90 protein-coding genes and 2 pseudogenes (2 of these 92 cut by a window edge) are annotated in these 115,343 nt (G+C 70.3%); 51 read left to right on the top strand and 41 right to left on the bottom strand.

Annotated elements, in window-relative coordinates:
* A protein-coding gene (locus tag O7601_RS23290) for a glycoside hydrolase family 3 N-terminal domain-containing protein (protein WP_281563215.1) crosses the window boundary here: on the bottom strand, positions 1-997 show its start. 1,391 nt of this gene lie to the left of the window's left edge; only the first 997 of its 2,388 coding nucleotides appear in the window; the start codon lies at positions 995-997; its stop codon lies beyond the left edge, outside the window.
* Positions 998-1,293: 296 nt separating this feature from the next.
* Between O7601_RS23290 and O7601_RS23285 the strand changes: the two genes are divergently transcribed.
* The 3 genes from O7601_RS23285 (at position 1,294) to O7601_RS23275 (ending at position 5,098) form a co-directional block, all read left to right on the top strand.
* Positions 1,294-2,325 (top strand): LacI family DNA-binding transcriptional regulator, encoded by a 1,032-nt coding sequence (locus O7601_RS23285; RefSeq protein WP_281563214.1) that lies wholly within the window; start codon positions 1,294-1,296, stop codon positions 2,323-2,325.
* A gap of 21 nt (positions 2,326-2,346) precedes the next feature.
* Positions 2,347-3,393 (top strand): acetylxylan esterase, encoded by a 1,047-nt coding sequence (locus O7601_RS23280; protein ID WP_281563213.1) that lies wholly within the window; start codon positions 2,347-2,349, stop codon positions 3,391-3,393.
* 262 nt (positions 3,394-3,655) lie between these two features.
* Positions 3,656-5,098, top strand: coding sequence for an endo-1,4-beta-xylanase (locus O7601_RS23275; protein ID WP_281563212.1), 1,443 nt, complete (start codon positions 3,656-3,658; stop codon positions 5,096-5,098).
* A 55-nt stretch (positions 5,099-5,153) separates the two neighbouring features.
* Here the strand turns inward: O7601_RS23275 and manD are convergent, their stop codons facing one another.
* The 3 genes from manD to O7601_RS23260 form a co-directional block, all read right to left on the bottom strand.
* Positions 5,154-6,362: a D-mannonate dehydratase ManD gene (gene manD, locus O7601_RS23270; RefSeq protein ID WP_281563211.1), complete on the bottom strand. Its 1,209-nt coding sequence runs from the start codon at positions 6,360-6,362 to the stop codon at positions 5,154-5,156.
* A 189-nt stretch (positions 6,363-6,551) separates the two neighbouring features.
* Positions 6,552-6,716 carry a hypothetical protein gene (locus tag O7601_RS23265; RefSeq protein ID WP_281563210.1) on the bottom strand — a complete coding sequence of 55 codons (165 nt, stop codon included), beginning with the start codon at positions 6,714-6,716 and terminating at the stop codon, positions 6,552-6,554.
* A 71-nt stretch (positions 6,717-6,787) separates the two neighbouring features.
* A complete protein-coding gene (locus O7601_RS23260; protein ID WP_281563209.1) occupies positions 6,788-8,137 on the bottom strand; it encodes a PHB depolymerase family esterase in 1,350 nt (449 codons plus the stop codon).
* Positions 8,138-8,355: 218 nt separating this feature from the next.
* Here O7601_RS23260 and O7601_RS23255 point away from each other — a divergent pair, with 218 nt between their 5' ends.
* A complete protein-coding gene (locus O7601_RS23255; RefSeq protein ID WP_281563208.1) occupies positions 8,356-10,014 on the top strand; it encodes a glycosyltransferase 87 family protein in 1,659 nt (552 codons plus the stop codon).
* A gap of 17 nt (positions 10,015-10,031) precedes the next feature.
* Here O7601_RS23255 and O7601_RS23250 read toward each other — a convergent pair whose 3' ends face one another.
* Positions 10,032-10,202 carry a hypothetical protein gene (locus O7601_RS23250; protein ID WP_281563207.1) on the bottom strand — a complete coding sequence of 57 codons (171 nt, stop codon included), beginning with the start codon at positions 10,200-10,202 and terminating at the stop codon, positions 10,032-10,034.
* 104 nt (positions 10,203-10,306) lie between these two features.
* Positions 10,307-11,413 (bottom strand): L-dopachrome tautomerase-related protein, encoded by a 1,107-nt coding sequence (locus tag O7601_RS23245; protein WP_281563206.1) that lies wholly within the window; start codon positions 11,411-11,413, stop codon positions 10,307-10,309.
* A 212-nt stretch (positions 11,414-11,625) separates the two neighbouring features.
* On the opposite strand from O7601_RS23245, the gene O7601_RS23240 reads away from it, so the two are divergent.
* A complete protein-coding gene (locus tag O7601_RS23240) occupies positions 11,626-12,195 on the top strand; it encodes an STAS domain-containing protein (RefSeq protein ID WP_281563205.1) in 570 nt (189 codons plus the stop codon).
* A 66-nt stretch (positions 12,196-12,261) separates the two neighbouring features.
* Here the strand turns inward: O7601_RS23240 and O7601_RS23235 are convergent, their stop codons facing one another.
* The 10 genes and pseudogenes from O7601_RS23235 to pgi form a co-directional block, all read right to left on the bottom strand.
* Positions 12,262-12,561, bottom strand: coding sequence for a BON domain-containing protein (locus O7601_RS23235; protein WP_093407153.1), 300 nt, complete (start codon positions 12,559-12,561; stop codon positions 12,262-12,264).
* 119 nt (positions 12,562-12,680) lie between these two features.
* A complete protein-coding gene (locus O7601_RS23230) occupies positions 12,681-13,889 on the bottom strand; it encodes a HAMP domain-containing sensor histidine kinase (protein ID WP_281563204.1) in 1,209 nt (402 codons plus the stop codon).
* Positions 13,886-14,581, bottom strand: a complete 696-nt coding sequence (locus O7601_RS23225; protein ID WP_281563203.1) for a response regulator transcription factor — start codon at positions 14,579-14,581, stop codon at positions 13,886-13,888. Before O7601_RS23225 ends, O7601_RS23230 begins: the two co-directional genes overlap by 4 nt.
* Before the next feature lie 7 nt (positions 14,582-14,588).
* Positions 14,589-15,503 carry a trypsin-like peptidase domain-containing protein gene (locus tag O7601_RS23220; protein ID WP_281563202.1) on the bottom strand — a complete coding sequence of 305 codons (915 nt, stop codon included), beginning with the start codon at positions 15,501-15,503 and terminating at the stop codon, positions 14,589-14,591.
* 38 nt (positions 15,504-15,541) lie between these two features.
* Positions 15,542-16,492 carry a VWA domain-containing protein gene (locus O7601_RS23215; RefSeq protein WP_281563201.1) on the bottom strand — a complete coding sequence of 317 codons (951 nt, stop codon included), beginning with the start codon at positions 16,490-16,492 and terminating at the stop codon, positions 15,542-15,544.
* Entirely contained in the window at positions 16,489-17,472 is a 984-nt protein-coding gene (locus O7601_RS23210; RefSeq protein ID WP_281563200.1) for a DUF58 domain-containing protein, read from the bottom strand. The genes O7601_RS23215 and O7601_RS23210 overlap by 4 nt, the downstream gene beginning before the upstream one ends.
* A pseudogene (locus O7601_RS23205) lies at positions 17,469-18,446 on the bottom strand (AAA family ATPase); the annotation flags it as partial. The gene O7601_RS23210 and the pseudogene O7601_RS23205, both read right to left, overlap by 4 nt.
* 200 nt (positions 18,447-18,646) lie before the next feature.
* Positions 18,647-19,021: a YciI family protein gene (locus tag O7601_RS23200; protein ID WP_281563199.1), complete on the bottom strand. Its 375-nt coding sequence runs from the start codon at positions 19,019-19,021 to the stop codon at positions 18,647-18,649.
* A 102-nt stretch (positions 19,022-19,123) separates the two neighbouring features.
* The gene (locus O7601_RS23195; RefSeq protein WP_281563198.1) at positions 19,124-20,368 is read right to left on the bottom strand and encodes a sigma-70 family RNA polymerase sigma factor; all 1,245 of its coding nucleotides are present in this window, start codon (positions 20,366-20,368) and stop codon (positions 19,124-19,126) included.
* A gap of 31 nt (positions 20,369-20,399) precedes the next feature.
* On the bottom strand, positions 20,400-22,034 hold the full coding sequence (gene pgi / locus O7601_RS23190; protein ID WP_281563197.1) for a glucose-6-phosphate isomerase: 1,635 nt from the start codon (positions 22,032-22,034) through the stop codon (positions 20,400-20,402).
* Between the two features lie 231 nt (positions 22,035-22,265).
* Between pgi and O7601_RS23185 the strand changes: the two genes are divergently transcribed.
* Positions 22,266-23,708, top strand: coding sequence for a glucose-6-phosphate dehydrogenase (locus tag O7601_RS23185; protein ID WP_281563196.1), 1,443 nt, complete (start codon positions 22,266-22,268; stop codon positions 23,706-23,708).
* A gap of 64 nt (positions 23,709-23,772) precedes the next feature.
* Here the strand turns inward: O7601_RS23185 and O7601_RS23180 are convergent, their stop codons facing one another.
* Both O7601_RS23180 and O7601_RS23175 read right to left on the bottom strand, forming a co-directional pair.
* The gene (locus tag O7601_RS23180) at positions 23,773-25,209 is read right to left on the bottom strand and encodes a cellulase family glycosylhydrolase (protein WP_281563195.1); all 1,437 of its coding nucleotides are present in this window, start codon (positions 25,207-25,209) and stop codon (positions 23,773-23,775) included.
* 194 nt (positions 25,210-25,403) lie between these two features.
* Positions 25,404-25,634 (bottom strand): hypothetical protein, encoded by a 231-nt coding sequence (locus O7601_RS23175; protein ID WP_281563194.1) that lies wholly within the window; start codon positions 25,632-25,634, stop codon positions 25,404-25,406.
* A gap of 179 nt (positions 25,635-25,813) precedes the next feature.
* Between O7601_RS23175 and O7601_RS23170 the strand changes: the two genes are divergently transcribed.
* The 4 genes from O7601_RS23170 (at position 25,814) to O7601_RS23155 (ending at position 30,268) form a co-directional block, all read left to right on the top strand.
* Positions 25,814-26,695: a hypothetical protein gene (locus O7601_RS23170; RefSeq protein ID WP_281563193.1), complete on the top strand. Its 882-nt coding sequence runs from the start codon at positions 25,814-25,816 to the stop codon at positions 26,693-26,695.
* A 234-nt stretch (positions 26,696-26,929) separates the two neighbouring features.
* Positions 26,930-27,295 carry a hypothetical protein gene (locus O7601_RS23165; RefSeq protein WP_281563192.1) on the top strand — a complete coding sequence of 122 codons (366 nt, stop codon included), beginning with the start codon at positions 26,930-26,932 and terminating at the stop codon, positions 27,293-27,295.
* 395 nt (positions 27,296-27,690) lie between these two features.
* Positions 27,691-28,197 carry a response regulator transcription factor gene (locus O7601_RS23160; protein ID WP_281563191.1) on the top strand — a complete coding sequence of 169 codons (507 nt, stop codon included), beginning with the start codon at positions 27,691-27,693 and terminating at the stop codon, positions 28,195-28,197.
* 349 nt (positions 28,198-28,546) lie between these two features.
* Positions 28,547-30,268: a fatty acyl-AMP ligase gene (locus O7601_RS23155; protein WP_281563190.1), complete on the top strand. Its 1,722-nt coding sequence runs from the start codon at positions 28,547-28,549 to the stop codon at positions 30,266-30,268.
* 34 nt (positions 30,269-30,302) lie between these two features.
* On the opposite strand, the gene O7601_RS23150 is transcribed toward O7601_RS23155, so the two are convergent.
* Entirely contained in the window at positions 30,303-31,247 is a 945-nt protein-coding gene (locus O7601_RS23150) for an alpha/beta hydrolase (protein WP_281563189.1), read from the bottom strand.
* Positions 31,248-32,007: 760 nt separating this feature from the next.
* Here O7601_RS23150 and O7601_RS23145 point away from each other — a divergent pair.
* The 16 genes from O7601_RS23145 (at position 32,008) to O7601_RS23070 (ending at position 48,012) form a co-directional block, all read left to right on the top strand.
* Complete coding sequence (locus O7601_RS23145; protein ID WP_281563188.1) at positions 32,008-32,979, top strand: hypothetical protein; 972 nt, start codon at positions 32,008-32,010, stop codon at positions 32,977-32,979.
* A gap of 41 nt (positions 32,980-33,020) precedes the next feature.
* A complete protein-coding gene (locus O7601_RS23140; RefSeq protein WP_281563187.1) occupies positions 33,021-33,899 on the top strand; it encodes a diiron oxygenase in 879 nt (292 codons plus the stop codon).
* On the top strand, positions 33,896-34,144 hold the full coding sequence (locus O7601_RS23135) for a phosphopantetheine-binding protein (RefSeq protein WP_281563186.1): 249 nt from the start codon (positions 33,896-33,898) through the stop codon (positions 34,142-34,144). The genes O7601_RS23140 and O7601_RS23135 overlap by 4 nt, the downstream gene beginning before the upstream one ends.
* Positions 34,141-34,968: a hypothetical protein gene (locus tag O7601_RS23130; protein ID WP_281563185.1), complete on the top strand. Its 828-nt coding sequence runs from the start codon at positions 34,141-34,143 to the stop codon at positions 34,966-34,968. Before O7601_RS23135 ends, O7601_RS23130 begins: the two co-directional genes overlap by 4 nt.
* Complete coding sequence (locus O7601_RS23125; protein ID WP_281563184.1) at positions 34,968-35,945, top strand: nitronate monooxygenase; 978 nt, start codon at positions 34,968-34,970, stop codon at positions 35,943-35,945. Before O7601_RS23130 ends, O7601_RS23125 begins: the two co-directional genes overlap by 1 nt.
* Positions 35,946-35,988: 43 nt before the next feature.
* The gene (locus O7601_RS23120) at positions 35,989-36,822 is read left to right on the top strand and encodes an alpha/beta fold hydrolase (RefSeq protein WP_281563183.1); all 834 of its coding nucleotides are present in this window, start codon (positions 35,989-35,991) and stop codon (positions 36,820-36,822) included.
* 102 nt (positions 36,823-36,924) lie between these two features.
* Positions 36,925-37,185 (top strand): acyl carrier protein, encoded by a 261-nt coding sequence (locus O7601_RS23115; RefSeq protein ID WP_281563182.1) that lies wholly within the window; start codon positions 36,925-36,927, stop codon positions 37,183-37,185.
* Positions 37,182-39,902, top strand: coding sequence for an aminotransferase class III-fold pyridoxal phosphate-dependent enzyme (locus tag O7601_RS23110; protein WP_281563181.1), 2,721 nt, complete (start codon positions 37,182-37,184; stop codon positions 39,900-39,902). The genes O7601_RS23115 and O7601_RS23110 overlap by 4 nt, the downstream gene beginning before the upstream one ends.
* On the top strand, positions 39,899-40,498 hold the full coding sequence (locus O7601_RS23105; protein ID WP_281563180.1) for a GNAT family N-acetyltransferase: 600 nt from the start codon (positions 39,899-39,901) through the stop codon (positions 40,496-40,498). Before O7601_RS23110 ends, O7601_RS23105 begins: the two co-directional genes overlap by 4 nt.
* Positions 40,499-40,994: 496 nt before the next feature.
* Complete coding sequence (locus O7601_RS23100) at positions 40,995-41,249, top strand: phosphopantetheine-binding protein (protein ID WP_281563179.1); 255 nt, start codon at positions 40,995-40,997, stop codon at positions 41,247-41,249.
* A gap of 10 nt (positions 41,250-41,259) precedes the next feature.
* Entirely contained in the window at positions 41,260-41,820 is a 561-nt protein-coding gene (locus O7601_RS23095) for a 4'-phosphopantetheinyl transferase superfamily protein (RefSeq protein ID WP_281563178.1), read from the top strand.
* A gap of 124 nt (positions 41,821-41,944) precedes the next feature.
* A complete protein-coding gene (locus O7601_RS23090) occupies positions 41,945-43,642 on the top strand; it encodes a fatty acyl-AMP ligase (protein ID WP_281563177.1) in 1,698 nt (565 codons plus the stop codon).
* Positions 43,643-43,761: 119 nt separating this feature from the next.
* Positions 43,762-44,025 carry an MbtH family protein gene (locus O7601_RS23085; protein ID WP_281563176.1) on the top strand — a complete coding sequence of 88 codons (264 nt, stop codon included), beginning with the start codon at positions 43,762-43,764 and terminating at the stop codon, positions 44,023-44,025.
* Positions 44,025-45,431, top strand: coding sequence for a cation:proton antiporter (locus O7601_RS23080; RefSeq protein ID WP_281567012.1), 1,407 nt, complete (start codon positions 44,025-44,027; stop codon positions 45,429-45,431). The genes O7601_RS23085 and O7601_RS23080 overlap by 1 nt, the downstream gene beginning before the upstream one ends.
* A gap of 64 nt (positions 45,432-45,495) precedes the next feature.
* The gene (locus tag O7601_RS23075) at positions 45,496-46,065 is read left to right on the top strand and encodes a helix-turn-helix domain-containing protein (RefSeq protein ID WP_281563175.1); all 570 of its coding nucleotides are present in this window, start codon (positions 45,496-45,498) and stop codon (positions 46,063-46,065) included.
* 144 nt (positions 46,066-46,209) lie between these two features.
* The gene (locus O7601_RS23070) at positions 46,210-48,012 is read left to right on the top strand and encodes a non-ribosomal peptide synthetase (protein WP_281563174.1); all 1,803 of its coding nucleotides are present in this window, start codon (positions 46,210-46,212) and stop codon (positions 48,010-48,012) included.
* Positions 48,013-48,071: 59 nt separating this feature from the next.
* Here the strand turns inward: O7601_RS23070 and O7601_RS23065 are convergent, their stop codons facing one another.
* The 4 genes from O7601_RS23065 to O7601_RS23050 form a co-directional block, all read right to left on the bottom strand.
* Positions 48,072-49,649 carry an NAD(P)-binding domain-containing protein gene (locus O7601_RS23065; RefSeq protein ID WP_281563173.1) on the bottom strand — a complete coding sequence of 526 codons (1,578 nt, stop codon included), beginning with the start codon at positions 49,647-49,649 and terminating at the stop codon, positions 48,072-48,074.
* Positions 49,646-50,860, bottom strand: coding sequence for a cytochrome P450 (locus O7601_RS23060; RefSeq protein WP_281563172.1), 1,215 nt, complete (start codon positions 50,858-50,860; stop codon positions 49,646-49,648). Before O7601_RS23060 ends, O7601_RS23065 begins: the two co-directional genes overlap by 4 nt.
* Before the next feature lie 75 nt (positions 50,861-50,935).
* A complete protein-coding gene (locus O7601_RS23055) occupies positions 50,936-51,607 on the bottom strand; it encodes a response regulator transcription factor (protein WP_281567011.1) in 672 nt (223 codons plus the stop codon).
* Between the two features lie 5 nt (positions 51,608-51,612).
* Positions 51,613-52,848: a sensor histidine kinase gene (locus O7601_RS23050; RefSeq protein ID WP_281563171.1), complete on the bottom strand. Its 1,236-nt coding sequence runs from the start codon at positions 52,846-52,848 to the stop codon at positions 51,613-51,615.
* A 153-nt stretch (positions 52,849-53,001) separates the two neighbouring features.
* On the opposite strand from O7601_RS23050, the gene O7601_RS23045 reads away from it, so the two are divergent.
* Positions 53,002-53,421 carry a DUF6220 domain-containing protein gene (locus O7601_RS23045; RefSeq protein WP_281563170.1) on the top strand — a complete coding sequence of 140 codons (420 nt, stop codon included), beginning with the start codon at positions 53,002-53,004 and terminating at the stop codon, positions 53,419-53,421.
* Positions 53,418-55,382 carry a multicopper oxidase family protein gene (locus tag O7601_RS23040; RefSeq protein WP_281563169.1) on the top strand — a complete coding sequence of 655 codons (1,965 nt, stop codon included), beginning with the start codon at positions 53,418-53,420 and terminating at the stop codon, positions 55,380-55,382. Before O7601_RS23045 ends, O7601_RS23040 begins: the two co-directional genes overlap by 4 nt.
* Positions 55,383-55,390: 8 nt before the next feature.
* Here O7601_RS23040 and O7601_RS23035 read toward each other — a convergent pair whose 3' ends face one another.
* From O7601_RS23035 to O7601_RS23015, 5 genes are all read right to left on the bottom strand, one after another.
* Positions 55,391-55,924, bottom strand: coding sequence for a helix-turn-helix domain-containing protein (locus O7601_RS23035; RefSeq protein WP_281563168.1), 534 nt, complete (start codon positions 55,922-55,924; stop codon positions 55,391-55,393).
* 20 nt (positions 55,925-55,944) lie between these two features.
* The gene (locus tag O7601_RS23030; protein ID WP_281563167.1) at positions 55,945-56,514 is read right to left on the bottom strand and encodes a flavin reductase family protein; all 570 of its coding nucleotides are present in this window, start codon (positions 56,512-56,514) and stop codon (positions 55,945-55,947) included.
* A 91-nt stretch (positions 56,515-56,605) separates the two neighbouring features.
* A complete protein-coding gene (locus O7601_RS23025) occupies positions 56,606-57,862 on the bottom strand; it encodes a pyridoxal phosphate-dependent aminotransferase (protein ID WP_281563166.1) in 1,257 nt (418 codons plus the stop codon).
* 49 nt (positions 57,863-57,911) lie between these two features.
* The gene (locus O7601_RS23020; protein ID WP_281563165.1) at positions 57,912-58,658 is read right to left on the bottom strand and encodes an SDR family oxidoreductase; all 747 of its coding nucleotides are present in this window, start codon (positions 58,656-58,658) and stop codon (positions 57,912-57,914) included.
* Positions 58,655-59,422 (bottom strand): alpha/beta fold hydrolase, encoded by a 768-nt coding sequence (locus O7601_RS23015; RefSeq protein ID WP_281563164.1) that lies wholly within the window; start codon positions 59,420-59,422, stop codon positions 58,655-58,657. The genes O7601_RS23020 and O7601_RS23015 overlap by 4 nt, the downstream gene beginning before the upstream one ends.
* A gap of 123 nt (positions 59,423-59,545) precedes the next feature.
* Here O7601_RS23015 and O7601_RS23010 point away from each other — a divergent pair, with 123 nt between their 5' ends.
* The 11 genes from O7601_RS23010 to asnB all read left to right on the top strand — a co-directional run bounded on the left by O7601_RS23010 (position 59,546) and on the right by asnB (position 81,107).
* Entirely contained in the window at positions 59,546-61,171 is a 1,626-nt protein-coding gene (locus tag O7601_RS23010; protein WP_281563163.1) for an AMP-binding protein, read from the top strand.
* A 41-nt stretch (positions 61,172-61,212) separates the two neighbouring features.
* Positions 61,213-61,941, top strand: coding sequence for a tryptophan 2,3-dioxygenase family protein (locus O7601_RS23005; protein WP_281563162.1), 729 nt, complete (start codon positions 61,213-61,215; stop codon positions 61,939-61,941).
* A gap of 55 nt (positions 61,942-61,996) precedes the next feature.
* Positions 61,997-63,604 carry a tryptophan halogenase family protein gene (locus O7601_RS23000; RefSeq protein WP_281563161.1) on the top strand — a complete coding sequence of 536 codons (1,608 nt, stop codon included), beginning with the start codon at positions 61,997-61,999 and terminating at the stop codon, positions 63,602-63,604.
* Positions 63,605-63,710: 106 nt separating this feature from the next.
* Positions 63,711-64,574 carry an alpha/beta hydrolase gene (locus O7601_RS22995; protein ID WP_281563160.1) on the top strand — a complete coding sequence of 288 codons (864 nt, stop codon included), beginning with the start codon at positions 63,711-63,713 and terminating at the stop codon, positions 64,572-64,574.
* 220 nt (positions 64,575-64,794) lie between these two features.
* Positions 64,795-69,351: a non-ribosomal peptide synthetase gene (locus O7601_RS22990; RefSeq protein ID WP_281563159.1), complete on the top strand. Its 4,557-nt coding sequence runs from the start codon at positions 64,795-64,797 to the stop codon at positions 69,349-69,351.
* Positions 69,348-73,673, top strand: a complete 4,326-nt coding sequence (locus O7601_RS22985) for an amino acid adenylation domain-containing protein (protein WP_281563158.1) — start codon at positions 69,348-69,350, stop codon at positions 73,671-73,673. Before O7601_RS22990 ends, O7601_RS22985 begins: the two co-directional genes overlap by 4 nt.
* Complete coding sequence (locus O7601_RS22980; RefSeq protein WP_281563157.1) at positions 73,670-74,797, top strand: Gfo/Idh/MocA family oxidoreductase; 1,128 nt, start codon at positions 73,670-73,672, stop codon at positions 74,795-74,797. The genes O7601_RS22985 and O7601_RS22980 overlap by 4 nt, the downstream gene beginning before the upstream one ends.
* A gap of 193 nt (positions 74,798-74,990) precedes the next feature.
* Complete coding sequence (locus O7601_RS22975; RefSeq protein WP_281563156.1) at positions 74,991-76,706, top strand: ABC transporter ATP-binding protein; 1,716 nt, start codon at positions 74,991-74,993, stop codon at positions 76,704-76,706.
* Complete coding sequence (locus tag O7601_RS22970) at positions 76,703-78,418, top strand: ABC transporter ATP-binding protein (RefSeq protein WP_281563155.1); 1,716 nt, start codon at positions 76,703-76,705, stop codon at positions 78,416-78,418. Before O7601_RS22975 ends, O7601_RS22970 begins: the two co-directional genes overlap by 4 nt.
* Before the next feature lie 9 nt (positions 78,419-78,427).
* Complete coding sequence (locus O7601_RS22965; RefSeq protein WP_281563154.1) at positions 78,428-79,216, top strand: alpha/beta fold hydrolase; 789 nt, start codon at positions 78,428-78,430, stop codon at positions 79,214-79,216.
* A gap of 37 nt (positions 79,217-79,253) precedes the next feature.
* On the top strand, positions 79,254-81,107 hold the full coding sequence (gene asnB / locus O7601_RS22960; protein ID WP_348650209.1) for an asparagine synthase (glutamine-hydrolyzing): 1,854 nt from the start codon (positions 79,254-79,256) through the stop codon (positions 81,105-81,107).
* Positions 81,108-81,225: 118 nt separating this feature from the next.
* Here asnB and O7601_RS22955 read toward each other — a convergent pair whose 3' ends face one another.
* Together O7601_RS22955 and O7601_RS22950 are read right to left on the bottom strand one after the other, a co-directional pair.
* On the bottom strand, positions 81,226-82,065 hold the full coding sequence (locus O7601_RS22955) for a TetR/AcrR family transcriptional regulator (protein ID WP_281563152.1): 840 nt from the start codon (positions 82,063-82,065) through the stop codon (positions 81,226-81,228).
* A 223-nt stretch (positions 82,066-82,288) separates the two neighbouring features.
* A complete protein-coding gene (locus O7601_RS22950) occupies positions 82,289-83,692 on the bottom strand; it encodes an MFS transporter (protein WP_281563151.1) in 1,404 nt (467 codons plus the stop codon).
* Positions 83,693-83,904: 212 nt separating this feature from the next.
* Between O7601_RS22950 and O7601_RS22945 the strand changes: the two genes are divergently transcribed.
* A complete protein-coding gene (locus O7601_RS22945; RefSeq protein WP_281563150.1) occupies positions 83,905-84,591 on the top strand; it encodes a TetR/AcrR family transcriptional regulator in 687 nt (228 codons plus the stop codon).
* Positions 84,592-84,676: 85 nt separating this feature from the next.
* On the opposite strand, the gene O7601_RS22940 is transcribed toward O7601_RS22945, so the two are convergent.
* The gene (locus tag O7601_RS22940) at positions 84,677-86,020 is read right to left on the bottom strand and encodes a PHB depolymerase family esterase (RefSeq protein WP_281563149.1); all 1,344 of its coding nucleotides are present in this window, start codon (positions 86,018-86,020) and stop codon (positions 84,677-84,679) included.
* A gap of 283 nt (positions 86,021-86,303) precedes the next feature.
* Here O7601_RS22940 and O7601_RS22935 point away from each other — a divergent pair, with 283 nt between their 5' ends.
* A complete protein-coding gene (locus O7601_RS22935; protein ID WP_281563148.1) occupies positions 86,304-87,368 on the top strand; it encodes a PaaX family transcriptional regulator C-terminal domain-containing protein in 1,065 nt (354 codons plus the stop codon).
* Between the two features lie 54 nt (positions 87,369-87,422).
* On the opposite strand, the gene O7601_RS22930 is transcribed toward O7601_RS22935, so the two are convergent.
* Entirely contained in the window at positions 87,423-88,556 is a 1,134-nt protein-coding gene (locus O7601_RS22930; RefSeq protein ID WP_281563147.1) for a sensor histidine kinase, read from the bottom strand.
* 230 nt (positions 88,557-88,786) lie between these two features.
* On the opposite strand from O7601_RS22930, the gene O7601_RS22925 reads away from it, so the two are divergent.
* The 3 genes from O7601_RS22925 to O7601_RS22915 all read left to right on the top strand — a co-directional run bounded on the left by O7601_RS22925 (position 88,787) and on the right by O7601_RS22915 (position 94,131).
* Entirely contained in the window at positions 88,787-91,624 is a 2,838-nt protein-coding gene (locus tag O7601_RS22925; protein WP_281563146.1) for a LuxR family transcriptional regulator, read from the top strand.
* Between the two features lie 89 nt (positions 91,625-91,713).
* Entirely contained in the window at positions 91,714-93,330 is a 1,617-nt protein-coding gene (locus O7601_RS22920) for a GDSL-type esterase/lipase family protein (RefSeq protein ID WP_281563145.1), read from the top strand.
* Between the two features lie 303 nt (positions 93,331-93,633).
* Entirely contained in the window at positions 93,634-94,131 is a 498-nt protein-coding gene (locus O7601_RS22915; RefSeq protein WP_281563144.1) for a VOC family protein, read from the top strand.
* 28 nt (positions 94,132-94,159) lie between these two features.
* Here the strand turns inward: O7601_RS22915 and O7601_RS22910 are convergent, their stop codons facing one another.
* Positions 94,160-95,626, bottom strand: a complete 1,467-nt coding sequence (locus O7601_RS22910; protein ID WP_281563143.1) for a hypothetical protein — start codon at positions 95,624-95,626, stop codon at positions 94,160-94,162.
* A 424-nt stretch (positions 95,627-96,050) separates the two neighbouring features.
* Here O7601_RS22910 and argS point away from each other — a divergent pair, with 424 nt between their 5' ends.
* Positions 96,051-97,781 (top strand): arginine--tRNA ligase, encoded by a 1,731-nt coding sequence (argS, locus tag O7601_RS22905; RefSeq protein ID WP_281563142.1) that lies wholly within the window; start codon positions 96,051-96,053, stop codon positions 97,779-97,781.
* Between the two features lie 236 nt (positions 97,782-98,017).
* Here the strand turns inward: argS and O7601_RS22900 are convergent.
* Together O7601_RS22900 and O7601_RS22895 are read right to left on the bottom strand one after the other, a co-directional pair.
* A pseudogene (locus O7601_RS22900) lies at positions 98,018-98,497 on the bottom strand (class I SAM-dependent methyltransferase); the annotation flags it as partial.
* Positions 98,498-98,726: 229 nt separating this feature from the next.
* On the bottom strand, positions 98,727-99,323 hold the full coding sequence (locus O7601_RS22895; RefSeq protein WP_281563141.1) for a winged helix-turn-helix domain-containing protein: 597 nt from the start codon (positions 99,321-99,323) through the stop codon (positions 98,727-98,729).
* 32 nt (positions 99,324-99,355) lie between these two features.
* Here O7601_RS22895 and O7601_RS22890 point away from each other — a divergent pair, with 32 nt between their 5' ends.
* Positions 99,356-99,925: a dienelactone hydrolase family protein gene (locus O7601_RS22890; protein WP_281563140.1), complete on the top strand. Its 570-nt coding sequence runs from the start codon at positions 99,356-99,358 to the stop codon at positions 99,923-99,925.
* Between the two features lie 261 nt (positions 99,926-100,186).
* Here O7601_RS22890 and O7601_RS22885 read toward each other — a convergent pair whose 3' ends face one another.
* Complete coding sequence (locus tag O7601_RS22885; RefSeq protein WP_281563139.1) at positions 100,187-101,215, bottom strand: alpha/beta hydrolase; 1,029 nt, start codon at positions 101,213-101,215, stop codon at positions 100,187-100,189.
* On the opposite strand from O7601_RS22885, the gene O7601_RS22880 reads away from it, so the two are divergent.
* The 4 genes from O7601_RS22880 to O7601_RS22865 all read left to right on the top strand — a co-directional run bounded on the left by O7601_RS22880 (position 101,208) and on the right by O7601_RS22865 (position 105,839).
* On the top strand, positions 101,208-102,155 hold the full coding sequence (locus tag O7601_RS22880) for a WYL domain-containing protein (protein ID WP_281563138.1): 948 nt from the start codon (positions 101,208-101,210) through the stop codon (positions 102,153-102,155). The two genes, O7601_RS22885 and O7601_RS22880, sit on opposite strands and share 8 nt — an antisense overlap.
* A 286-nt stretch (positions 102,156-102,441) precedes the next feature.
* Positions 102,442-103,896: a glycoside hydrolase family 43 protein gene (locus O7601_RS22875; protein ID WP_281563137.1), complete on the top strand. Its 1,455-nt coding sequence runs from the start codon at positions 102,442-102,444 to the stop codon at positions 103,894-103,896.
* A 187-nt stretch (positions 103,897-104,083) separates the two neighbouring features.
* On the top strand, positions 104,084-104,311 hold the full coding sequence (locus tag O7601_RS22870; protein WP_210823144.1) for a potassium transporter TrkA: 228 nt from the start codon (positions 104,084-104,086) through the stop codon (positions 104,309-104,311).
* A gap of 49 nt (positions 104,312-104,360) precedes the next feature.
* Entirely contained in the window at positions 104,361-105,839 is a 1,479-nt protein-coding gene (locus O7601_RS22865) for a cation:proton antiporter (protein WP_281563136.1), read from the top strand.
* 28 nt (positions 105,840-105,867) lie between these two features.
* Here O7601_RS22865 and O7601_RS22860 read toward each other — a convergent pair whose 3' ends face one another.
* The 4 genes from O7601_RS22860 to O7601_RS22845 all read right to left on the bottom strand — a co-directional run bounded on the left by O7601_RS22860 (position 105,868) and on the right by O7601_RS22845 (position 112,613).
* The gene (locus tag O7601_RS22860) at positions 105,868-107,562 is read right to left on the bottom strand and encodes a hypothetical protein (RefSeq protein ID WP_281567010.1); all 1,695 of its coding nucleotides are present in this window, start codon (positions 107,560-107,562) and stop codon (positions 105,868-105,870) included.
* A 331-nt stretch (positions 107,563-107,893) separates the two neighbouring features.
* The gene (locus O7601_RS22855; protein WP_281563135.1) at positions 107,894-108,607 is read right to left on the bottom strand and encodes an aquaporin; all 714 of its coding nucleotides are present in this window, start codon (positions 108,605-108,607) and stop codon (positions 107,894-107,896) included.
* 48 nt (positions 108,608-108,655) lie between these two features.
* Positions 108,656-110,248 (bottom strand): FGGY-family carbohydrate kinase, encoded by a 1,593-nt coding sequence (locus O7601_RS22850; RefSeq protein WP_281563134.1) that lies wholly within the window; start codon positions 110,246-110,248, stop codon positions 108,656-108,658.
* A 4-nt stretch (positions 110,249-110,252) separates the two neighbouring features.
* Positions 110,253-112,613, bottom strand: coding sequence for an aminotransferase class III-fold pyridoxal phosphate-dependent enzyme (locus O7601_RS22845; RefSeq protein WP_281563133.1), 2,361 nt, complete (start codon positions 112,611-112,613; stop codon positions 110,253-110,255).
* Positions 112,614-112,699: 86 nt separating this feature from the next.
* On the opposite strand from O7601_RS22845, the gene O7601_RS22840 reads away from it, so the two are divergent.
* Positions 112,700-113,881 carry a helix-turn-helix domain-containing protein gene (locus O7601_RS22840; RefSeq protein WP_281563132.1) on the top strand — a complete coding sequence of 394 codons (1,182 nt, stop codon included), beginning with the start codon at positions 112,700-112,702 and terminating at the stop codon, positions 113,879-113,881.
* 6 nt (positions 113,882-113,887) lie between these two features.
* Here O7601_RS22840 and O7601_RS22835 read toward each other — a convergent pair whose 3' ends face one another.
* A protein-coding gene (locus tag O7601_RS22835; RefSeq protein ID WP_281563131.1) for a hypothetical protein crosses the window boundary here: on the bottom strand, positions 113,888-115,343 show its 3' portion. The gene runs 821 nt beyond the window's last position; 1,456 of the gene's 2,277 nt are visible here — the last part of the coding sequence; its start codon lies off the right edge, out of view; its stop codon occupies positions 113,888-113,890.

Below are 115,343 nucleotides of genomic sequence, written 5' to 3'. Positions count from 1 at the left end.
GCTCGACATCGATGCCGGCCCGCAGCGCCAGCCGCGCCGCCGCGGCGGCGTCGGCGGCGACGCCGTGCAGGGTCTGTAGGAACCGGACGGCGAAGTAGTCGGCGACGAGCACCCCGTCGAAGCCCCACCGATCACGCAACGTCCGGGTGAGCAGATCCTCGTCGGCCGCCGCCGGCACGCCATCGATCTCGGCGTACGAGTTCATCACCGATCGCGCCCCACCGAGCCGCAGGGCCATCTCGAAGGGCGGAAGGATCACGTCGGCGAGTTCCCGGTGCCCCATCGCCGTCGGTGCCAGGTTCCGGCCACCGCGCGACGCCGAGTAGCCGGCGAAGTGCTTCAACGTCGCGACCACACCGGCCCGCTCCAGCCCGCGCACGTACGCCGCGCCGACCGTGCCGACCAGGTAGGGGTCTTCGCCGATCGTCTCCTCGGTGCGCCCCCAACGGTAGTCGCGGGTGACGTCCAGCACCGGGGCGAGTCCCTGATGGACGCCGGCGGCGCGCATCGACCGGCCAATCAGCCCGGCCATCTCCTCGACCAGCTCCGGGTCGAAGGCCGCACCCCAGCTCAGCGGGGTCGGGTAGACGGTCGCCCGCCAGGCGGCGAAACCGGTGAGGCACTCCTCGTGCACCTGCGCCGGAATACCGAACCGGTTTGCCGCGACGATCTGCGCCTGGGACGCGGCCAGGGAACGCGCGCCGAGGACCGGATCGACAGGCGCGGTGCCGAACGGCCGGGTCAGCTGCCCCAGGCCGTGCCGGATCGCCTCCGACCACGGCGGGGTGTGCTCGACCATGTCGGTCTGATGAGGAGCGACGCCCTCACCGGATGCGTCCGCACCGACCCAGAGGCCGACCAGCTGGGCGAGCTTCTCCTCCAGCGACATCAGCGGGATGAGCGCGTCGGCCCGTTCGTCCGGTCGCAGTCTCGGATCACGCCACCGATCGGCGTGCGTGGACGCCAATCGGTCGTCGACGGGCAGCTGACTTGTCATGCGAACCCCTCCGGCCGGAGCCGGGAGATCTCCCGGCAGGCCACGCCGACCGCCGTGGAGCACGGCGATTATCGAAATTTTCGGAAACTAGTCGGACACCTGTGTCGGGGAACCTAAGGGCGTCGACAGAGCCTGTCAAGGGGCATGGAAAGACTGTTCAGGCCGTACTTGTCATGCTGGTAAGCGATTGCCGGCATTCATCCCCACGAGTGCGGCGGTATCGACTCGGGTCACCCTCCGTCGGTCCGCTGCGTGTTACAGTCTCCGAAAATTTCGGACTCGTTGCAGAGGATCGGATGGCAGAGAAGCATTCGCCGGCGGCCCTCGGCTCCGCGACCATCGCGACCATCGCGCGGGAGGTCGGGGTCTCCTCGGCCACGGTCTCCAAGGTCCTCAACGGACGCTCGGACGTCGCCGCCGCGACCCGGGCACGGGTCGAGGCCAGCCTGCAACGGCACCGCTACCGCAGGCGCGCCCGTCGGGCGTCCGGCGAGGGCCAGATCGACCTGGTGTTTCACGAGTTCGGCTCCGACTGGGCCCTGGAAATCATCAGGGGAGTCGAGGCGGTCGCCGCCCTCACCGGGGTAAAGGTGGTGCTGTCGCAGCTCAGTGCCGCCCGTCGGCCACCGCAGTCCTGGGTCGACGGGGCGGTCGCCCGGCGTCCCCTCGGGGTGCTGCTGGTCATGTGCAACCTCACCGACCAGCAGCGAGAGCAGTTGCAGCGCCAGTCGATTCCCGTGGTCGTCATCGACACCGACAGCGCCAGTGTGGCCTCCGTGCCCACCGTCGGCTCGAACAACTGGAACGGCGGGCTGATCGCCACCCGACACTTGTTGGATCTCGGGCACCGCCGGATCGCGCTCATCTCCGGCCCACGGGAGGTGCTCTGCGCCCGGGCCCGCACGGCCGGCTTCCGCTGTGCCCACGAGGAACTCGGCGTGCCGATCGACGCCACGCTGATCCATTATGGCAACTTCCACCTCGACGCCGGTTACACTCACGGCATCGAGCTGCTCAGTCGGCCCGACCGGCCCTCGGCGATCTTCGCCGGCTCGGACCTGCAGGCGCTGGGCGTGTTGCGGGCTGCCCGGCAGCTCGACATCGACGTCCCCGGCGACGTGTCGGTGGTCGGCTACGACAACCTGCCGCTCTCGGCCTGGATCGGTCCGGCCCTGACCACGGTCCACCAGCCGCTGCGCGACATGGCCGGCACCGCCACCCAGATGCTGCTTGATCTCGCCCGTGGCAACGCCCTGCCCACCAGCCGGATAGACCTGGTCGCCGAGCTGGTGATCCGGGAGAGCACCGCACCGCCCCCACATTCGTGACCGAGCCCGCTGCGAGGAGCCATGCCCCTGTTCGACCTCCCACTGGATCAGTTGCGGCAGTACGCCCCGGCCGTGGCTGAACCCGCCGACTTCGACGCGTTCTGGCAGTCGACCCTGGACGCGGCGACGCAGTCGCCGGTGCTGCTCGACCTCCGACCCGAACCGACCGACCTGCGCCTGGTGGACAGCTGGGACGTCACCTTCGCGGGCTTCGGCGGCGATCCGGTCCGGGCCTGGTACAACCGTCCGGCCGGGGTCGACGAGGCGCTGCCGGTGATCGTGGAGTATGTCGGCTATGGCCGTGGTCGAGGGCTGCCACACGAGCGCCTGACCTGGCCGGTTGCCGGCTACGCCCACCTGTTGATGGACGCCAGGGGACAGTCCGGCCAGTACGGCGCGGGGGACACGCCGGACCCGCACGGTGAAGCGCCCGGCGGGCCGTCGCCGGTGACCCGCGGCATCATGACCCCGGAGGGCTACTACTACCGCCGGCTGATCACCGATGCGGTGCGGGCGGTGCAGGCGGCCCGGGCGCTGCCGCGAGTCGACCCGAACCGGGTGGTGGCCGCCGGCAACAGTCAGGGCGGCGGGCTGTCCCTCGCAGTCGCCGGGCTGGTCAGTGACCTCGCCGCCGTGCTCACCACCGCGCCGTTTCTCTGCCACCCCCAGCGGGCGCTGGAGATCACCGAGGTTGGCGTGTACGGCGAGATCGTCAACTACCTCGCGGTCAACCGCGACGCGGAGCCGGCCGTACGGCGCACCCTGTCCTACGTCGACGGGGTCAGCTTCGCCCGTCGGGCCAACGCGCCGGTCCACTTCGGTGTCGGGCTGCGGGACATGGTGTGCCCGCCGAGCACCGGGTTCGCCGCCTACAACCACTACGGCGCCGCCGCCGGTGGTCCGCCTCCCGAGCGCACGATGCACGTCTATCCGTTCAACGGCCACGAACACGGCGACGCCACCCAGGTGCGTCGGCAGCTGCGCTGGCTGGCCGAGGTGCTCGGTGCCGGGACCACGGACCGGCCGGACGGCCCGAAACTTTCGAGGGCTCTGATCTCACCGGCATGACCACATTCCCGGTGGCGCGCGGACGACAGCGGAGTCGGATCGGGACGGGGACAGGCGGTCAAAGAGTGCTCCGGCGCGTTGAGCTTTCGGACCTGTTTCGATAAGGTTTTCGATACAACAGCCTCGATCTACTCATGATGGCCGGCTGAGTGCACCGGCCGACGCGGCATCCGGGCGACCGCGTCGGCGACGGAGGCCATCGTGTTGGGCAGTAGTCGGGGCCGGCTTCTCATCAGCACGGCTTCGTCGAAAGGCTCATGCCATGAACAACGCCCACGCCCGCGCCAGCGGGCGGCCGGCTACCCGACTGCGACCGCGCGCCGCGCTGGTCTCGGCCGCGGTCGGTCTCGCCCTCGTCGCCACCAGCATGGTGGTGACCTCCAGCGCCCAGGCCGCCGAGTCCACCCTCGGTGCGGCCGCGGCCCAGTCCGGCCGGTACTTCGGTGCCGCGGTGGCGGCGAACAAGCTGTCCGACTCCACCTACGTCGGCATCCTGAACCGCGAGTTCAACTCGGTCACGGCCGAGAACGAGATGAAGATCGACGCGCTCGAGCCGCAGCAGAACAACTTCACGTTCGGCAACGCGGACCGGATCGTCAACCACGCCCTGTCCCGGGGCTGGAAGGTCCGGGGGCACACCCTGGCCTGGCACTCGCAGCAGCCTGGCTGGATGCAGCAGATGGAAGGCACGGCGCTGCGTAACGCGATGCTGAACCACGTCACCCGGGTCGCGACCTACTACCGCGGCAAGATCGACTCGTGGGACGTGGTGAACGAGGCGTTCGACGACGGCAACAACGGCGCGCGCCGTAACTCGAACCTGCAGCGCACCGGTAACGACTGGATCGAGGCCGCGTTCCGGGCCGCCCGGGCCGCCGACCCGGGCGCCAAGCTCTGCTACAACGACTACAACACCGACAACTGGACCTGGGCCAAGACTCAGGCCGTCTACCGGATGGTGCAGGACTTCAAGCAGCGTGGCGTGCCGATCGACTGCGTCGGCCTCCAGTCGCACTTCAACAGCGGCTCGCCGTATCCGAGCAACTACCGCACCACGCTGTCCAGCTTCGCCGCGCTCGGCGTGGACGTGCAGATCACCGAGCTGGACATCGAAGGCTCCGGCAGCACCCAGGCCAACACCTACCGCAACGTGGTCAACGACTGCCTCGCGGTGCCCCGCTGCAACGGCATCACCGTGTGGGGAATCCGGGACACCGACTCCTGGCGTTCCGGTGGCACCCCGCTGCTCTTCGACGGCAACGGCAACAAGAAGCAGGCGTACGACGCGACGCTCCAGGCGCTGAACTCGGGCGGCACCACCCCGCCGCCCACGACCCCGCCGCCGCCCACGACCCCGCCGCCCACCACGCCGCCGCCCACGACCCCGCCGCCGACCACCCCGCCGCCCGGCGGGTCCGGCTGCACGGCAACGGTGTCCCTGAACCAGTGGAACGGTGGTTTCGTCGCCACGATCCGCGTCACCGCCGGTTCCGCGAGACTGAACGGCTGGTCGGTGGGCATCGGGATTCCGGGCGGTAGCTCGGTGACCAACACCTGGAACGCCCAGGCCAGCGGCAACAGCGGCAACGTGACGTTCCGCAACGTCAGCTACAACGGCACCGTGAACGCCGGTGCCACCACGGAGTTCGGCTTCCAGGGCACCGGTACCGGTCCATCCGGTACCCCCACCTGCACCGGTAGCTGATCCACCGGCACCTCACCGGGCCCGGCGCGGAGCTTCCGCGCCGGGCCTCGGGTGGTCACCAGTTGTGCAGGGTGCCGTCCTCCAGCCGGTTCACCGGCAGCGAAGCCGGGCGGTACGGATGCCGCGCCGCCAGTTCCTCGTCGATGTCGACGCCGAGCCCTGGTTCCTCCGAGGGGTGCAGGAAACCGTCGGCGAAGCGGTACGAGTGCGGGAAGACCGCATCGGTCGCCTTGCTGTGCGGCAGGTACTCCTGCAGCCCGAAGTTGGGGATGCTGATGTCGAGATGCAGGGCCGCGGCCAGGCAGACCGGGGACAGCGTGGTGGTGCCGTGCGACCCACTGCGTACGTGGTAGAGGTGGGCGAGATCGAAGATCCGGCGCAGGTGGGTGATGCCCCCCGCGTGCACGACGGTGGCCCGTACGTAGTCGATGAGTTGCTCGGTGATGAGCTGCTGGCAGTCCCAGATGGTGTTGAAAACCTCGCCGACGGCCAGCGGCGTGGTGGTGTGCTGGCGGATCAGCCGGAAGCCCTCCTGCAACTCCGCTGGCACCGGGTCCTCCAGCCAGGTCAGCGCGTACGGCTCCAGAGCTTTGCCCAGCCGGGCGGCCTCGATCGGGGTGAGTCGATGGTGCACGTCGTGCAGCAGCTTCACCTCCGGCCCGAATTCGCTGCGTACCTGGGCGAAGACCGACGGCACGTGGGTGAGATACCGTTCACTGCTCCATTCGGTCTCGGCCGGGACGGGCGAGACCGGCGACTGGTGGGACGTGCCGTCCCGCGCCACGCCGTAGGTGTCGGCCAGCCCGGGCACGCCGCACTGCACCCGGATCGCGCGGTACCCGAGGTCGAGATGGCGGGCCAGCTCGGCGAGCAGGCCGTCCACAGTGGGCGCGTTCGCGTGGCCGTAGACAGTGACCGCGTCGCGGCTGCGGCCGCCCAGCAGTTGATAGACCGGCAGCCCGGCCACCTTGCCCTTGATGTCCCACAGCGCGGTGTCCACCGCCGCGATGGCGCTCATCGTCACCGGACCGCGTCGCCAGTACGCGCCCCGGTACAGGTACTGCCAGGTGTCCTCGATCCGGTCGGCGTCCCGGCCGATCAACAGCGGCACGACGTGCTCGGTCAGGTAGCTCGCGACCGCCATCTCCCGGCCGGTGAGGGTGGCGTCGCCGACCCCGGTCACCCCGTCGTCTGTCACGAGCTTCAACGTGACGAAGTTCCGGCCGGGACAGGTGACGATGACCCGGGCATCGGCGATCTTCATCCAGGCTCCCCACCGTGGCCGACGGCTCGACGCGAGCCAGTCTGAAATCACCCCCAAGATCTGTCAACCGACTCGGCAGGGCGGCCGTTCGGCCCGACACACCCCGGGGACCTCGCGCGCCCGGGCCGTACGGTGACAGGCCGCCGGAGACCGGGGCCACCCGGGACGGTGCGGGTGGCCCCGGCATGGTCAGCAGCGGTTGATGCTCGAATTGCGGAGGGTGATGTTGCTGATGGTGAGGTTGACCGCCCCGCCGCCGGGCTCGGAGGCGCAGAAGATGCCCCGGCCGGTCACCGTCGCGTCGATCGTCCCGTTGAGCAGCAGGCTGGAACCCCCGACGTTGCGGGCGGTCACGGTGGCGCTACCTGGCGGCCGGTGTCCGTACGCGACCGCCGTACGGACACCGGGCCGGTTGGGGGCGACGGTCAGCTGACCGTGCAGGGAGCGCCGTTGAGGGTGAACGAGGGCGGGCTGGCGGTGTTGCCGCTGTGGTTGGCCTGGAAGCCGATGGTGACCGAGCCGTTGGGGGCGATGGTGCCGTTGTAGGAGACGTTGCGGGCGGCCACCGCCCCGGAGGTCGGCGAGTAGGTCGCGTTCCAGCCGTTCGTGATGGTCTGCCCGGCGGGCAGGGTGAATGCCAGGTTCCAGCCGTTGACCGCCGTGGTACCGGTGTTGGTGATGGTCACCGATGCGGTCAGTCCGGTATTCCAGGCGTTTACCGCGTACCCGATCCGGCAGCCCGTCCCCGGCGGCACCGTCGGCGACGGCGGCGGCGTAGTGGGCGTGGGGGTTGGGGTGGGCGTGGGCGTGGGCGTCGGGGTCGGGGTCGGGTGGGTCGGCGTCGGGGTGGGCGGCCCGGCGTCGAGCCCGAGGAAGCGGATCGCCTGCGCGGCGTCGACCGGCAGGTTGTGCGACACGCCCTGCATGCTGATCGCCTCGACAGGTGCGTCACCGCCGGAACCGCCGTAGCGGGTCCGGGTGTAACCCGGCTGCGGGCTGTCGGTGAAGGTCGGGGTCTGGCTCAGCCCGTGCAGGTTGGTCCACTGCTTGATCTGCTCGCCGAAGTTCGGGTAGCGCAGGATCTCGTCGTTGGTGCCGTGCCAGATCTGCATCCGTGGCCGTGGGCCCGTGTACCCGGGATAGGCGTTGCGGACGAGGTCCCCCCACTGCTGCGGGGTACGGCTGATCTGCCCGTTGGCGCACTCGCTGTTCCACTCCGAGCCGCCGGTGGTGGCAAAGCAGCCGAAGGGGACCCCGGCGAAGGCCGCACCCGCCCGGAAGACGTCCGGGTAGAGCCCGAGCAGGACGTTCGTCATCATCGCGCCGGACGAGGTGCCGGTCGCGGCGATCCGGGCCGGATCGACCGAGTAGCGGCTCCGGACATGCTCCACCATGGACATGATGCCGACCGGGTCGCTGCCGCCACCGCGACGCAGCGCCTGCTGCGAGTAGACGTCGAAGCACTGGCTGCTGCGGGTCACCGACGGGTAGATGACGATGAAGCCGTACTGGTCGGCCAGGCGGGCGTACTGGGTGCCCGAGTACATCGCCGGCCCGCTGCCGGTGCAGTAGTGGACCACGACCAGCAGGCCCGGCCGTGGCGCGACCCGGTCCGGTACGTAGAGGTACATGCGCAGGTTGCTCGGGTTGGTACCGAAGTTCGTCACCTCGGTCAGCGTCGCGGCCGACGCCGATGTCGGGAGCGACAGCGCGGCAAGCGCGGTCAGGACGATGGTTGCCAGGGCGGCGCACCACAGTCGGATCGCTTTTCTCATGGAACGGGTCCTCCGGACGGAAGGGGACATGGTGGCGTTCCGATCGAGGGCTGCCCGGTGCCCTACCTCGTCCGGCTCTCAGAACATCGACGATTGTCTTCGCCGACCCGGCGGCGTCACAAGGTGTGGTGGGACGGCCGCGCTGAGCGGTGGCGGGGCCGCGCCGAGCGGCGGGTGGCATCGCGCCCAGCGGTCGCGCGTACAACTAATCTCTGCCCATGCGGGATCGACGGGCGGCGCTGTTGTGGGTGGGGTTCGCGGTCGCGGCAGCGCTCTCCGTCGCGCTGGTGCTGCGGCGCCCCGACCGCCTGTCCGACCTGCACATCTACCACGGCGCGCTTACCGATCTGCGGGCCGGGCGTCCGCTCTACGGGTACGTGGCGCCGAATGGCGGGCCGTTCACCTACCCGCCGTTCGCGGCGCTCGTCCTCTGGCCGATCACGACAGTGCCGCTCGGCGCGGTCGAAGCGCTCTGGCTGGCAGCGACCTGCGCCGCCGTGGTCGCCATCGCCGTACCCGTCGGCCGCGCCCTGGTAGAGGGCAGCATCGCCAGACCGAGCCGGGGCGCGACCGGGGATCGCGTGCCGACGTCGGTCAGCATCGCGGCGGTGGCAGCGGTGCTCATGGTCGCCGCGCCGGTGCAGAGCAACCTGCGGTTCGGTCAGGTGAGCATCTTCATCGTGCTGATGGCGCTGCTCGACGGGATGGCACCGCCGTCACGGATGCGCGGTGTGCTGGTCGGCGTGGCGGCGGCGATCAAACTGACGCCGCTGCTGTTCGTGATCTACTTCCTGGCCTGCGGCCGGTACCGCGATGCTGCTCGCGCGCTGGCCGCCTTCGTCGGCTGCGCAGCGCTCGCCCTGGCCGTCCTGCCCGCCGAGAGCCTGACCTACTGGGCGGGCACCGTCACCCAGACCTCCCGGATCGGCAACCTGGCGTCGCTGGGCAACCAGTCGGTGCACGGAATGCTGCTTCGTATCGGCATGGACGAGGAGTCCCTTCCGCTGATCTGGGCCGCCCTGGTGGTAGCCATCTGCGCCCTGGCGTTGCTCCGGGCGGGGGCATTGTCCCGGCTGGGGCGACCGGGGCACGCCGCCGTGCTGGTCGGCTGCGCGACCGTTGCCGCGTCCCCGGTCTCCTGGACCCACCACCAGGTGTGGACCGTGCTGGCCGCGATGCTGCTGGTGGGTGCCGTCGGCGCGATCCGGCGGGTCGCCGGTGCCCTGCTGCTGGCCAGCATGGTGTTGTCGCTGGGTGTGGTGCTGGCCCCGGTGTCGATGCGACCCGGTGTGCAGTTCCTCTTCGAGAACGCCCGTGCCATCGGCACCGTCACGCTCTGCGTGGCAGGGTTCGGCGCGGTCGCGCTCACCGCCGCCCGCACCCATCCCGACCGGGCCGCCAAACGGGGGCGGCTGCGGATCGGCGTCGCGTCTGTGGGCGCACTGGCGTTCTTCGCCGTGCAACCGTTGCCCGCCGGGGCCGATCCCACCTTCAAGGCGTACCGCCTGCCGGACGTGGTCAACTCGCGGTACTTCTTCGTCTGCCGGGGGCCGGTGGAGTGCGCCCGCTATGGCACCGATGCCCCGGTCACCTTCGGCACCCGCAGCGAGAAGACCAAGGTGCGCGTCAACGGCGTGGTCTCCGATCAAGTGGCGCGGCTGGACTACCACTCCGCTCCGGGCGGCCCACCGCGCACCATTCCGCTGCTGGCCGCCTATCCCGGAGTCCGGACGTTCTCCTTCCGTTCGGCCACCATGGCGCACGGGCAGCTGATCGCCTACTCCGCCGACGGACGTGCCCTGGCCCGCTACGACGACGAGCTGACCGCCAAGGTGAGGGCTGCCCGCTCCGAAGCGACGGCGCGATCGCCGAGCTGACCGGGGCCGTGTGGGTTCTACTGCTCGCCGTCGATCACGTCGGTTTCGCCGTCGTGGGAGTACGTGACCGGCGGGTGCTCGTCCGGTAGCGGCGCCTGTGCTGGATTGTGGTGTGGGTCGCCGTCCGGGGAGAACAGCACCGGGTCGGTCTTCGCGCTTTTCTCGCGTTCTTCCTCCGGCTCGGTCACGACCCGCTCCTCACCTCGTGGGCATTCCCCCCGACGCTATCCGCGGCGCGCGGCAAGCCGCCCCGGTCGGGTGACGTTTCCACCCGATCGGGGCGTGCTGGTCGTCACGGTCGCAGCAGCACCGGACCCGCGTCGATGCGGGTCCGGAACAGGGCGTACGGCCTGCGTCGCAGATCCCGACCGCGGTTGAACGGCGGCTGCCGGTGCACCTGGTTGGCGATGATGTAGAGGTGCCGGTTGGCGGCCACGCTGAGCGTGTCCGGCCAGAGCAGCCGGGCATCGTGCACCACGGTCTCGTATTCGCCGTCGGGCCGGCGTCGCAGCACCGCGTTGTGCTCGTAGTTGGTGAGGTAGATCCGCCCGGCGTCGTCGGACTCCAGGCCGTCGGCGCCGCCGCCCTTGTCGCCCTCGTCGACCACCGTCGCGGCGACCACCGCGTCGCTCAGGGCGCGGTCGGCCAGGGCCTCGGTGGCGACGCTGTACCAGCGGCGGGTGGCGAGGGCGCAGTAGTACAGCCGGGTGCCGTCGGCGGAGATCGCGATGCCGTCGGCACCGACACCGACCGGCTGCGGGGGCGCGTCCGGGGGCCGGACCAGGAACGGGCGTCCCTCGACCACCGGCCGGTAGTCCTCCAGCGGCGCGGCCTTCGTGGACGGGTGGTCGTTGAGTCGCCGCCACGACGCCCCGCTGGCCAGGTCGACCACGATGAGGGCATTGGGGGCACCGTCGGCGCTGTCGGTGATGTATGCCAGGCCGGCCTCGCCGCGGCGCAGATCGAAGCGCACGTCGTTGAGGTACGACGTGGGCAGCACCACCTCGGGCGGGAAAGTGATCACCTGGGCGACGGTGTCGGTTCTCAGGTCCACGCGGACCAGCTTCGGCCCACCGGGCGAGGTCGGTTGGAACAGCGGGCTGCCCGTGTCGAGCACCCAGAGCCGGTCGGCCGGGTCGACCACCACACTCTGCACCGACACGAACGCGGACGTATCGTCGTCGCCGGACGGTGTGTTCCACCGCAGGTCAGGGTAGGGAACCTCGCGTCCGCGCCGCAGTTCCACCACGGTGGCGGGCACCTCGTCACCCCAACGGGGAAAATTGACGAAGATCCGGCCGCGGTGCGAGACGGTCACCCCGGTGGGCATCGGGCCGCGGAACCGGTGCACCACGTCCAGGGTGCCGACCGGCTCGTCTGCGGGTAGTGCTTTTCGCATTCTTCGACCTCCCGTCGCACACAGGGATCAACTGATCTCTCTGCGTCTATCGTCTCAAAGGGGACGACGTGCGCGACACCGTCGTCGCCCATCCGACCCGCAAGCAGCGCGAAGGCGATTCGTCACCCAACCGTCATGTGTCCGCGCGGTGCCCGCCACCTGGCCCCGGCAGGGTGGGACTCCAACCCCTCCGACCTGGGAAGGAGCGCGCCATGGCCGTCGTTCTCGATGACCACCTGGTCACCCTGACCTGTGACAACTGCGGTGACACGGTTACCGGGCCGCGGACGCACTCCGAGGCGGAGGTGGTGTGGCCGCTGGTGTCGGAGCACGGCTGGAGCGGTTCCCCGCTCGCCGACGGTCCGCACCGCTGTGCGCACTGCACGCAACTCGGCCCCGCCGCTGCCGGCGTACCCGGTGGCATCCTCGGGATCGAGCACCTCGGTGCCGTCACCGTGGTGACCGTCGCCGGCGATGTCGACCTCGACACCGGTGACACCCTCGGCATCGCGCTGCGGCACGCGGCCGACATGGGCGGACACGTCCTGGTGGACCTCGGCCGGACAGACCTTCTCGACTCCACCGCGCTCGGGCTGCTCGTTCGCGCTCATCGCGGCGCCACGGAACGTGGTGCACTGCTCTGCGTGGCGTCGACCTCGCCGCTGATCCGTCAGGTGCTCCGGGTCACCCGGTTGGACGAGCTGTTTCCGATCGCGGACAACCGCGCCGACGCGCTCGCCCGCCTGCAGAATCACGCTGCGGCAGCGGACCCATCGGAATAGACGGCCTGTCCGGGTCCGGCTCGTCCACGGCACCGGTGCCGGGCACCGTGGACGAGCCGAAGTTCATCAGCGGCGACCTCGCCGGTGGCCGGCCAGCCGTAGCGCGTTGCAGACGTCCGTCACGCCCTCGATGTCCCAGGCCAGCTCACCGGCGGCGCGGCGGGTCTCGGCGCTGGCGACCAGGCCGGTGAGGATCACGACCCGGTTCTGCACCATCACCGTGATCTGCTGCCGGCGGGTCGACCAGTCGGCGCTCAGCCGCTGCGCGACCAGGGCGGCGAGACGCACATCCTCGTCGTGATGCTGTGGCTCGTCCCACAGCGCCCGGAAGGAGTGATCGTCGGGCATCGGCCAAGGCCACGGCATCACCACAGCGGTCTCCTTCGTCGTTGATGCCGGCGACTCGACGCGCCGTCCCGATCGATCACCACCTTGCGCAACGACCTTGGAGTCGACCGCACGGTTGGATGACAGTTGGATGACAGTCACAGTGGCGTGCTGGTCGGCGGCCGAGTGTCCCCGGTCCGGTCGGCGGCCGGCAGCCACAACACGAAGGTGCTGCCCGCACCCGGCTGGGAGAACACCGCCACCTGTCCACCGTGCGACTCGACGATCTGCCGCACGATGGCCAGCCCCAACCCGGTCCGCCGGTCACCACCGGAGCCTCCCCGCCCGGCCTCGCCCCGCCAGAACCGGTCGAAGACCCGGGTCTGGTCGGCCTCGGCGATACCCGGGCCCTCGTCGGCGACGGCCAGCCACAACCAGTCGTCCACCCGGCCGGTGGCCACCTTGATCGCCCCGCCGAGAGGGGACAGGCGTACCGCGTTGGACAGCAGATTGCCGGCGGCCCGGCGCAACGCGTCCGGGTCGCCGATCAGGGTGAGATCCGGGCCGAGCGCGTATCGCAGGCGTAGCCCGCGACCGGTGGCCAGGGCGGCGAAGTCGTCGCCCGCCTCGCGTGCCACGATGCTGAGGTCCACGTCCGTGTCGGACATCGAGTCGGCGTCCCGACGGGCCGTGGCCAGCAGATCCTCGACCAGCCGGGACATCCGGGTGGTGGCCCGGTCGATCGTCGCCACCGCCGCGGCACGCTCCTGCTCACCAGCCTGCGGCGCGGTCAGCGAGGCGTCGAGGTTGGCTCGGATGATCGCCAACGGGCTGCGCAGCTCATGCGAGGCGTCGTCGATGAGCTGCCGCTGGGCGTGAAAGGCATGATCCAACCGGTCGAGCATCGAGTCGATGGTGTCGCCGAGCTCGCGCAGTTCGTCGCGAGGACCGGTCAGGCGGATCCGGCGGGACAGGTCGGTGGCCTGGATCTCCCGAGCGGTGCGGGCGATCGCGCCGACCGGACGCAACGCCCGGCCGGAGAGCACCCACCCGATGCCGAGGCTGGCCACGAAGAGCCCGCCGAGGGCGATCAACGAGTAATCCCGAACCGTCTGCAACAGCCGCAGGTTCACCTCGTCCTCGATCTGCTGCACCTCGGCCACCTCGAGCGTGGTGCCGGTCGGCACCGTACGCCCGTCGCTCTTGAGCTTGACCAACTGCGCCTCGTACCGCTTGGTGATCGGCTTGGGATCGACCGCCCGGTCCACCGCCACGTACGCCACCAGCAGCCCGGCGCCGGCAAGCGCGAACAGCAGCGTCGAGTAGAGCACGGTCAGCCGGAACCGGATCGACCGGAAGACAGTCACGCCAGCACCTCCCGCAGCCGGTAGCCGCGCCCGACGACGGTCTCGATCGCCGGGTCGTCGCCACCACCGGTGAGTTTGCGCCGCAGCGTACCCACGGTGACCCGGACGGTCTCGGTGAACGGGTCGGCGTTGGCGTCCCAGACGTGCTCCAGCAACTCCTCGGCCGGCACCACCTGCCCGGGACGGGTCATCAGGTACTCCAGGACGCCGAACTCCTTCCGGGTCAGGTGCAACTGCCGGCTGCCCCGGCGGGCCTCCTGTCGCGCCACGTCCAGGGTCAACGCGCCCACGGTGAGGACCACTCCGGTGCCGCCGGTGTCCCGGCGCAGCAGCGCCCGCACCCGCGCCAGCAACTCGACGAGCGCGAACGGTTTCACCAGATAGTCGTCGGCACCCTCGTCCAGGCCACGCACCCGGTCGGTCAACGCACCGCGGGCGGTGAGCATCAGCACCCGAAGATCCCGCCCGCCGGCCACCTCGACCGTGCCGGACCGGATCGCCCGACACAGCGCGAACCCGTCGCCATCGGGCAGATTGACGTCGAGCAACATCAGGTCGTACGCGTTTACCAGCAGCAGGTCGTACGCCTGCGCCGAGTCGGCGGCGAGATCGACGGCGTAGCCGGCCCGGGCCAGCCCGACCCGCAGCGCGCCGGCCAGATCCTCTTCGTCCTCCACCACGAGCAGCCGCATCTGTCAGTTATCCTCTCGCGATCAGCCCCTGTGCCACCTGAGCCGCCCGCTCGACCGGGATGGCGAAGCCGATTCCGATGTTGCCGCTGCCCTCCAGTGTGGCGATGGCGGTGTTCACGCCCACCACCTCGCCCCGGCCGTTGACGAGTGGACCACCGGAGTTTCCGGGGTTGATGGACGCGTCTGTCTGCAAGGCCGGCTGCCGCGCCCCAGCGCCGAGACGAACCGGCCGGTCCAGCGCGCTGACGATCCCGGCGGTCACCGTGCCGGAGAGCCCGAGCGGCGAACCGACCGCGAGCACCGGCTCACCGACCCGCGTCTGGCCGGCCGTGGCCAGCGGCAGCGGGCGCAGCCCGTTGCCCGGATCGACCCGCAGCACGGCGATGTCCGTACCCGGGTCACGGCCGACCAACCGCGCGGTGAGCCGACGGCCGTCCCGGCCGACCACCTGGAACGTGTTGCCGCCGGCCACCACGTGGTTGTTGGTGACCACGTGTCCCCGGTCGTCGATCAGGAACCCCGATCCGGAGGCGCCCCGGCCACCGCTGGTCACCCGCACCGACACCACTCCAGCCAGCACCTGGTCGGCGGCGGTGACCAGGTCGGCCGCCGTACTCCCGGTCGGACCGGCCGGCGCGGAGCCCGGGCTGGCTGCCGGTGCGTCGCCGGCGGTGAGGTGCCCGGCGACGCCGCCGGCACCTGTCGACACCGCCACCACGGTCAGCCCGGCCAGCAGCAGCCGGGGCCATCGCGGCGCTCCGACGGCAGGCTCCGGGTTCCCGACCGCCGGGTCGGGTGCCGTCGGCGCGGCCGGGACTGCCGCGACCGCAGGGGAAGCGGGCGGCTGCTCGTCGGCCGGCAGGGCAGGCGAGACGAAGCGTGGTCCGCGCGGTTCACCCAACCCCGCAATCGTGCTGTGCATGCGATGTCCCCTCCTCGAAGAGGTTCGAAAGACGGCCGTCAGGGCAGTCGGGAGAACCAGAACAGGGAGCCGGCGGCGGCCAGCAGGGCGAGCACCAGGCCGGCGCCGATGAACCGCGCCGACACGTCCTGACGCTCCAGCCGATGACCGACCGACGAGCCGATGTCGGCGTACGCGGATCGCAACTCGTCGCCGCTGCCCGCCTGGTAGTGGCCGCCACCGGCCTGCTCGGCCACGGCGCGCAGGGTCTCCCCGTCGACCGGGACCGACTGGCCGCCGCCGATGCGTCCGTCGGGGGTGCCGAAGGAGATGGTGTCGACCGGTACGCCGGCCTGCACGGCGTCGGCGGCGGCCTGCGCCGGGTCCCGTCCCGAGGTGTTCGCCCCGTCGGAGAGCACCACCACCCTTGCCGGCGGCGGATCCTCGGCGGCCTGCGCGTCCAGGGTGCGGATCGATTCCAGCGAGGCGTGGATGGCCTCGCCGATCGCCGTTCCCGGTCGGCCGGTGACACCCTCGTCGAGCTGGTCGATGCCGGCGGTGACCGACTCACGGTCGCCGCCCGGTGCGACCATCACCGACGCGCTGCCGGCGAAGGCCACCAGCCCGACGTTGAACTCCGCCGGCAGGTCGGCCACGAACTCACGGGCCGCTTCCCGGGCCGCGAGCAGCCGGTCCGGCGGTACGTCGTCGGCGAGCATGGACCGGGACACGTCGACGGCCACGATGACGGTCGCCCGTTCCCGGGGTACCCGTACCTCGTCGGTCGGGCGGGCGAAGCCGACCACCAGCAGCGCCAGCATCGCGATGAACAGCGCGGCCGGTACGTGCCGGCGCCACGCCGGGCGGGCCGGTGCCACCTTGTCCAGCAGGCGCAGGTTGGTGAACCGGACGGCGTACCGGCTGTGTCGGCGCTGACGCACCAGGTACCCGACCACCAGGGCGGCCACCCCGGCCAGCAGCCACAGCCGTTCGGGGGATTCCCAGCTCACGCGGCTCCTCCGTGCGTCGGTCGGGTCGCCCGGGCCAGCCGGCGCTGGGTGTGGACGTGCCGGACGATGTCGGCGATCCAGTCCCGGTCGGTGCTCAGCGGTAGGTGGACCGCGCCGGCCCGGCGCAGCGCCCGCGCCACGGCCAGCCGTTGTGCGGCGGCGGCCGCCGCATAGCGGTCACGCAGCCGGCGGCTGCCGGTGGCGACCTCGCGCCGTCGCCCGCTCTCCGGGTCGAGCAGCGTGATCAGGCCGACGTCGGGCAGCTCCAGCTCGCGCGGATCGCGGACCTCGACCGCGAGCACCTGGTGCCGCGCGGCCAGCCGCCGTAGCGGTCGCTCCCAGTCCGGGGGACCGCCTCCGGCGCCGGCGACGCCCTCGTCGGGTAGGCCGTCCAGGAAGTCGGAGACGACCACCGTCAGCCCGCGGCGGCCGGCCGACCGGCGCAACCCGTCGATGGCCTCGGCCAGCGGCACGGGGTCGCTGGCCGGTCGGCCGCGGGGCACCTCCATCAGGGTGCGCAGCAGGCTGAGCAGGTGGTATCGGCCGGTGCGGGCGGGGAACCGGCGCACTCCGGTATCCCCGAGCAGATGCGCGCCGAGCCGGTTGCCGGAGCCGGCGGTGAGGAAGCCGACGGCGGCGACGGCCGCCACCGCCAGTTCCCGCTTCTCCAGCTCGGCGGTGCCGAAGTCCATGCTGGGCGTCGCGTCCACCAGCGCCCAGGTGGTCAGCTCCCGGTCGGCGTCGACGGTACGCACGTGCGGCACGGTCGTTCGCGCGGTCACCGACCAGTCCATCCGGCGTACCTCGTCCTCGCCGGGGCGGTACTCCCGGCTGCCCGCCGGCTCGCTGCCCGGGCCGGGCAGCAGGCCCAGGTGCTGGCCGTGCAGCAAGCCGTCGAGCCGGCGGGTGATGGTCAGCTCCAGCCGGCGCAGCCGGCGCTGCGGCGCCAGGTGCCCGAGGCTCGTCGCGTTCTCGTTCATGCCGCCGTCCCCAGGCCCGGCCCCTGGACCTCCTGGGCGGGAGCGATCTGTGGGGGTGGTACCGCCTCGACGACCTGCCGCACCAGTTCGCCGGGGTCGACGTCGTCTGCGACCGCGTCGAAGGAGAGGACCAGCCGATGGGCGAGCACCTCGCCGGCGATCTCCCGCACGTCCGCGGGGAGCACGTAGTCGCGGCCACGCAGCAACGCCAGCGCCCGGGCGGCGGCGACCAGACCGAGGGTGGCGCGAGGGCTGGCACCGTACGCCAGCTGCGCGGCCACGTCAGGTAGCCCGAACCGGCGCGGGTCGCGGGTGGCCAGCACCAGCCGTACGACGTACTCGGCCAGGGCGTGATGGACGAAGACCTCGCGGGACCGGGCCTGTAACGCCGCCAGCCGGGGCGGGTCCAGCACCGGCCGGGCGGCCGGGGTGCCGGCGCCCATCCGGTAGAGGATGCCCAGTTCCTCGTCGTCGGTTGGATAGTCGACCATGATCTTCATCAGAAAGCGGTCCCGTTGCGCCTCGGGCAGTTGATAGACGCCCTCGGACTCGATCGGGTTCTGAGTGGCCAGCACCAGGAACGGCGTGGGGACCGGGTAGGTCCGTCCACCGATCGAGACATGTCCCTCGGCCATCACCTCCAACAGCGCCGACTGCACCTTGGCCGGGGCTCGGTTGATCTCGTCGGCGAGGACCAGATTGGCCATGACCGGCCCCAGCTCGACGTCGAACGTCTCAGTCGAGGCTCGGTAGATCCGGGTTCCGATCAGGTCCGACGGCACCAGGTCGGGGGTGAACTGGATTCGGGCGAAGCTGCCGCCCACCGCTGTGGCCAGAGTCTCCGCGGCGAGGGTCTTGGCCACGCCGGGAACGCCTTCCAGCAGGCAGTGACCCCGGGCCAGCAAGGCGGTCAACAGCCGCTCCACCAGTCGATCCTGGCCGACGATCACCCGCTTCACCTCGAACAGGGTCTGCTCCAGCAGCCGGGTGTGGTCCGCGTGCCCGCCTGGGGCGTCCAGCTCGCTCACGGTGGCGCTGTTGATGGTGCTCCGCATGGGCTGTGCTCCTCGGTCGCGTCGTCGTGACGCGGGTGCCCGGACAACGGGGGAGTCCGGGCACCCGCACCTGACCCATTGGGCCAGAACGGACCGAAAGACAACCGAACGGCGGAAGGTCAGCCTCGTAGGCCGGCCTGGCGTAGCATCTCGTCGGTCTCGGGGTCCGGCATGAGCTGCCGCACCTCCTGCGCGCACCGGCAAGCGACGGCGATCTTGGCGGCCCACGCCAGCGCCTCCTCGCGTTCCGCCACGTCGACGACCACGAATCCGCCGATGACCTCCTTCGTCTCCGGGTACGGGCCGTCGGTCACCAGCCCGTCCGTGGCCACGACGCTGGCCCGCTGCCGCTGTAGTCCGGCGCCGAACACGAACACCCCGGCGTTCACGGCCTCCTGGGTCACCGCGTGCGCCGCCTTGCCCACGTCGGGCCAATCCTCGTCGGGGATGTGGTCCATCGCGCCGTCGTTGAACGAGATCAAGTACCGCGCCATCGCAGAACTCCTTGTCCCGGCGGCCCCTCCGGCCGCCTCTCGCCTGATCTACGAGCGACCCGCCGCCCATCCGACAAGCTGTCGAGCAGATTTTTCCACCGGTCAGCCGGCGAGCTGGTCGCGGCGGCGGGTGAGGTAGGCCCGTTCGGCGGGATTGCCGGCGAGACCGATGGCCCGGTCGTACGCCGCTCGTGAGTCGCGGTGGCGTCCGAGCCGTCGCAGCAGGTCGGCTCGGACGGCGTGCAGGGCGTGGTAACCGTCGAGAGCCTCGTCGAGCGGTTCGATCTCGGCGAGGCCGACCGCAGGGCCGTCGACCTCGGCGACGGCGACCGCCCGGTTGAGTCGCACGATCGGCGAGGGGTCGATCAGCGACAGCTGGTCGTAGAGGGCGAGGAGGCCGGACCAGTCGGTGGCTCGGCTGGAGGGGGCGTTGGTGTGCACGGCGTTGATGGCGGCCTGCAACTGGTAGCGCCCGGGTGGCTCACCGCCGGCCGCCACTACCTTGATCCGTTCGTGGAGCAGGGCGTTGCCCTCGGCGATGCGGGCGCGGTCCCAGGCGCTACGGTCCTGCTCCGCAAGGGTCAGCAGCTCACCGGTGCGGGACACCCGCGCCGGCCGTCGGGCGTCGATGAGCAGCATCAGGGCGAGCAGGCCGGCCACCTCGCCGTGGTCCGGGAGGAGGGTTCGGAGCAGGCGGCCGAGGCGGATCGCCTCCTCGCTGAGGTCGACGCGTACCGCTTCGTCTCCCTCGCTGGCGAGGTAGCCCTCGTTGAAGACGAGGTAGACGACGGCGAGCACGCCGACGACCCGCTCGCGGATGTCGTCGGCCGCGGGTACCCGGTAGGGGATGCCCGCTGCCCTGATTTTTGCCTTGGCGCGGGTGATCCGTCGCGCCATCGTGGTCTCCTGGACCAGGAAGGCGCGGGCTATCTCGCCGACGGTGAGACCGCCGAGCAGGCGCAGCGTCAGCGCCACCCGGGCCTGCATCGCGAGCGCCGGGTGGCAGCAGGTGAAGACCAGCCTGAGCCGGTCGTCCTCGACCGCACCGGTCGGCTCGGCCGGGGAGTCGTCGTGGACGATCCGGGCCGCCCGGTGCTTGGCGTCGCGCTGCGAATCGCGACGAAGCCGATCGATCGCCTTGCGGGTCGCGGTGGTGGCGAGCCAACCGCCGGGACTGGGTGGTACGCCCTCGCGCGGCCACCGCTCCACGGCCGTCACGAACGCCTCGGCCGTCGCTTCCTCGGCGACATCGAGGTCACCGAAGCGGCGGGCGAGGCTGGCGACCACCCGCGCCCACTCCTCCTGGTGGGCACGGGTGATCGTCTGCTCAACGGTCAGGCCAGTCACGGCTCACGCAGCGTTCGGACGGTTCCCGGGCTCAGTCCCGCTGACGCTGGACGCGGTAACGGCGGATCAGCGCGGCGGTGGAGGAGTCCAGTTCGGCCAGCTCGGGTCGGTCGCCGGTGAGCAGCGGGGCGAGCTGGTTGGCCATCACCTTGCCCAGCTCGACACCCCACTGGTCGAACGGGTTGATGTCCCAGATAGCGCCCTCGGTGAGCACGATGTGCTCGTAGAGAGCGACCAACTGGCCGAGCGTGGCCGGGGTGAGCCGGTCGGCCACGATCGACGTGCTCGGGTGGTTGCCGGCCATCACCCGGTGCGGCACGAGGTCGGCCGCGGTCCCCTCGGCCGCGACCTGCTCGGCGGTCCGGCCGAAGGCCAGCGCCGCGGTCTGGGCGAAGAAGTTCGACATGAACAGGTCGTGCATGTCGCCGATGTCGTGGTTGGGCTCGCTGAAGGCGATGAAGTCCGCCGGCACCAGCCGGGTGCCCTGATGCAGCAGCTGGTAGAAGGCGTGCTGGCCGTTGGTGCCGGGCTCGCCCCAGAAGATCTCCCCGGTGTCGTACGACACCGGGCGGCCGTCGGTGCGTACCGACTTGCCGTTGCTCTCCATGGTCAACTGTTGCAGATAGGCGGGGAACCGGTGCAGGTACTGCGAGTACGGCAGCACCGCGTGGGTCTGCGCGCCCAGGAAGTTGGTGTACCAGACGTTGAGCAGGCCGAGCAGGACCGGCGCGTTGCCGGCCAGCGGTGCGGTCCGGAAGTGCTCGTCCACGGCGTGGTAGCCGGCCAGCATCTCGTCGAAGCGCGCCGGCCCGATGGACAGCATCACCGACAGGCCCACCGCCGACGGCAGCGAGTACCGTCCGCCGACCCAGTCCCAGAAGCCGAACATGTTGGCCGGGTCGATGCCGAAGTCCGCCACCCGCCGGGCGTTGGTGCTGACCGCGACGAAGTGGCGGGCCACCGCGTCGGCGTCCGCGTCGAGGCCGGCCAGCAGCCACCGCCGGGCCTGCTCGGCATTGGCCAGGGTCTCCTGCGTGGAGAAGGTCTTCGACACCACCACGAACAACGTGGTGGCCGGGTCCAGATCGGCGGTGGTGTCGTGGATGTCGGTGGGGTCGATGTTCGACACGAAGCGGCAGCTCAGGCCGCCGTCGCGGTACGCCTTCAACGCCTCGTACGCCATCACCGGCCCCAGGTCGGAACCGCCGATGCCGATATTGACCACGGTGCGGATCCGCTCGCCGGTGTGCCCGCGCCACTGGCCGGAGCGTACCTTCTCGGCGAACTCGGCCATCCTTTCCCGTACCGCGTGCACGTCGGTTGCCACGTCCTGTCCGTCGACGGTGAGCGTGGCGTCGGGCGGCAGCCGCAGCGCGGTGTGCAGCACCGCGCGATTCTCGGTCCCGTTGATGTGGGCGCCGGCGAACATCGCGGCGATCCGGTCGGTCAGCCCGACCCGCTCGGCCAGGGCGGTCAGCAGGCGCAACGTCTCGTCGGTGACCAGGTTCTTGCTGTAGTCGACGTAGAGGTCGGCCACCTCGACGGTCAACCGCCGGCCGCGGCCGTGATCGGTGGCGAAGAGATCCCGCAGGTGCGTCCCGCGGATCTCGTCGGCGTGCTTGCGCAGGGCCTGCCACTCGTCGGTGCTGGTGACGTCCGCAGCCATCGGATAGATCGTCTCCTCGCAGGGTCGGGCACACCGCCGGCCTCGTCCCGGCCGACGGTGAGACCAGACTGCCACATGAAGATCGGCTCGCCAGCCCGACACCACGACCTGTGGGATCTGCGGACCACACCGGGGTGACGATCCGCACCGACCCGGATGCGGTGCGCGAACGGCCGGCGAGTCCACGGGGTCCGGTGCTTGCCGGTCGCCGGGACAGGGCATGGTGGTGGCATGACGACGCCGGCATCGAGCGCCCCCGCAGCTGTCCCCGCAGAACCCGCCGCCACCGGCGTACGGCAGACCCTGCTGGTGCTCGGCGCCAGCGGTGACCTGACCGGGCGGCTGCTGCTGCCCGGGCTGGGTCGACTGGTGGCAACCGGGGCGGTGCCCGGCCTGCGGCTGATCGGCAGCGGCATGGATGGCTGGGACGACGAGCGCTGGCGGCGTCGGGTGGCCGACTCCTTCGGGGCCGTCGGCGCGGTGGGCCCGGTGGAGTCCGAGGTGATCCGGGAGACGCGGTACGTGCCGGCCGACGTGACTCGCGAGGAGGACCTGCGGTCGCTGCTCGGCTGCTGTACCGGGCCGCTGGTGATCTTCTTCGCGCTGCCGCCACTGGTGACGGCCCGTTCGGCCGCCGCGCTGGCCCGCATCGGGGTGCCACCCGGCACCCGGCTGATGCTGGAGAAGCCCTTCGGGGTCGATCGGATCTCGGCTCGCTCGCTCAACGAACTGCTGGCCACCCTCGTACCGGAGCACCAGGTCCACCGGATCGACCACTTCCTCGGCAAGTCGACGGTGCTCAACCTGCTCGGCCTGCGCTTCGCCAACCGGATTTTCGAGCCGGTGCTCAACTCCTCGCACGTGGCCTGCGTGGACATCGTCTTCGACGAGACGCTCGGCCTGGAAGGGCGGGCGGGCTACTACGACGGTGCCGGGGCGTTGGTGGACATGGTGCAGTCCCACCTGCTCCAGGTGCTGGCCCTGCTCGCTATGGATCCGCCGCCGACGCTGCGGGCCGAGGAGGTGCGGGGACGCAAGGCGCAGGTGTTGCGGGCCACCCGGCTGTGGCACGACGATCCGGTGGCGGCCAGCCGGCGGGGCCGGTACACCGCAGGAGAGATCGACGGGCGGCGGATGCCGAACTACGCCGACGAGCCCGGCGTCGACCCTGCGCGGGGCACGGAGACGCTCGCGGAGCTGGCGGTCACGGTGGACACCTGGCGCTGGGCGGGAGTGCCGTTCCGGCTGCGCTCGGGAAAGGCGATGGACACCGTACGCAAAGAGGCGATCATCACCTTCAAGCAGCCGACCCGGGTGCCCGACGGCCTGACCGGCTACGACCGGCCGGATCGGCTCCGGATCGGCTTCGGACCCGATCAGCTCGGTTTGGATCTCAACATCAACGGTCCCGGGAATCCCTTCGAGTTGGAGCAGGTCAACCTGACGGCGGACTTCGGCCCCGGCGAGCTGCCCGCGTACGGCGAGGTGTTGCGCGGCGCCTTCGAGGGCGATCCGACCCTGTCGGTCCGCGCCGACGTCGCCGAGGAGTGCTGGCGCATCGTGGAGCCGGTGCTGGCTGCCTGGAAGGCCGGTGCGGTGCCGCTACAGGAGTACCGGGCGGGCTCCGCCGGGCCCGCCGATTCGCTGATCGGCCCGGTGCCCGACGTGAGCTGAGCCGGCGCACAAGTGCGGCCCCGGCGGTGTACCGCCGGGGCCGCGTGGTGGTGGTGCGCTCGGATCAGCTGGTGGGGAAGTTGTCCGGGGTGCGGATGCGGTCGCGCATGAAGACACCGGAGGCGGTCAGCATCGAGGTGCCGGTGTAGTTGCTGCCGTTGCAGGTGCCCGGCCGCAACGCGGCGCTGCCCTCGGCCTTGTCGGAGAAGGTCCAGTTGGCGTAACCGATCTTCAGCCGGTCGAGCAGGTCGAGCCACTGGGTGCTGCTGGCCAGGTCGACACCCCCGTCACCGGTGTAGTCCACAGTGCCGAACTCGGTGACGAACAGTGGCAGCCGGGCGGCGGCCCGCTCCACCTCGGCCCGGTAGTTGTCCTTGTGCGACGCGGCGTAGAAGTGGAACGCGTACATGATGTTGCTGGCGTTCACCGGGTTGTTGACGATCTCGGAGTGGGTGGCCCCCTCGGAGACGCCCAGCGAGGACCAGGCGCGCGTGCCCACGATGATCACCGCGTCCGGGTCGTTGGCCCGGATCACCGGGATGACCTGCTCGGCGTAGTTCTTGATGGTGGACCAGCCGACCCCGTTGGGCTCGTTGGTGATCTCGTAGATCACGTTGTTCTTCGCGGCGTGCCGGGCCGAGACGGTGGCGAAGAAGGTCTTGGCCCGCTCCAGGTTGTACATCGGGTCGCCCGGGGTCAGCGTGTGAAAGTCGATCATGGCGTACATCCCGCGTCGGGTGGCCTCCTCGACCAGGCTGTTCACCCGGTTGGTGAAGCCGGCCGGATCGGTCTCGTAGCCCTGCTCCTGCACGTACATCGCGATGCGGAACAGGTCGGCGCGCCAGTCGGTGGCGAGCGCGTCGAGTGAGGCCGGGTTGTAGCAGTTGCCGAACCACTGGATGCCGTGGCTGCTCATGCCGCGCAGCTGGATCGGTCGACCGTACTGGTTGCAGAGGTTGACCCCGCACACCCGCAGCTGCCCGTTGATGCCGACCGGGGTCTGGGTGCCCGGTGGCGGCGGGGTGGTCGGTGGGTTGGTCGTCGTCGGCGGCGTGGTGGGCGGCGGGGGAGTGGTCGGCGTGGTCGAGCCCGTGCACACGGTGCCGTTGAGCGTGAACGAACTCGGTGACGGGTTGGCACCGGTGAAGCTGCCGTTGAAGCCGATGTTGGTGCTGGCTCCGGTGCCGAGCGATCCGTTCCAGCTCGCGCTCTGCGCGGTGACGGAGCTGCCGCTCTGGCTCCAGGTGGCCGACCAGCCCTGGGTGAGCCGCTGACCGCTGTCGGGGAAGCTGAAGCCGAGCGTCCAGCCGCTGACCGGGTCGCCGAGGTTGGTGACCGTGACGCTCGCGGTGAACCCGCCGGACCAGCTGTTCGTCGTGTAGGTCACGGAACAGCCGGTCGCGGCCATCGCGTTGGTGGTGGGCAGGGCCGTCAACGCGCCGAGGGTCAATGCGCCGACGGCACCGGTCGCGACCAGCAGGCGCCGCAGAGGTTGCTTCATGGTGGACCATCGCAATCCGGTCGTGGTGGTGGGGGTACGGCACTCCGGCGGCGAGGGACGAGAAGGCCGGGAGCGCTCCCACCGCAGCCTACGTGGCCTTGAAACGATGATGCAATATTTCGATGCATCGAAGCGTGGGATGAACTGTGGCCCCGGGACGACGTCCCGGGGCCACAGTTCGGTATGGGGCCGACTCAGTCCTCGCCGGCGGCCCGTCGCCGGTCGGCCTCGGCATCGGCAGCGCCGACGGGAGTCGGATCGGTGTCCCGTTCTGCCGCTGCCAGATCGATGTCGGCGCCGGCTCGTGCGGCGTCGGCGGCCGCGTCGTCCGCGCCGACCAACTCGGTGCCGGTGTCGCCGTCTTCGTCCACCAGTTTGCCGGTTCCGGTCATTGCGATCGGCGTGTACCTCGGGTCGGTCGTCATCTCGTCCTCCTCTGCGGTGTCCGATAGGTACCCGCCGGGTGACGCCGGCACACCGGTAATCCAGGCGCGACGTCCGCCGGCTGGATGGCCGGGGAGTCGATGCCCCCGGACTTGCGCTGCTCACTACCCTGGCTGTGATCATCGGCCAGGTAACCTCACGACTTCGACAAGGGCATCAGATGAGTGACAGCCATCCTCCGTACGGTGGGCAACAGCCGGATCCGAACGCCGCCCCCTGGGGCACACCACCCGGCTCCCCGGTCGGTCCGCCGGGCTCGCCGGTCACTCCGGCCGGCTACCCCTCCCCGTACGGTGCGCCGGTGCCGCCGCCACCCCCGCCCTACGGGCCGCAGCCGACGAAGTCCTCGAACAAGGGTCTCTGGCTCGGTCTGGGAATCGGCGCGGCCGTGATGGCGGTGCTCGTCGCCTGTGGTGGCGTCATCGGCTTCTTCGTGCTGGCCGGTGACGAGGAGGGGGAACCCGTCGCGGGCCAGCGGAGCGACGCGCCCGGTGCCCCGACCGAGGCGCCGTCGGTCGTCCCGCCCGCGGAGGAGCAGCCGGACAACAACAACGCGGTCACTGCCCGTAACTCCAGCGACATGTCCGCCGTGTGTGAAGGCAGCCCGATCCTCAACGCCGCGCCCTACACCGGAGCGAAGGGCACCAAGGTCTACACGTTCGCCAACTCCCCGGAGCGTCCGGAGTCCTGGCTGAGCAAGTCCGTCGGCTTCGACAAGCCGTACTACGCCAAGACCGCCGAGTGGGCGTCGGTCTCCGTCGTCGGCTGCCTCACCTTCGAGCAGGGCAGCGAGGGCACGCCCCGCAAGTGCCAGTACAAGGACCGCGACGACAAGCAGGTCACCGTCGACTACGTGTCCTCGCGCTACACGCTGAGCTTCTACGCCGCCAAGACCGGTGAGAAGATCGGTGAGGGCGGCCGGGTCAACGCCCCGGCGGTGCGGTGCCCGAGTTTCATCTCCTACAACAAGGAGACCATGAGGGCGTACGCCCAGCCGGACAGCGGTGCCATCGAGTTGGCGCTGGACAAGTTCACCTCCTGAGTCATCGGCGTCCCGGGTGGATGGGGCGGACGTCGTTCGTCCCGCCACCCGGCTGATGCGGCGGGCAGGTCGGTCCACCAGCCGCGCCGAGCGGATCGCGGCCCGTACGGTCGCCAAGGAGCAGCTGTACGACGAGGCGAAGAAGCGTGGTGGCGGTTGCTCCCGGTGGTGGCGATGTCGGAGTCTGCGGCTAGCCTCTCGGCATGCCGCGACCGGTGATCTCAGGGACAGGCGATGGCTGACGCCTCCGACGTACGCCGGCTGGCTCTGGCGCTACCGTACGCCGTGGAGATCGACAGCGACGGCTTCGACTTCCGGGTCGCGGACAAAGGCTTCATCTGGTCCTACCCCGAGCGCCGGCCGGGAAAGCCGCGCGTCATCCGCACCGACATCGCCGTGTTGTACGTCGGCGACGAGGCCGAGAAGCAGGCGCTGCTCCTCGGTGAGCCGACACTGTTCTTCACCACCCCGGCCTACGACGGGCTTCCCCTGGTCATGGTGCGCCTGGCGGCGGTCGCCGTCGAGCGGCTCGACGAGCTGATCACCGACGCGTGGCGGATGCGCGCGCCGGACCATCTGGTGACCGGTCGCCTTCCCTGACGCGGACGCCGAGGAGGCGACGTGGCACGGCTGTCCGCCACCGCCTCGGGTCGGCGGTGCCGCGATCTTGAGGACCCCCTGGTCCGATCGGCAGAAGGCCGGACATCTATCGCGAATTTGACACTGTCATGCTTGTCGCAATCTTGATCCAGCGAATGTCCACAGTGGTAGCAAATTGCACGTCCGGCACTGTCAGATATCGACCTTCAGATTTTCGTACGCGTGTGACATTATGACGTCGAGGGTGCGCGCTGGGCCCCCAACGGCGCGGTCGGGGAACCGTCTGGAGGGAATAAGTGGCAATCGACGTGCTCGTGTCCGACGTTCTGCATCTGTCCCGTTTTGCGCTCACTGCCCTCTTGGGGCAGGAGGAGGAGTTCTGCGTCGTCGGATCGATGAGTAACTATTTGGACGCGTTGGATTTCGCCGAGCTGCATCGGCCCGACGTGGTGATCATCAGCTTTCAGCGCGAGGAGAGCGACGCGGTGGCGTTCGCCGAGAAGGTGGCAAGCGTCCCGGGTTGCCGAAGCATGTTGCTCGCGACCTCGTTCACCCGGCCGGTCGTGCGCCGGGCCTTCGCGGGAGAGATCGCGGGGCTGGTGCAGCGCGACGTCCCGCCCCGCCAGTTCTTCGACGCCATCCGTCGCGTCCACCTCGGCGAACGCGTCTTCGACGCGGAACTGACGGTGGCCGCTCTGGGCAACGGGGACTGCCCACTCACGCCCCGCGAGCTTTCGGTGCTCACCCACGTCTACCAGGGGGACACCGTTGGTGAGATCGCGGCTCGGCTGCGCCTCTCCGACGGCACGGTGCGTAACTATCTGTCGTCGGTCGTCGCGAAGCTCAACGCTCGCAACCGGATCGACGCGCTGCGGATCGCCCGGGAGTCGCACTGGATCTGAGTGAGTCGGGTGAGTCGCCCCGGTCCATTCAGCGCACCCGGTCGGATTTCTTTACGGAACCTTTCCTTGCACTGAAGGGCGGCTTTATGCTGGCGAAGCTCCGGTCTATGAGGTACCGCATCCGGATGCGTTTCTAATGCTCAGGGTGTGCATTTCTCAGTAGTGGCGCTGGTCCGGTGGATGGCCCCTGCGGCCGGTGCTAGCCTGCTGATCGAAGCGGTTCTCCGTTCAACCGACGGCACATGCGCGACCAACGCGTCCTCCGTCGTTCACTGGCTTCCTGGAGCGCCTCGCAGGTCATTCGTGGTGCTGACGGTTCGTGCATACGGCAGGGAGAGGAACCGGGGCAATGATTGATCTGTCGCTCACCGCGAGTGCCGCCACCGCGATCCGTGGGCACGCCCGGACGACACCGGAGCGCGCCGCGCTGATCGTCGTCGACGACATCGATCGTCCCGACGGTCACCGGCGCTGGTCGTTCGCTCAACTGGATGCCGAGGCAAGGAGGATCGGGGCGTGGCTTCAGGCGCGTCACCCGGCCGGCGACCGGGTGCTGCTGTTGTATCCCACCGGCTTCGACTTCGCTGCGGCGCTCGTGGGCTGTCTCTACGCCGGGATGGTCGCGGTGCCGGCACCGCTGCCGGGGCGTTATCCCCATGAGCGGTCGCGCGCCCGAGGGATCGCCGAGAACGCCGGGCCGTCGGCGGTGCTGACCGACACGGCCAACCGCTCCGCCGTCCTGACGTGGGCGCAGGCGGTCGGGTTGTCCGACCTGCCGCTGCTGGCCACCGACAGTCCCGCCGTACCGGAGGCGGAATCGTGGTCCCCCAGCGAACTGGACCACGACACACTCGCGATCATCCAGTACACCTCGGGCACCGTCGGCGAACCCCGGGGCGTGCCGGTCAGCCACGGCAACCTCCTGCACGACGTGGAGAACCAGCGCCGCGTGTACGGGCTGACCACCGAGACCAGACTCGGCGGCTGGGTCCCGCTGCACCACGCCATGGGACTCTTCGGTCACCTGCTGCCTGCCCTGCTGGTGGGGGGCGGCTGCGTACTGATGCACCCCGCCGCCTTCATCCGGCAGCCGCACCGCTGGCTACGCATGATCGACAAGTACGACATCCAGGTGTCCGCCGCCCCGGACTTCGCCTTCGAGATGTGTCGCGCCAGGGTCACCGACACCCAACTGAGCGGGCTGGACCTGTCCCGATGGCGTATCGGAGTCAACGGAGCGGAACGGGTGCACGCCGAGACGCTGGAGGCGTTCGCGAAGCGGTTCGCTCCGGCCGGGTTGCGCGACGACGTGGTGTGCCCCTGCTACGGCCTGTCCGAGGCGACGCTGCTCGTCTCGGCGGACCCGTTCCGGAAGGCCGTCGTGACCAGGGTCGACGAGCATGGGTTGGAGCGACACAGGTTCACTCCCACCGACGCGGGTCCGGGTGTGGTCAGCTGTGGCACACCGCGCCACGTCGAGGTGCTGATCGTCGACCCGACCACCGGTGCGGCGCTGCCCGCCGGGGCCATCGGCGAAATCTGGGTACGCGGTCCCAGCGTCTCCCGTGGCTACTGGCGCGACGAGGCCGCGACCGACCGGACGGTCACCGTCGACGGCTACGTCCGCACGGGGGATCTCGGCACCATGCACGAGGGTGAGCTGTACGTGACCGGGCGGACGGCCGAACTGCTCGTCGTGGATGGTCGCTGCCTCTACCCGCAGGAGATCGAGCGGGCGTTGCGGGCACAGATTCCCGGTCTGGGCATCATCGGTGCGGTCTTCACCGTGCCGCGCGACGAATCCAGGTCCGGCAACGCCCTGGTCGTGGTCTCCGAGATCAATGGGCGGCCGTCCGAGGAGCGGCTGCGTCACCTGGCCGACGAGATCACGCGTACGCTCAGCCGCGATTTCGGTGTCCGGCCCGACGGAATCGTCCTGCTGCGCCGGGGTGGCGTCCGGCGCGCGACGAGCGGCAAGGTCAAGCGTGCGGAGATGCGTCGGCTGTTCCTCGGGGACGGCCTGGACCCGGTCTACACCGACTGGCAGCCACTGGCGACCGCGACCTCGTGACCGCGTCCGGCCGTCCCAACAAGGTGGCGGCCGGTCATGGGGCGGGTCGGCGGGCGGAGGTGAGGACGGCGTCGATCTCCCGAATGACCTGCTGCGCGTTGGTCGCCGCGGCGGGCACGATGTCCTGGATCAGAAACGAGCCGTGCACCAGGCCCGGCCCGGGTACGTGCCGGGCGGGCACGCCGGCGGCGTGCAGGCTCTCGACCAGCAGTTCGCCCTCGCGTTGCAGCGGGTCGAACTCGGCCGTGGCGACGACCGTCGGTGGTAGACCGTGCAGGTCCGCGCGCAGCAGATCGACGCCGGGATCGTTCCGGTGCCGTGGATCGGGAAGGTACTGCTCGTAGCACCAGGCCAGGTCGTCGACGGACAGCAGGTACCCCTCGGTGTGCGCACCGGCGCCGGCGATCCGCAGGCTCGGGTCGACTGGCGGATACATCAGCAGCAGCGCGGCGATGCGCGGGCCGCCGTTGGCACGGGCGTCGAGGGCGACGCCGAGGGCGAGCTGGGCACCCGCGCTGTCGCCGGCGAGCACGTGGTCGCGGTCGGGGAACATCCGGCCGGTCCAGCGCGCGACCGAGATGGCGTCGTGCAGGGGTGTGGGGTACGGAAACTCCGGCGCTCTGCGGTAGTCGGCGGAGACGACAACCGCGCCCAGAGACGCCGCGAGCACCCGACAGGCCAGGTCGTGCGTGTCGAGGTCGCCGGTCACCCAGCCGCCGCCGTGCAGGTAAGTGATCACCCGGTCGGCGTCGGCACGCGGCGTGTACACCCTGGACCGGATCGGCGTGCCGTCCAAACTGTCGATCTTCTCGTCGACGACCACCGTTCGATCCGGACCGCCGTCCTGGCGCCGGGGACGAATGGCACTTGCCCGGTAGCGCTCGCGGGCCTGCTCGACCGGCATCGTACGGAGCGGGGGCGGCGCACCGTCGGCATGTTGCCAGGCGATGAGACTGCGCAGTATCCGATCCAACGGCATGTTGGCCCCTTCGATGGCTTGGTTGGGCGACCGTGACCCGCCGATCCGCGCCCGCCACGCTGCACCGTGACGACGCGCTGGGCGTCCGCTGTGCCGCACCATACGATACCGGCGCCGATTCGGAATACGACCATGAAGAATGCACACAGAGTGAGCTGTCGTGGAGATGCCAACAGTTCTGCGAGAGTCGGCAATCCGACGTGGCGAAGAGGTGCCGGCCCCGGGCGTCCGTGCAACCTGCAAAAATAAATATGCCACCCGTTGTGGGGCGTGGCTCGGGGCGGTTTCGGTGGTGATGTCGGCGGTACCCCGACCGGTGGCCCGACCTTCATTTAGTAGCCATATAACGTTTTGATTATGTGACCCTTGACACATGGTCGTCGGTGGCCCGATGTGGGTCGGGTGTCCGACACCAGAGGAAGGTGCCATGAGCTGCTCATACGTGGCCGTAGAGATGCCTTTCCGCTGGTCGCGGGAGTGTTTGCCGGTGAGGCCGTCGAAGGCGGCTGCCGCAGTTACGGAGGAATCGTCGCAATCGCGCGATGCGTGGGAAGCGCACAGTGGCATATGCAGAATTAACGGATTGCGTGACGTTGGACGAGTGGTAGCGTGCGTTGGTGTTCCGCGGGGTCAGGCAGGGCCCGGCTGAATGTAGCGAATCATACTGATGGCCCATTGTCGGGTGTTTCGTAATCCTGTGCGGTCGTGACCGGCGTTGACCCGGTTGCAGACCCGGTTGAAGCTGCCTGGGGGAGAGACCGTGCCACAGCAACAAGCGACTGAGTGTCCGCCGTGGGAAAAAGTCGCCGAATCGATCGAGTTCGTTCCCAAAGAGTTCTCGCGCAAGACGCAGCCGGAGTCGGTGGCCCGGGAGATGCTGCACTGCGACTCGGCCGACGTGGAGCGACTGGTCGATGCCGGTCTGCCGGTCGAGGAGCGGGACGGCGTACGTTACTTCGACCCCAACGACCTCTACAACCTCGGCATGTACTCGTACCGGTCGAACACTCAGCCGGAGCTGGCGTTCCGGATGCTGTTCCGGTTCGCGGGCCGGTCGCTCGACGACCTGCTGCGGCCGAAGACCTGGAGCTTCCGGGTCCGACTGGAGTGCCACGAGTGCTCGGGGGTGGCGCCGTGGCGGCTGGAGGGGCCCGACGTGGTCCGGTTCGGGGGCCAGCTGGAGGAGATCACGCCGCTCACGCCGAGCGAAGGGTCGGCGGAGTACGCCGCGACCGTCACCAACACCGGCGCGCGTACCCCGCTGGTTTCCCCGACCCTGCGCACGTTGACCCGCGACTACCTGCACGCCGGCTACCGCTGGCAGATGATCCCCGTGTCGATGCAGGCCGACTACGCGCTGGTGCACGAACTCGGGGTGACGAGCTGCATCGCGGCGAGCCTGCTGCTGGCCGAGCGGTTCCGCGCGGCGGGCTACCGCGCGGAGGCGAAGCGCGGCTGGTTCACCGGGGTGCTCGGCGGCGCACTCGACCTGCCGCACGCATGCGTCGAGGTGACGGACGACGACGGCGTGACCAAGACGGTCGACATCGCCAAGGCCCAGCTCGCGGCGCGATTGTCCGCCAACACCGAGCAGTTCCAGGAGCTGTGCCTCGGCTCGATCTACAACAAGGTCATCCCGTCGACCGCCGCCGGCAACGCGTCCTTCGGATACCACGAATGTGGGTCGGCACAGCCGGCGCTGCTGCGTGCCGACATCAGGTCGGCGCGGTGAACCTGACCTCTTGAACCACCTATCGGGGAGGACGACTGACAATGGCGGTACGAGAGATCGAACCGATCGAGCTGGAGCTGGACCGGCTCGAGCACATGGCCGAGTCCGGCTACTACAACCCGTACACGTTGTTCGACTGGCCGGACGCCATCGAGCCGGACATGCCGTGGATGAGCGAGAGCCTGACGACCCTCGCGGGCACGCCCATGTGGGACGAGCTCACCCGCGAGCAGCAGATCGCGTTGACCAAGTACGAGGCCATCAACTTCTTCAGCCTCAACATCCACGGCATCCGCGAGCTGATGAGCGAAGTGGTGATGCGCATCCACGAGCGGACCTACGCGAACGTCTCGGAGTTCCTGCACCACTTCATCGGTGAGGAAAACGAGCACATGTGGTTCTTCGCGCAGTTCTGCCTGCGTTATGGCGGCAAGCTGTACCCGGCCCAGCCGTCCCTGCAGGCCGACTCGGTGGAACACCTGTCGCAGGTGGCCCGCGAGCTGGTGGTGTTCGCCCGCATCCTCATCTTCGAGGAGATCGTGGACCACTACAACGCGTACATGGCCACCGACGAGTCGTTGCCGCACATCGCCCGCGAGATCAACCGCGTGCACCACCAGGACGAGAGCCGGCACGTGGCGTTCGGGCGGATGATCTTCACCAACCTGCTCGGTCAGGTGGCCAAGCGCGACCCGGCCGAAGTGCCGCTGGTCGCCGAGTACCTGGAGAACTACCTGCGGTACAGCATCGCCACGCTCTACAACCCGGCGGCCTACCGCGACGCCGGCATCCCGGACGCGTTGGCGCTGCGCCGCCGAGCACTGGAGCACCCGGCCCGACACGCCGCGCACGAGCGGATCCTCAAGCGGACGCGCAGCTTCCTGACGAAGGCCGGCGTGGGCAGGGAACTGGTCAAGTGAGGACCGAACCGATGCAGGCGGTGCGGGACTTCATCCTGGACCGCAATCCCAAACTCGACAAGCTGGACGACGACCTCGACCTGATCGACAGCCGGGCGATCAACTCGCTCGCCTTCGTCGAGTTCATCTTCCTGCTGGAGGAACTGACCGGCGAGTCGATCGACCCCGAGGACCTCGACCTCGACGACTTCCGCACCCTCAACGCGATCGGGGCGCGGTTTCTGAAGCAGAAGGCGGCGTCATGACTACCGTTACCGACAATGGCCTGCGGGTCCTCGACGGCGGCCAGCTGCGATTGCTGAGGGCGATCGACGCGGTGTTCCGGCGACTCGGAGACGGCTGGAGTGCCGAGGAGTTCCGGTTCCCGTTCCTGCTGCGCACCCGCGACCTGGACACCTTCGACTACTACGACAACTTCCCGCATCTCGGGTTGGCGGCCGCTCGGCTCGACCCGGAGCGGGTGGGCAGCCTGCTGGCTGGGGCGTCCCGGCCGTTGGAACAGGTGCCGGCCGACGTGCTGCGGCCCGCCGAGTTCGCCCTGCCCTCGGCCGCCTGCTACGCGATCTACCTGGACCTGGCCGGGTCGGTGCTGCCGGCAGACGGAGTCCTGCGGACCACGTTGGGCACCTGTTTCCGCAACGAGGAGCACTACGACGGCCTACAGCGGCTGCTCGGCTTCTCCATGCGGGAAATCGTCTTCATCGGCCAGGAGGAGGGTGCCAAGCAGCACCTCGGTCGGGCCAAGGACGCGGTGTTGGCGCTGTGCGCCGAGCTCGGCCTTGACGTCAAGCTCGAGGTGGCCACGGACCCGTTCTTCGACAAGAACAGCGGCAAGGCGAAGATGCAGCGGTTGTTCCCGGTGAAGGAGGAGTTCGTCGTCGACGGCCTGGCCATCGGCTCGGTCAACTACCACCGGAACTTCTTCGGCGAGCGGTGCGAGATCCAGGCCGGCGCCGATACCGCCCACACCAGTTGTCTGGCGTTCGGCGTCGAGCGGTGGGTGCACACGCTCACCGCGCGCTTCGGTGGTGTCGAGGCCGCGCTGTCCGCAGTGGAGAGCCTGGGCTGATGCGATCGAGCGTGGCGACGGTGCTCGGCACCGACGTGGCCCTGCTCCAGTCGGGCATGGGTGGCGTCGCGGGCACGGAGCTGGCGTGCGCGGTCTCCAACGCCGGAGCGGCCGGCTGCGTGGGCGGCTACAAGCTGATGGGTGAGGCACTGTCAGCGGTGCTGAGCCGGTTGGTCGCGGGCACGTCGCGACCGGTCGGAGTGAATCTCATCCCGGAGGTGGTCGGTCCCGACGACCTCGACCGCCAGGTGGCGCAGGTGCTCGCCGAGACTCCGCCGCACGTCTACGTGTCGCTGTTCGGCATGCCCGAGGAGACGGTGTTCGAGCGCGTCGCCGCCACCGGCCGGGCTCTCGTGGTCCAGGTCGGCACCGTGGACGATGGCGTACGGGTGGCGGAACGGGGCGCTGTCGTGGTGGCGCAGGGCATCGAGGCAGGCGGACACCTGCTCGGTGTGTCGCGCCGCGACGAGTTGGTCGCCCGGCTGCGCGACCGGGTGCCCACCGCCTGCGTGGTGGCAGCGGGTGGCATCGGGTCCCCGGCCGACGCCGAGCAGGCGATAGCCGCCGGAGCCGACGGCGTGCTGCTGGGGACGGCGTTCGTCGTGGCCCGGGAGTCCTGGGCCCATCCCCACTTCAAGACGGCGGTCTGCGCGGCGGACGGCGCCGACACCGTGATCACCGACGTCTACGAGATCGGGTGGCCGGGTCGGCGGCACCGGGTGCTGGCCACACCGGTGACCGAGGACCCGGGGCAACCGAAGAAGTTCATCGGCCGGACGAAGGTCGAGGACCGTTCGTACCTGGTGCCCCGCTTCAGCGCCGCGGTGCCCACCGTGGCGACCACCGGCCGCATCGAGGAGATGGCGATGTACTGCGGCCTGTCGTGCGAATCGGTCTCCGGCGAGACGTCGGCAGCCGATGTCGTCGCCGGGTTCGCCGGCGTACTTCCTGCTGCTGAACGTATTGAACTGGGATAAGGGGGATGCTGTGTCTGCTGGTGAGGTTCTCGAGCGTCTTGAGGTGGCGTACCGCGAGGACGCGGTGCGGGCCCGTGGGCGGGAGGGTGTCGAGCTGTACTACGAGTCGACAGGTGCCGGTCCGGTCGTCCTGACGCTCAACAACTTCTTCATGACCACTCCGACGTGGCGGGTGTTCACGGACGAGTTGTCGGTGGGCCATCGCGTGGTGAGCTACGACCTGTGCGGTCATGGCCGGTCGTCGCACCCGGAGAAGTACCCGACGTGGGACGAGCACGTCGAGGACGTCGTCGGGCTGCTGGATGCGCTGGAGATCGACCAGGCGTACCTGTTGTCGACCTCGATCTCCACGGTGTTGGCGCGGGATGTGGCCCTGAAGCACCCGGACCGGGTCAAGGGGATCGTGCTGGCCGGGCCGGCGCTCGGCCCCCGGGGAATGCGTCGTCATCGTCTGGTGCAGCGGGCGTGGCTGCTGACGCTGGAGCAGCACGGGATGGCGGCGCTGTACGCGCACCTGTACCCGGAGGTGTTCGGCGCGGAAATGATCGAAGAGTTGGGCACCCCGGGTTTCCTCGGACTGCGGGAGAGCTTCCTGGCTCTGTCGACGAAGGAGGATCTGGTCAACGGGTTGAAGCTGGCACTGACCGGCGAGACGAGCGCGGACGTGTTGGCTCAGATCGAGGCACCGACCCTGGTGGTCATTGGTGACGACGACGTGTTGCTGAGCCCTTCCGGGGCCAAGGAACTGGCCGAGAAGTTTCCCAACGGTCGCTACGAGATCATGCCGGGAGCGGGCCACCTGCCGTTCCTGGACGACACGGCGGGTTTCCAGGCGTTGGTCGCGAAGTTCATCGACGAGGTCGAAACCCGTGCCTGACCAGGTGACGGTCGGGAAGGCCCGGTCGAGGCGCGCTCGACCGACGAGGCGGCTGTCGAAGCGCCGGGCGGGACGGCGCTTTGCGTGAGGAGGGGGAGCGCAGTGGATCGCGAAGTTCTGGATGTGGTTGACGAACTGTTCCGTCGTCGGTTGCAGGTGCCGGAGTTGGATCCGGACACGCCACTGGCGGATTACGGCCTGGACTCCGTGCGGTCGATCGATCTGATCGTGGAGATGGAGTCCCTCTTCGAGGTGCAGATGTCCGATGGACAGGCGGCGTCTATGCACACACTGCGTGACGTCGTGGACCAGGTCACCGCGTCGATGACCGTACGGGTCGGAAACGGGATCGGCCAGCCGTGAGCACCGACCTCGATTTCGGTCGCTACGCCCGCCCGGAACTGGGCCGCCTGTTCCAGGCACTCAACCTCGACGTGGCGTACCGCCGCGGGCACGGCGACCACCTCACGCCGGAATCGGCGGACGGGGCCGAGACCGCCGACCAGGTCCTCGACCTGGTCGGCGGTGCGGGCTCCTCGCTGTTCGGGCACAACCATCCGGCGCTGGTCGCGGTGGCCCGACGGTGCCTCGACGAGCAGCTTCCCTTCAACGCGCAGGCCAGCATCCGCCCGGGGGCGGCAGTGCTGGCCGCGAAGCTGTCGGCGCTCGTGCGGGCCACCACCGGCGTGGACTACGTCGTGACGCTCGGGTCCACCGGTGCGGAGGCGGTGGAGGCCGCGGTCAAGCACGCCGTGGTCGAACGACGCAGGCGGCTCGGCGCGCTGCGGGAAGAGCTCGAACGGTCCCTGCGCCGGCTGCACCGCGACGGCATCGTCGACTCTCCGTGCGGCAGCGGGCCGGCGACCGGACGCCGCTGCGGCGAGGTGGTCGGTGAGGCGATCGAGAAGATCACCGAGCTGCTGCGGGCCGAGCCGGTGCTGGTCTCGCTGCGCGACGCGTTCCACGGCAAGACGACCGCCGCGGGCACCCTGACCCACGGCTCCAACGTGCCCGAGGACCTGCACGTGCCGGGACCCCGGCGGGTGCGGCTGTCCGACTGGACGCCCGAGGCGGTGGTGGCGGCGCTGGACGACCGGCTGGTCGAGGTCTGCACCGTCACCGTGGACGCGGACGGGGTGCCGCAGTCCCGGGCCCGCAACCTGTCAACGGTGGCGGCCTGTTTCGCCGAGCCGGTGCAGGGCGAGGCCGGGGTGCGGGAAGTTCCGACCGAGACCCTCGCCGCTCTGCGGAGGCTGGCCGACCGGCACGATGCCGCGCTGGTGTTCGATGAGATCCAGTGCGGCATGGGTCGTACCGGCACGTTCCTGGCGTCCGAGCCGTCCGGTGTGGTCGCCGACTACTATCTGTTGTCGAAGTCGCTCGGCGGTGGACTGACCAAGATCTCGGCGATGATGGTCGCCACCGACCGTTACGTCGCCGACTTCGGCCGACACCACACGTCCACCTTCGCCGAGGACGACTTCTCCGCGCTGATCGCCACGGCCGCGCTGGAGCTCTACGAGAGTCATCGCGACCGCATCGCCGCGACCGGCGCGGAGCTGCGGGACCGACTCGCCAAGGTGGCGGCGCGGTGGCCGGAGGCGGTCGTGGAGGTCCGCGGTCGGGGGCTGCTCATCGGCGTGGAGTTTCGTCTGCCGCAGCCCGAGTCGGCCCTGTTGCGCGCCGTCTTCGACGCCGAGTCGCTCGGTTTCCTGATCGCGGGTCGGTTACTGCGCGCACATCAGGTGCGGGTCATGCCGACCCTGTCCGCGCCCACGACCGTACGCGTGCAGCCGTCCGCTCTGCTCGAACCCGAGGACATCGAGCGGGCCGTCGCGGCCTTCGACGACGTGGCCGGCCTGCTCGCCAAGGGTGACTACGCGACGTTGCTGTCGCACCTGGCCGTGCCACCGACGGGAGCCTGGCGACCGCGTCAGCATGTGCCGTCGCCTCCCCGTGCCCGCCGGAAGCGCCGCGACGAGGACGTTCCGCACGTGGTGTTCCTCGCCAATCTCGACAACGCGTCCACGGTGCGCTCCCTGGCACCCGAACTGGCGGAGTGGTCGGACAGGCGGTGCGCGGCGGCCCTGGACCGGATGCGTGGCGAACTGAATCCGTTCGAGGTGGTCCGGCACCGGGTGACCTCAGCGACCGGGCGCGTGGCCGATGTCAGCGTGGTGGCGGTGCCGTTCACCGCCGCCCAGGCGGTCGACGCGCTGCGTGCGGGGCATCGGCCCTGGTTGTCCCGGACGGTACTGGACGCGGTGGAGTTGGGCGTCGCCCTCGGCGGCGACGTGGTCGGCCTGGGCGGCTACACCTCGATCGTCACCGGTGCCGGGCGGGACGTGATCGAGCACGAGGTACGCGTCACCTCCGGCAACTCGCTCACCGCGGCCTGCGCGTACGACCTGCTCCAACGCCACCTGAGCAGCAGCGGTTCCGGTACGCGTCGGGTCGGGCTGGTGGGCGGCATCGGCAACATCGGCGCGGTGATGGCCGACCTGGTCGCCCCGCACTGCGACTCGCTCGTCCTCGTCGGCCGACCCGGATCCGGGCGCAGGCTCGCCGCGGTCGCGAAACGGATGGCGCACCTGGTCGACGTCTCGGTCGCCGAGGACCTCGACGCGTTGCGTGACTGCCCGATCGTGGTGAGCGCCACGAACGCGGCCGACCCGGTCATCCTGCCGAGCCACCTGGCGGCCGACCGGGACGTTCTCGTCTGCGATCTCGCGGTGCCGGGCGACGCGCACCCGGCGGTGGCGGATCTGCCGAACGTCACCCTCGTGTCCGGTGGCCGGGTCCGGCTCCCCGATGGGCAGACACCACACTTCCCGGGCATCACGCTGCCGCCGGGCATCGTCTACTCGTGCCTGGCCGAGACCATTCTGCTCGGCCTGGAACCGGCCGCGGCGAGCCCGTCCTACGGCGGACTCTCGGTCGACGGTGTGCTGTCCGCCCTGGAACTGGCCGGTCGACACGGCTTCCATCCCACCCGGATCACTGCGGCGGACGTCTCGACGGCGCCGTGGATGGTGCGGCATCCCACCGGACTGACTACCCAACCGGAGGTTGGTATATGAGCGAGGTGACCGTACGACGGATCACGCCCGCTGAGATGGCCGAGGCGAGCCGGATAGTCGGCCTCGCGTTCGCCATCAACCCGAGCAACCTGGCGATCGCCGGCGGCAACCGCGACAAGGCCGCCCGGATCATGGAACACGCCGCCCGTACCCTCAAGCTCGGCAACACGGCCAGCCACGTGCTCGTCGCCGAGCGCGAGGGCGAGCTCGCCGGGGTACTCAAGGCCGCGGAGTGGCCGCACTGCCAGATGACCGTACGCGAGAAGATCAAATCGGTGCCGTCGCAGGTCCGCACGATGGGCTTCGGACTGCCGCGTGCCTTGAAGGTGGTGGGTGGTCGCGCCAAGCACGAACCCCACAAGCCCCACTGGCACATCGGACCGATCGCCGTCCACCCGAGCCAGCAGGGGTACGGGATCGGCTCGGCGCTGCTCACGGCCTTTCTCGCTGACGTGGACCGGCAGCAGGTGCCGGCGTTCCTTCAGGCGGATGTCGACCGCAACGTCGTGCTCTACGAGAGGTTCGGCTTCCGGGTGGTCAGCCAGGAGGCGATTCTCGGCATCAATACCTCTTTTATGTGGCGTGACGCCCGTTAGGTTGCATCCGGAATTTGTCAACATCTGTGAGCCGTCGGGAAGACAAACTGCTCCCCGGCGGTTCGCCGGTGTGGTCCGGTCTATTCTTGATTGCCCCGTGCGTGGAAAGCACACAACGGAGTATGCAGAATTAATATATTGCAGCATGTCGATCAGATGATAGCGTACGGTAGTGTTCCGCCGGTTTGGGGAAGGGGCGCAGTCCGCGCGATGCCACGAGATCAGCGCGGCTGTTGCGGCACCGGGTGACGTCGTGAAGACGGCATCCGGCGGGCGCTTCCCAGACTGGGATGCGCTCATTAAGTGCGTCGGCGGGACGTGACGCAGTCACCCGAATGCGCCTCGGGCGCGCAGGGGATGAACAAGGGGGATGCGGTGTCTGCTGGTGACGTTCCTGAGTGTCCGTCGAACCTGGCGCTCAGCAATTTCGAAACAGTTCCGAAGAGGATCGAGTGGTCGACGTCGGTGACCAGGTTCGTCGATGAGGTCGACAACAATGGCTGAACAGGTGGCAGCGACCCGGCAGCGCATTCGGGAGCTGCTGGTCGAGATGCACGGCCCGGACAGCTTCGTCCGGACCGTGTCGGACACGGTGTCGCTGCGTCAGCAGGGGCTGTCCTCCGCCGCGCTGGTCAGCCTGCTCGTGGCGATGGAGGACGCATTCGGCTTCGAGTGGGACGACGACATCCAACCGGAGGTGCTGCGCTCGATCAGCTCGTTGGCTGACCACGTCGTGGCGCTGCGCGTGTGAGGTGACTTCGGTGACCGCTGGACTCGGAACCCTCGTCACACCGGGCACGTACCTCGAATGGGCTCCGGTGGCGCCGCCGTACGGTCCGGGCGAGCAGTTCCTGGCCGGCCGTCAGGCTGCGGCTGCGGCGCTGGCCGCGGCGGGTTCGGTCGTCCGGAGCGTGCCGCGCGTCGCCGGCGGCAGGCCGGCCTTTCCAGGCGGGTACCCCGGATCCATCGCGCACACCGACCGGATGGCGGTCGCGGTGGTGGTCCCCGGTGCCGCCGGGGTGGGCGTCGATATCGAGGACGCGGCCGTCACCGAGCGCATGGTCGAATTTGTCCTGTACGAGCAGGAGCGTCGCACCCTGCTCGCGCCCGACGGCCGGTACCGCCCGGTCGAGCTGTTCTCGGCCAAGGAGGCGGCGTTCAAAGCGCTGGACGGGACGGCCGTCGGCGGCGGCCTGCTGTTCTGGCGAATCGAGCTGCTCCGGGCCGGTGATGGGCTGATCGCCTCCTTCGGCGGCCGGTCGGTACCGGTGTGGGCCCACTACGCGGACGGCCTCGCGTTCGCCCTGGCGGTGCGGTGGTGAGGCGTCTCGACGCCGGCGAACGCGGCGGTCCGCCGGGACGACGCGTCGTGCGGGGGAGCGCGATGTGCTGGATGTGGTTGAGGGCTGTCAGTAAGGCCGTCCCAGGTTGTGAGGAGCGGGGTTGATGAGTGAAGTTGTGCCGAGTTATCCGACGGTGATCCATGCCCTGATGGCCCAGGCGGAGCGCGGCTCGGACGGGGCGGGCATGTCGGTGGTACCCGAGCCGGGGCGGGTGGAGCCGCGCCGCTACGACACGGTGTTCGAAGACGCGCTGCGTTGTGCCGCGGTCCTCGCCGAGTACGGCGTGCGTCGTGGCGACCGGGTGCTGTTCTGCCTGCCGACGAGCTGGACCTTCGTGACGGCGTTCCTCGGGTGTCAGCTGCTCGGCGCCGCCCCGACGGCGATCGCGGTGCCGACGAGCTTCGGCAGGGCGGCGGGATTCGACGGCCAGGTGAAGGATCTGGTGGCCTACCTGCGGCCGGCGGCGGTCCTGGCCAGGGCCGCGGTGGTTCAGGCGTCCGAGGCGGTGACGGACACGGTGTTCATCGACGCGGACGTGCTGCAGGAGCGGGCCGCGTCCGCCGAGGCCTCGGTGGGACGGTTCCAGCTGCCGTCCGAGAACGATCTCGCGTTCATCCAGTGCACGTCCGGTTCGACCGGCCGCCCCAAGGGCGTCATGATCTCGCACGGCAACCTGGCCGCGAACCTGGCCCAGAGTGCCGTGGCGACGGGATGGTCGGCCGAGGACACCTCGGTGAGCTGGCTTCCGCTCTACCACGACATGGGCCTCATCTCGGGGATCATGGTTCCCGTCTACACCGGGAGCAGCAGCGTCCTCCTGCCGCCGACGCAGTTCCTCCGCTCACCGGTCGAGTGGCTACGCAACATCAGTGCGCTGAGGGGAACCCTCTCGGCGGCGCCCAACTTCGCCTACGGCTACACCGCCGACCGGGTCCGCGACAGCGACCTTGAGGGCGTCGACCTGTCGTCCTGGCGGATGGCGTTCTGCGGAGCGGAACCCATCCATCCCGGCACCATCCAGCGTTTCGTCGACCGCTTCCGGCAGTGGGGCCTGCGGCCGGATGTGTTCATGCCCTGCTACGGCATGGCAGAGGCCACCCTGACCATCACCATGTCGCCGCACAACGCGCCGGTCCGGGTCGACACCATCGACCGTACGGCCGCCTCCACCGACGGTCAGGTGATCGACGTCGACCCGGGGGAGGCGAGCGGGATGCAGGTCGTCGCCTGCGGTGCGCCAGTCGTGGGTACCGAGGTCCGCATCGTCGACGGCGACGGAGAGCCGCTGGGCGACAACCGGATCGGCGACATCCAGTTCCGCAGCCCCTCGCGCACGATGGGGTACTTCGGCCTGCCGGCGGAGACCGCGGCGGCCATCGCGGAGCCGGACTGGTGGAAGACCGGCGACGTCGGCTATCTGCGAGACGGCGAGATCCGCATCACCGGGCGCTCCAAAGATCTGATCATCATTCGCGGCGCCAACTACTTCCCGTCGGACTTCGAGCAGGCTGCCGAATCGGTGCCGGGCGTACGCCTCGGCACGGTCGTCGCGGTCGGCCACCGACCCGAGGACGGCGACTCGGAGGAACTGCACCTCATCGTCGAGTCGTACGTGACCGCGGATCAGCAGGAGGAGCTACGCCAGGCGGTGCGGGCCGCGGTCAGCGCACGCAGCGGTGTGCCCGTGGCCCAGGTGCACCTCGTACCGAGACGCAGCCTTCCCAAGACCACCAGCGGGAAGCTGCAACGAGCGAAAGCGCGACAACTGTTCATCGAGAAGGCGGCACCCGCACCGGCCTGACAACCGGACACTCACCCACCTCGCCGGCCACCACCACACCAGCCACGAGGACTGGGGCCTGCCACAACCCTTGCCCGTCGCCATCCGGAAGCCATTCGAGATCCTGAGGGGTTGTCCGCGTGTCCAATCCGTTCGACGACGACAGTCAAGAATTCCTGGCCCTACGCAACGACGAGGAGCAGTATTCGCTGTGGCCGACAGGCATCACCGTGCCGGCCGGTTGGCAGGTGGTGTACGGTCCGGCGCCCCGACGGGAGGTCGTCGACCACATCGACAGGTCCTGGGCCGACATGCGGCCGAAGAGCCTGCGGGACGCCGTGCCCGAGTACGGCGGCGCCGGCACTAGCCCGGACTCGGCCCCGTCGACCGGCTCGCGGGCGTGATGACCCTGTCCACCCGGGTCCGGACCCTGCTCGGTGCGACAGTCGGCCTGGTCGTGCTGGCGAGCACGGTGCCGCTGTGGGACACGGCAGGGTCGCACGACGGGGGCACGCTCACCCGGTTCCTGCTCGCGGTCGCGGTGGTCCTGGTGACCTGCCAGGTATGCGCAGGACTGGCCCGCCGGTTCGGCCAGCCCTCGGTGGTCGGCGAGATGGTGGGCGGCCTGGTGCTCGGCCCGTCCCTGCTCGGCGCGGTCTGGCCGGCGGCGACCGGGTTCCTGTTTCCCCCGGCCGTGACGGAAGGGCTGGACCAGGTCGCGCAACTGGGTCTGGTCATCTTCGTCTTCCTGCTCGGCTGTGAACTGCGTATTGACCGGATCGAGCGTAAGGGCGTGGTCGGGGCGGTGGTGGTCGCCGGCATGGGTCTGCCGTGGCTGGCCGGGATGGGCATCGTCGCCGCCGCCGGCGGGCTGTTCGTCGGCTCGCAGGGCTCGCCGGTGGGCACGATGATGTTCGTCGGGTTGGCCATGGCGGTGACCGCGTTACCCGTGCTGGCGCGCATCCTCGACGACCTGAAACTGCGGCACACCAGCGTCGGTGTGCTGTCCGTGTCGGCAGCGGCCATCGGTGACGGTCTGCTCTGGCTGGTGCTGGCCTTCCTACTGGCCGGGCAGGGCGCGGCCGGCGGGGGTCTGCGCGTCCTGCTGCTCGGGGCCGCGCTGGTGCTCGTGACCGTCCTGTGCGTTCGCCCGCTGCTGCTGGCGTTGGTCCGGCGGCTGGGCTCTGGCCAGTCGTTGACGGTGGTGCTGGTGGCCGGAGCGATCGGCTACTCGGTGCTCACCCAGTCCATCCAACTGCATCCGGTGGTCGGCGCCTTCCTGTTCGGCGTCGCCGTACCGCGCGACTCGCTGGTCGTGGAACGGATCTGTCAGCAGTTGGAGGGCTTCACCCTGCTCATCCTGTTACCGCTGTTCTTCGCCGGTGTCGGCCTGACGACCTCGGTCGGGCTGCTCGGCACCGCGCCGATCACCTGGTTGGTGCTCGCCGGGGTGTTCGTGGCGGCCGTCGTGACCAAGATCGTCGGGGCGGGCGGGGCGGCGCGGTTGGCCGGTATGCCGAACGGCGAGGCGCTGCGGTTCGGGATCCTGATGAATTGCCGAGGGGTCACCGAGCTGGTGGTGCTGAGCATCGGATACCAGGCCGGCCTTCTCAACCAGTTGGGATACAGCGTCCTCGTGCTCGTCGCCGTGCTCACCACGGCGGTGACCGGGCCGCTGGTGCGCTGGTCACTGAGGCGCGACGGGAAGCTCGGATCACCGGCATCGCCCTCCGGGCCGGACCGACGAGACCACCCGCTGGTGACCGGCGCACCGGTTCAGCGCTGGGACGCAAAACAGACAGACCTGTGAGGAGTCTCAAGGGTGGCATTTCTTAGTTCCCATCGAGACATGGTGGCTATGGGGGATGCAGGCGATGGTCGATGTCAAGAATCGGGTTAAGTTCGTTCGTTGGCCTGCGGAGAGCGACATCCGCGCGGAATGCCACGAACAGCAGCACCTCTGTCTGCTGATCGTGGAGCACGGCGCGGCGCCGCCGGACCAACTCAGCCTATACGAGGACTGGGTGCGCCCACCCATCGGACGAGAAGACCTCCAGGTCCGGGTCCGTCAGTTGGCGGCCCGGGCCGTGCTCAACGAGAAGCCGGTGTTGGACCCGGCCGGGATGCTGTACTTCAACAACACGTCCGTCACGCTCTCCCTGATGCAGTGCGAGATGTTGGCGCCGCTGCTGACCAGGTACGGCCAGCTGGTCTACCGGACCGAGCTGCGGGAGATCCTGGAAAGCTCCGGGGCCAGCTCGTCGAGCAACGCGTTGGACCTGCACGTCATGCGGCTGCGCCGGCGCTTGGAGATCGTCGGCCTCGCGATCCGCACGGTCTGGGGGCGCGGCTTCTTCGTCGAGCCCGGATCACGGGCGTCCACGCCCCGGGTGGACCCGCGGCGAGCCGTCACCGCGGTCTCGAAGAAGAACCGTTCGACGTGAGTCGGTGCGTACGCCATGAATTCGACCTCGCGGTCCGTCGGCGTGCAAGGAGATTGAAAGATCCGGGAAAGCGTACGGCGAAGGGCCGTGCGACCACAGCTATGTTCGGTACCACATCGGCAGGAAAGCTGCGTCGGAGGCGGAGTGGACACTGTTTCGGAGTTCTTTGAGGCGAGCGTGCTGAGGGCCGGTGATGCTCCGTCGGTCATCTTCGGCGAGACCACCGTCGGGTACGCGGAACTGAACGCGCGAGCGAATCGGATGGCCCGTCGGCTCATCGCGGCCGGTGTGGGTCCGGATTCGTTGGTCGCGGTCGCGGTGCCGCGCTCGGACGCCCTGATCACGGCGGTTCTCGCCGTGCTGAAGGCCGGCGGCGCGTACCTGCCGCTCGATCCGACCTATCCGGTCGAGCGGCTGACCCACATGGTCACCGACGCACGTGCCATGCTGTCGATTCGGACCAGCGGCGTCGCATCGCTGGAGCTGGGCGTGCCGGAGATCGTGCTCGACGATCCCGCGTTCGTGGCGCAGTGCGCGAGCGAGCGCGGGGACAACGTCACCGCGCAGGAGCGGCTGGCGCCGTTGACCGCCGACAACCTGATGTACGTCATCTACACCTCCGGCTCGACCGGCGTACCCAAGGGAGTCGCGCTCACCCACGCCGGGATGGCGGACCTGGTCGCCACGCAGATCCGGGTGTACGGCATCCGTCCCGGCGACCGGGTGCTGCAGTGGGCCTCGTTCAGCTTCGACGCCTGGTTCTGGGACTTCACCATGGCCCTCATGCACGGCGCGACGCTGGTGATGGCCGAGCAGGACGACCTGATGCCCGGCGAGCCGCTGCGCGACACGATGGTGAAGTACGAGGTGGACCACGCCACGCTGCCCCCGGTGGCGCTGAGCATCACCGACAGCGCGGGGCTGCTGCCCGGCGGCACGCTCACCTCCACCGGAGACGTCTGCACCCGAGCCCTGGCGACGCAGTGGTCGCGGGGTCGGCGGCTGTTCAACGGCTACGGTCCGACCGAGGTGACCGTCGGCACGTCGATCGGTGGACCGGTCGAGGGCGTGCAGGAGACGGTGAGCATCGGCTCGCCCTGGGACGGCAGCGCGGTGCACGTGCTCGACGAGCACCTGGACGAGCTGCGGGACGGCGACGAGGGGGAGCTCTACCTGGCCGGCAGCGGCATGGCCCGGGGATATCTGCACCGTCCGGGCCTGACCGCGGCACGGTTCGTCGCCAACCCCTACGGCCCGCCGGGCAGCCGGATGTACCGGTCCGGAGACCGTGGCAGGCGCGGGGCCGACGGGCAGCTCTACTTCACCGGGCGCGTCGACGACCAGGTGAAGGTACGCGGCTTCCGGGTGGAACTGGGCGAGGTCGAGACACGCCTGGAGGGGCATCCGGCGGTGGAGTTGGCCGTGGCGGTGCTGGCCGGCACCGACGCCTCGTCGCAGCACATCGTCGCCTACGTGACAGCTTCGGGACAGCAGGCGATGGTGGCGACGCAGGTACGCGAGCACGCCCGGGCCGCACTGCCCGAGCACATGGTGCCGTCCGCCGTTGTCGTGCTCGACCGGATGCCCACCCTGCCCAACGGCAAGATCGACCGTAAGGCGTTGGCCGAGCGGGCGGCGACGGCTCCGGCCGAGCAGCTCCCTGACCTGTCGCGGGCCGCCGGTACGCCCGACGGCGAGCCCGCAGTCGACGGCTCGGGCCCCGCGCCGTCGCTGGAGGCTCGGCTGTGCGGCCTGGTGGCCGAGACGCTGGAGATCGCCGAGGTGCGTCCGCAGGACAACTTCTTCGAGCTGGGCGGACACTCGGTGCTCGCCGCCAAGCTGGCCAGCCGGATGCGCAAGGAGTTGGGCGTGACCGTGCCGATGCGTTCGGTGTTCGAGGCCGAGAGCCTGGCCGATCTGGCCGAGCTGATGGCGCAGTCCAGGTAGCCAGGTTCGGGTGCTGCCCGGCCGGTCGGTCGCGGGCAGCACCCGAGCTGCGGAGCAGGTCAGTAGACGCCGTCGCGTTTGACCAGGCCCACCGCGCCCAGCGCGCGGGTGACACCGGTGAGCGCGGTGGCCAGGATGATCTCCGCGGGATTGAAGGCGACCGGCAGCTCCAGAACCCGCCGCTGGGCCGTCTCGCGGTCGCTGTGCGGCCCGTGCAGGCGGAAGACGAGCGGCACCTGCGAACCGCACCACAGGTGGTAGGCCAGCCGCGGGTTGCGGAAGACCTCGGGACGCCACGGCGAACACCCGATCACCCTGGCGAAATCGATCATGTACCGGTTGTAGTGCACCAGCGTGCGTAGTTCGGGGTTGCCGGTGAAGAACTCGTCCTCGTATGTCGCCTGCCGCTTGATCAGCTCGTCGAGCTGCTCCGGCGGCGGCAGCGTCCGTTTGCCGCTGCACAGCAGCGCGAAGTAACGGGCCTGCATCTCCGAGCACGCCGGCACACCGCCGGCGGCGGGCCGCGCCCATCCGATGAACACCACGCCGGTACCGAGCTCGGGGTGGATCATGTGCTTGTACATCTGGCGCACGTCGGTGATGTGCACGTCCTTGAGGAGGGTGAAGTCCTCGGTGTACCCGGTGTTCAGCATGATCGTGTCGATCTGCTCCCGCCGGCCGTCCTTGAACACGACGTGGTCCGCACCCAGCCGCTCGATGCCGGAGGCGTTGACCGTCAGCGTGCCATCGACGATCCGATGGATGAACGCATCGTTCTTGGTCAGGAAGTGGTTGAAGAAACTCTTGTTGTTCGAGTTCCACGCCGCTATCGCCCGGCTTGCGGCGGTCTTGCCGAACCGCTTGCCCATCCGCGTGCCGATGCGGTGGACAGCCGTGGCTGCCGATAGCGGTAGCGCGTTCAACATCTCCGAGGTGTAGGCGTCGTTCGGGTGCCGCCGGTCGCCCGGAAAGCGTGCGACGACGGACTGCCAACGGCGTATCGACAGGGTGCAGCTGGCCGCCACCTGGGCGATCTCGTTGACGACGTCGGCTGCGGTCTCGCCGATGCCCAGGCAGAGGACCCGCTTTCCGCGGAACGGTTCGGCGTTGCGGTAGAAGGCCGAATGGGTCACCACGCCCGCGAAGTCCTCCTGCCCCGGCAGGCTGACCTTGTTGGGGACCCGGTGGGTGCCGCTGGACACGACCACGGCGTCGAACTGGTGACTGACCCGGGCGGTGGGATCGTCCACGGGCGCGGTCTCGACCACGTAGCCGTCGCCGCTGTCGCTCCGCGCGACGCTCAGCACGTCGGTACGCGGGCGGATCAGGGTACGCAGGCCGAAGGCGTCGGCGAAGTCGTGGAGGTACTGCCGGTATTCGATCGCCGTCCAGAACCGTCGCTCCTGCTTCTCCGGCGGCGGGAAGCAGGAGAACGCCATCATGTAGTTGGAGATGGTCAGCAACGTCGAGTCGTAGGCACCCGGCTCGTCGGTGCCCGCCCCGGCGCGGAACACACCGCCGAGCTCGGCGTTGTGATCGAAGCAGGTCACGGTGTGGCCCTCGTCGAGCAGTTCCTTCATCGCGATCAGACCCGACGGGCCCGCGCCGATGACACAGACGGCTTTCTTCACGGTCACCTCGACATTTCGAAACGGACGGGCAGGGTGTCGTAGCCGGACACGAAGTTCGAGTAGATGGGGCGGGGCTTCCCGCACAGCTCCATCCGGGTCACCTGGTTGGTCAGGGCGGTCAGCAGCGCCCGCAGCTCCGCGCGGCCGAGGAACGCGCCAAGGCAGTAGTGCGGGCCGTGGCCGAACGAAAGATGCTTGTTGGGTGACCTGGACAGGGTGAACCGTCGTGGTTGGTGGAAGACCGACTCGTCGTTGTTCGCCGAGATGTTCCACAGCGTGACGATGTCGCCGGCACCGACCCGGTGCTCACGGATCGTGAGATCGTTGCGCGCGGTACGCGCCACGTGCATTCCCGGGGTCGCCCAGCGGAGCACCTCCTCCACCGCCGAGTCGACATCGACCGTGCCGGTCCGCAGGGCGTCCCACTGGTCCGGGTTCTCGATCAGGGCCAGCACGGCGCAGATCGCCGAGATCCGGGACGTCTCGTCACCGCCGAGGATCAGGCTGTAGCAGTTGACCGCGATCTCCTCGACGGTGAGCGCGACCCCGTCCACCTCGGCGCTCGCCAACATGCTGATGACGTCGTCACCCGGCTTGCTCCGCCGCTCCTCAGCCAGCTCGACGAAGTAGAGCAGGATCTCGTTGCGGGCACTGAGCGCGTCGAGGTCGCTGCTGTCGGCCCGGTCCGACGACAGGGCCATCTTGTTCCACCGCAGCAGGTCCCTGCGATCGGCGCGCGGCACCGACAGCAGATCACAGATGGTGTTCATCGGGATCTGCTCGGCCACCTCGGCGGCGAAGTCGAAGCAGCCCGCGCCCACGACCGCCGACACGAGTTCGGTGGAGCGGAGCTGAACGTTTGTCACCACCTCGGCGAGCGCCCGCGGCGTGAAGGCGCTGAACATCAGGTTGCGCAGTTTCCGGTGCGACGGTCCGTCGGTGACCGCGAGCATGCTTCCGCCGGCGGAGTCGTCTCCCCGCAGCACGACATCCAGGACGTTGCCGCGTTCGGAACTGAGCGCCGCGTCGTGGTAGAGCGCCTGGACGTCGGCGTACCGGGAAACAACCCAGAACCCCGGATTGCTGTCGGTGGCCGGATGCCAGTAGACCGGACGCTCCGCCCGTACGTCCCGCCAGAACCCATGCACGTCGTTGTCGACGAAGGTGGCTGGATCGACCAGGTCCAGGGACCGGACGCCGAGGGCGGGCTCGCTCATGGCCCGATGGTGGCAGGCCGATGACACTCCCGTGTGGACTCTTGCCTGTTCCTTTCCGCGCGGTGCGGGACCGGATCAGTGCTGCTCGGTGTACTGGCCCAGACCGGTCTGGTAAGCGATCGCCACCAGTTGCGCGCGGTCGCGGGCACCCAGCTTGCCCATGATGCGGCCGACGTGGGTGCGCGCGGTGGCCGGGCTGAGGAACAGGGCAGCCCCGATCTCGTCGTTGCTCAGCCCCTGAGCCACCAGGGCGAGCACCTCACGCTCGCGTTCGGTGAGCACGGCGAGCCGGTCCTCGCCGGCCTGCGCCGCCTTGCGCTGCGCGGTGAACTGGCTGATGAGCCGGCGGGTGACCCGTGGAGCGAGCAACGCGTCTCCGGCGGCGATCACCCGGATGGCGTGCAGCAGCTCGGCAGGGCCGGCATCCTTGAGCAGGAAGCCGCTCGCACCCGCCTGGAGGGCCTCGAACACGTTCTCGTCGGTGTCGTAGGTGGTCAGGATGAGGATGCGGACCTGGTCCATGCCGGGCATCTCGGCGATCTGCGCCGCGGCGCGGATCCCGTCGAGTCGCGGCATGCGGATGTCCATCAGGACGACGTCGGGTCGGGTGGCGCGAGCCAGTTCGACGGCCTCGGCGCCGTTGGTGGCCTCGCCCACCACGGTGATGTCGTCCTCCAGGTCGAGCAGCAGCCGGAAACCGGAGCGGACCAGCCGCTCGTCGTCGGCGAGCAGCACCTTGATGGGCACGGCGGTCACGGGAGGGACGCAACCGGCGCGAGCGGCAGGCGGGCGACGACCTCGAAGCCGCCACCGGGACGTGCCGTGGCGTGCAGCTCCCCGCCGAGCAGTTGACAGCGCTCCCGCATGCCAGCGATCCCACGGCCGCTCGACGATTGACCACCCGCACCCACCGTGACCAGCACCGGGTCACGGGCACCCTCGTCGACCACCCGGATACGCAGCGCGTCGGAGACGGTCTCGATCGTCACGCTCACCCGGGTCGGCCCGACGTGACGGATCACGTTGGTGATCGATTCCTGGACGATGCGGTAGGCCGCGCTGTCCACCGCGCTCGGCAGCGACGCCACGGCCGGACTCTGTTCGATGGTGACGTCCAGGCCGGCCTCGCGGGCCTTGCCGGCGAGCGCGTCGACCTGGTCGAGACCGGGGTGCGGTTCGCGCCCGTCGTCCTCGCGTAGGACGCCGAGCACGGCGCGCATCTCGTGCAGCGCCCGCGAACTGGTCTGCTCGATGGCTCGCAGCGCGTCGCGTGCCTGAGCCGGACGCTTGTCGAGCACGTGCGCCGTGACGCTGGCCTGCACGTTGATGATGGCGATGGCGTGTGCGACGGTGTCGTGGACCTCGCGGGCGATCCGTAACCGTTCGGCGTCGACCCGGGCCCGGGTCTCCTCCTCGCGAGATCGCTCGGCCAGCTCGGCCCGTCGCTGCGCTTCGGCGGCGATGACCCTGCGGGACCGGACGGACTCGCCGAGCGTGATGCTGATGACCGACGCCCCGATTCGGAAGAGCACCCAGCCCAGGGCTTCACTCGGCTGAACGTCCGCACCGGCGACCAGCCAACCGACGGCCAGCACCGCGGTGCCCGTACCCGCGATCAGCAGCGACCGACGCCCGTCGCCGTAGGCGGCGAGGGTGTACAGGGCGACGAACAGACCGAGACAGGACATCCGGTCGGGGAACCCGAGACCGAAGTAGACCAGGCTGGTCGCGCCGGTGAGCGCGAACACGGCGACCGGCCAGCGGCGCCGGGCGACGACGGCCAGGCCACTCAGCACCACCAGGCCGTAGCCGGCGTACCCGAAATCCGAGGCGGGACGGGCGATCGGCTCGGGAAGGACGGCGCCGTGCTCGCTGACACTCTGGACCTGAACCACCGTGATGAACAGTGCCAACAGGACGTCCGCGAACCAGGCAGGTCGACGGTCGAGCCAGGCCCGCAGTCGTTCCGGCATCACCCGCAGGTTCATGCCGCGATCCTACGGCACCTCTCGCACTCTCCGGTGCGTGGCCGACTACGCCCTGCGACGTATCCGGACCGGCTCCGGCTACGCGGATTCGCGTAGCCGGAGTCACGCCTCGGATCATGCGCGACGGGCTGTCCCGGCACCAGGATCGGCACCATGAAGAAGCTCTTCGCGGGCCTGGCGTCACTGTTGCTGCTCGCCGAGGTCGCACAGTTCTATCTCGCCGCCAGCGGAGCGTTCGACTCCGCGCCGACCGAGGAGGCGTTCTCCCCGCATCGCTTCCTCGGCTACCTGATCCTCTTCTCCGCAGTGGTGCTCGCGGTTGTCTCCGCGCTGGCCCGGATGCCCGGCCGGGTCATCGGCAGGACGGCCCTGGTGGCCGGGCTGGTGCTCATCCAGTCGCTGATCCGTGAGGTCGCCAGGTCCTTCGGTGAGGGTTCCGAGACGGGTCACCTCATCTTCGGCGTACACGCCGTCAACGGGCTGATCATCGTCGGGGTGACCATCTGGGTGGTGCGTGAGGCTCGCCAGATCGCCTGGCAGCGCACCGAGCTCAGCCACGCGACCCGGTCATGACCACGGCGGCGCTGACCGTCTTCGATCATGTCTGGGCGCTGCTCGGCGCCGCCGCGTGGCTCGCCGCCGGGGTGACCGCGCTACGGGGTCGCGCCAGAGCCGCCCTGGTGCTGCTCGGCGCGGCACTGGTGCTCACCCTGGCCAAGGCCGTGTCGGTGGCGGTGCTGGCCGGACGGGGCTGGTGGTTCGTCCAGGAGAAGGTCCTGCTGGGGCTGCCGCTGCTCGGGGCGGCCACGCTGGCCGCCGCGGTGACCGCCGGACCGATGCTGCTGGCTCGGGCCACCGGAGCGCCCCGGCGTTCCGCCAGAGAGAAGGTCGGCGTCGTCGCGCTGTTCGCCGCCGGGTACGCCGCGTTGGCCGGCTTCGTGGTCACCTACCTCGTGGGGTATCCGCTGACCCTGCCGACTGCGCTGATCACGGTCGGCCTGGTGGTGGCGGCCGTCCTGCTGACCGCACGGTCGCTCCCGGCGCCCGGCGCGGACGTCGCGGAGCCGGCGGTCCCGGACGCGGGGATGCGCCTGTCCCGCCGTGGCTTCCTCGGCGTCGCCGGCGGCGTGGCAGCTGTCGGCGCGACCGGCACCGGCGCGGGCCTGGCGGCGCTGTCCTCCGGGGCGGCACACACGGTTGGCGGTGGTCCCGGCCCGAGCCGGGGTTCGCTGGTCTCGGTCGCCGACCTGCGTGGGCCGGACACTCCCGCCCCGGGCGGCGCTCGACGCGCGTACGGGGTGACCGCCCGCAAGGCCGCGGTGCGGCTGCCGGCCGGGAAGGACATCGACGCCTGGACCTTCGACGGCGCGGTGCCCGGTCCACAGCTCAGCGCGGTCCAGGGCGACCTTCTCGAAGTGAGGCTGGTCAACCAGGACATCGACGAGGGGGTGACCCTGCACTGGCACGGCTACGACGTGCCGTGCGGGGAGGACGGGGTGCCGGGCCTCAGCCAACCGGCGGTGGCGCCCGGTGCCGCCTTCGTCTACCGGTTCCGTGCCGACCAGGTCGGGACGTACTGGTATCACACCCACTACGCCTCCCACATCGGTGTGCGGCGCGGTCTATACGGTGTGCTCGTCGTGACCCCTCGCACGGATCCGGACCCCGCGGATCTCGACCTGGTCGTTCCCGTGCACACGTTCAGCGACGGCGCGGCGGTCGCGGGCGTCGAGCACGTCGCGGCTGCGGGCGCGAGGGTCCGGCTGCGTCTGATCAACACCGATTCCGACCCGCGTCGCTTCGCGCTGGCCGGCACCCCGTTCCGGGTGGTCGCGGTCGACGGCCGGGACCTGCACGAGCCTGGTGAGACGAGCCGGACCGCGGTACGGGTCGCGGCAGGTGGGCGCCGGGATCTGGTGTTCGCCATGCCGGAGACCGCCGTCGCGCTGTTCGTCGACGGGGTGGCCACGGTGTGGCTACGGCCGCGGCCGGGCGCGCCGGACGGTGCGGCTGCCGGGCAGAACACCGCCGCGTGGCCGGAGCTGGACCTGCTCACCTACGGGGCCTCGGCCCCCGTGCCGCTGCGTACCGCGACCGCGGACCGGCACTTCACCCTCGTACTCGACCGAGGGCTGGCCATGGTCGACGGACGGCCCGCCTTCGCGCACACCGTCAACGGGCGTGGCCACCCGTCGATCCCCGACCAGCTCGTAGCCGAGGGCGACATCGTCCGGTTCACCGTGGTCAACCGGAGTCTGGAGACCCATCCATGGCACCTGCACGGCCATCCGGTGCTGATCCTGTCCCGCGACGGCCAGCCGTCCTCGGGCAGCCCGCTGTGGATGGACACGTTCGACGTCCGCCCCGGCGAGGTGTGGGAGGTGGTGTTCCAGGCGAACAACCGGGGCATCTGGATGAACCACTGCCACAATCTGCCGCACGCCGACCAGGGCATGATGCTCCGCCTGCGGTATGACGGCGTCAGCACACCCTTTCACGGCGCGCATGCGGCGGGGCACCGTCACCCTTCCTGACGACGACCTCAGGTGGTCAACATGATCTTCGGGTACCGCGCCGTGACCATCGCGCTCGCCTTCGGGCCACGGGCGAACACCACGTTCTCGTTGTCGATCCGCCGACCCGTGCGCCGGTCCACCACGACCGGCTCCACCTCCGCACCGGTCTCCGTGTCGACCAGGATGACGCTGCGATCCTGGGGGGCGAGCCGATGATTGCCCCACGCCGCGATGACCAGCAGCAGCGGACGAAGCGTCCGGCCGAAGGGGGTCAGCCGGTACTCTCGGCCGTCCGGATCCGGGGCCTCGGCCACCTGCTCGATCAGGCCCCTGGTCCGCAGGTCAGCGAGGCGCTCCAGGAGCAGCTCGACGGGTGTCCCGAGATTGTGGCGGATGATCCCGAGCCGAGTGTTGCCGTTGAACAACTCGTGCAGGATCTCCAACGTCCACCAGGGGCCCACGACCTCCACGGTGCGTCCCAGGGGGCAGTCGGGGATCCGGGCCCTCGGGCCGGTCGGGCGGGGTGCGCCGGGCGGGGCGCCGGTGTGGACAGTGCTCATCTCGACTCCAGAGGACTCGTTCACGGTCGGCCGTCGGGGTCGGGACCGCCGCGTTCCGGGGCGGGCGTGACGGCCAGCGACCAGTACCGCCGCATGCCGTACAGCAGCGGGCTGACCGGGGCGACCGCGTGGGTGCGTACCCGCAGTACCGTCCCGAAGACCACGACGTGGTCCCCGACGGGCAGGGCGTTGCTGACCCGGCAGTCCGCGGCCGTGTGGGCGTCGTCGATCAGGTGTGGCATCCCGGACTCCGGATCCGGCACCCACGAGACCTTCTCGAACCGGTCCGGAGCACCGGAGGCGAACAGCTGCGCCACCGGCTCGGCATGGTCGCGCAGCAGATTGACCGCGAAGGTGGACACGTCGACCAGTGCGGCCAGCGTCGGGCTCGCGGCGCGCAGGCACACCAGCAGGGTCGGTGGCTGGAGCGAGACGCTGCACACCGACGAACAGGTCATCCCCCAAGGCGCACCGTCCGTAGCCGTGGTCGTCACGACGGCGACCCCGGCGGGGTGTGCGGCCATGAGGGAACGGAACTGCGCCGGGTCGACCAGTGGCGGTGCGACGGTGCCTGTCACGGGCTCCGGCATGGTGTGCCCACCTCCTCGCTCGAACGCACAGAGAGCCTCCCGGACTGCCGTACCTGCCGGCCCGGCGCTGGGCCGACGGCAGGGTGCCGGCTCATTCGGCGGAGTGGTGACCCTCGTCGCCGCACTCGTCGACGAACTCCAAGATCCTGCGTACACCGGTCTCCAGCCAGCCGGGGTCCACGCAGAACGCCACTCGGACCAGGTGCCGTGCCCAGGGGGCGTAGTCGTGGGTACGGATGTGGCCCCGGTCATCGAGTTGGGGACGCATGGCGAACCCGTTGCCGGCGACCACGGCGACGCCCTTGCGCTCCAGCAGTCGCAGGGCGAACGTCTCGGCGTCCAGTCCGGTCCGGGCCACGTCCAGCATCGCGTACCAGCCGCCGGCCGGCAGTTCGCTGAGCAGCCCGGCCTGGACCAGCGGCGGCAGGGCCACGTCCCGGTTGCGCTGCACCAGTTTGCGGTTGGTGGCGGCGGCGTCGGACCGGCTGGCCAGCGCGGCCACTCCGGCGTGCTGCACCGGGGTGTTGGTGCCGATGATGTTCGCCTCCTGGACCACCCGCATGACGTCGGCCGCGTGATCGTTGGCCAGTGCGACGTACCCCAGCCGGTAGCCGGTCATCGCGAAGCTCTTGGAGAAGCTGAAGACGCTGTGCACGATGCGCTCCTCGACCGGGACGTCGCGTTCCAGCGAGGCGACGGAGAGGTGCTCGCGTTCGTAGCAGAAGTGCTCGTACGCCTCGTCGCTGACCACGTGCCAACCCCGCGTGCGGGCCAGGTCGAGCAGGGCGCTGATCTCTCCGGGATCCAGCACCACACCGGTTGGGTTGGCGGGCGAGTTGATCAGCAACACCTTGGTCCGGGGGCCGGCGGCGGCCGCGATCCGCTCGACCTCGGGGCGGAAACCCGGCCCCAGCGAGTAGAGCACCGGCCGGAGTCCGGCGAGCAGGCTCTGCTGCAGGTGGACCGGCCAGTGCAGCTCCGGCAGCAGGATCTCGGCGCCGGGCTCGGTGAGGGTCTGGAACAGGGCGGCGAGCCCCTCGCACGAGCCAGGTGTGACGAGTACCCGGTCGACCACGGTGTCCACACCGTTGTCCGTACGCAGCTTCTCGACCGCCGCCTCGCGCAGCTCGGGCAGCCCGTCGGGGCCGGTGTACTTGGTGTCGCCGCGCCGCACGGCGTCGACGAACGCGTCGGCGACGTTGCCCGCGGGATGGAAGTACGGGTCGCCGACGTGCAGCTTGACCACCTCGGCACCGGTTCGCCGCTCGGTTTCCTGCGCGGCGCGGAAGATGGTGTGCAGACACGAGGAGGGGATGAAGCTGGCAGCGGACGAGATCTCGGGGCTCACGCTCTGACCACCTCTGTTCGGTGAAGGGTTGGTGCTGACTGGGCGGGTGTCATGCGGTGCGGCCGCCGTCGACGGGTATCAGCGCGCCGGTGACCCAGCCGGACAGCGCCGGGTCGAGCAGCGTGCAGACCCATTGGCCGATCTCCGTGGGGTCGCCGAAGCGTCCCATCGGGGTGGACGCGGCCAGGTCGGCCCGCAGTCGCTCGATGCCGGCGTCGTCAAGTCCCGCGTCGGTCCACATCGGGGTGTCGACCGGCCCGGGAAGGATGGCGTTGACGCGTACCTCGGGTGCGAGTTCACGGGCCAGGGACCGGGTGAGGCTGTTGAGGGCGGCCTTGGTCGCGCCGTAGTAGGCGCGTCCCGGCATCGACAGGACGCCGCCGACCGAGGAGACGTTGACGACGCTGCCGCTGCTGGCCCGCAGCAGCGGCAGCGCGCATCGGATCAGGTCGGCGGGCGCGCGGACGTTCACCGCGAACATCTCGTCGAGGTACGCCGGGTCGAGTGCGTCGATCGGGCCGAACCGGGCCAGTCCGGCGTTGTTGACCACCGCGTCGAGCCCGCCGAAGGTCTCCGCGGCGACGGTGACGACCCGGCCGGCGGTCTCCGGTGCGCACACGTCCGCCGCCACCACCGCCACGGCGGCGGGGTACCGCTCCGCCAGGTCCCGCAACGGCTGCTCGCGACGGCCGACGATCGTCACGTTTGCGCCCGACTTCACCAGGCACTCGGTGATTCCCAGACCGATACCGGTGGCGGCGCCGGTGACGACGACCGACCTGCCGTCGAGGGTCACCGCGGCACACCACTTTCCATCAGGCTCGCCAGGACGTCGCCGACCAGCTCGTCCGGATGGGAGAGCAACCGGAAGTGGCCGCCGGGCCAGGCACGCATGCTGAACCCGCGCTCGTTGACCACGGCCCACGCGGCGACCTTGTCGGCGTCGACCAGCGGGTCCTCCGTGTTGTAGTAGCCACGGACCGGGCAGTCCAGCGGCGCGGCGTCCGGCGCGGGCCGGTAGGTCTCGTGCAGGGTGATGTCCGATCGGAGCACCGGCAGCAGCAGGTCGCGCAGTTCGGTCTGGTCGGCTATCTCCGGCTCGATCCCGCCGAGCTTCGCGACCGCCGCCCACAGCTCGTCGTCGCCGAGTTGGTGGGTGGTGCCGCCACCGGCGAGCCACGGCCCGGCCGCGCCCGAGACGAACAGGTGGTGCACGGGGCTGCCGTTGGCCCGCAGCGCCCGTGCCGTCTCGTAGGCGACCAGCGCGCCCAGGCTGTGTCCGACAAGTGCGCACCCGGCCGGCGGCATCCGCAGCAGTTCCGCGGCCACCTGGGTCGCCATCTCGGCGATGCTGCTGGCGGGTTCCTCGGCAAGTCGATCAGCGTGGCCCGGGTACTGCACGGCGTGCAGGGCCACGTCGGCGGGCAGCATCGAGGACCACGGGCGGTACACCGCGGCCGTGCCTCCGGAGTGCGGGAAGCAGACCAGCCGCGCGGTGGGCTCTTCGACGCCGGTGAGCGTCCGAACCCACCGACGGTCGGATCTTCGTGTTCGGCTCACGACATCGAGCGTCACCGAGTCCGCCCGTTCGTCCCGACAATCTGTCAAGGCTCTGTCGGGTGCGACGTGGGCTCTGGGCTGCTACCGGAATCTGTTAGCGCCGCACCAAAGGAGGACAGACAGATGCTGGACGGGTTCGTGCCCTGGCCGCCTGACGTCGCCGAACGCTACCGACAGGCGGGGTACTGGCGGGGTTTCTCCCTTCGGCAGCTCTTCGACGACAGCGTCCGTCGCCATCCGGACAAGGTGGCCACGGTGGATTCCGCTCGTCGCGTCACCTACGCCGAACTGGCGGACGAGGCGGACCGGATCGCCGCGGGGCTGCTCGACCTCGGCATCGGCAGTCGCGACCGCCTGGTCCTGCACCTGCCCAACGTCAACGAGTTCCTGTCGGTCCTGCTGGCGGTGTTCAGCATCGGCGCGATACCGGTGCTGGCCCTGCCCGGCCATCGCCGCGACGAGATCACCCACCTGGCCCGTGCCGCGAACGCGGTGGCATACCTGGGCCCGGACAGGTTCCAGGGGTTCGACCACCGTGCGCTGGCCCGCGAGGTCCGCGCCGAGGTGCCGAGCCTGCGGCATGTCGTGATCGCCGGCGACAGCGCCGAGTTCACCCCGCTGGCCGAGCTGGCCAGGACCGAGCCGAGACGCCTGCCACCGGTCGACGCTGCCGAGGTCGCCCTGCTACTGCTCTCCGGCGGAACCACCGGCGTGCCGAAGCTGATCCCCCGTACCCATGACGACTACGCCTACAACATCTTCGCGTGCGCCGAGGTGACCGGCTTCGGGGCGGACAGCGTCTACCTGGCCGCCAACCCCGTACCGCACAACGCCGCGCTCGGCTGCCCCGGGGCGCTGGGCGCGTTACTCGTCGGCGGCAAGGCCGTCCTGGCTGCCAACCCCAGCCCGGACCATGTCTTTCCGTTGATCGCCCGGGAGGGCGTCACCCACACCGCGCTGGTACCCGCACTCGCCCTGCTGTGGACCGAGGCGGCGCAGACCACGCCGGTGGACATGAGTGGCATGACCCTCCAGGTGGGCAGTTCGAAGTTCAGCCCCGCAGCGGCCGAACGCGTCAGGTCGGGCCTGCGGTGCCGCATCATGAACGTCTACGGCATCGGCGAGGGCCTGATCACCCACACCCGCCTCGATGATCCGCTGGAGGTGGTGTACACCACCGAGGGCACGCCCATCTGCCCGGACGACGAGGTCAAGATCGTCGACCCCGAGGATCGCGAGCTTGCGGCCGGGATCACCGGCGAGTTGCTCACCCGGGGGCCGTACACGATCCGGGGCTACTTCGCCGCGCCGGAGCACAACCGCCGGGCGTTCACCCCCGACGGCTTCTACCGGACCGGTGACCTGGCCAAGCTCACCGAGGACGGGCGCATCGTCATCGAGGGCAGGCTCAAGGACATCATCCACCACGTTGGCGAGAAGGTCTCCGCCGAGGAGGTGGAGGGCCACGTGTTGACGTACCCGTCGGTGCGGGACGCGGCGGTCGTCGGCATCCCCGACGACGCCATCGATGAACGAATCTGCGTGTTCGTGGTGCTCACCGCCGAGGCGGAGGCGGCGGCGACGACGTTGTCGCTGCGCACGATCCGGGAGCACATCCGTGACCGCGGGTTGGCGCCGTACAAGCTGCCCGACGAACTGGTCGTGGTGCCGGAACTGCCTCGTACGCCCGTCGGCAAGATCGACAAGAGTGCCCTGCGCGCGGGGCGGCGGGAGCTTCAGCACCGCTGAACCACCACCCCGGCACCTTGCTGAGGAGGGCCTGCACACCGATGACCAATCCGACGGACACCCGCCGCGACCGCGCGTACGGGGAGATCCTCAGACTGGACGAGCTGCTCGACGTCGCCTGCGTACGCGACGAGCCGGACCGCACCCTCTTCTTCGCCGCCCACCAGGCATGCGAGTTGTGGTTCGCGGTCATCCTGCGACATGTCGAGTCCGCCCGGGACGCGCTGACCCGCGACCGGGCGGACGTCGCCGCCGAGCACATCGAACGACTGCCGGCGGCGATGCGGGTGCTCAGCGGACACTTCGACGTGCTCAGCACGTTGACACCCGAGTCGTTCGACGAGATCCGGGCGACCCTCGGCTCGTCGAGTGGCTTCCAGTCCGCACAGTATCGGGAGATCGAGTTCCTCTGCGGGGCCCGGGATCCGCGATTTCTCAACACACCCGGGTTCACCCCGGGGGAGCGGGCCCGGCTCGTCGCCCGATCCGACGAACAGTCCCTGTCGCGCGCCTTCGTCGAGTACCGCGACCGCGTCCGCACCGACGGTGGCCTGCGGGCGGCCGAGCGGGTCCGCGCGGCGCTGGCCGCCTTCGACGACGCGGTGCGGTCGTGGCGTGCGCGGCACGCCGAGCTGGCCGAGCAGTTTCTCGGCGCGGCCCGAGGCACTGCCGGATCAGCCGGCGCCGCCTACCTGTGGCGGTCGACCGAGCGGACGTTGTTCCCGGAGATCTTCACGCCGGGGCTCAACGGCGGAGTCGTGAAGAACTGAGCCGAAGCAGACACATTCGTCGAGTCCCGGTTATCGGGTACAAGGAGGAACCGCAATGACTGTCAGTGGTGCCGCCGCCAAGAGCACACGCGACCCCGGCAGGACACAGCGAGTCGTCATCGTCGGCGGCGGCACGGCCGGTTGGATGACGGCGTCGTACCTGGCAGCGGCCTTCGGTGACCGGATCGACGTGACGGTCGTCGAATCGGCCACCGTCGGCACGATCGGGGTCGGCGAGGCCACCTTCAGCGACATCCGGCACTTCTTCGAGTTCCTGAGGTTGGAGGAATCCGAGTGGATGCCCGCCTGTAACGCCACCTACAAGCTGGCCGTCCGGTTCGAGAACTGGCGCGAGCCGGGCCATCACTTCTACCACCCGTTCGAGCAGATGGCCTCGGTCGACGGGTTCCCCCTCAGCGACTGGTGGCTGCGCTACCCGACGACGTCGCGGTTCGACAAGGACTGCTTCGTCATGGCATCGCTGTGTGATGCCGAGCGCTCGCCCCGGTATCTCGACGGCAGCCTGGTCGACCAGGGCTTCGTCGAGCAGACCCCCGACGAGACCTCGGCCCGCTCGACGATCGCGGAGTACCAGGGTGCGCAGATCCCCTACGCGTACCACTTCGAGGCGCACCTGCTGGCCAAGTTCCTGACCGGCTACTCCACCCAGCGGGGTGTCAAGCACGTCGTCGACAACGTGGTCGACGTGGCGCTCGACGACCAGGGGTTCATCTCGCACGTGCGTACCGCCGAGCACGGGGAGGTCGCCGGTGACCTGTTCGTCGACTGCACCGGCTTCCGGGCGTTGCTGCTGAACAAGGCCCTCGGCGAACCGTTCGTGTCCTACCAGGACACCCTGCCCAACGACAGCGCGGTCGCCCTCCAGGTGCCGCTGGACATGGAGAGCAAGCCGCTGCGGCCGTGCACCACCGCGACCGCGCAGGACGCCGGATGGATCTGGACGATCCCGCTGATCAGTCGGATCGGCACCGGCTACGTCTACGCCAGCGACTACGCGACCCCGGAGGAGGCCGAGCGGGTACTGCGCGAGTTCGTCGGCCCCGAGGCGGCCGACGTGCCCGCGAACCACATCCGGATGCGTATCGGCCGCAGCCAGCGGTCGTGGGTGAAGAACTGCGTCGCGGTCGGCCTGTCCAGCGGTTTCGTCGAGCCGCTGGAGTCGACAGGCATCTTCTTCATCCACCACGCCATCGAACAGATGGTCAAGTACTTCCCGTCCGGGCACGGCGACGACCTGCTGCGTGAGCAGTACAACCGCTCCATCACCCACGTCATGGACGGCGTACGCGAGTTCCTGTGCCTGCACTACCGGGGTGCGAAGCGGGTGGACAACCAGTACTGGAAGGACACCAAGACCCGGGTGATTCCCGACGCGCTCGCGGAGCGGATCGAGATCTGGCAGCACAAGGTGCCGGACGCGGAGTCGATCTATCCGTACTACCACGGTCTGCCGCCCTACTCGTACAACTGCATCCTGCTGGGCACGGGTGGAATCGACGTTCGGCACTCTCCGGCCGTCGAGCTGGCCGACGAGCGGGCGGCCCTGGCGGAGTTCGAGCGCATCCGGGTGAAGGCCGAGAAACTGGTCCAGGAGCTGCCCACCCAGAACGAGTACTTCGCCGCCATGCGCGCCAACCAGTGAACCTTCCGACCGCGTCGTACGCACGCCTTCCCCTGCGGTCGACCAACCGCAGGGGAAGGCGGTGAAGGTTCCGCAGCGACCGTTTCGGCCGGGAAGCGAAAATGACGTGTATCTGACCTACGACCAACGGGCACTGGATATTCAGTACTCGCCGAGTTCCTGCGTCGCGGACATCAATGTCTTCCTGCGCGAGTACGCCGAACGCAGCGCGTTGGCCCGGGACCGACTCGAGGTACGTACCAGTGTGCGTTACGGGTCGCGACCAGAGCAATTGCTCGACTATTTCCCGGCGTCCGGGACGGGCGGTCCGCTGCTGGTGTTCATCCACGGCGGGTACTGGCAGGAGTTGAGCCGGCTCGAATCGGCATTCATGGCGCTGGACCTGGTGCCGCGAGGAGTCTCCGTCGCGGCGCTGGGCTACGGCCTGGCGCCCGCGTACCGGCTGCCGGAGATCGTCGACATGGTCGCCGAGGGAGTCCGCTGGATCTGCCGAAACGCCTACCAGTTGCCGTCGAGCCCTGGGTCGGTCTACCTGAGCGGGTGCTCCGCGGGGGCGCACCTGGCCGTCATGGCGTTGCTCGACGAGCCCGGCTGGCGGCGGCACGGCGACCGTCCCGATCGGGCGGTAGCCGGCGCGGTCCTGCTCAGCGGCGTCTACGACCTGGAGCCGGTCCGCCGGACCTACGTGAACGAGGCGTTGGGGCTGGACCCGGAGACGGCTCACGCCCACAGCCCGATCCACCGGCTGCCGGCGCCGCTGCCGCCGCTGGTCGTCGCACGGGGGGAGAACGAGACCGACGAGTTCGGCCGGCAGCAGGCGGAGTTCGTCGACGCCGTCCGGGCTGGCGGCGCTCGGGTCGTCGACCTCGTCGTGCCGTCACGGAACCACTTCGATCTGGCCTTCGATCTCGGTCTTCGCGGCACAATGCTTGGCGATTCGCTGACCGAGATGATCGGCGCGGACCGGTAGTCGAGCCGGTGTGCATTTCTCATGACGGAGACCACGATATTCACGGCCACCCGCCGGGTGGCGACAGATTGCTCGGTGCTGCGGGCTGCTGTTAGGGTCGGGGCCAGGTGTCGGCGCTGATGTCGCCGGTTCGCCTGACATCAATCTCACGTCCCGCCCGTCGACATATTCGAACCGAACGTTCCGCAGCGGAGTCGATAGCGCGCAAGGGAGCTTGAGAATGTTGGCGGAAAACACCGACTGCGGCACCGGGACGGATCGGGACGCCCTGCGCGCTGCGGTGTCCGAACTGCTCGGCATGGAACTGACCACGGCCGACGATGACAGCAACCTGTTCGAACTGGGCCTGCAGTCGCTGCACCTGATGCGACTGGCCAGCCGGCTCAACGGTGCCGGTGCCGGGGTCACGTTCACCGAACTGGCCACGGACCCGCGGCTGTCGGTCTGGGCCGGCCTGGTCGGTGCCACCGTGACCGCGACCGAGTCGGCGGCACCCCCGCGACCGGCCGCAGACAACGCCCGCCACGACCCGGATCGAGCCTTCCCGCTGACCCCGGTGCAGCAGGCGTATCTGTTCGGCCGCTCGGGTGACCACGCGCTCGGCGGCGTCGGCTGCCACAACTACCTCGAGTTCGAGTCGACCGGAGTGGACGCGCAGCGCCTGGAACGGGCGATCCGGGCGTTGCTGGCCCGCCACCCGATGCTGCGGGCACGATTCGCCGACGACGCGACCCAGCAGATCCTGCCGGAGTCCGTGTGGCCCGGTCTGACCGTGCACGACTTTCGTGACCGCTCCACCGGTGCTGCGGCGGCTGCGGCGTTGGAGCTGCGCGACCGGCTGTCGCACCGCATCCTGGAGGTCGGCCGGGGCGAGGTGGTCGATGTGCAGCTCACCCGGCTACCCGACGGGGTGGACCGGCTGCACTTCAACATCGACCTGCTGGCCGTGGACCTGGCCAGTTTCCGGGTGATGCTGTCGGACCTGGTGGTCCTCTACGACGACCCGGAGGCTCTGGGCGAGGTCGGTTACACCTTCGGCCGGTACCTCGCCGAGCAGGCCGGCACCCGGGCCGCCGAGCGGGACCGGGCCCGCCCGTACTGGCAGCGGCGGCTGCCGGCGCTGCCCGGCGGCCCGAAGCTGCCCCTCGCGGTCGATCCGGACGCGGTCACCGTGCAGCGCTTCGCCCGCCGGTTCTTCGATCTCACCGTGGATCAGTGGCAGGAGCTGGAGCGTCGGGCCGGCGAGGCGGGACTGACCCCCGCGGCGGTGCTGGCCACCGCGTACGCCACGGTGCTGAGTCGCTGGAGCGGCGACGAGCACTTCCTGCTCAGTCTCCCGCTTTTCGACCGTGACCTCGACGTGCATCCCGAGATGCCCCGGCTGGTGGGCGACTTCTCCGGCCTGGTGCTGCTGGAGGTGGACCTCTCCGGCGACAGCTTCGCCGACCGCGCGCGGACCCTGCAGAAGCAGATGCACGAGGACATCGGGCACGCCGCCTACACCGGCGTCGACGTGCTGCGCGAGTTCACCCGCGCTGATCCGGAATCGCCCCGCACGGCACCCGTGGTGTTCTCCGTGGACCTGTCCGCGCCGTTGATCCCCGAGGAGTTCGCCGACCGTTTCGGCGAGCCGACGTGGATGATCTCCCAGACTCCGCAGATCTGGCTCGACCACCAGATCTACCGCACCAGCGACGGCACCGTACGCCTGGTCTGGGACGCCGTCGAGGCGCTCTTTCCCGACGGCATGCTGGACGCGATGCTGTCCGCGTACGAGACGCTGGTCCGTGCGCTGGCCGCCGGTGCCTGGACGGGCGCGCTGCCGGAGATCGCCCTGCCGGCGGCGACGCGACGCACGCGCGCGGCGGTCAACTCGTCGACCCGGGCGATGACCGACAACCTCCTGCACACGCGGTTCTTCGCCGAGTCGGGTGAGCGGGCCGGGCAGCCCGCGCTGCTGTGGGAGGAGCAGGGGGCGCTGGCGCACGACGAACTCGCCGCGCGGGCTCTGCGCGTCGCCGGGGCCCTGGCCGGGCGCGGGGTGGGTCGCGGCTCGTACGTGGCCGTGCTGGCACCCAAGGGCGTACCGCAGATCGTGGCGGTGCTCGGTGTGCTCGCCGCCGGCGCGGCGTATGTGCCGATCGGCGTGGACCAGCCCGCCGAGCGACGCGCCCGTATCCTCGAACTCAGCGGCGCCCGGATCGTCCTCGACGGCAGCGGGCTGCTGGATCCGACCGACGTGGCTGCCGAGATCCTCACCATCGACGCCGCCGAGCAGGCCGACCCGCTGGACGCTCCGGTCCCCGCCGACGCCGACGACCCCGCGTACGTGATCTTCACGTCGGGCTCGACCGGCCTACCCAAGGGCGTCGAGCTCACCCACCGCGCGGCCGTCAACACCGTCGAGGACATCAACGAACGGTTCGACCTCGGTCCGGCGGACCGGGTCCTGGCGGTGTCCGCGCTGGACTTCGACCTCTCGGTGTGGGACATCTTCGGGCTGCTCGCGGTGGGCGGCGCGGCGGTGCTGGTACCCGAGTCGGGCCGGCGCGACGCCACCGAGTGGCTGGGGCTGTGCCGCCGGCACGGCGTGACCGTCTGGAACACCGTCCCCGCCCTGTTGGACATGCTGCTCACCGCCGCAGACGACGCCCACCTGCCCGCCACGCTGCGCCTCGCCCTGCTCTCCGGTGACTGGATCGGCCTTGACCTGCCCGGCCGACTGGCCGGCGCGACCGACGGACGGTGCCGCTTCATCTCGCTCGGCGGCGCCACCGAGGCGGCGATCTGGTCGAACTCCTTCGAGGTCGTCGAGTTGCCCGCCGGCTGGCGGTCGATCCCGTACGGCACGCCGCTGCGGAACCAGAAGTTCCGGGTGGTGGACAGCCGTGGACGTGACTGCCCCGACTGGGTGCCCGGCGAGTTGTGGATCGGCGGTGCCGGGGTGGCGCTGGGCTACCGGGGCGACACCGAGTTGAGCGCGGCCCGCTTCCCGGTGGTGGATGACCAGCGCTGGTACCGCACCGGCGACCTGGGCCGCTACTGGCCCGACGGCAACCTGGAGTTCCTGGGTCGCCTCGACCAGCAGGTGAAGATCAACGGTTTCCGGGTCGAGTTGGGCGAGATCGAGTCCTGCCTCCAGGCACACCCCCAGGTCGCTCAGGCCGTCGCCGTCGTAGTCACCGAAGGCCGACGCGAGGTGGTCGCAGCCGTGGTCGAGCGCGGGATCACGCAGGATCCCGATCTCCCGGTCGCCGGGCTCGACGGCGGGCGACCGGGCGACGAGTTCCTGCCACCGGTCATCGGCGCGACCACCGAGGACGACCCGCTGCTGCTCGAACATCAGCTGGTGGAGGTTCTGCTGGCCGAGGTCGTCGCGCCGCTGATCGAGCCGGCGGACACACCGTCCACGGTCTGCGCCGTGCAACGGCCGGTGGTCGACGTCTGGCTGGCCTACCTGGCGCGCCGTGACGTCCTGTCCGGCACGCCCGAGGGGTACGCGCCCGGGCCGAGGTGGGCCGAGGTCACGGACGCGCGGTGGGTCAAGCGGATCCGGGACAACACGATCGGCACCCGCCTCGCGCCGGTCACCACCGCCCTGGAGTGGGCCGCGCCGCTCTACTCGGCCATCCTGTCCGGTGCCGCCGACGCCACCGCGCTGCTGGACGACCCGGTACTGGCCCCGGAGGCGCTCAACGACCTGATGCCCGCCACGGCCGAGTGTCTCGCCGCCATCGCGCAGGACCTGGCGGAACGCGGCGGCACGGCACCGCGCACGGTGGCCGAATGGCAGCCCGACAGCGGTCGTGGCACGGGTCGACTGCTGGCGGCGCTTGCCGGGAACGCAGCCGAGTACACGCTGCTCGGAGCCGCCCGGCCGACCCTGGCCAAGGCGGAGGCGTCGCTGCGTGAGCACGGGCACCGAGTCCGGGTGGCGGTGCAGGGTACGGACGCCGTGGCCGCACCGCACGTACACGCCTTCGACGCCGTCGTGGCGAACAACGTGCTGCACCGGATGACCGACCCGGAGACGGCGGCGGCGACCATGGGTCTCCTGCTCGCCGCCGGCGGCCGGCTGTACCTGCTCGAACGCGCCCATCCGACGCCGCTGGCCCTGGTGACCGCGCTGCCGCTCGAGGCGCGTGCCGGCCGGCTCGACGGTGACCGGCCGACCGGCTGGCTCCACGACGCCGATCGTTGGACCCGGGCGTTGCGCGCGGCCGGGCTGGGTGACGTGCGGGTACTGCGCACCGAGGCCACCGGCGAGATGTTGCTGACCGCGGAGCGACCCGTCACCGCCGCTGGTGTGGACCCGGACCGGCTGCGGCGGTGGGCCGAGGACCGGCTGCCCGAGCACATGGTGCCGGCCCACGTCGCCGTGCTGCCCGCGCTGCCGCTGAGCGGCAACGGCAAGGTCGACCGACGACGGATCCACACGGTCCTCGAACAGGCGGTCGACCGTCCACGCGACGTCGGCACCCCGCCGAGAGGCGGCACCGAGGCGTTCGTCGCCGAGCGTTGGGCCGCACTGCTCGGCCTGGACGCCGTGGGTCGCGACGAGAACTTCTTCCGGCTCGGCGGCGACAGCCTGCTCGCCACCCGCTTCGTCGCCGAGGTGCGGGGGGCGTGGGGCGTCGAGCTGCCCATGCGCGACGTCATGCGTGCCGCGACGGTCGCCGGGCTGAGCGCGCTCATCGACGAACTGCGCGAGGCGACGGGTGGCCCGAGCCCCGCGGGTTGGGACACCACCGAGGACTTCGAAGAGGGTGCGGTGTGAACGCCAGCGATCTGCTCGACGAGTTCGCCAGCGCCGGTATCCGGGTCTGGCGGGAGGGCCAGCAGCTGCGGTTCCGTGCTCCCCGCGGCAGCATGACCGACGAACTCCTCACCCGGCTGCGGCAGCGCAAGGCCGAGCTGCTGGCCAGCATGTCCGACACCACCGGCAACGCCGCCCAGCAGCTCGACCCGGTGTGGCGGGACCAACCGGAGGCGCGGGACGAGCCCTTCCCGCTGACCGACATCCAGTCGGCCTATCTCTTCGGACGCAATCCGGCTTTCGCATACGGCGGCGTCTCCTGCCATCTCTACCAGGAGTTCGAGTACCCGGCGGACATCGACCCGGAGCGGATGCGGCAGGCGTGGGACGGCCTGGTACGCCGCCACGACGCCCTGCGCACGGTCATCCAGGAGGACGGCTCCCAGCGGGTGCTGCCCGCGCCACCGCGCACCGGCCTCACGGTGACCGACCTGCGCGGGGCGCCCGCCGACGCCGTACCCCAGGCGATCGCCGGGGTGCGCGACGAGCTGTCCCACCGGGTGCACCCCACCGGCGAGCGGCCGATGTACGAGCTGCGCCTCACCCTGGCCGCCGACCGTAGCGTGCTGCACGTCTCCGTGGACTTCATGGCGTTGGACTGGCTCAGCCTGCAACGTGTGCTGGCCGAACTCGACCGCCGGTACCGGCAGCCGGACTGCGTCCTGCCCCCGCTGGAGGCCACCTTCCGGGACTACGTCCTCGCCGAGCGTCGGCTGCGGGACACCGACAGGTACAGCCGGGACCGTGCGTACTGGCTGGCGCGCGTCGACGACCTGCCCGGTGCCCCGGCGCTCCCGCTGCGCGACGACCATGACCCGGTCACCGCGCCGGCGCGGTTCCGTCGCCTGACGGGCACCGTCGACGACCGGGTGTGGCGGTCCCTGAAGGCGCGCGCCGCCGCGCACGGCATCACCCCCGCCAACGCCGTGCTGGCCGCCTACACGGAGACGATCGGTCGCTGGAGCGGCAACGACCGGTTCTGCGTCGGGCTGCCGGTACTCAACCGGATGCCGCTGCATCCGCACGTCGAGCACCTGCTCGGCGACTTCACCTCGCTGAGCGTGCTCGCCGTGGACCGTCCGGGGCGCACGAGCTTCGCCGACCGGGCGCGTGCCCTCGGCGAGCGGGTCTTCGACGACCTCGACCACCGGCTGTTCAGCGGCGTGGAGGTGCTGCGTGAGCTCGCCCGGCGGCGCGGCCGGGATGCCGCGGCGGTCCTGCCGGTGGTGTTCACCGGCGCGATCGGGGTCGGTGGCGGCGAGCCGTCGGTGGCCGGCCGTAAACCAAGGCCGGTGTACGGGGTCAGCCAGACCCCGCAGGTGTGGATCGACTGCCAGGTGGGCGACCAGTTCGGTGGTCTGGACATGAACTGGGACGTCCGGGAGGGAGTCTTCCCCGACCATCTGGTGGACGAGATGTTCGCCGCGTTCGTGCGCCTGCTGCACCAGCTGGCCACCGACGACACCACGTGGGCGGCGGTCGATCCGCAGCCGTTGCCGAGCGCGCAACGAGCCCGCCGGAGCGCCGCGAACGCGACCGACGTGCCCGTGCCGGCTGGCCTGCTGCACGAGCCGCTGGTCGGCTACGCCCGCGAGCATCCGGACCAGGTGGCGGTCATCGATGCCGCCGGGTCGATGACGTACGGGGACTGGCTGGCCCGCGCGGCCGGGGTCGCCGAACGCCTGCGCATAGCGGGATGCCGGCCCGGCGACCTCGTCGGCGTCCTGATCGACAAGTCGTGCGAGCAGGTGGTCGGCGTGCTCGGTGTGCTCCTCGCCGGCGGCGTGTACGTACCCGTGGACATCGGTCAGCCCGCCGTGCGCCGGGACCGGATCCTCGTCGACAGCGGCGCCCGGTTCGCGGTGGTCGCGGGCACGGCGGTCGGTACGCTGCCCGCCGAGGTCGCCGGCGTCGACGTGACCGACGCGCCGCCGGTGCCGCTGCCGGAGATCCCGGCCGGCCTCGGGCCGGAGCCGACCGGACTGGCGTACGTCATGCACACCTCGGGTTCGACCGGGACGCCCAAGGGCGTGATGATCAGCCACCGGGCCGCCACCAACACGGTGCACGACATCAACGAGCGCTTCGACATCACCGGTGCCGACCGAATCCTCGGGCTCGCCGCGCTGAGTTTCGATCTCTCCGTTTACGACCTGTTCGGCCCGCCCGCCCGTGGTGCCACGCTGGTGCTGCCCGATCCGGCGCGCCGCGGCGACCCGTCACACTGGGCGGCGATGGTCGCCGCGCACGGTGTCACGCTGTGGAACTCGGTTCCCGCGCAGTTGCAGATGCTGATGCACTACCTGGACGTGGAACCCACCGTGCTGCCCAGCCTGCGCCTGGCGCTGTTGTCCGGAGACTGGATCCCGCTGTCGCTGCCCGGCCACGCCGCACGGCATGTGCCGGACGCCGAACTGGTCAGCCTCGGCGGGGCCACGGAGGCGGCGATCTGGTCGAACTACCACCGCATCCGGACGGTCGAACCACACTGGCGCAGCATCCCGTACGGGCTGCCGTTGGCGAACCAACGCTTCCACGTGCTCGACGCCGCGCTGCGCGACCGGCCCGATCTGGTCGCCGGTGAACTGTTCATCGCGGGTGTCGGGCTGGCCGAGGGTTACCTCAACGACCCGGTGCGCACCGCCGAGCGCTTCGTCCTGCACCCGGAGACGGGGGAGCGGCTGTACCGCACCGGCGACCTGGGCCGGTACCTCTCCCACGGGGAAATCGAGTTCCTCGGCCGGGCCGACCAGCAGGTCAAGATCCGTGGCCACCGGATAGAGCTGGGCGAGATCGAGGCGGTGCTTGGCGAGTACCCGTCGGTAAGCACCTGCGTGGTCCTGGCGTCCGGCGACGACACGCTCGAACGCGCGCTCGTCGCGTTCGTGGTGCCGCAGCGGCCGCCCGGCACGGTCGACCCCGCCGAGGTCGTCGCGTGGGTGGCCGACCGGCTGCCCGCCTACATGGTTCCCGCGCGGGTACGTGTCGTCGAGGCGCTGCCGCTGACCGCGAACGGGAAGGTCGACCGTAAGCGGCTGCTGGAGTCGACGCCCACGCCGACCGTCGCGCCCGACGGGCGGACCGAACCGCCACGGCCGGGCGTCGAGCAGCACCTCGCCCAGCTGTGGGGTGAGGTGCTCGACGGTCCGCCGTCGAGCCGGGACCTGGGGTTCTTCGACGCGGGCGGCAACTCACTGCTGGCCGCTCGGTTCGTCGGACAACTGCGTGAACAGCTGCCCGAGGCCGGCCGGTTCCCGTTCGACGTGCTGCTGCGTGCCCTGCTCGACGAGCCGACGGTCGCGGGCCTGGCGGCGCGGTTGGGGTCGGAGACGGCACCGGAGCCGGTGGCGGCCGAGCCTGCCCGGCGTTCGTCGCTGGTGCCGCTCGGCGGCGTGGCCCAGGGGCCGGTGCGGCTGCTCGTACACGACGGCACAGGCACCCTCACGGCGCTGCGGGCGCTCGCCGAAGGGCTCGGCGCGGCCGGGCCGGTGTTCGGGCTCGCCGCGCCGGACGGCGGCGCGTCCGGCGAGATCGACGACGGCACCCTGGTCGAGGACCTGGCGGTACGCTACGCGGGTGAGATCCGGGCCGCCGGGTTCGACGACGTCGAGCTGATCGGCTACTGCCTCGGTGCCTCGATCGCCCTGGAAGTGGCCAGGGCGCTGAGCGAGGCCGGGACGACGGTGCGCTTGACGATCCTGTCCGGACATCGCGTTCCCTACCGGGTGGACGACGAACTGGTGCGGGACTACACCTTCGCGCGGGCCGCCGGCATCGACCCGGCGGGCCTCGGCTGGCCCGCCGACGAGGCAGTCGTCGACCGGGCGATCACGACCGTACTGACCGATTCGCCGGGAGCCGTGCCGGCGGGTGCGCTCGGGCGACTGACCGGCGACGAGCACCTGGCCGCAGCCGCCGAGCGGTTCCGTGCCCTCGGGCAGCGCACCACCGCCGCCCGGCACGCGCAACTGCATCAGGCCGTCGCCGACCGGGACCCGGCGTGGGGCGGAGCGGCGCGGGTGGCGGCGGCCCACAACCGTTTCGTGCGAACTCTCCAGGCGGTGGCGCGGCACGAGCCCGAGCCCTACGCCGGAGACATCACCCTCCTGCGTCCCACGGTCGCGAGGGACCTGCTGCCGGGTGCCAGCGTCGAGGCGACCCGTTTCTGGCCGGAGGTCTGTCTCGGCGAGCTGACGATCGTCGACGTCCCCGGCGACCATTTCAGTTGTCTCCAACCGCCGAACGTGGCGGCGGTGCTGGCGGCGACGGCGGCTGACCGGTGAGCGGCCCCCCGGCCGGCCCGATGCGGGTCGTCGTGTGCGGTACGCGGTTCGGCCAGGTCTACCTGTCGGCGATCGCGCGCGCCCCGGAGCGGTTCGAACTCGCCGGCATCCTGGCCCGGGGCAGTGCCCGGTCGGTGGCGCTGGCGAAGGAGTACGGCGTCCCGCTGTACGCCTCGGTCGCCCAACTGCCCGACGACATCGACGTCGCTTGCGTGGTGGTGTCGACCGCGGTCGGCGGTGGACCGGGTGTCGAGCTGGCGAAGGCACTGCTCGACCGTGGCATCCACGTTCTCCAGGAACACCCGGTGCACCCGGCGGAGCTGGCGGACTGCCTGCGGGCGGCGCGCCGCGCCGGCGCCCAGTACGTGGTCAACACCTTCTACCCGCACGTGGAGCCCGTGCGGCGGTTCATCTCCGCCGCCCGCGCGCTGGTCCGGCTGCGCAAGCCGGTCTTCATCGACGCGGTGTGTGCGGTGCAGGTCTGCTTCGACCTGCTGGACATCCTTGCCGAGGTCTTCGACGGGCTGCGGCCGTGGTCGTTGGCGGCCGTCGGCAACCGGACCGGCCGGCCACTGACCAGCGTGGACGGGCAGATCGCCGGGGTGCCGCTGACGCTGCGGGTGGAGAACCGGATGCAGGCGGGCGACGACAGCACGAGTCTGCTGTTGCACCGGATCACCGTCGGCACCGACGCCGGCAACCTGATGCTGGCCAACACCCACGGTCCGGTGCTGTGGAATCCGGTGCTGCGTAGCCCGGCGGACCCGGCGGGCGTCTTCCTCACGGGCGTGGCGGACGCCGACACCCGGTGGTCGGACGTGCTCGGACCCACCGCGGACCACGTGGGCCCCGCGCAGACACCCACCTGGTCGGGAGTGGTACGCGAGCTGTGGGGGGACGGGGTGTTGACCGCCCTCGACGACGTGCGCGCACGGGTCGACGCGGGCGTGGACCCGCTGCGGGGCGGCCAGCGTCACCTGGCCGTCGCCACCGCGTGGAAGGAGCTGACCGAGACCCTCGGCTACCCCGAGGTGGCCACGCCGGAGCCGGGTGACCCGCTGGTGGTCAGCGATCTCCGCGCCGAGCCACATCCTGTTCATGCGCGGCTTGCCGGGTCACGGTAGCTCGGTGATTGAGTTCGGGGTAGAGTAATTCTCGAACACGTTTGAAAATAGGGACGGGAGAGCGATGAGTGCGACCCACTCCGTTGAGGCAGGAGAGCAGTCCACGCCGTCATCGGGAGGCACTCCCACGGCACGGCATCCGGTGAACGCGGGGCCGTTGCTGCGCCCCCATGCCCCGAGTTTCGCGGCCGTCATGGTCCTACAGGTCATCGGTGCCGTCGCCGGGCTGGCGCCGCTGTTCGCGGTGATCGAGCTGGGGCGCGCCCTGCTGTCACCCGGCCCGGTCGACTCCGACCGGGTATGGACCTTCGTGATCCTCGGCGCGGTCGGCCTGTTCGTCCGACTGGTGTTCAGCGGCGCGTCGTCAGGGCTCGGCCACGTCCTCGACGGCAAGGTGCAGCTGTCGCTGCGCCGGGCGTTGGCCCGCAGCCTCGGGCAGGCGCCGATCGGCTGGCTGTCCCGCCGCCGCAGCGGCGAGCTGGCCAAGGTGGTCGGTGACGACGTCGCCGCCGTGCACCCGTTCATCGCCCACGCACCCGGCGAGCTGGTCTCCGCCTTCGTCGTGCCGTTGGTGTCGCTCGTCTACCTGCTGACCGTCGACTGGCGGCTCACCCTGATCACCCTGATCCCCGTGGTGCTGGCCATCGCGCACGTCCCACTGCTGATGACTCCGGCGCGTACCCGCGAGCAGCAGAACTTCGACGCGGCGATGGGCCGCATCGCCACCTCCGTCGTCGAGTTCGTGCAGGGCATCGCCGTGGTCAAGGCGTTCGGCGGCTCCGAGCGTGCCCACCGCAAGTTCCTCACCGCCGCCGACGAGTTCGTCGACATCTTCACCCGCTGGGTACGCGGCGTCTCCGCCGTCGCCGCCGGCATGCAGCTGGCGCTGTCGCCGCCCTTCGTGCTGCTGGTGGTGCTGATCGGCGGCACGGTGCGGATCACCTCCGGCGACATGGCACCGGTGGACCTGCTGCCCTTCCTGCTGCTCGGGTTGGGGCTGACCGCTCCGGTGGCGGCCCTCGGCCACGGCTTCGACGACATGCAGGCAGCCGGCCGGGCGGTGAGCCGCATCCGCGAGGTCCTCGGGGTGGGGGCGCTACCGCAACCCGCGCGTCCGGCCACCCCGCAGGACAACCGGGTGGAGTTGCGGGACGTCCGGTTCAGCTACGACGACGACGGCCCCGAGGTGCTGCGCGGGATCGATCTGACCCTGGAACCGGGCACGCTCACCGCTGTGGTCGGGCCGTCCGGCAGCGGAAAGTCGACGCTGGTGCAGCTGCTGCCCCGGTTCTTCGACCCGACGGACGGCTCGGTGCGACTCGGCGGCGTCGACCTGCGCGACATCGACAGCAGGGAGCTCTACCGTCGAGTCTCCTTCGTCCTGCAGGACGTTCGGCTGCTGCGCGCGTCGGTCGCGGACAACATCGCGCTGGCGGTTCCGCACGCGACCACCGAGGACGTGATGCGTGCCGCCCGACTGGCGCACATCCACGACCGTGTCCTGGCATTGCCCCGCGGCTACGAGACCGTGATCGGCGAGGAGGTCAAGCTCTCCGGCGGTGAGGCGCAACGCATCGCCATCGCGCGTGCCCTGGCCGCCGACACACCCGTGCTGGTGCTGGACGAGGCGACCGCCTTCGCCGATCCGCAGACCGACCAGGCGGTGCGCCAGACGCTGGCGACGCTGCGCGACCGGACCGTCCTGGTCATCGCCCACCGCCTGGAGACCATCGCCGACGCCGACCTTGTCGTGATGCTTGAGGACGGGGCGGTCGTCGAGCAGGGCAGGCCGAGCGACCTGCTCGCCCAGGATGGAAAGTTCGCCGCCTTCTGGCGGACCCAGCAGTCGGCGGTCGCCGACGACAGCGAAGCCCGCGGTGGTGTACTGCAAGGAGACCTTTCCCGATGATCAGAATGTTGTTGCGGGTGCTCGGCGACGAGTACGCCAAGCCGATGCGTCGTACGGTCGCCCTGATGACGGTGACCGCCGTGCTGGAGGGTCTGCTCTACGCGTTGCTGGTGCCCGTGCTGCGGGCCCTGTTCGGGGACACCCCGTCGGATGCCTGGCCGTGGCTGATCGCGTTCGGGGTCTCCGTCGCGGTCTACGCGGTGCTGCGTTATACCAGCGACCTGTCCGGCATGCGGGTCGGGACCACGATGCTGCGGGGCATGTACCACGGCCTCGGCGAACACCTGGCCCGGCTGCCCATCGGCTGGTACAACGCCGCCCGGGTGGGCGAGGTGTCGGTCATGGCCAGCCGTGGTCTGCTCGCGGCGATGGGCGTGTCGGCGCACCTGCTCGGGCCGTTCATCTCCGCCTGCGTGACGCCGCTGACGATCGTTGCCGTGATCACGGTGTTCAACTGGCAACTCGGGCTGGCCGCGCTGGTGGCGGCGCCGCTCGTGGTGCTGACCCAGCGATGGACCGCGCGGTTGATGGCTGCCAACGACGCGGACAACGCCGCGCGCAACAACGAGGCCAGCGCCAGGGTCATCGAGTACCTCCAGGCTCAGCCGGTGCTGCGGGCCGGTGGCCGCAGCGGCGAGCGGTTCAGCCTGCTCGACGACGCGCTGCAGGGCGTGGAGCTTGCCTCCCGCCGTCAGACGATGTCGGTGCTGCCCGGCGCGGTGGGTCTGACCCTCATCGTGCAGGCGGTCTTCACCACCGTCCTGGTGCTGGGGACCTATCTCGCGCTCGGTAACGACCTCGGAGCCGCGGAGGTCCTGTCCATTCTCGTGCTCGCCGCCCGAAGCGCCGACCCGCTGCTGTCGCTGTCCGACATCGGGGGCAAGTTGCGCACCGCCCGTGCCGAGCTGGACCGGCTCGACCGGGTGCTGCGCACCGAGCCGCTTCCCGAACCGGACCAGCCGGTCCGACCGCAGCGCTTCGACCTGGAGTTCGACGCGGTCACGTTCCGCCACGGCGATCGTACGGTGTTCGACGGTGTGTCGTTGTCGGTGCCGCAGGGGCAGCGGTTGGCCGTGATCGGTCCGTCCGGCTCGGGCAAGAGCACGCTGCTCCAGCTGATCGCCCGGTTCTACGACGTGGAGTCGGGGGCGGTGCGGGTGGGCGGTGTCGACGTCCGACAGATCGACCCGGCCGTGTTGATGGCACAGATCGCCATCGTCTTCCAGGATGTCTACCTCTTCGACGGCACGATCGAGGAGAATGTGCGGCTCGGTCGCCCCGACGCCAGCGACGCCGAGGTGCGGGCGGCGGCGACCGCCGCGCGGCTGGACGAGGTCGTCGAGCGGCTGCCGGGGGGATGGGCCGCGAACGTCGGCGAAGGCGGCGCGTCGCTGTCCGGCGGTGAGCGTCAGCGGGTCTCCATCGCGCGGGCACTGTTGAAGGACGCGCCGATCGTGCTGCTCGACGAGGTGACCTCGGCGCTCGATCCGGTGAACGAGGCGGCCGTCCATGACGGCATCGAACGTCTGATGGCAGGTCGCACGGTCGTCATGGTTGCGCATCGGATGCGGACCGTCCAACGCGCCGACCGCGTGGTCTTCATCGACGATGGGCAGTTCGTCGAGGAGGGCAGCCACGACGAACTGCTGCGTCGTGGGGGTCGCTACGCCGACTTCTGGAGCCTGTCCATGGTCTCCGGCACGAGCGAATGAGCTGCCGAGATGTCGGCCGGTGAGCTGGTCACGGGGGCGTTACGCAGGCCCGCTCCCCGGCCCTACGCCCGTGCCCGCGTGGTGCTGTTTCCGCACGGCGGGGGCAGCGCGAGCTACTACCGCCCGTGGATCACGTCAGCGCCCTGGGACATCGAGTTCCTCGCCGTGCAGTATCCGGGCCGCGAGGACCGGTTCGCTGAACCGGTCCCCGCGGACATGCGCGGTCTGGTCGACACCGTCGCGGCGGACCTGCAGTTGGCGGGACCGCCGACACCGACCGTCCTGTTCGGGCACAGCATGGGCGCCGTGGTCGCCTACGAGGTCGCCCGCCGTCTCACGGCGGCGGGCGACCCGCCCGCGGCGCTGGTGGTGTCCGGGCATCCGGCGCCGCACCTGGCCCGACCGGGTCAGGTGCATCTAGGAAGCGACGACGAACTGATCGAGGAGTTGCGCCGCACCGAGGCGACCCATCTGGACATCCTCGACGACCCGGTGCTCATCCAGGCGTTTCTTCCGGTCATCCGGTCCGACTATCGCCTGAGCGAAACCTACCGGCCGCTGCCCGGCGTGCGACTGCGGGCACCGGTCACTGTGCTCTACGGCGACCGGGATCCAGAGGTCACCGCCGCTGAGGCGACGGGCTGGCACGACGCCACCGACGGCTCGTGTGAGTCCCGCGTCTTCGTCGGCGGCCACTTCTACCTGGACGAGCACCGTGACGCGGTGGTCGAACTCCTCACGGCGCGCGCCCGCGCGATTTCCGCCACGTCGGCGGTGCCGTGGCCGTCCACCCCTTGATCCGGACCGACGAGCATCGCGCACGACATCGAGTGGAATGAGGGATGAAATGTGTGGTATTGCCGGGTGGGTGTCGTTCGACGCTGATCTGACGCGCCAGCGGGAGACGCTCGACGCGATGACCGAGACCATGGCCTGCCGGGGGCCGGATGACCGAGGGACGTTCGTGCGTACGCACGCCGCGCTGGGACACCGGCGCCTCGCGGTCATCGACCTGCCAGGCGGTGTGCAGCCGATGAGCGTGGGTACGCCGGCCGGTGAGGTCTCCCTGGTGTACTCGGGGGAGGTCTACAACTTCCGGGAGCTACGCGAACGACTCACGGCGCTCGGGCACACCTTCCGGACCGAGAGCGACACCGAGGTCGTGCTCCGCGGGTATCTGCAGTGGGCGGAGAGCGTCGTGGACCACCTGGAGGGCATGTACGCCTTCGCGGTCTGGGACGAGCGTGACCAGAAGTTGCTCCTCGTGCGTGACCGGATGGGGATCAAGCCGCTGTTCTACTACCCGACGCCAGACGGCGTCCTGTTTGGTTCCGAGCCCAAGGCGATCCTGGCGAATCCGCTGGCGCCCAAGGTGGTGGACACCGACGGGCTGCGGGAACTGTTCGCCCAGACGAAGGCACCCGGTTGGGCGCTGTGGAAGGGCATGCACGAGGTACTGCCCGGTGAGTTGGTCACGGTGGACCGCGCCGGGATCCGGCAGCGCACCTACTGGCGTCTGCGCGCGGTCGAGCACACCGACAGCCTCGACGACACCGTGGCGCGGATACGCGACCTGCTCACCGACGTGATCGACCACCAGCTGATCTCCGACGTGCCGCAGTGCGTCCTGCTCTCCGGCGGCCTGGACTCCAGCGCGATCACCTCCATCGCCGCGCAGCGGCTCGGCTTGCGGGGCGAGCAGGTGCGCAGCTTCTCGGTGGACTTCGTCGGCCAGGAGGACAACTTCGTACCCGACGAGATGCGTGACACCCCGGACTCGCCCTTCGTGCGCGACGTGGTGGCCCATGTCGGGTCGGCGCACCGGGACGTGGTGCTCGACCCCGCCGACCTGTCCGACCCCGCCGTGCGGCGTGCGGCGGTGGCCGCCCGTGACATCCCGAACGGCTTCGGCGATCTCGACCTGTCGCTGTACCTGCTGTTCAAGGCGATCCGGCAGCACTCCACGGTGGCCCTGTCGGGGGAGGCGGCGGACGAGGTGTTCGCCGGGTATCCGTGGTTCCACCACGAGGCGGCGTTGAACGCCGGCACGTTCCCCTGGATGACCGTGATCCCGCCGCTGACCCTGCCCGGCCGCACCGACCACATCGAACCGGGCCTGCGTGAGCGGCTCGACGTCGGCACCTACACGGCAGACCAGTACGCTGCGGCGCTCACCGAGGTGGAGCACCTGGACGGGGAGTCCCCGGCCGAGCGACGGATGCGGATCGCCTGTCACCTGCACCTGACGCGGTTCGTGCGGTCTCTGCTCGACCGCAAGGACCGGCTGTCGATGGCGGTGGGGCTCGAGGTGCGGGTGCCGTTCTGCGACCACCGTCTGGTCGAGTACGTCTACAACACGCCCTGGTCGATGAAGGTCTCCGACGGCCGGGAGAAGAGCCTGCTGCGGCAGGCCGCCGCCCACGTGCTGCCCCGGTCGGTGGTGGAGCGGGTCAAGAGTCCGTACCCGTCGACCCAGAACCCGGCGTACGCGGGAGCCCTTCAACAGCAGGTGAAGGAACTGGTCGCCGACCGGGACGCGAAGGTGTTCTCGTTGATCGACCGGAACTGGGCGCAACAGGCCGTGGCGCAGGACCCGACGCGAATGCCGGTGGCCATGCGTGGTGCTCTGGAGAGGGTGCTCGACCTGCACACCTGGTTGGATCTGCACTCGCCTCAACTGCGGCTCTAGATGCCTGATACTCAAGGGCCGGACGTGCGCGCCGGGCTGGGGCGGGAGGCGTGAAGAAGGGTATGTCGCCGAGACATGATCTCCTCTCGGCGACATACCCGTCGGTCAGGTCGCGCTATCAGGTTCGTAGCGCGGGGAACCAGCTCACGCTGAACTCCGCCGGATTGCCGTAGGGCGGGATGCACAGGGAGACGAACAGCTCCACCTGGCTCGGATCGACGTCGCCCCGCCGGTCTGGCCGCTTGGTGGTGGCCACGGGGGCGGTGTGCGCTCCGGTGCGCTGCGGCTTCATTGAGCTGTGCGCCGGCAGCAGGCCGTCGATGATCGCTGCCAGCGCCTGTCGATAAGTCTTTCGCGCGTTGAGTTCGGCCCACCGGTCGGCGATCGTCGCCAACCGTGGGTGCGTGTCGGCGCTCAGGCGGGCGATGACCTCGTCCTGGTGGGCAGTGCCGGCGCGGGCGCGGCGGCGGGAGCTAGCCACCTGGATGATCAGGTTGCCGACGATGTAGGACCAGATCGTGCGGTAGACATGGTGGGCCTCGTCGGCGGAATGACCGTAGTCGATCGCGGCGTCCAGCATCTCCTCCACGATCCACAGCGCCGAAGGGCCGATCAGGCTGTCGCTGGTCAGCACTTCGACGATCCAGGGACGCTCGGCGAGGAGGTCGTAGAGCAGTACCGAGGCGGCGATGAGCCGTTCCCGGGGATCGGTGGGCAGGGCCGGCCGGGAGATGTCCCGGGCCTGTGTCTCCATCACCTGGACCAGCAGTTCGTCTTTGTCGCGAACGTGGTGGTAGAGCGCCATCGGGGCACTGCCCAGCTCGTTCGCCAGGCGGCGCATCGACAGCCGCTCCAGTCCTTCGTCCTGCAGGATCCGGGTCGCCGCGTCGATGATCGCTTCCAGAGACAGGCGTGGTGGTCGACCGACGCGCCGGCTGCGGGGTACGTTTGGGGGCATTTTCCCATCCTTCAGATGCGGCACCCTCCACGTTGCAGGGCGGCCGCCTGGTCGCGGGACCGGGCCCGGGCCGGACTTCCGGGGCCGGTGGGACGACCGTGTGCGGGCACGCGAGTCCGGCGACGGTGTGTTGTCCGGCCAGGGGCGGCGCACGACACGTGTGTTGTCGCGTGCCGCCCCTGGCCGTCACCGGGTGAGCCATTCATGGCGTACCGGCCGTCGGTCAGACCGCCTTCTCCGGCACGTCGACCAGCTCGTGGTCGTCCTGCTCGGCCGGCGTCGTCGGGCTGACGCGGGGAAGCACGACGAGCGCGATGACGGCGGCGACGATCCAGAGCCCGGCACCGAGGGTCAGGGCGAAGGCGTACCCGTCGCTGAGGGCGCTGGGCGTGCCCTCCTTGCCGGAGTACTCGAAGGCGGCGGTGCTGAGCGCGGCGAGCCCGAGCGCGGCACCGATCTGGCGGGAGCTGTTCAACAGGCTGGACGCCGTGCCGGTCTCGTGTTGGGCGACCCCGTGCGTGGCGGTGGAGACCATCGGCCCGAGGCAGAGCCCGAAGCCGACGCTGGCGATCACCGACGGGACGAGGACGTCGGCGAGGAACGAGCCGTCGGAGTCGATCATGCCGAACCCGGCGAATCCGACCGCGCTCACCAGCGCACCCGCGATCATGAGGGTACGGGCGGGCACCTTGTATCCGAGCTTGATGGCGATGACGGAACCGACGACCACGCCGATCGCCAGTGGCAGGAACTTCAGCCCGGTCTCCGCCGGGCTGGTGCCGAGCACCCGCTGTAGGTAGAGGGAGACGAAGTAGAAGGCCGAGGCCATGGTGGCGCCGAAGATGAGGTTGTAGGTGTTGGCACCCGCGACCGAGCGGTTGGCCAACAGGCCGACCCGGACCAGTGGGTCGCGGGTGGTGGTCCGCTCGACATAGACGAACGCGGCGAGCAGCACGACGGCAGCCCCCAGCGTGCTGAGGGTGACCATCGAACTCCACGCGTACCGGTCCGTACGCACGATGCCGAGCACCAGCAGCGTCATGCCGCCGGTGGCCAGGAGCGCGCCCAGCACGTCCGGCCGGCCTTCGGGCGCGACCGGCAGGTCCCGGGCGATGCCACGCCAGGTCAGGATCATGGCGAGCGCGGCCATCGGAGCGCTGACCCACATCACCCACTCCCAGCCGGCGTACTCGGTGAGCACGCCGCCGATCAGGACGCCGAGGGCACCACCCGCGGCGTTCATCGCGGCCCACACGCCGAACGCCTTCACCCGGGCCTTGCCGCTGGGGAAGGTCGCGGTCAGCAACGCCAGCGCGGCGGGTGCCAGCATGGCGGCCCCGACACCCTGTGCGACGCGGGCGGCCACCAGGTGCCCCGGCACGTCGGCGAAGCCGCCCGCGAGGGAGGCGATGCCGAACACGACCAGCCCGATGAGCAGGATGCGCTTGTGGCCGTACCGGTCGGCGATCTTGCCGCCGAGCAGGAGCAGCCCGCCGAAGGCCAGGGCGTAGGCGTGGATCACCCAGGTCAGGCCCAGTTCGCTGAAGCCGAGGCTCTCGGCGATCTCCGGGAGACCGAGGTTCACGACTGACAGGTCCAGCGAAACCATGAACTGCACGACGGCCACTGCGGCCAGGGTGAGCCCTGGCCGGGCGCCCCGGTCGATTGCTGATTGTCCGTTGACTAATGCCTTGTTCGTCACCGCAAAACCGGTCCTCTGTCGTAGTGACGGGTAGCGCCGAGTTTTCGAACGCGTTCTGAAATTAGCATCGGCCTTGGGTCGCTGTCTAGCGCGTCACCTCGAAGCAGCCCGGTTGGTGGAGGGGGCATGATGGGGCGGTGCCCCAAGTCAATGCGCCGCGACTCAAAGCAGGCAGACCGCCGACGACATCTCGCGCCCAGATCCTGGCCGCCGCGCGTGGCCTCATCGATCGCAACGGATGGGAGAGGCTGACCATCCGCAAGCTGGCCGCCGAGATCGGCGTCGGGGCGACCACTCTTTACCATCATGTACAGGACAAAGAGGACCTACTTTTCCTCTTGATCAACGAGTACGGCGAGCAGGTCTCCCATCCTGGGTTGCCGGAGGAACCGCAGGAACGCGTCATCGCCGCTGCCGCCACGATCCACGACGCGCTCGCGGCGTGGCCGTGGGCCGCCGAGGTACTCACCACCGACGGATTCATCGCCCGGCTCGGTGACTCGCCCCTGGGGTTGGTCGAGGCGGTGGTGGCCGGCGCCATCGACTACGGCTGCACCCCCGACCACGCCGTCTACGTCTTCCGTAGCATCTGGTACTACACGGTCGGGGAGATTCTCGTCCGATCGCACACCGCGCGCCGGGGCGGCGGCGACGGGGGGAACCACCGAGGCGCGTTCTTCGGCAACATCGACGCGGAGAAGCTGCCGCACCTCGCGGCGCTCGGTGACCGCTGGGCGGTGCTGGCCCCACGCGACACGTACGTCGACGGCCTCCGCGCCCTCGTGAACGGGCTGCTGGCGCAAGGGGTCCGGGTCGAGTCGTAGGTGTCGGGGTGGCCGCTGCTGCCCAGCGGCCCGGCAGGCGCCCCGGGGAGGTACGCGAACGTGCCCTCCCCGGAGTGCGACGGTGTCAGGCGACCGTGCAGGACGCCCCGTTGAGCGTGAACGAGCTGGGCCTTGCGGTGTTGCCGGTGTGGGTGGCCTGGAAGCCGATCGTCAACGACCCGTTGGCGGGGATGCCGGCGTTGTACGAGACGTTTCGCGCCGTCACCTGCCCCGAACTGGGGGAGTAGGTGGCGTTCCAGCCGCCGGTGATGTTCTGACCACCGGGCAGGGTGAACACCAGTGACCAGCCGTTGATCGCGCTGGTGCCGGTGTTGGTGATGGTGAGGTTCTCGGTGAGCCCGTTGTTCCACGCGTTGACGGCGACGGCCACCCGGCAGGCGGCGGGGCCCGGCGGCGGGGTGGTCGGGGTCGGCGGCGGCGTGGTGGGGCTCGGCGGCGGTGTCGTCGGGGTCGGCGGCGGCGTGGTGGGATTCGGGTTGGTCAGGCCAAAGAACTGGACGGCGGATGCGGCCATGCCGCCGGAGGGCAGGCTGTGACCGGCACCCTGGATGCTGTACGCCTCGACCTGGACGGTGCCGCTGGTGTCGGCGAACCGACGGCGGTTCCAGTTGGCCTGCGGCGTGTCGGTCGAGGTGGGCGTCTGGCTGAGCCCGAACACGTTGGTCCACTGCTCGACGGCTTCCTGCAACAGTGAGAACGGCACGAGCGTGTCGTTAGTGCCGTGCCACAGCTGCACCCGGGGACGCGGACCGGAGTAACCGGGATAGGCCTGGCGTACCGCGTCACCCCACTGCTGCGGGGTCCGGTTCATGTTGCCGCCAGTGCACTGACTGCTGCCGGGCGGGTAGTCCGCCGCGTTGGCGAAGCAGTTGAACGGCACCCCCATGAATGCCGCCCCGGCCTTGAACACGTCGGGGTAGAGGGCCAGCATGTGGTTGGTCATCATGCCGCCGGACGAACTGCCCGTCGCGTAGACCCGGTCGGGGTCGGCGCTGTACTGCTGGTGCGCGTAACGGACCATCGACATGATGGAGACCGGGTCGCTGCCGCCGCCGCGGCGCTTGGCGGCGTCCGACCAGACGTCGAAGCAGTTGCCGAACCCGGCCTGCTGGGTTGCGGAGGGGTAGATCACGATGAAGCCGTACCGGTCGGCCTGGCTGGCGAACTCGCTGCCGGAGTAGAAGCCGGGGCCCGATCCGCCGCAGCCGTGCATGGCCACCACCGTCGCCGGCCTGGCCGGGCGGTTGTCCGGCACGTAGATGTGCATGCGCATCCGGCCGGGGTTGTCACCGAAGCTGGTCACCTCGGTCAGTGAGGCCGCGTACGCGGGACTGAACGTGGGGGCCACCAGCCCGGCCGCGACCAGCGACACGGCCAAGCCGAGCAGTAACTTTCTCCTGATTTTCACGGACGACTCCTTCGAACGCCTGAGTGCAGGCTGGGTTCGGTCTGCGCGTTGTGCTCGCGGGTGCGCCCAACTCCCCGCAATGATCACGGCGTGTCCACCACGTCTGACTTGCCCTGCCCGGCTCCGTGTGGCGTCGTGTAGCAGATATTGTTCTCCTGGGCCCAGGAAGTGTCAATCGACATACCTCGATCAATTGGGTCGTCGTGCCGGCCGGGCGGACGACCTGACTCATTGGCGTCCATCTACAGTCGATATCCCGTCCCCGAGTCGACCCGGAGCGCCTGTGACTAGCCCGTTCCACATCGAGGAGATCTACTCCGACGACGGGAGCGCCTCGCTCCGGATGCCGCGGCGCCAGGTGGGCAACTCGCCCCAGGGCTTCGCGATGACGCTGCTGGCGGACTACACCCTGCGGACCCGCGCCGCGCTGCCCTCCGCCGCCATCGTCGCGCTGCTCACCGAGTCCGGGGTGACCACCGCCGGTGCCCGTACCGCAATCAGTCGGCTGGCCCGCCGTGGGGTGCTCGAAGGCAGTCGGCACGGACGCCGCAGCTCGTACCGACTCAGCCGGGCGGCCGCCACCAACCTGTCCAGCGGCGGCAACTGGATTCTCACCTCGACCACCGTCGCCGGGCCTTGGGACGGGTGCTGGACGATCGTTGCCTTCTCGCTGCCACAGGATCGCAGCGCCCAACGGCGGGCGCTGCGCAGCCAACTCCGGTGGCTCGGGTACGCGCCGTTGTACGACGGCCTGTGGATCTCGCCGTACGAGCTGACGCCGCGGGCGCGGGCCCAGCTCGAACAGTTGACCCTCGGCACCGTCACGGTGTTTCGTGGCCGGCAGAACGCGCTGGGGTCGAGCAGCGATCGTGCGCCCATCGAGGCCTGGGACATCGACGCGATCACCCGGCACTACGCGGAGTTCCTGGACCGATGGACACCCCTGCTGCCGCTGGTCAGCTCCGGGCAGGTCGACGGCGCCGCGGCGGTCCGAGCGCGTACCGAGGTGATGGACACCTTCCGCCGCTTTCCCACCCTCGACCCGCAGCTACCGGTGGAACTGCTGCCGGCCGGTTGGCTCAGGCAGCCGGCCCGGGAGCTGTTCGCGGCCGTGTACGACGGTCTCGCGCAACCCGCCGAGCAGCACGTCCGAGCGGTGGTCGGGCGGTTCACCGACAGCGCGCCGCTCGGCATCCGGGCCCACACCACCGCCGACCTGATCGCCGGAGTGCGCGATGACGTCGGGGTCAGCCCGGTTGAGGCCGGGCGAGCCGGCGGGTGGCAGAGCACCGACCTGCCCGCCCACTGCGACGAGTTGACCGCCCGCGCCCCGGCGGAGCTGCGCTGACGACCCGGTGACCGGGACCCGACCGGTCAGCCGGCGGACGTCGCGCGCTACGGCTCATGCCGCCGCGATGCGCGGCAGCGTCGCGGTGACCGTCCAGCCTCGGTCGAGGTTCGGCCCGGCGTCGACCGAGCCGCCGAGCAACTGGGCTCGTTCGCGCATTCCGATCAGCCCGAAGCCGGTGGGCCCGAAACCGCGTGGCCCAGGGCCCTCCCCGTCGTCGCTGACCCGTAGCTGCACCACCTCGTCGTCGCAGGCGACCCGCACCACGATGCGCGTCGCATGACGGGCGTGCCGACGGGCGTTGGTGACCGATTCCTGGGCCAGCCGGTAGATCGCAGTGGCCACCGGCGTGGGCAATCCGTCGAGGTCGCCGGAGAATTCCACCTCGACCGCCGGGCCCTGAGCGGAGCGACCGGCCAGACGTTCGAGATCGGCGATGCGTGGAGCCGGCGTCCGGTCGGCGGGCTCGTCGCGGCGTAACACCCGTACCATCGCGCGCATCTCGACCAGCGCCCGGGTCGCCTCGGCCTCGATGATCCGTAGCGCGTCGGCGGCGGCGGCCGGTTGGGTGTCGAGCACCGCCAGCCCGGCCTGGGCCCGGATCGCCATCGCGGACACGTGATGGGCGACGGTGTCGTGCAGATCGCGGGCAAGGCGCTCCCGCTCCAGCAGCTTCACCTGCTCGAACTCGCGCTGGCGGGCGCGTGCCCGGTAACGCAGCGCGGTGCCGAGCGCGAGCGCGGCCGAGACCACCCCGGCCCCGGCCAGCGCGTCGCCCGGACCGAGGTGACCGACCGCCGCCGACAGCACGATCTTCGCGGCGACGATTGCCGTTCCGAGAACCGCCGCCCGTCCGGAGCCCCACCGAGACAGCGAGAACACCAGGATCAGCAGGTAGGCCAGCGTGTGCAGGCTGAGATCGCCGCCCACCACGGCCTCACCGACGGCGCAGGTGGGGAAGGCGACAGCGGTCGCGAGCAGCGGCCTGGTCCGTCGCCAGAGCAACACCGGGGCGAGACCGACGCCGATCAGGACCGGCACGAACGCCGGTGCCGGCAGGTCCGACCGTACGAGCCCCTCCAGCAGGGCGGTCGCCACGAGCACGACGACCAGCAGCCAGTCCCGCCATGCGCGCGGCGGACCCGCCGGGCGGGGTTCGTGCCACCACGATCGCAGCAGTTCCCGCACCACCCGATCGTACGGGCGGCCGAACCTCGACCACCAGTGTCGACACCGTCCGGCCCAGATGGCCACCGACCGGCCGGCCCGGGGCTCAATACGACCGCCTACCGACCCTGCCGCCAAACAAGTGGCCCCGCCCTGCGGGCCATGGCGAGTCACCGCTGCCGACAACGATCGGGCCGATAGTTGATGGTCACCGATGGCTGTCGCTGTGACACTCCCCGTGGGGAGGCGAGATGACGGCCAGCCGAGAGGTGGGATTCGGACCCGATCCGGTGCTGGTGGGCCGGGCGGCCGAGCTGGAGTCGCTGGACAGCGCGGTGGCCACCGTGCGCGCCGGGCGGTCCGTGGCGGTCGAGGTGTGCGGCGAGGCGGGCCTGGGCAAGACCCGGCTACTCCGCGAGTTGGCCCGGCGGGCCGCCGACGCCGGGCTGCTGGTCCGCCTCGGCCGGGCCACCCAGTACGAGCAGGGGGTGCCCTTCGGGCTCTACGCCGAGGTGGTGGAGACGGTCGACAGCGGGCCGGGCGACGCGGCGCAGCCGTCGGTGCCGGCGGCGGTGCGGCGGATGCTCACCCAGGCACCGGGACCCGGCACCGCACTGCTGCTCGATGACCTGCACTGGGCCGACTCGGCGTCACTGGAGCTGACCGAGCATCTGATCGGCAACCCTCCGCCGGTGCCGATGCTGCTCGCGGTGGCGTTCCGCAGCGCCAGCCCACCGGCACGGCTGGTGAACGCCATCGCGCGGCTCGGCCCGGCGGCCGTCCTCATCGACCTTCCGCCGCTTGACGCGGCCAGCCTGGACGTGCTGCTGGCCGGCGTGCCACGTCGCCGCCGGGAGCTGATCATGCGGGCCAGCCTCGGCAACCCGCTGTACATCCAGGCGCTGTCCCGGCTGGACGACGACGAGCTGGACGGTCTGGCGACCCTGGCCCGACGGCACGACCCGGTCGACGCCGACTGCCTGGTCGGATCGCGCCGGTCCGTGCTGGCCGGGCTCGCCGCCGAGATCACCGCCCAGTCGCTGTCGGTGCAGCGGGTCGCCCATGTCGCCGCAGTGGTCGGCGACCACACCACGATCGACCTCGTCGGGCACGTCGCCGGTCTGCCGATGCCCGTGGTCACCGCGGCGGTCGACCAGCTCGGGCGGCTCGGGCTGCTCGACGCGGACGGCGGTCGGTTGCGCTACCGGCATCCCCTGCTGCGGGCCTCGGCGTACGCGTCGACCGGCGCGGCCTGGCGGTTCGAGGCGCACACCCGCGCCGCCGGCTACCTGCGTGGCCGGCGAGCGTCCCGGCAGTTGGTGGCCCATCACACGGAACGGTCAGCCCGCCATGGCGACGAGATCGCCGTGGCCACACTTGTCGACGCGGGTGTCGCGTTCGCACACGAGGCCCCCGCCCAGGCGGCCCGCTGGCTCGGCACCGCGCTGCGCATCATGCCGGACACCGGTCCGCACGACGAGCGGCGTGCCGAGGTGGCGATGTGGTACGCCCGGGCCCTCGGCCGCAGCGGCGAGTTGGCCCGCAGCCGCGAGGTGCTCCAGCGGCTGCGTCGCGCCGGTGGACCGGTGCAGCGGCGGGCCGAGACGTTCAGTGTGGCGGTGGCCCGGCAGCTCGGCGACTTCGCGGAGGCGGCCGCGACGCTCGGCACGCAACTCCGGCGGAGCGGGCTCGACCCGGTCGAGGAGGCGAAGCTGCACGTGGAACTGGCGGCCGTGGACGCGTTCAGGGAGGAGCCGACCTCGGCGGCGCACCACGCGCAGCGGGCCCTTGAGCTGCTCGACGAGCGTCGGTCGGTGCTCGTGGCGGCGGCGCTGACGTTGCGGGCGCTCGCCACCCTGTACCTCGGCTGCGCCAGGTCGGCCCGCGAGCAGCTCGCTGCCGCCGTCGTCGCCGTGGACGCCACCGGCGACGCGGACCTGCGTCCGTACGTCGAGATCGTCTCACCGCTGGCGCTTGTGGAGATCCAGCTGGGCAACCTCGCCGACGCTGACCGACATCTCGGCCGGGCGAGACGGATCCTGGACGGCCTCGGACCGAGCAGCGCCTCGCCGTACCTGCTCGTCATGGAGTCGCTGGTGCACACCCGCGCCGGCCGGCTGACCCGTGCGGTGCGGGCCGCGGAGGAGGCGCGGGCCGCCGCCGAGCGGGTGGGCAGCACGGAGATGGCCGCGATGGCGGCGGCGGTCCGGCTGCGCCCGGTGTTGTGGACCGCCGGGCCGGCGACGGCCCTCACCACCGCCGGCCCCGCGTCGGCCCACCTCAACGGCGGCCTGAGCAGCGCAGATCCCGAGGTGACGGTCGGGCAGCCCCGGTCCCGGGCGTGGTGGCGGATAAACCGGGTGGAGTTGGCCCTGGCCAGGGCCGTCGCGGGTGACTGGGGCGGCGGTGCCGACCTGCTCTGCGAGCCGGCGACACCGCCGTCGAGACATCCACCGGTGCTGGTGGCGCGGGATCTGGTCGCGGCCGTCGCCGCTGTCGGGCGAGGTGACCACACCACCGCCAAGCAGGTCGGTGAGCGGGCGGAACGCCGGGCGATGGCCGCCGATCTGCCGTACGAGATTGGACTGGCCCGATTCGCCCGGGCCTTCACCGCGTACCGGATGGAGGGTCCGGAACGGGCGACGAAGCTGGCGGAGAGCGCGGCGACGAGCTTCGCGGCGGCCGGAACGCCGATGGAGGAGGCGTTGTCCCGCCACCTCGCCGGTGTCGCGTACCTCGTCGCGGGCCGGCCCGGCTCCGGCGCCGCGGCGCTCGATCGCGCCGAGACCGGCTACCGGGACTGCGGCGCCGGGTGGGCCGCATCCGTGCTCGCCGGACACCGGTCCGCCGGCCCGGCACGTTCCGGGCGGCCGAGCGGTGCTGCCGTCCTCACCGCCCGGGAGCGGGAGATCGCTGCCCTGGCCACGACCGGCCTGAGCAACAAGGAGATCGCCGCGCGGCTCTATCTCAGCCCACGGACCGTCGAGTCCCACCTGAACCGGGTCTTCGCCAAGCTCCAGGTCCATTCCCGCACCGCGATGGCCCGCCGGCTCACCGAGGCTGCCGGCGACCACCGGCCACCTGCGTAGCCGCTTGCGTAGTTTCACGGATCCGCTCCGCTGGCGCGCCTTGCCACCCTGCCGGTACCCGATTCCGCAGGACGTGAGGGGTGATGATCGTGGACGGAAGACGCCGGTCCCGGCACCGGACCGCCATCGCGTGGTGGTCGCTACGGCGACGTTCCCGGATGGGCGTGCCGATCCTGATGGTGGTCGGGCTGCTGACCGCGGTTCAACCGGCGATGGCCGCCCCGACCGGCTCGTCGGCCGAGCCGGGGATGTCGGCGGCGCAGCCGGAAACCGCGTCGACCGGGGCCTGGGATCCGCGGCCCACGCTGCCCGGACCGGTGGTGGTGCCGCGTAAGGGCACCCGGCCGGCGCCGTTCACCAGCCGGACCGGACCGGTCGCTCCGAAGGCCCTACCGGGGCAGGAGAAGGCGACCGGAAACGGTCTGCGGGCCGGTACCGGTGCGGCGGTGCGCAGCCGGACCGCCGGTGCCGGACAGGACGCGGACTGGTACTGCCAGGAGCAGGTGGCGCGCCGGACCTCGGTGAACGCCGACGCCGACAACTACTCCGCGACCGTCGAGTATCTCGCGGAGCTGAGCTGCAACTTCTACCTCGACTACGCGTACGGTGTCGCCGGTGTCGTCGACCGTACGCCCGGCTACGACGGCACGCTGCTGTACGTGGGCTCGCCGTTCGCCTTCAACCGGTACTACTACGGGGCCACCAGCGGCGGGGTCCGGATCCCCGGTGACTTCTACGACGGTGGCCGCCAGGTGGAGATCCTCTTCGAGCTCTATCTCCTGGCGCCTGTCGGTTCCGCCTGGGGCGCCTGCGGCCCGCTGCCGGGCCTGCGCTATCTGCTCTGCGAGGGACTCGGCACGGATCTGCTGCACATCGTGCTGGGCACCGGGACGCTCGACAGTGGACTTGCCGCGCCGGTGATCCGTTTCACCGCGCTGGGTGACTCGTACTCCGCCGGCACGGGCGCGCCGCCGTACCTCGGCCCGCCGAACCCGGCGATCTGCCGACGCGCCAACGCCACCTACTCGATGCAGATCCAGGGTGACCGCTTCCGGGGCCTGTCGATCGACCGGACGAATCTCAAGGCGTGTCACGGCGCGCGGATCAATGACCTGACCAACCGGCAGAGCCTGGACGAGTTCGCCCAGGTCGACTACGTGAAGCCGTACACGAGGCTGGTGACGCTCACGATCGGCGGCAACGACCTCGGCTTCGCCGCGAAACTGCGCGACTGCGCGCTGTCCGACTGCGGTGGCGGCCCACTGGTCACCCCGGCGGAGCTACAGGCCACCCAGGCCAGGCTGGTCTCGCTCTACCAGAACATCCTCTCCCGGATGCGGTCCGACGCCGTGCTGGCGGTGCTGAGCTACCCGGCCTTCCTGCCGGTGCCGGGGGTGGACCCACTGCCCACGAGTAGCGGATGCTTCGGTACGAACGCCACCATCGACACCGCCGAACTCACCCGCATCGCCGAGGCCACGGCCCAGGCCCGCGACATGATCGCCGCAGCCGTCCGGGCGACCGGTGACGGTCGGATCGTCTTCGTGGACGCCTTCGACGCGTTCCGGGGCCACCGGGTGTGCAGCGGTGATCCGTGGTCCAACGGCTTCGTGATTTCGGACCCGGAGGACTCCTTCCACCCCAACGCCCGCGGCTACCGGGCCATGGCCGACCGGCTGCGCCAGGTGCTGGGCATCACCCTGTGACGGTGCCGCCGGCAGGAGCACCCGGTGCTCCTGCCGGCGGCACGGTGGCGGACCGGTCGTCGGCCGCCTCACGTCGTCGCCAGGGCCTCGGTGGGGGAGAGGCGGGGGGCACGGATCGCCGGGTACAGGCCGGCCAGGCCACCGATGGCGTGACCGGCGGGGCGGTGACCGTACCGCGAGGATCCCGGCGGCGCGACGACCGGTCCGGCCACCCGGGGTGGCGGTCGGTGGCCGAGCGCAGCACCATGGCCGTTGGGTGTTGGCGCCGGCACCCACCGGACCGGCGCAGGGGGAGTGGCAGCAGTGAGTTCATCCGAGAAGTCCACCTCGACGGTCCGTCAGCTGCGGCTCGTGGTGCAGGCCGACGACTACGACGCGGCGGTGCGCTTCTATCGCGACGTGCTCGGCCTGCCTGAGCAGGCCGCGTTCTCCGGCGCGGACGATGCCCAGGTGGTGATCCTGGACGCCGGACGGGCCACGCTGGAGATCGCCAACCCGGCGCAGAAGCGCATGATCGACGACGTGGAGGTGGGACGCCAGGTCGCTCCGCGCATCCGGGTGGCCTTCGAGGTGGACGATGCCGCGGCGACCACCGAGCGGCTGGTCGCGGCCGGCGCGGAGCAGGTGGCACCGCCGACCACCACGCCGTGGCAGTCGGTAAACGCCCGCCTCGACGCCCCGGCCGGTCTGCACATCACCGTCTTCCAGGAGCTGCGTACGCTCGACGAGCGCGTCGCGCTCGACGGGTTCGGCACCGACGCGGCCGGGTCCCTGCCCACCGGCGACGACGCGGGGCGGTGACCGGACGGCCGGGCCGCCGGCACCCCGGTCAGCCGGCGGCCGGCTTCGGAGTGCCGCAGAGCTTGGTACCGGGCGGAATGATCTCCTCGGCGCTGTGGATGACGTACGGCGGCGGCCCCAGCTTGCCGGACGGGTCGATCGGTCTGACGTTGATCAGGCTGAGGAACTTGTTGATCACGTTCACCACCGGGGCCAGGATCGTGTAACCCACGCCGTACGAGGCTCGGACGCCGATGCCCACACCCCGGCAGACCGCCAGCGGCGCGCCGAGCGCCGATCCGATGGTCGTCCCGTACGCGGTCGACACCTCGAAGAACAGACCGGCCTTGAGCACGAACGCGCTGAACCCGACGTCGAAGCGGACCTGATGCTCGATGAGCAGGCCCATCACCCCGACCGGAACGCCGCTCAGGGAGTTGATCAGGCTCTCCTGGCGCTTGAAGTTCTTGCTGACCTGCGGGCCGAACGTGCCGTTGGCGTAGCCGTAGCCGAGTGAGCCGGCGAGGGAGAATTCACCCTTGCCCTTGATCGTGCCCACCTTCGCACCGAACGCGGTGGTCACCTTCACCGTCTGGCTGATGGTCAGCGCCAGCGGTACGCCGAGCACCGTGCCCATCGGGATGCTGAAGTCCACCGGGATGGGGAGCACCGTTCTGATGTTCTGCCCGTCCCGGAGACCGGCTTCGAACGAGTAGCGGATGCCGAAGCCGCCGCTGATCGACAGCTCCGCCCGGGTCACCGAACCACCCCTGATGTTCAGGTGGAAGTCCGCCTCCGGCTTGGCGAAGGTCAGCGCAGCCCGCCCGAACAGTTTCGTACCGTTGCGGTGGTAGTTGAAGCTGACCTCCGCGCCGTCGTTGAGGCTGACGCCCGTGGAGAAGTTGGCCACGACCGTCCTGACCTCGCCGCCACCACGGCCCGGTGGCGGCTGGTTCGGCCGGGGCGGCGGCGGGGCGAGCCGCAGTGGCCCGGCCCGCCCGGCGCGGCCGGTGGGCGTGGTGCCCAGGGCGTCGACCTCCTCCTCGGACATCGCCCAGATCGGCTCGCCGGCCTGGTAGACGACGGGGTTCTCGATGGCGATGCCGCGCTGCTCCAGCGTGCCGTCGCGGATCACGTCGGTGACGGATACCGGGCCGATCGTGACGAGCAGGTCGCCTCCGTCGCGCTGGACGTCGAGCACCCGGCCGACGCCACGTCCGGTAACGAACATGACCTTGCCGGGAGCCAGGTCATCGGCGCGGGCGGCGTCGCCGTCGATCCGCCAGGTCAACCCGTCGGCGGTGACCGACCGGACCGAGCGGCCGCCGCCGCCGACGAGAACCACATCCGGCTGGTACGTCAGGTCGGGATGCGGCACCGGCGCCATGCCGTAGCGCAACGCGGACTCACTGTACGGGTCCTCGTCGGCGGCTGGATCGTTCGAGAACCGGCCGCCGCACCCCGTCGTGGCCAGGGCGACAACCACGGTGAGGGCAGCCGAGACAACCTTGCGCACCGGTACTCCTCGTCGGGTCGGGACGGCGCCAACCACCGGCAGCCCGATGCCGGAGCTGCGGCGTCAGGCGCGGTCAGACCAGCGCGGACCAGGGCGGGCCATGAATCGACCCTAGACAGCGCCGACGGCCGGGGAATCAGGGATTTCCCCACCTCTGGACGGCGACGAGCGTACGGAGACACAGATCCGGGCTGCGTCCGCGCGGCGGCGGCACGTACACTTCCGGCATCTGGCCGCGCTCGATTTGCGGCCCCGGCGTTCGAGGCGGTGGAGATGGACCGGGTGCTCGGCACCGTCCGCCGCTCACGCCTGCGACGACGATAGTCGTCCCACTCGCCCGCGTGTTCCTTCCGCCGTGTCCGCACCTGCCGTGCGGCCGGCACGCCTCGTGACGATTTCCGTTCGTCCCATCCAGGGAGTTCCCGTGACCGTGCCCTCACTGGCCTCGTCGTTGTCCGACTCCGTCACCGCCGTCGCGGCCCGCCTGGGAATGGCGGATCTCGCGCCGCAGATCCGCCGCTCCGAGCACGCCGACTTCCAGGCCGACGGGGTGCTGGCGGCGGCGTGGACACTGCGCCGCAACCCACGGCAGGTCGCGGCGGATGTGGTCGCCGGCCTACCCGCCGACGGTGTCCTGGCCAGCGCGGGGGTGGCCGGGCCGGGCTTCGTCAACATCGAGCTGACCGACCGGGCGCTGCTGGCGCAGCTGGCCTGCCGGTTGGGCGATGACCGGCTCGGAGTCGGCACTCCCGAGGCCGGCGTCACCACGGTGGTCGACTACTCGCAGCCGAACATCGCCAAGGAGATGCACGTGGGGCACCTGCGCTCCACCATCATCGGCGACGCGCTGGTGCGCATCCTGGAACATCTTGGCGGCACCGTGGTGCGGCGCAACCACATCGGCGACTGGGGAACCCAGTTCGGCATGCTCATCCAGTATCTGGTTGAGCACCCCGACCCACCGCTAGCCGACGACGCCGGCACCATGGGCCGGCTGGCCACGCTCTACCGACGGGCTCGGGCGCAGTTCGACACCGACTCCACGTTCGTCGACCGGGCCCGGCGGCGGGTGGTGGCGTTGCAGGCCGGCGACCCGAGCACGGTGGCCGCCTGGCGGGACATCGTCGCCGAGTCGACCCGCTACTTCACCCACGTCTACGACCGGCTTGGCGTGCGGCTGACCGACGCCGACACGGTGGGGGAGAGCGCCTACAACGCCGCCCTGCCCGAGGTCGCCGACGAGCTCGAACGCCGGGGGGTCGCGGTGACCAGCGGCGGCGCGCTCTGCGTCTTCTTCGACGACCTCCGGGGCCCGGACGGCGAGCCGACACCGCTGATCGTACGCAAGCGCGACGGCGGTTTCGGCTACGCCGCGACCGACCTGGCCGCGCTGCGGCAACGCGTCGTCGAACTGCACGCCGACCGGCTGCTGTACGTGGTCGACGCGCGGCAGGCCCTGCACTTCCGGATGGTCTTCGAAACCGCCCGGCGGGCCGGCTGGCTGCCGTCGGCCGTGCCCGCCGTACACGTCGCCTTCGGTACCGTCCTCGGCTCGGACGGGCGGCCGTTCAAGACCAGGACCGGCGACACCGTCCGCCTGGTCGACCTGCTCACCGAGGCGGTCGACCGGGCCCGGGAGGTGGTCGCGGCGAAGAACCCCGGCCTGACCGGGGCCGCCCTGGACGAGCGGGCGCGGCAGGTCGGCATCGGCGCGGTGAAGTACGCCGACCTGGCGACCAACCGGGCCCGCGACTACACCTACGAGCCACGGCGGATGCTGGCGTTGGCCGGCAACACCGGCGTCTACCTCCAGTACGCCCACGCCCGCATCCGGTCCATCCTGGCCCGGGCCGGCGGCGCCGACACCACAGTCGACGTGACGGCGGGGCTGGAACCGGCGGAGCGGGCGCTGATCCTCGACCTCGACGCGTTTGCCGACACCCTCGCCGAGGTGGTCGCCGGTCACGAGCCGCACCGCCTCTGCGGCTACCTGTACCGGCTGGCGCAGACCTTCACCGCGTTCTACGAGCGCTGCCCGGTGCTGCGTGCCACCGGACCGCAGCGCGCCAACCGCCTGGCCCTGTGCCACCTAACGGGCGACACCCTCCGCACCGGCCTGCACCTGCTCGGCATCCCCACCCCCGATCACCTGTAACCGCGCCGCGCACCCCGTCCGGTCTCGACGAGCGCGGTTGCAGGTCGTGTGTAGACGCGGTGGGCGTCACGGGGCTGCGGCCTGGACCGGGCGATGGATGGGGTGTCGCGGTCGGGGCGCGGCGGCAGCCGGAGGCGTTCATGAGAGTCTCATGGCGAGTGCTGCGCCGGCTGATCGTCCTGGCTGCGATCTGCCCTGGTGGGCACGGTGAGCGGCAGATCCGCGTCCTACCCGATGCCGGGACCGTTACGGTGCCCGGTCCCGTCGCCGTGCTTGAACGCCGCCACCAGGTAGCCGCCCGGCCGTACCACCCGGGCCAGCTCCGCGAACGCCGGTACCCGGGCCTCCGGCGCCAGGAAGATCAACGAATACCAGCACACCACCCCGGCCAGCGACGCGTCACCGAACGGCAACTCCCGCAGATCGGCGACCTCGTACCCGAAACCCGGATGCTCCCGACGCGCCACCTGCACCATCCCCGGCGACAGATCCACCCCGCGCGGCGACAGACCCCGGCCCGCGAGGTACGGGAGAAGCCGCCCGGTGCCGCAGCCCACATCCGCGACCTCCACACCCACGGCCAAGGTCAGCTCGGCGAACAGGTCGAGCATGGCTCGCTCGACCGGCATGCTCTCCAGCACCCCGACCAGGTTCTCCGCATACCACTCCGACAGCACGTCGTGCGCGTCCCGCAGTTCCTCGGTACTGGCGTCCATCCCCGTTGCCCTCCCCGTCCTCGGCCGCCGCAGGGGCGAACCTACCTCGGTGCGCCGAGCTGAGCTCAAAAACAGACATCAACAAGCCGCTACCCCCACCCGTACGCGCACTGGCCCGGATCATCCCGCCAAGGCTGGTCGGTGAGGCTTACGTTGCGCAGCTTCGCGGCGTCAGCGGCGTTCTCGACGACGAGACGGTCTGACGACGTACGCGAGCTGCTGAGTCGCATCACTGGGCCGTCGGCAGGGTCGGGTGGTCGGTGGGATAGATGCCGATCGTGAATCCGTACATGGTCTCGCCGGACCTCGGCATCCGGTCGAACTCGTCAACCAGCTCCGCCATCCGGTCCCAGAACTGAGATGCCTGATCCTCCGAGATGCGCGCATGCCGGATGAAGCCCCAGAGCTTCCCCTGCTCGAACGCCTTCGCCGACTCTTGTGCAGCCACCTCGAAGTCGTTGAAGTCGCCCGGCATCTGTTCGCCAGCGGGTGATGGCTCCGCTGCCACGTGGAACATGCGCGCGGTACGCCCGTAGAAGCGCTCCTCGATCGCCCGCACCTTGCGCGTGCGCACCACGCGGAGCAGGCCGTTGCGGGTAAGCACGTCCACGTGGTGCGCGACCGTGCTCTTGGGGCGCTTGACCGCCTCCGCCAACTCGGTCACGGTCGCGGCGCGTTCGTGGAGGAGCTGCAGGATCGTCGTGCGGAGCGGGTGGCCGATGGCCTTCACCTGGTCCGGTCTGGTCAGCGCCAGCCGATCGACCAGCTCGTAGTCCGGGGGGTTGTCCGCCATGGCACAACAAACTAGCATCACGGAACGTTCCATAAACTTCGACCATTCGCGAGGAGATCGGCGTCGTGACCGACGTGTTGCTCTACCACCACATCCAAGGCCTGACCGACGGGGTCCGGAGCTTCGCCGACAGCCTGCGACAGGCCGGGCACACCGTGCACACGCCGGACCTGTTCGACGGCCGGACGTTCGGCAGCATCGAGGAGGGGTTCGGATTCGCGCGGCAGTTGGGGCTCGACGCAATCCGGGAGCGCGGCGCCGTCGCCGCCGACGAACTCGGCCCCGGGCTCGTCTACGCCGGATTTTCCTTCGGGGTGACGATCGCCCAGCGGCTCGCGCAGACCCGGCCCGGTGCCCGCGGGGTACTCCTCATGGATTCCTGCCTCCCGGTCGCGCAATTCGGAGAGGCCTGGCCCGAGGGCGTGCCGGTGCAGATCCACGGCAAGGAGGGCGACAAGTTCTTCGACGAGGACCTGTCGGCCGCACGCGAGCTCGTCGGCTCCACGGCGGCCGCCCAGCTATTCGTCTATCCCGGCGATCAGCACCTTTTCGCCGACTCCTCGCTCGATGCGTACGACCCTGAGGCGTCCGCGCTGCTGATGGAGCGGGTGCGGGCGTTTCTCGCCTCCGTCTGACCAGCGGCGCCCAACGGATATGGGTGAGTCCGGTCAGCACGCAGGCCCGAGGCGATCACGTCCCAGTCGCCAGCGGGCCCGGCCATCGGCCATCGCGCTCACGGTTCCGGCCATGCGCCACCGGCCGCGCTCCGTCGGTCAAGCGCCACCGCTGCTGCGGGTTGGTGGCTGCGGCCACCAGCCCGCAGCGCAGGGGAACCGACAAGCGCCTACGATCCGCAGAATGTCAGCGGGTCGTGAAGCGGCTTTCCTGCTAGAACGCTAGGCGGCGTTCCGCTGGTCCAGCCATCTGAGAATCGTTTGGGTTGTTTCTTCCGGCTTCTCTTGCTGGATCCAATGGCCGCAGTCCAGACTGACCACTTCCACATTCGGCACGAATTCCGTCAGCCTTTCGGACCTCGCGACCGTATCCCGGTCGCCGTAGATCATGAGGGTGGGTTGCTGGATGATCGGGTTCACGCCCGCCAGTATCCGCCAATTGCGGTCCAGGTTCCGGTACCAGTTCAAACCGCCCGTGAAACCCGTTGATTCGAAGGCGGAGACGAAGACGGCCAGTTCGCTGTCGCTCATGAAGGGCGCACCGGGCGGCGTTTCCATCCTGGCGAGGTTGATGAACGCATTGCCCGGCTGCGGCTCCGCGACGGGCACGTCCTTCCGGTAGATGTTCCGAAGGAACTGGAACGTGTTCTCCTCGAACACGGCGTCCGCGACGCCCGGCTGCCGGTTGAAGTGGACGAAGTAGAAGTCGCTACCCAGCGCCTCCTCCATGAACTCGATCCAGGGCCTGTCGCCGCGCTCGAGGTACGGCAGGCTCAGGTTGATCACCTTGTCGACCCGGTTCGGGTGCAACAGGGTCAGGCCCCAGACGACGGCTGCGCCCCAGTCATGACCAACGAAGGTGGCATCGTCGTAACCATAGTGATCGAGCAGTGCGACGAGGTCACCCGACAGGTGTGCGATGTCGTAGTCGGTGACCTCGGTCGGGCGGGACGAGTTCCCGTAACCCCGCTGGTTCGGGACGATGACGTGGTAGCCCGCTGCCGCGAGCGCGGGCAGCTGATGACGCCAGGAGAAGGCGTGCTCCGGCCAGCCGTGACAGAGCACGATGGGGTTCCCCGCGTTCTGCCGGCCGGCTTCGAAGACTTCGAGTTCCACATCGTTGACGGGGATGCGGGTGGGTTTGGGAAAGTCCGTTGTCATGCCGGCATCCTGCCGACCGAAACAGGTCACCTCCTGACCGGTTTTTTGTGGAAGTGTTGTCGGGGTGCGAGCCGACCGGTTGATGGCCATCCTCCTGCTGCTGCAACATCGCGAGCAGGTGACGGCAGCGGAGGTCGCCCGGGAGTTGGAGATCTCCGAGCGCACCGCCCGCCGCGACCTCGACGCCCTGGGTATGGCCGGGGTCCCGGTCTACTCCATGCAGGGCCGAGGCGGCGGCTGGCGCCTCGTGGGCGGTGCCCGCACCGACCTGTCCGGGTTGACCGCGCATGAGGCGCGTGCCCTCTTCCTGGTCGCCGGCCCGGCCTCGACTGCGGCGCCGGCCGTGAAAGCGGCGCTGCGCAAGCTCGTCCACGCCCTGCCAGAACCCTTCCGGGTGCAGGCCGAGGCGGCGGCGTCGTCGCTCGTCCGGGACCCGCAGCGGTGGGGGGCGAGCCGGGCCGAGCCACGACCGCCCCGCTTCCTCGACGCGCTCCAGGACGCGGTGATCCGCGGCGTCCAGGTCCGGCTCGGCTACATCGATCGCGAAGGCACCGAGACCGAGCGGACCGTCCACCCGCTGGGCATCGTGGCCAAAGGCCCATCGTGGTACCTCGTCGCCAACACCGAGGCCGGCCGGCGGACCTTCCGGATCGACCGCGTCTCGTCCGCCGACCCGACCTGCGAGCCGGTGCACCGGCCCGAGGGCTTCGACCTTGCCGAGAGCTGGCGCGCGATCGCCGACGACGTCGACCGCAGACGGACCCCCTTCGAAGTCCGGGCGGTGTGCGCGCCCGAGGGGATAGGCATCCTTCGGCTGGGATTCGGCGGTCGGCTCGAGGTGGGAGGCGCCTCGACCGACGGCCGCATCGAGGTCGTCATCTGCGGCAACGACGAGTACAAGCTCGCTGGCGAGCTTGCCGGCCTGGTCGACTGGGTCGAGGTGACCGGCCCTGCGGGTGTGCGGGACCATCTGGCTTCGATCGGCGGCGCGCTCGTCGAGCGATACGGCTCAGACCGGCGCGTTTCGTAACCTTTCCAGGCTGAGATGTCCCGGGCAGCTCCGGCCGTTCTCAGAGTTCGGCGCAGACAGACGCGTGGCCGGCGGTCGAGCCCGTGTGTCGCCTCGCGTTGGCGGCTGAACAGCTCCAGCGGGAACGGTTCATCGTCGGCTGTCTGTAGCATGCCGACGTCGCCGCCTTGACGGGTGTCGATTTGAGGCGGAGACTGCGTAACACCCCCGAAACAGTGAGCAGGGCCGTCCGGGCGCGGGTGTTGTTAGCGCTAACGTCGGCCGGGCCGGACGGACGGAGAGTCGTATGTCCAGAGTCCTGACCAGGGCAGGCGCCCTGATCGCAGCCCTCTGTCTGTTGTTGCTGCCGGCGGCGCAGGCGCCGCGTGCCGAGGCCGCCGCCCTCGACCCGTTCACCGGCTACCTGATGGCACACTTCACCGGCGAGTCGGCCACCGGCGAGCAGGTCTACTTCGCGCACAGCCGGGACGGGCTGACCTGGCGCGACCTGAACAACGGCTCACCCGTGCTGCTGTCCACGATCGGCACCCGGGGGGTGCGTGATCCCTCCATCGTCCGATCGCCCTCCGGCGACCGGTACTGGATCGTCGCCACCGATCTGCGAATCGCCAGTGGCACCTCGTGGAGCGACGCGGCGAACCGGGGCAGCAGGTCGCTCGTGGTGTGGGAGTCCCGCGACCTGGTGAACTGGTCCGCACCCTGGCTGATCAACGTCGCCGGTGCGATCCCAGGCGCCGGCAACGCCTGGGCGCCGGAGGCCATCTACAACGCGGCGACCGGCGACTACGTCGTCTACTGGGCGACGAACTCCCTGCGCGACGGCGTGACCAAACACCGCATCTGGTACGTGCGGACCAGTGACTTCCGCAGCTTCACCGCTCCCCAGCTCTACATCGAACGGCCCGGCGGCGGCCAGGGCATCATCGACACCCAGATCGTCGAGGTGCCCGGGTCGGTCGGCGGTTACCGCTACTACCGGGCCTCGGCCGACGGGCACATCACCATCGAGGGCAGCAACTCGATCCTCGGCTCGTGGACGATGCTGGGCAACCTCTCCCACCTCGGCATCTCCAACGGCACCGGCGGCGGCAACGTGGTCGAAGGGCCGATGTGGATGCAGTTCAACGGTCGTAACGAGTGGGCGCTCTGGCTCGACCAGTACGCCACCGGGCGGGGCTACCTGCCGGTCACCTCCACCAACCTGGGCAGTGTCACCAACTTCCGGACCCGGACGGACTACCAGCTGGGTGCCAGCCGTAAACGGCACGGCTCGATCCTGAACCTGACCGCCGCCGAGGAGAGCGCGGTGCTGGGGCGCTGGGGCGCGACCACGCCGGCGAACCGGATCCAGGCATACACCCACCAGGACCGGTACGTGCGGCACGCCAACCACGACGTACGCATCGACGCCAATGTCAGCCCGGCGCAGGACGCCCAGTTCCGGGTGGTGCCGGGGCTTGCCGACGCCGCCAGCGTGTCGTTCGAATCGGTCAACTACCCCGGTCACTACCTGCGGCACTACGGCTTCGACTTCGTGCTGGCGGCCAGCGACGGCAGCGCGGTCTTCGCCGCGGATGCCACCTTCCGGCAGGTCGCCGGTCTGGGCAACTCGTCCTGGTCGTCGTTCCGCTCGTACAACTACCCCGACCGCTACGTCCGGCACTACAACTACCAGCTGCGACTCGACCCGATCAACGACGCCCAGGCACGCGCCGACGCCACGTTCCGCCTCACCTCGTAGCCCGTCGACCGGCGGGAGCCCGGCGACGACTCCGCCGGTCGATCGGCGTCGGGCGGTCACCGCGAAGCCCGCGTGCGGGTGAATCGGCCGTCTTCGCCGCCTCGGCGCAGGTGGTGATATACCCGTCCCACGCCGAACGCCTCGTACCATTGCGCAGAGATCGTGGACGGCGCAGCGGGGAGGGACCATGGGCAAAGGGATATATGTGCAGGAATTGCCAGGTATCGGCAAGCGGTACGACGTCGACCTGGGCAGCAACACCCAACGGATCTCGGTGGTGGTACGCCGGGACGGCAACCGTGACCTGTACGTTTTCGCCGCCGGCAAGGACGATCCGGTCGCCGTGATCGAGATGTCGGAAGAGCAGGCGCGTAAGGTGGGCGCCCTGTTGGCCGGCACGTACTTCTCCGAGTAGTCGTCCCGCGTCGTACTCCCTCGTTCAGTCCGCTCCAGGAGTCCTCACCGTGCATGCTGACCTCGTGGGCTTCGGGGCCCTCGTACTGATCGCGGGCCTGCTCGCCCGCGCGGGTCGCCGGATCAACCTGCCCACCGTGCCGTTCTTCATGCTCGCGGGCATCCTGCTCGGACCCGGTACGCCCGGCCCGGTGCTGATCGCTCATCCCGAGGACCTGAGCCTGCTGGCCTCCCTCGGCCTGGTACTGCTGCTGTTTCATCTGGGCGTCGAGTTTCCGGTGGACCAGGTGCTCGGCAGCGGCAAACGGTTGTTCGTCGCCGCCGGCTCGTACATCGGTCTCAACGTCGGTGCCGGCCTGCTCTTCGGGTTCGCCCTCGGCTGGGGCGGCTACGAGGCGTTCGTGATCGCCGGTGCGCTCGGCATCTCCTCCTCGGCGATCGTGACGAAACTGCTCATCGAGTTCCGGCGGCTGGCGAACGCGGAGACGCCCGTCATTCTCGGCATCATCGTGATCGAGGACCTGTTCCTCGCGCTGTATCTGGCGCTGCTGTCGCCGCTGCTGTCCGGTGCCGGTTCCGCCGGGGAACTGGTGCTGCGCATCGGTCTGAGCTTCGCCTACCTGGTGGTGCTCTTCGCCGTCGCGCGCTTCGGCGCTCGCCTGGTCGGCAAGGTGATCGACAGCAACGAGGACGAACTGCTGGCCATCCTGATGGTCGGACTGGTCGTGCTCGTGGCCGGGGTGTCGGCCGAGATCGGTGTCTCCGACGCGATCGGCGCGCTGATGATCGGTCTCGTGGTGGCTCGCACCCCCATTCGGGAACGGGTCGAGCGCCTGGTACTGCCGCTGCGGGACGTCTTCGCGGCGGTCTTCTTCCTGGTCTTCGGGCTGAGCATCGACGTCGGCGACTTCGGCTCGGTGGCGCTGCCGGTGCTGCTGGCCGTGCTGATGACCATCGTCACCAACGTGGTGGCCGGCCTGATCGCCGGCCGGTTGTTCGGGCTCAACCAGCGCGGGGCCGCCAACGTCGGCCTGACCGTGCTGGGCCGGGGCGAGTTCTCGTTGATTCTGGCCACCCTCGCCATCGCCGCCGGCCTGGACGACCGGCTCGGCCCGTTCATCGCCCTGTACGTGCTGATCCTGGCCGTGGTGAGCCCACTGCTCGCGGCGAACTCGCGCTACCTGGCCCGAATCATCCCGGACCGGCTGCTGCACTCCAGTTGGCGGTACGTGCGTGAGGAGACCATCAGCACCGCCTGCACGCACCTCGATCGGATCCAGATCACCGAGTCCGACGCGGACGCGTGCCCGCAGTGTGTGGAGAGCGGCGACGACTGGGTGCAGCTGCGGATGTGTCTGACCTGCGGCGCCGTGGGCTGTTGCAGCGACTCGGTGAACAACCACGCGGAGGAGCACTACCGGCAGACCGGCCACCCGTTGATCCGGTCGCTGGAGGAGGGCGAGGACTGGCGGTACTGCTACATCGACGGTGCCCTGGTCCGCGAGCCGATGGGTGCCACCCGGGAGTGATGAGCAGTACGCTGGCGTCGGCCCCGCCTCAATCGAGGCGGTACACCAATGCGCCGCCTATCTCCTCCCGGGTGATGCCGAGGCCCTCGACGGCTCGGGTGGGCAGGCCGTCCCAGGGCGTTCCGGCGAGCCGGTCCGGCAGGACGACCACCGACCGGATGCCGACCTGCCGCAGGAACGTGATACTCGCCGGATCGGGAAAGGTCGCGGTCACCGTGCGGATCTGTTGCTGACTGGCCGGCAGGAAGGTCACCGCACCGTTGGCGACGCGGGGAAATCCGTCGGTTGTCCAGAGCATGATGTCGGATTCGGCCACCCCGTTGCTGGGCAGGACCAGGATCGGTTCGGTCGCCGCCCGCAGCGCCGGCGGGGCGGTCGGCACGGTGGGGTGCGGCGTCCGGTTGACGCCCTCGACCAGGACCAGCAGCAGGGGCAGCAGGAGGACGACCGCGCTCACCGACCTCGGCCACCCGAGCCTGGGGCGATTCCGTCCGAACTCGCTTATCGCTCCTGCGGCCAGAATGGCGAGCAGCAGGCTCGTCCACACCATCAGTCGCCCCGGGGTCCGCAGCGCGTCCCATCCGGGCAGCAGCCGCGACAAGGTCAGGTACCCCGGTTCGCCCTGACCGACGAGGTTGGTACCGAGTCCGAGCGCGCCGCTGACCAGCACACCCAGCCCGAGCAGGACGCGGTGGCGCACCCGGAACGTCGAGTAGCTCAGCCCGGCCACGGCCAGCACGATCAACGTGACGCCGGGAAGCAGTGCCATCTCCGGCGGCCAGGACAGCTGGGCGCGGGCGGCCGCGAAGTGATCACCCCACAGCCACGAGTCCGCGGGCGCGACGAAGTATCCCCGCAGGGGTGGGGAGAACATCTCCGTCCAGGCCAGATTCCGGTGCGCCTCCGGGTTCAGCTCCACCACCCGCAGGAAGGTGGTCCCCAGCCAGATCAACATCGCTCCGAAGACGACGCCGCCGAGAAGGTTGGCCAGCACCACCCGGCGACCCAACAACCAGGCGCCGGTCCGCCAGCGGGCCCAGCCGACCGCCAGGAGGGCCACCAGCATGGTGCCGGCCAGGAAGTACGCGAGCGGCAGGCCGATCGCCAGGCCCAGGGTCAGCTGCCAGGCGGCGACCAACCAGCCGGCCAGGATCCATCCGGGGCGGTGCAGCGCCGGTCGGTGACCGTCGCGCAGGGACCAGCCGTGGCCGCGAGCCAGCATCGCCAGGCACAGTGCGACGCCGCCGATGGAGAGGATGTTCAGATGCCCGCTGTGCGCGAGCCGCCACGGCGCGAAGGCCCAGGCGACGCCGGCCACGGCCGCCGCCGTCCGGATACCGCCCAGTTGGCGCACCAGGGCGTACGCCCCGAGGCAGGCGAGTGCGTGGGCGAACACGTAGAGCAGGTTGTAGCGGAAGATGGCCGCCGCGACGCCGTGGCCGAACAGACCGGCCGGTGCGTAGCCGAGCACGATGTCGGTGTAGGCGTACGTGTAGAGGTCTGGGAAGAACGTGTTGGAGTGCCAGAGGTTGAGGGGGTCGGTGACCAGCGCATGCCCGGCCCAGGCGACCTGCCACGCCTGTAGTGGTGGATCGCCGATGTCGCCCGGGATGGTCGTCCACGGCTGCTTGAGCGTCGGCCAGGTGAGAACAACCGCCACGGCCACGCTGGCGATGGTCGCCAGCGTCCATTCGTGACGCAGCACCCGAGCGGCCGCCGCCAGCCGTCCCTGTCCGTCGCGAGGCTGGACTTCCGCCGCCGCCCGTTCCGGTTCGGCTTGCCGGGGATCAGCGGACGGGGTTTCGAGTAGCCTCCGACGTATTGCCTGCACGTATCCTCCAGTCGATGGCCCACGCCGACGTCATAGCTTCGCATCGATTAGAGGATAAAGGCCATCATTGATGACTGCCGACACTCCCAGGCGGGCGCAGGGCCGCCTATCCCGATTAACGGGAAACGGGCAAAAAGCTAGTCACATATCGATCGCACAGAAAAGCGCGGGCCGGCAAGACATCAATGACGGCCCGGACGCCACGTCACCGGGACGACCCGGCTCAGCGCCCGGACGGGCGGGGCGTGCCGATCCGGGTGACGCCGGAGCCGTGTTCGACGAGTGGCGCGACCAGCGCGGCCAGAACTGCGCCGAGCAGTGGAAAGACAATGAACACCCAGAGCTGACGCAGTGCGAGGCCGCCTTCGAAGATTGCCGGCCCGAACGCCCGCGCCGGATTAACCGCCGCGCCGGTCAGCGCGACGCCGACCAGGTTCGCCACGCCGAGGGCGAGTCCGATCGCCAGGCCGGCGAAACCCGACAGGTCCGTGCTGCGCTTGCTCACCACGAGCACGACCAGGACGAACAGGAAGGTCAGCACGGTCTCCAGCAGCATCGCGCCACCGGCGTTGATGTTGGTGCCGTAGCCGTTGGCGCCCAGCACACCGGTCTGGTCGGTCACTCCTCCCCAACGCACCAGCACCCAGAGCAGAAAGGACGCCACGGCCGCGCCGACGAACTGGGCGGCCCAGTACAGCACCGCACCGAGCGCTGTGATCTTGCCGGAGAGCAGCACGCCGAGCGTCACCGCCGGGTTCACGTGACTCCCGGAGAGCTGACCGATCGTGTAGACCAGCGCGAGCAGGACGAAGCCGAACGCCAGCGAGACCACGACCACGCCACCGTCGATCCGGGCCGCGACGGCGCTGCCCACGCCGAAGAAGACCAGGAGGAAGGTGCCGATGCACTCAGCCACGTACCGTCTGACGTCAACCATGGCCCCAGTCTCACCAACAACGCCTCTCCGGGTGCCAGTTTCGGCAGTTCAGGGGCGGTTGAGGCGGCGGTAGACAGGCGCAAGTCGCTGATGCAGTTGGCGGTAGACGTCGAAGATCTCGGCATAGGTGGCCCGGTGGGCGGGCGTCGGCACGAAGACCCGGTCGGTGCGCATGAGGCCGGGGATGTCGGCGAAGGTGAGCTGCCCGGTGCCGATTCCGCCGATCCAACCCGCCCCCCGGGCGTTGACCGCGAGCGGCTGGGCGTCGCGGCGGATCTCCACGCCGAGCACGTCGGCGAAGATCTGACACCAGGAGTCCGACAGCGCCCCGCCGCCGGTGATGGCCATCGAGGTGACCGGTGCGCCGAGGAACCGGTTCACCGCGCCGAGCAGCCAACGGGTGTTGAACGCGACCCCCTCGAAGACGGCCCGCAGCAGGTCCGAGCGATTGGTGTCGAGGGAGATGTTGAAGAATCCGGCGCGCAGGCTCGCGTCGTCCACCGGGGCGCGTTCGCCGTACAGCCAGGGGGTGTAGAGCACCCCGTTCGAGCCCGGCGGCACCGTCGGGATGATGGTGTCGAAGGCGTCGAAGAGGGTGCCCTCGTCGCGGCTGAGGTGACCGGCGCTGAGCAGTGGGTCGTCGTACTCGACGATCTTGTCCCGCAGCCAGGTCAGGTTGGCGCCGGCGGTGGCCTGGAGGGCGGTCATCAGGTAGCGGTCGCCGATCGCGCAGGGCACCGAGGCGATGCCGGCGGCGACGTCGGTCTTCTTCCGGGGCACGTGGGCCGCGATCCAGGAGGAGGTGCCGACGTACAGGTGCGGGTCGTTGTCGCCGGTGGTGCCGGCGCCGATCGCCGCGGCGGTGTTGTCGATCGCCCCGGCGACCACCCGCACCGTCGCGGGCAGGCCGAGGTGCGCGGCGGCTGCCGGGGTCAACGTGCCGATCACCTCGGTGCAGGCGACGATCGGTGGCAGCTTGTCCGCGTCGATGCCGCTGCCGGCGACCAGGGCGGGGGAGTAGCGGATGTGGCCGGGACGCCGGTTGTCGGTCACCCACGAGGTGAGGATGGAGTCGACGGTGGCCACCGTGCGTCCGGTGAGCTTCAGGTTGATCCAGTCGAGCACGTTGAGGAACGTCGCGGTGCGCGCGTACACCTGCGGCAGGGTGTCGCGGACGAACAGCATGTGGGCGGCGGGGTCCTTGCCGGTCGGTGAGGGCATGCCTCCGGTAAGCCGCAGCCAGCGGGCGATCCGGCGCACCGACATCCCCTGGTACGCGGGAAAGCCGCCGAACTGCCGTCGCAGGTGCGGCGCGCCACGCATGTCGAGCCAGCTGATGCAGGCGGTCAGCGGTTCACCGGCGGCGTCCACCGCGATGGTTCCCTCGCCCTGGGTGGAGGCGCACACCGTGGCGACCGCCCGCAGCTGCTCGGGATGGTCGCGTCCCAGGTCGGCGGCGACCTGCCCGAGCGCCGTCCACCAGGCGAGCGGATCCTGTTCGGCGCCGCCACCGGGCAGCACCCGCAGCGGGACCGGCCGCTCGGCCCAGCCGGTGACCGTGCCGTCGGCGGCGACCAGCGCGGCCTTCAGTCCCGAGGTGCCCAGGTCGATCGCGAAGACCTGCGGCGGGCTGGCGGCCACCGGATCAGACCCCCTCGACCAGTGCGAAGACCTGATCGAATCGGGCGAGCGCGTCGTCGATGACCTCGTCGGTGTCGGCCATCGACGTGTACATCCGCGACCCGGCCAGGGTGACGATGCCGTGTGCGGTGTAGGCCGCCCCCATCTGCTCCATCAGCCGCTTGCGGGTCTTGTTCTCCTTGAGCAGTTTCACCGGGTTGCGCATGTCCAACAGCATCACGCCGCTGCACTCCAGGTGCACTATGGACCCCTGGTTGTACGCCACGTACGGCAGCCCGTAGGAGTCGATCAGCCGTTGCAGACCCCGGGTCAGCCGGTCACCGGCCCGGCCGGCGATCACCGGTGCGTTGGTGCGGGCCATCTCCTCGATGGCGAAGTAACCGGCCGCGCAGGACAGCGGGTTGGCCGACAGGGTGCCGCCGACCTGGATGTGCGCGCCGCTCCTGCCGTCCAGCCCGGAACCGAAGACCGCCATCACGTCGGCCCGGCCACCGACGCCGCCGGCCATCGGATAGCCGCCGGAGACCGCCTTGCCCAGCACGGTCAGGTCGGGGGTGACACCGAAATAGCCGGCCGCGCCGCCCAGCCCGAGTCGGAAACCGGTGACCACCTCGTCGAAGATCAGCAGCGCGCCGAACTCGTCGCACAGCTCCCGGACCCGGGCGTTGAAGTCGCGCGGCACCGGCCGGGTACCGGACTCCGGGCCGACCGGCTCGACCACCACCGCCGCGGTGCCGCCGCGCAGCCGGTTCTCGATCAGCTTGCGCTTGAGCTGGCTCAGGTCGTGGGGGAATGCCTCCCGGGTGCGGGCCGTGGCTCCGAAGGGAATGCCCTTGGCGTTCATCCGGTAGGTGCCGGGCACCCGCAGCCCGTAGACCATGGTGTCCGACCAGCCGTGATAAGCGCCACCGACCTTGATCACCATCTTCTTGCCGGTGAAGGCGCGGGCACCCCGGACGGCCGCCATCACCGCCTCGGTGCCCGAGCCCAGCGACCGGTACATCTCCACGTGCGGCAGGAACCGGTGGATGATCTCGGCGAGCCTCAGCTCGTACTCGTGGAACAGCCCGGTCACCGGGCCGGAGTCCCGGACCACCTCGGCGACCCGCTCGTTGACCGGGCCGTAGTTGCTGCCCAGGATCGTCGGCCCGCCGGCCTGGAGGAAGTCGATGTACGTGTTGCCGTCCCGGTCCACCAGGTACGCGCCGTCTGCCTTGTCGACGGCGAGCGGGAACGGATAGTTGAATGCCAGGTTGTGCTGTACCCCGCCGGGGATGCGCCGCCGCGCCCGCTCGGTGATCTCCTTGCTGGCCCGGCACTTGGTGTCGAAGTAGTTCAGCACGTCGCGCATCGCGTCGTGGCGCAGTCCGCGTACCGGCTGGGCGGTGAGCGCCTTCAGCCGACGCATCACGTCGTCGACGTCGGGGTACTCGCTGATCGCGTACCCGAGCCGGGCCGACTCCGCGCCCGGGAGGACACTGCCGGTCGTCCCGGTGCCGTCCGCCGCGCCCGGCGACGTGCCTGCGATCCGGCCGGCGGCGACCTCGACGGCCGCCGCGTGGGCGCTGGGCAACTCCTCGTCGACCGGTACGCGCAGCGGCTCGACCGCCTCGGTGATCTGCGCGGCGATCCGCTTCTCGTCGGCCCGCAACTTGCTGAAGGCGATCTCCCGGATCGCGGTCGGGATTGTGTGGATCTTTCCCGCCTCGCTGGTCAGCGCCAGCAGGTAGGCGATCGACACCTTCTCCAGCAGTGCCATGTTGAACACCGCCCGGTCGGGGTCGGTGCCGACGGCGACCACCCCGTGGTTGGCGATGATGAAGGCGTTGTCCCCGCTGGCCACCTTCTTCTGCACGTTGCGGGCCAGGAAGCCGGTGCCGGACGGGGCGTAGTCGATGATCGCCACCTCGCGGCCCAGGAAACGCACCTGCTCGTCGGTGAGCGCCGGGATCGGCTTGCGCAGGAAGGCCAACGCCGAGGCGTACGGCTGGTGGGTGTGCACGATCGCGTTGACGTCCGGCCGCTCCCGGTAGATGTTGGCGTGCATCCCGCACTCGATTGAGGGTTTGAGGTCGGCACCGGTGTCGTCGGGTACGTGCTTGCCGTCGAAGTCCACGATGCAGATGTCCTCGACGCGCATCCGGTCGTAGTCGTAGTTGCTCGGCGTTACCGCGTACAGCCGGTGGCCGGGCACCCGGACCGAGACGTTGCCCTCGGTGGCCTTCAGGTAGCCCCGGGCGAGCATGGTGCGGCACATGTCGACGACGTGCTGACGGGACAGGCGGTGCTGCACGGCGTACTCCTCCGTCGGTTCGTCGGCCGCCGGGCGGTCACCCCGCTCGGTCCGGTCGCCGGTCGGCTTCATCGTCGCGCGGCTGGGCGGACCGAATCACCGTCCCGCCGGCAGCGAGAACCGCCGCCGTTTCTATCCTGTCGTGACAAAATCGCCGGGTGATCGCGCCTGTTTCCGCGACTCCCTGGCGACACCTGCCCGCCGATCTGGCCGCCGCGATGCGTCCGCATCTGCCGGCCACCGTGGCCGCTGTCGCGGTCGCCGTCACCGAGACCACCCCCGCCTTCGCCGGCATCGCCGACGACAAGTTCACCCGGGACGTACGCACCGCCGTGCAGGTGGCCCTCGACCGATTCCTCGACCTCATCGGCACCGGGGAGCCGGCGCTGCCGCCCCGGTTCCGGGAGGTCTTCGTCGGATTGGGCGCCGCCGAGGCCCGCGAGGACCGGGGTCCGGAGGCGCTGCTGTCCGCGCTGCGGACAGCGGCACGACTGTTGTTGCGTACGGCGTCGCAGTCCCTGGCCCGGCTCCGCCCGATCGACCCGGAGGAACTGATCGACCTCTCCGACGCGGTCAGCGCCTACGTGGCCGAGCTGGCCGCGGCCAGCACCGACGGGTACGCCCTACAGCTGCGCGAGCAGGCCGGGGAGGGCGACCGCCGTCGGCACCTCGCCGAGCTGCTGCTTCGCGGCGACGGCCTGCCCAGCGCCGTCGAGTCGGCGGCGGCCCGGATCGGCTGGGCCGACCTGGACGCGGTGGTGCCTGTACTGCTGCCACCGGACCAGGCCCGCGACGCGCGGTTCCGGTACGGCCCGGACGGCCTGGTGATCGAGCGTGGTCGCGATGCCGTGCTGCTGCTGCGCGCGGGTACCCGGGCGGCTCGGGCCGCCCTGGCCGAGGCGTTCGTCGGCCGGTCGGTGGTGGTCGGCCCGGAACTGGGCTGGCCGCAGGTGCCGGCGGCCGTCCGGCTCGCGGAGCTGGCCGCCGGGCTGGTCGGACCGGCCTGCGGCCCGGTCTTCGCCGACGACCACCTGGTCACGCTGACCCTGCGTGGCGAGCAGCGGGCGTTGGCGGTCCTCACCGCCCGCCGCCTCGCGCCGCTGGCGCACCTGCGCCCCGCGCAGCGGGAGAATCTGGTGGCGACGCTCTACGCCTGGCTCCGGCACTGGGGCTCGCGCGCCGAGGTTGCCACCGAGCTGTTCGTGCACCCGCAGACGGTCAGCTACCGCCTCAAGCGGCTGCGTGACCTGTACGGCGACGACCTGGACGACCCGGCCGCCCGATTCGAGCTCCTGGTCGTGCTGACCAGCCATGTCGCCGGTCGCACGGGTGGCGGGTAGCTGCGTTCAGGTGGTCCGCCCCGGCGCGGTCGGGTCCTCCGCCGGGCCGGTGCGCCGCCGGTCGGGTAGCCGCTCGACGAGGTCCCGTACCGCTGCCGTGAACGGCTCGTCGGAATCGTCGGGCGCATGGCCCCGGATCGGCGGAGGGACACTGTCACCCGGCGGGGCGACCAGGCCGTCCGGGTCGCGCAGTCGTCGGTCCACAGTCGCCGAGGGGCCGGTGACGGTGGGCGGCACGTCGGTCCGGTGGGCAGAGAAGATCCAACCCCCGATCGGGTCGGTGTCCCGCCACAGGTTCACCCACCGCCAGCCGAGCCGGTCACCGACCTCGTGCAGCATCTCGTCGTCGATGTACGCGGGAAAGAGCCGGGCGTAGAGCCGGCGCAGCGGTGAGCTGTAAGTGAGCAGCGCGACCCGGTCGCTGACCTGCGGCGCCAACTGGAGGACGGTGGCGGCGACCAGCACCGAACCCTGGCTGTACCCGGTGACCACCACCATCTTGCCGCTGTTCACCAGGTAGGTGATGCGTCGGGCCAGCTCCGGAACGGCCCGCTCGGCGTAGCAGGGTGGCGCGAAGGGATGGGCCGCGCGGGGCCAGAACGTCGCCAGGTCCCAGAGCACACCGACGTGCCGCCGGAAGCCTGGCGTTCGATAGGCGAAGATCCCACCGACGACCAGGCCGAGGACGGTCGCCGAGATCAGGAGACTGCCGACCCGGATGCCGAAGTCGACCAGGCCCGCGGGCACTCGGGCGTACCGCTGGATGACGTCGCCGGGATACTGCCCCAGCAGGTCGACCACGGTGGTTGCCGCGCCGAGCCCGGCGAGGCCGGCGTAGACCACGGCCAGCGTCGGTAGCCACTCGGTGAACCGGGCCCGCGCGATGACCTGCCGTACCTGCCGTAGCCGAGCGGCGGCCTCCGCCGACGGGTTCGGGAAGTCGCGCGCCAGGATCACCGCTGCGGCACGCAGGCGGCGGCGCCGGGACAGCAGGATCACCAGGCCGGTGACCACCAGCGTGACCAGCACCGCCCGGAAGAAACCGTAGATCGCCCAGGTGAAAGCGGGTGGTGGCCGAACGGTGGCGCGGTCGGCGGCCGGCGCGCCCCGATCCAGCAGGTCGGCCACCCGATGTACGAGTTCGGCCGAGAACGCCACGGCGATGCCCGCCCCGATGGCGGCGGCCGCCAGCGCGCCGAGGACGCTGGACGGCCGGTGGTCCGGCCGCCGGCCCCGCCGCCACAACAGCACCGTGCCCAGCGCGGTCAGCAGCCCGGCATGCGTACCGAACAGCCAGGTGAGCGTGGGGGCGTAGCCGGGCAGGCCGCGTTCTTCGGGCCATGCCGCGGGAGCGGCGAGCACGTCGACGACGACCACGATGGTGAGCCCGAGCGTGAGCGTCCGTAGCGCGCGGGCGACACCGTCGAGCCGCCGGTTCGTGGGGTCCCGCTCGATCAGCGGG

It is taken from the genome of Verrucosispora sp. WMMD573 (assembly GCF_027497175.1).
GTDB lineage: Bacteria > Actinomycetota > Actinomycetes > Mycobacteriales > Micromonosporaceae > Micromonospora.
The sequence above is the reverse complement of the archived record's forward strand: the minus strand, read 5'-3'. Positions and strand labels throughout refer to the sequence as shown.

Coding starts and splice junctions, on each gene's coding strand:
- O7601_RS23285 (WP_281563214.1), top strand. CDS start 1,294: ATGGCAGAGAAGCATTCGCCGGCGGCCCTCGGCTCCGCGACCATCGCG.
- O7601_RS23280 (WP_281563213.1), top strand. CDS start 2,347: ATGCCCCTGTTCGACCTCCCACTGGATCAGTTGCGGCAGTACGCCCCG.
- O7601_RS23275 (WP_281563212.1), top strand. CDS start 3,656: ATGAACAACGCCCACGCCCGCGCCAGCGGGCGGCCGGCTACCCGACTG.
- manD (WP_281563211.1), bottom strand. CDS start 6,362: ATGAAGATCGCCGATGCCCGGGTCATCGTCACCTGTCCCGGCCGGAAC.
- O7601_RS23260 (WP_281563209.1), bottom strand. CDS start 8,137: ATGAGAAAAGCGATCCGACTGTGGTGCGCCGCCCTGGCAACCATCGTC.
- O7601_RS23255 (WP_281563208.1), top strand. CDS start 8,356: ATGCGGGATCGACGGGCGGCGCTGTTGTGGGTGGGGTTCGCGGTCGCG.
- O7601_RS23245 (WP_281563206.1), bottom strand. CDS start 11,413: ATGCGAAAAGCACTACCCGCAGACGAGCCGGTCGGCACCCTGGACGTG.
- O7601_RS23240 (WP_281563205.1), top strand. CDS start 11,626: ATGGCCGTCGTTCTCGATGACCACCTGGTCACCCTGACCTGTGACAAC.
- O7601_RS23235 (WP_093407153.1), bottom strand. CDS start 12,561: ATGCCGTGGCCTTGGCCGATGCCCGACGATCACTCCTTCCGGGCGCTG.
- O7601_RS23225 (WP_281563203.1), bottom strand. CDS start 14,581: ATGCGGCTGCTCGTGGTGGAGGACGAAGAGGATCTGGCCGGCGCGCTG.
- O7601_RS23220 (WP_281563202.1), bottom strand. CDS start 15,503: ATGCACAGCACGATTGCGGGGTTGGGTGAACCGCGCGGACCACGCTTC.
- O7601_RS23210 (WP_281563200.1), bottom strand. CDS start 17,472: ATGAACGAGAACGCGACGAGCCTCGGGCACCTGGCGCCGCAGCGCCGG.
- O7601_RS23200 (WP_281563199.1), bottom strand. CDS start 19,021: ATGGCGCGGTACTTGATCTCGTTCAACGACGGCGCGATGGACCACATC.
- pgi (WP_281563197.1), bottom strand. CDS start 22,034: ATGGCTGCGGACGTCACCAGCACCGACGAGTGGCAGGCCCTGCGCAAG.
- O7601_RS23185 (WP_281563196.1), top strand. CDS start 22,266: ATGACGACGCCGGCATCGAGCGCCCCCGCAGCTGTCCCCGCAGAACCC.
- O7601_RS23180 (WP_281563195.1), bottom strand. CDS start 25,209: ATGAAGCAACCTCTGCGGCGCCTGCTGGTCGCGACCGGTGCCGTCGGC.
- O7601_RS23175 (WP_281563194.1), bottom strand. CDS start 25,634: ATGACGACCGACCCGAGGTACACGCCGATCGCAATGACCGGAACCGGC.
- O7601_RS23170 (WP_281563193.1), top strand. CDS start 25,814: ATGAGTGACAGCCATCCTCCGTACGGTGGGCAACAGCCGGATCCGAAC.
- O7601_RS23165 (WP_281563192.1), top strand. CDS start 26,930: ATGGCTGACGCCTCCGACGTACGCCGGCTGGCTCTGGCGCTACCGTAC.
- O7601_RS23160 (WP_281563191.1), top strand. CDS start 27,691: ATGAGTAACTATTTGGACGCGTTGGATTTCGCCGAGCTGCATCGGCCC.
- O7601_RS23155 (WP_281563190.1), top strand. CDS start 28,547: ATGATTGATCTGTCGCTCACCGCGAGTGCCGCCACCGCGATCCGTGGG.
- O7601_RS23150 (WP_281563189.1), bottom strand. CDS start 31,247: ATGCCGTTGGATCGGATACTGCGCAGTCTCATCGCCTGGCAACATGCC.
- O7601_RS23140 (WP_281563187.1), top strand. CDS start 33,021: ATGGCGGTACGAGAGATCGAACCGATCGAGCTGGAGCTGGACCGGCTC.
- O7601_RS23130 (WP_281563185.1), top strand. CDS start 34,141: ATGACTACCGTTACCGACAATGGCCTGCGGGTCCTCGACGGCGGCCAG.
- O7601_RS23125 (WP_281563184.1), top strand. CDS start 34,968: ATGCGATCGAGCGTGGCGACGGTGCTCGGCACCGACGTGGCCCTGCTC.
- O7601_RS23105 (WP_281563180.1), top strand. CDS start 39,899: ATGAGCGAGGTGACCGTACGACGGATCACGCCCGCTGAGATGGCCGAG.
- O7601_RS23100 (WP_281563179.1), top strand. CDS start 40,995: ATGGCTGAACAGGTGGCAGCGACCCGGCAGCGCATTCGGGAGCTGCTG.
- O7601_RS23090 (WP_281563177.1), top strand. CDS start 41,945: ATGAGTGAAGTTGTGCCGAGTTATCCGACGGTGATCCATGCCCTGATG.
- O7601_RS23080 (WP_281567012.1), top strand. CDS start 44,025: ATGACCCTGTCCACCCGGGTCCGGACCCTGCTCGGTGCGACAGTCGGC.
- O7601_RS23075 (WP_281563175.1), top strand. CDS start 45,496: ATGGTCGATGTCAAGAATCGGGTTAAGTTCGTTCGTTGGCCTGCGGAG.
- O7601_RS23060 (WP_281563172.1), bottom strand. CDS start 50,860: ATGAGCGAGCCCGCCCTCGGCGTCCGGTCCCTGGACCTGGTCGATCCA.
- O7601_RS23050 (WP_281563171.1), bottom strand. CDS start 52,848: ATGAACCTGCGGGTGATGCCGGAACGACTGCGGGCCTGGCTCGACCGT.
- O7601_RS23045 (WP_281563170.1), top strand. CDS start 53,002: ATGAAGAAGCTCTTCGCGGGCCTGGCGTCACTGTTGCTGCTCGCCGAG.
- O7601_RS23040 (WP_281563169.1), top strand. CDS start 53,418: ATGACCACGGCGGCGCTGACCGTCTTCGATCATGTCTGGGCGCTGCTC.
- O7601_RS23035 (WP_281563168.1), bottom strand. CDS start 55,924: ATGAGCACTGTCCACACCGGCGCCCCGCCCGGCGCACCCCGCCCGACC.
- O7601_RS23030 (WP_281563167.1), bottom strand. CDS start 56,514: ATGCCGGAGCCCGTGACAGGCACCGTCGCACCGCCACTGGTCGACCCG.
- O7601_RS23010 (WP_281563163.1), top strand. CDS start 59,546: ATGCTGGACGGGTTCGTGCCCTGGCCGCCTGACGTCGCCGAACGCTAC.
- O7601_RS23005 (WP_281563162.1), top strand. CDS start 61,213: ATGACCAATCCGACGGACACCCGCCGCGACCGCGCGTACGGGGAGATC.
- O7601_RS23000 (WP_281563161.1), top strand. CDS start 61,997: ATGACTGTCAGTGGTGCCGCCGCCAAGAGCACACGCGACCCCGGCAGG.
- O7601_RS22990 (WP_281563159.1), top strand. CDS start 64,795: ATGTTGGCGGAAAACACCGACTGCGGCACCGGGACGGATCGGGACGCC.
- O7601_RS22975 (WP_281563156.1), top strand. CDS start 74,991: ATGGTCCTACAGGTCATCGGTGCCGTCGCCGGGCTGGCGCCGCTGTTC.
- O7601_RS22970 (WP_281563155.1), top strand. CDS start 76,703: ATGATCAGAATGTTGTTGCGGGTGCTCGGCGACGAGTACGCCAAGCCG.
- O7601_RS22965 (WP_281563154.1), top strand. CDS start 78,428: ATGTCGGCCGGTGAGCTGGTCACGGGGGCGTTACGCAGGCCCGCTCCC.
- asnB (WP_348650209.1), top strand. CDS start 79,254: ATGAGGGATGAAATGTGTGGTATTGCCGGGTGGGTGTCGTTCGACGCT.
- O7601_RS22955 (WP_281563152.1), bottom strand. CDS start 82,065: ATGCCCCCAAACGTACCCCGCAGCCGGCGCGTCGGTCGACCACCACGC.
- O7601_RS22925 (WP_281563146.1), top strand. CDS start 88,787: ATGACGGCCAGCCGAGAGGTGGGATTCGGACCCGATCCGGTGCTGGTG.
- O7601_RS22895 (WP_281563141.1), bottom strand. CDS start 99,323: ATGGAACGTTCCGTGATGCTAGTTTGTTGTGCCATGGCGGACAACCCC.
- O7601_RS22880 (WP_281563138.1), top strand. CDS start 101,208: ATGGCCATCCTCCTGCTGCTGCAACATCGCGAGCAGGTGACGGCAGCG.
- O7601_RS22885 (WP_281563139.1), bottom strand. CDS start 101,215: ATGGCCATCAACCGGTCGGCTCGCACCCCGACAACACTTCCACAAAAA.
- O7601_RS22875 (WP_281563137.1), top strand. CDS start 102,442: ATGTCCAGAGTCCTGACCAGGGCAGGCGCCCTGATCGCAGCCCTCTGT.
- O7601_RS22870 (WP_210823144.1), top strand. CDS start 104,084: ATGGGCAAAGGGATATATGTGCAGGAATTGCCAGGTATCGGCAAGCGG.
- O7601_RS22855 (WP_281563135.1), bottom strand. CDS start 108,607: ATGGTTGACGTCAGACGGTACGTGGCTGAGTGCATCGGCACCTTCCTC.
- O7601_RS22845 (WP_281563133.1), bottom strand. CDS start 112,613: ATGAAGCCGACCGGCGACCGGACCGAGCGGGGTGACCGCCCGGCGGCC.